Genomic DNA, 115,343 nt, shown 5'->3' with positions numbered 1-115,343 from the left:
TCTAGCCGGTAAAAAGAGAATATCTTCTACTGGTAGATCATTTGATAAATGATCTGCCACCGATGCCATCGAGGAACCACCAGTAACGGCGATGATATTTTTTCCTAATAAGTGCTGTTTCATACTTGCTGCAGTTGCTCTTCCTAATTCTTCTTTCACCCAGGGGGCAAGATCGCTATTACCAGGTACAACGACTACTTTATGTATACCAAGTTTCGTCTGAAGTTTTTGCTCCATTACGTTTATACCCGATATTTCACGCATCATACCTTCCATTTCATGTAAGAGCTTCACACCATCGTTCGATAATGTCATCCCGGAGGTTTTAACATGTAACAAGTTTTGCGATTTCAGGAAATCTACTTCACTTCGTAAAACGCGTTCAGTTAAGCCAACTTGCTGAGATAGTGTTCGTCTTCCAACGGGTTCTGTCATTTTAATGGTTCGAAGAATATGGTAACGCTTCTGCATAATTTCAAGCAGGTCGGGTAATAATTGCTTTTGTATATCAATGACTGTTTTCATTTTAAAGCTCCTCTTTGACCATTGGGGCTTTTCGTGTCCCACTAAGACATTTTAAGTCCCACTAAGGCTAAAAAAATAAGTACCCTGCTGCTTACATGTACATCATAACAGGGTTAAAAATGAATTTCAACTTATCCGCGAGCTTGTAAACGTTTACTTAACGAAAAATAATCAATGTTCCCAAATTGAACAATTTCTCCCCTATATTCTACCACCGGAATCATTAATCCATACTTCTCTGTTAATTGATCCTGTTCGTCTATATTGATTTCTTCGACGGTTAGATCGAAATCTTCTTCTATTAATAGCAAGACATCCTTTGCCTCCACACATAAACCACATCCAGGTCTCGTGTAAAACAATAGCTTGTCCATTCCGTCCACCACCTTTTAGATAGAAACAAACCCCTTGCTTCTCATTGTAAGCAAGAGGTTTGCTGACGCCCTCGGAGGGGATCGAACCCCCATTTCAAGAACCGGAATCTTACGTGTTATCCATTACACCACGAGGGCAAGAAAGTCTCATATAAAATAATATTATAGTTGAGATAGGATAATTTAGCAATACACCTTGTTTATTTTCAAACATTTTGGGTATCATGGTAAAAGGTTTTACATACTGTCATATAGTATAATAGTCAAAAAAGAATCATATCCTTTGACCTTTATTGACCTTTTGGTGTATGATGCAATTACATACTAAATAAGGCAGGTTATCCTGCTAATATTAAGGAGGAAATAAGAATGAACTTAATTCCTACAGTCATTGAACAGACAAACCGCGGCGAACGCGCATACGACATTTATTCTCGTCTACTTAAAGACCGCATCATTATGCTGGGTAGCGCAATCGACGACAATGTGGCAAACAGCATTGTTGCTCAACTTCTATTCCTAGAAACAGAAAACCCAGAGAAAGACATTTCTCTATACATCAATTCCCCAGGTGGAAGTATTACTGCGGGTATGGCGATCTACGACACAATGCAATACATTAAGCCTAAAGTACAAACCATCTGTATTGGAATGGCAGCTTCGATGGGTGCATTCCTACTGGCAGCTGGTGAGCCTGGTAAACGTTTTGCGTTACCAAACTCTGAAGTTATGATTCACCAACCACTTGGAGGAGCACAAGGTCAAGCAACTGAAATTGAAATTGCGGCCAAACGTATTCTTTTCCTACGTGAAAAATTAAATACAATTCTTTCTGAACGCACAGGTCAACCTCTTGACGTAATTGCTCAAGATACAGACCGTGATAACTTCATGACAGCAGAACGTGCTCTTGAGTACGGCTTAATTGATAAAATTATTACTCGTCATGATATTGATAAGAAATAAGAAGAATTGAAGTAGAAGCATCGCCTATTGGCGGTGTTTCTTTTTTTGGATTCGCTAGGTATTGGAGAGAAGTGGGGAATTTTAGAGGGTCTCGATTGGAGGGCCAGGCTATGAAATTTGATAGTGGACTGACACTTTAGGGGGAGGCAGCGAGAGTCCCTTGTTCTGGCTTCGTGGCATTGGCGCGAGTCTCTTTCTCTTCTATTTTTGTTGTTTCGGCACGCGCATGCGCTTTCGCGTGTCCCATATTCTAAAAAACCCCTCACTCGGACTCGCGCTGGCATTGGCGCGAGTCTCTTTCTCTTCTATTTTTGTTGCTTCGGCACGCGCGAGCGCTTTCGCGTGTCTCATATTCTAATAAACCCCTCACTCGGACTCGCTCGGGCTTCAGCTAGACTCACCTCACTACATAATTTGGGTCAGTATTCTTAAGAAGAATCCCACTAAAAAAGGAACTCATCAGCCATGTTCATCACTTAGAGAAAATAAAAAACACTCGCATCCAATCGATGCGAGTGCAGATTAATCTTCTTGAACGAATTTAGTTAAGGCTTCAACCGCTTCATTTTCATCATGACCGTCAGCTTGAAGAAGTACAGTTGCTCCAGAACCAATTGCTAGACTCATTAGTCCCATAATACTTTTAGCGTTTACTTTTTACCGTCTTTTCTAAGAAAATTTCTGACGAAAAGCGATTAGCCTCTTGTACAAACAGAGCAGCTGGTCTAGCTTGAAGACCTGATTTAAGCGATACTTCAACGTGTTTTTCTACCATGATCATCTCTCCCCTATATTCATGTTATTTAATTGATATTGAATCACCAGAACGCAGTTGATCAGCAATTTGATCAATTTTACGTAAACGGTGGTTTATCCCAGATTTACTTACAGCTCCGCTTGTAACCATTTCGCCTAATTCTTTGAGAGTAACATCCTGGTAGGCAACTCGCAGCTCTGCGATTTCTCTTAATTTGTCAGGTAAAATCTTTAATCCTACTGTGCTTTCTATATAGCGTATATTTTCAACTTGGCGCAAAGCTGCACCAATGGTTTTATTTAAGTTCGCAGTTTCACAATTAACAAGTCGATTGACCGAATTTCTCATATCACGGATGATTCGGACATCCTCAAATCGTAATAGGGCATTATGTGCACCTATAACATTTAAAAACTCTGTAATTTTTCTGCTTCTTTTAAATAGGTGATGTACCCTTTTTTTCTCTCAAGTGTTTTACTATTCAAGTTGAAGAAATTCATTAAATCTGATAGCGCTTGATTATGCTCTTCATATAACGAAAATACTTCAAGGTGATAAGAAGAAGTTTCCGGGTTGTTAACCGATCCACCTGCTAAAAATGCACCGCGCAGGTAACTTCTCTTGCAACATTTTTTGGATATTAAGCTGGTTGATATATCATGAACGAACGTAAATCCGTCCTCTAAAATATTTAAACTTTCTAGAATTTCTTTGGCGTTATTTTTTAATCGAACAATGTAGACATTGTTCTTCTTGAGCCTCATTTTCTTTCGAACTAATAGTTCCACTTCTGCAACATATAACTTTTTAATTAACGTATAGATTCGTCTTGCAATGGCTGCATTTTCTGTTTGAATATTGACGACAAGAATTCGATTAGAGAAGGATAATGATCCATTCATTCGTATAAGTGCTGATAGTTCTGACTTTGCACAGCAATCTTTAATCTCTAAATTCGTCAATTCTTTCTTAGTCTCAGATGCAAATGACACGCCAGTTCACCTCCCTAAACAAACGCTTGCACTACTTCAGTCGTAAGTATTTTATTCTATAGTATTCTTTCTCTCTAAAAATGAGTATAGAATTTTGGCAACTGTTTCAGTATCATGCCGGATAATACCTGTTTCATAGCTAATAATTTTCTCTTGAACTACCTCTAGTCCCATTTTTTCTAATTGCTGAATATCAAATATGACAGGCTTTGCTAATTCCTTTTCGTATTTCAGCTGTAGATTTTCTGGAACTTCTTCATTATTGACTAAAATGGTATCAATAAAAGGAAGATGAATATGTCTGTATATGGCTTGCACATGATCACTTGCTGTATAATCTAGTGTTTCACCAGCCTGAGTCATGATGTTACAAATATAAACTTTCTGCGCTGATGCCTTTGACACTTCCTTACCGATTTCAGGAACAAGAAGATTTGGCAATATACTTGTGAATAAACTACCGGGACCAATTACGATTAAGTCTGCTTCACGGATACTTTTGATGGTTTCAGGTAGCGGTTTGACATCACTTGGCGTTAAATATACCGTATCTATTTCTTTCCCAACCGTTGGGATAACCGACTCTCCTGCTACCTCAGAACCATCCGTCATTTTAGCATGCAAGACAACGCTTTGGTTAGCAGCTGGCAGCACTTGCCCTTTTACGTTTAAAACTCGACTCATTTCTTGAATGGCGTGAACAAAATCGCCTGAAATACTTGTTAAGGCGGCAATAATTAAGTTCCCTAACGAATGACCAGAAAGTTCATTCTCGGTATTAAATCGATGTTGAAACATTTGCTCCACTAATGGCTCAACTTCAGATAGAGCCGCCAAGACATTTCTAACATCACCAGGAGGAGGAATATCTAAATCATTCCGTAGTCTACCAGAACTTCCACCATCATCTGCGACCGTTACAATGGCTGTTAAGTTGACAGAATACTTTTTTAACCCTCTCAATAAAACGGGTAATCCCGTTCCTCCCCCAATGACGACTATATTAGGAAGAGTAGGATCATGCATGGGCACGATCCTTTCTTTTTTCAATATCTCGGTGATTGACAACCGTTTGGAAATCCTTAGCGAAGTGCTTACTCAGATGCTCTGCAAGGGCAACAGAACGATGTTGACCGCCAGTACAGCCAATGGCGATAACGAGCTGACGTTTTCCTTCACGCTTATAATGCGGGAGCATAAATTGCAATAGGTCTGTAACTTTTTCTAGGAATTTATGAGTATCGTTCCACTTGAAGACGTAGTTTGATACTTCATGATCCTTTCCTGTAAGGGGACGTAGGTTTTCAATATAATGAGGATTCGGTAAGAATCTAACATCAAAAACTAAATCGGCATCAATAGGAAGACCGTGCTTAAAGCCAAAGGATAAAACATTCACCGTAAAGACAGATTGGTTATCCGCAGAAAATTCACCAATAATCTTTTCTCGTAGTTCTCTCGGTTTGAGTTCACTTGTATTGTAGATTAGTTGAGCTCTTCCTTTTAACTCTTCTAATAATTCCCGCTCTTGTTCGATTCCTTTTAGCGGTAGGCCTGACGGGGCTAATGGATGGGAACGACGCGTTTCTTTGTAGCGTCTCACTAGAGCTGCATCATCTGCATCTAAATATAGAATTTGAGGGCTAATCCAAGTCGTTTCAGATAAATCGTCTAGCGCTTTCACTAGGTGATCAAAGAATTCTCTTCCTCTTAAATCCATCACAAGAGCCACACGATTCATTTTACTTCCAGATTCTTTCATTAGCTCTAAAAACTTAGGAAGAAGTGTTGGAGGCAAATTATCCACACAGAAAAATCCTAAATCTTCAAAGCTTTGCATGGCAACCGTTTTACCTGCCCCAGACATTCCTGTTATAATCACTAGCTGCACATCTGCTACTGATCCTGTACTCATACCCTTAACCCCCTATAATGTTATTGTGGATCGAGTCGATACGATAATAATTGAAAATCTTTTGTGTACGTAAAGGTTCCGTATAGGATATTTTGACCTTTTAGCATGTAATCTAATATATGCTGGTCACCTTCTGCCATAGGAAGTGAAAGGATATCTTCTGACTGATGCCATTTTAGAATACCTTCTTCCGTTTCCTTCAGATGGGTTCCGTCTCCTTCTTCGGCGAAAAACGTAAACATCATCCACTCATCAACGACCGAATCATCTTCTTTAATTATAAAGGTAAAAACACCTTTTAGCTGTGGAGATTTTATATAAATTCCTGTTTCTTCTCGAAATTCACGTATAACGGCATCACGGACAGATTCTCCTGGCTCCATCTTTCCTCCAGGAGCTACCCACCAGCCTCTTCGTGGTTTTTGAAGTAAGAGAACCTCATCTCCTCTTTTATATAAACAGTTGGCTATTCTTTGCATGTAGTTCACCTCAGAAAGACAGTTTGAATGCCAGTTTCATTCACTTTATTATACTATCTTTCCCCTTTTCCTACAATGTACTAGCTTTTATCCATGTCAAGGTAAACAGGCTATCCGACAACGACCACTTCTATTGTCAAAAAAAAGAGCACAAGCAAATGCTTGTGCTAAACGGGATATATTACTTAAAGGGGGTCAATTTCTTACTATTATCATACCCCATCAATATTGCACTCTTGTTACAGAGTGATTAAAAGGGAATTACGTTTTACCCCGCGTTATTTTACAAAATTCGACGTTATTTCATTACTTTACTTTTAATGAATCCATTAGTTCTTCCACATAGTGCTGAACAGACTGGGCAGCAATACTACCATCACCTGTCGCTGTTACGATTTGACGTAACGTTTTCTCGCGAACATCACCTGCAGCGAAGATACCTTCTACTCTTGTTTCCATGCGGTCATTTGTTTCAATGTACCCCATGTCATTAGTAATTCCTAGATTTTCAAATGGCTTTGTTAAAGGTACCATTCCAATATAGATAAAGGTTCCATCTGTTTTAAATTCTTTTTCCGTTCCGTCTTCTGTTGAAACAAGAGTTACACTACCAACTTTTCCGCCTTCCTCATGAATCTCTTTTACTGTATGATTCCAAATGAAATCAATCTTTTCGTTATCAAAGGCACGGTCTTGAAGAATCTTTTGAGCACGTAGTTCCTCGCGGCGGTGAACAATGGTTACTTTGTTAGCAAATCGAGTAAGGTATACTCCCTCCTCAACAGCAGAGTCTCCTCCACCAACAACCACTAAGTCTTTGCCTTTAAAGAAAGCTCCATCACACACAGCACAATATGAAACTCCACGTCCTCCTAATTCTTTTCACCAGGAACGCCTAATTTCTTGTACTCCGCTCCAGTTGATAAAATAATGGAACGTGTACGGTATTCTTTAGAACCCGCTTTAATGGTTTTGTACTCTTTTCCGTCAATAATTTCTTTCACGTCACCGTAAGCATACTCTGCTCCAAATTTCTTTGCATGCTCAAACATTTTATTAGAAAGGTCTGGACCTAAAATATGGTCATATCCTGGGTAGTTCTCTACATCTTCTGTATTCGCCATTTGTCCCCCAGGAATACCTCTTTCGATCATTAATGTGGATAGATTTGCACGAGATGTATATACAGCTGCTGTCATACCTGCAGGACCAGCCCCTATAATAACAACATCATAAATTTTTTCTTCTGTCATGTGAAACACTCCTTTGCCTGTCATGTACTTTGAATAATCCCGGCAAAGTACATTCAACATTATATTTTCTTTTCCTCTAAGGAACTATTCCTCAATAGGAGGATGATTTGATTACTTTAATAGTATAAAAAATAAGCATATCCGTCTAAAGATATGCTTATTATCCCATTTAAAAGGAATTATAAAAGATACTGCTTCACTACTTTTAAATATTTACTAACCGTAGCACTTGACATATGATATTTCTCAGCCATTCCTTTTTGAGTGGTAGGCTCAGAACGCAACTCTAACCAAACAAGCTCTGTAGCTGCTGCTAGTGCTCGAGGATTTTGAAGCGCATCTCCTTCTGCTAGTGCATTTTTGCCTATTGTAAACCATAAAAGAAACAATCCAGCACTAACACTGTCTACAGTGTCGTAATGCCTGTATAAATGCAGGGCTGTTTCATGCAGACGCTTTACTTTTTTCTCAGGTTCTATTTGAGTTGCTCTGTTCCCTTGTAGAATCTCAGCAAGGTAAAGTTTTTCAAGAACCGTGAAGCTTTGAATATCATAAAACTTTGGCTGCTTTAAAATTTCCTCTCTTTTTTTAGACACACTCATAAGAAACAACGCAAACAATCTTTCTTCTTCTTGGTCACTAGAAAGTTTTTTCATCACGGAAGGGATATGCTCCTCAAACCCTTTAAAAGAAGAAGGTTCTTTCCAAGGCTCCTGCCCTTCTTTTTCTGGGCTTTCTAGAACAACTTTTTTCCAAGCAGCTTCCGCTGTTTGCTTATTCCCTGAATAGTATGCAGCTTTTGAAAGCCAATAATGAAAGCTAGCATCTCCTTCAAAGCCTTGCTTTTGAAGATTCTTTAACCAACCATATGCTTTTGTATGATGTTCAATTAACGCAAAGGTTGCCCCTAATTTAAATCGATGCTCTGACGTCATTGGCCGAACCTTCTCTAGGCCTTCAACTAGCTTTGCAAGCTCTGTTTCTTCTTTTCTATAATAGTGGAAGACAGCTAAATTACATAGAGCATGAAGATTACCTGGATTTTCTCTAAAACTTCTTTTAATAATTCTCCAGCCTGCTCCATTTCGCCTAGATAAAAATGCGCCAATGCTAAATTATTGTAAGCTGACCAAAACTCTGGGTAATCAACGATGACATCGGAAAGCATTTCAATCGCTAGATGGTATTGCCCATTTTCTAATAGCTTTCTCGCTTCCTCTTGCTTGACCATAAGTTCATCCTGCTCGTACAATAGTTCCATCGCTTCTTCGTCATCGAGCTCTAACAGGTCTAGTAAGTCTTCCACTTCTTCTAAATAATCACCGTTCGGTTCTAAGTCGAGATAGCTCTTAGCATGCTGATATGCCTCTTTAAATGATCCAAGGTGCGCATAGTTATTCGCTAAGAAATAATGACATTCCAGCATATAAGGGTCTAGGCTATCCAGTACTTTCACTAATAAATCCACAGACTCTTGATAACACCCTAAATCAGTTAATACGATCGCTAATTGACACAAGATAATTGGCTCAAGAGGCTCAAGTTCTCTTGCACGTTCTAAATATTTTTTTGCCTTCTTTAAGTCCTTTCGGTTGTAGGCTGTTATTCCTTTATGGAAATAATATTCTCCAGTTGGAACAAAGGAAAGCAGTTTTCCTTTTTCCTTCATATTTGTACTTTTTTTCATCAACTAAAAGTCCTCCAAGACTGACTTAACTAATGTGTAGTATAACACAACCATAACAAGACAAAAAGAAAGGAAGAGATTATTGTGTTGGAACTTAGTGGAATCCAGCCAGTCGCTTTATCCTACTTCTTTTATCCTAATTCTCTCTATTGTAATCCTCTCCTATTTCACGTTTCATTTGTCTTCTCACTCCCGTTTCTTTTCTTAAGCGCTCTCCTTTTTCATCTATCTAACTGTGCAAGACATAGTAGTGAAACCATCCATAACAAAACAAAAAAGCTGCCCAGCACAAAAGCTAGACAACTATTCATTAGTTATTATGCCTTTCTTGCAACACACCTAACACCTCTTGAAGAGGCACCTTCTGCTCCTGAAGTAACACTAGTAAATGGAACAGAAGATCCGCTGATTCCCACTTTAACTCTTCACGGTCTCGATTCTTTGCAGCAATGATGACCTCGGCTGCCTCTTCCCCAACCTTTTTCAGGATCTTGTCTACCCCTTTTTCGAATAAGTAAGTAGTATACGCTCCCTCAGGCATTGTTTCCTCACGGCTTTTAATAACGTTTTGTAAAGTTGATAAAATAGAAAAGGCTTCATTTTCTTCAGAAACACGATTTTCTATACTATTCTCATAAATTTTCTCATCAAAACAGCTTCTGGCTCCCGTATGACAGGCTGGACCATTCGGCTCTACTAACACAACCAGTGCATCCCGATCACAGTCTTTTTTGATTTCAACCACTCGCTGGGTATTCCCGCTTGTTGCTCCTTTATGCCAAAGCTCATTTCTTGAGCGACTGTAGAACCACGTCTCACCCGATTCCATCGTTTTCTCTAGCGATTCTTCAGACATATAGGCTAAGGTTAACACTTCCCTCGTACGAACATCCTGGACTACGGCAGGAACGAGTCCTTTTTCATCAAACACAACCTCTTTGTTCATCGAACTCTGACCCCTTCCTCTTGTAAATATGATTTCACTTCGGCCACACTTGTTTCCTTATAGTGAAAAATACTTGCAGCAAGAGCAGCATCAGCTTTTGCATGTATGAATACATCCTTAAAATCTTCCTTTTACCGGCTCCTCCGGAAGCGATAACGGGAACGGATACATGTTCAGCTACCTCTTTCGTCAACTCCAAGTGAAATCCACTTTTCTCTCCATCACGGTCCATACTAGTTAAGAGAATTTCTCCTGCTCCGAGACGTACAGCTTCTTTTGCCCACTCTAGAACAGACCATTCTGTTGGGGTTCGTCCTCCGTGCGTATATACTCTCCATGTACCTAACTGTTCATCATATTTCGCATCAATGGCCACAACGATACACTGTGTCCCAAAAAACGCGGCTCCTTCTTTTATGAGATCTGGTCGATTGACAGCCGCTGTATTGACAGAAACCTTATCCGCACCCGCTCGAAGAATCCTTTTCATGTCCTCTAATGTATAGATTCCTCCCCCTACTGTAAAAGGGATAGCTAATGTAGAAGCCACTTCTTTCACCACTTCAACCATCGTTTTACGCCCTTCATGAGAGGCAGAGATATCTAAAAAAACTAGTTCATCTGCTCCTTGTTCATCGTAAAAGGCAGCCATTTCCACAGGATCACCGGCATCTCGCAAAGAAACAAATTGCACTCCTTTCACAACACGACCATCTTTTACATCTAGGCAAGGGATAATTCGTTTGGTTAGCATGCGCCCACCTCTTCTAATGCCTCTTTAAGCGAGAATTGTTTTGTGTAGAGGGCTTTCCCTACGATGCTTCCTACAACACCAAAGGATTTCTGGGCTTTTAGAGTATGTAAATCTTTTAAAGAACTTACTCCACCTGAAGCAATGACAGACTTTCCTGTTGCCTCTGCAAGCTTCGTAACCGCTTCAACATTCGGTCCTGATAACATACCATCGGTTGCAATATCAGTAAAAATAAACGTTTCCGCCCCTATATCTGCTAATTCTTTTCCTAATTGGATAGCAGAGATTGAACTCGTTTCAAGCCAGCCGTGTGTGGCTACCATTCCATCCTTCGCATCTAGTCCAATGACGATCCGAGAGCCGAATTCCTTCACCCATTCTTTGACTAACTCAGGGGTTGAAACCGCTACACTACCAAGGATGACTCTAGTAACACCAGCGTTCAAATACATTTCAATATCTTCTTTGGTTCGAATTCCTCCCCCGACCTGAACGTTAACAGAGAGTTCCTTCGCAACTTTTATGACACTTTGAACATTGACTCCTTTTCCCTCTTTTGCTCCGTCTAGGTCTACCATATGAATCCATTCGGCCCCCTCTTTGACGAAACTAGCTGCCATGTCAAAGATAGAATCTCCATACACCGTCTCTTGATTGTAGTCACCTTGAATAAGTCGGACACATTTCCCTCCTCTCATATCAATAGCTGGAAAAATAGTAAATGACATTTATCTCAATCCCTTCTGGGCGATAGTAGTAAAGTTCTGTAACAGCTGTATTCCTAACTTTCCGCTTTTCTCTGGATGGAATTGCATGCCCATAACATTCTCTCTTCCAACAACTGCAGGCACCCTAACACCATACGTCGCAGATGCAATCAAATCTTCTTTTTTCATTCCATTAACATAAAAGGAGTGAACAAAATACACGTAGTCTTCCTGTACATTAATGGTTAGCGGAGATAGTTGTTGAAAGTCTAAGCGGTTCCATCCCATATGAGGTACCTTCAGTATTTCTCCTTGAAGCTCCATTTGAGGAATTCTTTCAACACTACCTTGTAAAAGACCAAGTCCCTTTGACTCTTCGTTTTCCTTGCTATGTTCAAATAATAATTGCATTCCTAAACAGATACCAAGTAGTGGAGTTCCTTCTTTTACACGATCTGTAATAAAACCATCTAGTCCTAACTCTTTTAATCGCTTCATTGCATCTGGGAATGCTCCTACACCTGGAAGAATAAGTCCATCTACTTGCTGCAGTTCTTCAATTGAATCAGATATTAAATAAGGAACCTCTAAACGCTGCAAGGCGCTGCTAACGGAAAACAGGTTTCCCATTCCATAATCAATGATGCCAATCACTTACAACATTCCTTTCGTAGATGGTATTCCTTTAACGCGGGGATCAATCGTTGTCGCTTCATCAAGAGCTCTCCCTAACGCTTTAAAAATCGCTTCGATCATGTGATGTGTATTATGACCGTAATGAACAATAACGTGCAAATTCATACGTGCCTCTAAAGCTAGCTTCCAAAGAAACTCATGAACGAGTTCAGTATCAAACGTTCCTACTTTTTCTTTCGGAAAATCTGCTCTAAACTCTAAGTGTGGGCGATTACTTAAATCCACCACAACTTGCGCTAGCGCTTCATCCATGGGTACAAATGAATTTCCGTATCTCTTAATCCCTTTTTTATCTCCTAAAGCGTCTTTCAAAGTCTGTCCAATGCAAATGCCAATATCCTCGGTCGTATGGTGGTCGTCCACTTCTATATCTCCCTCTGCCTGCATAGTTAAATTGAACTGACCATGCTTAGAGAATAGATCGAGCATGTGGGTTAAAAAGGGAACCCCTGTTTCTAATTCTGTAGAACCTTCCCCGTCTATCGTAAATGAAAGCTTTATATTGGTTTCATTTGTTTTACGCTCTATACTTGATTGTCTGACAACCATTCCATCCATGTTACTCTCCGTCCTCTCTAAATCTACTCTCTACCGCTCTTGCATGGGCTTCAAGACCTTCAAGACGTGCAAAAGCCGCAATTTTTTGATAGTGATCCTTTAATGCTTTTTCGCTATATTGAATGATACTAGACTTTTTAACAAAATCATCTACGTTTAACGGACTTGAAAATCGTGCCGTTCCATTCGTCGGAAGTACATGATTGGGCCCTGCGAAATAATCGCCGACAGGCTCTGAACTATAGCGTCCAATAAAGATGGCGCCAGCATTCCTCACCTTCATCGCCACGGAAAACGCATCCTCTGTCATGACTTCCAAATGCTCCGGAGCAAGCTCATCTATGACGTCTACTCCCTCTTCTATAGAAGTGACAACATAAATGGCCCCGTGGTCCCTAATCGCTTTTCTTGCGATACTCTCTCTTGGCAAGCGAGTTAACTGACTTTCTACTTCCTCCTGTACTCTAAAAGCAAGTTTTTCAGATGTTGTAACGAGAATACTGCACGCACGTGTATCATGTTCTGCTTGAGAGAGAAGATCCGCCGCTACCTCGCTCGCCACTGCGGTATCATCAGCTAAAACAACAATCTCACTTGGTCCAGCTATCATATCAATATCCACATCCCCGTAAACCGCTCGCTTTGCAAGAGCTACATATATATTCCCTGGGCCAGTAATTTTATCTACGGGTTCTATAGTTTCTGTTCCGTAAGCGAGAGCACCTATCCCCTGGGCTCCCCCTACTTTATAAATTTCTGTCACACCAGCTATTTTAGCCGCTACTAGCACACCATCTGGTAGATCACCGTTTTCATTTGGAGGTGAAACCATTACAATCCGTTTTACACCTGCTACTTTAGCGGGTATAACATTCATAAATACGGAAGAAGGATAGGCAGCCGTCCCACCAGGAACATACACACCAACGGATTCAATTGGCTGTATTTTTTGCCCAAGAACACTTCCATCAGGTGTCGTTTTAAACCAGGATTGTCGCTTTTGTTCTTCATGGAAGCTTGTTATATTTCTTGCAGCTTCTTCTAATATGTCACGTAGCTCTGGATCAAACGTGTCATACGCCTGATCTAGTTCTTCTCCTGTTACGATTAAACGGGATAAACGGACACCATCAAAACGTTCAGTGTAATCAAGCAAGGCTTCATCCTTACGCTCTTTTACACCTTGTAGAATCTCTTCCACCACTCTTTGCTGCTCATCCGTTCCACTTTCAACTGTGCGCTTAAGTGAAAGGGCCTGTTTACTTTTAATGATCTTCATGTCCGTCATCCCCTTTAAATAATGGCTCGAATTCTCTCGACCATGCTGCTTATTTCTTTCGCCTTCGTACGATAACTCACTCGGTTTACGATTAGCCTAGAGGTGACCGTTTTAATTTTTTCATACTCCACTAGCCCATTTTCTTTTAACGTGTTTCCTGTGGATACAATATCCACAATGCGGTCCGCTAAACCAATTAATGGAGCCAACTCAATGCTTCCATTCAGCTTAATAATCTCTACTTGCTCACCCTTTTCCCTGTAAAAGGAGGAGGTAACCGATGGATATTTAGTCGCAATTCTCGGTGCCACCTCATTCATAGGTGTGTTCGGTAAGCCGGCGACCGCTAAGTAGCATTCACTAATCCCTAAATCTAAAAGCTCATACACATCACGTTCTTCCTCAAGCATGACATCTTTGCCTGCAATCCCAAGATCTGCAACTCCGTGCTCTACATATGTCGCAACATCCATAGGCTTTGCTAATATAAAACGCAAATCCTCATGTGCTACCTCTACAATTAATTTTCGTGAATTGTCTAATTCATCTGGTAATTGGTAATCTGCTTTTCGAAGAAGCTCAGCTGCTTCCTCAAAGATTCTTCCCTTCGGCATGGCGATTGTCAGCATTTCTTACTTCTCCCTCCTCACATGTCCAATCAACGGAATCACTTCATCAAACGTTTCACTATACGCATCAATATCTGTCACCCCTTTAATATCTTGGAGAGTGACACATTGCCCTTTCATCCGCTTCTCATATGCAAGAGTAGCTGCTTCTCCCAATCGTTCTTGACTAAATAAAACGAGAACGCTAGATTCTTTCTCTAGTTCTTCTGTAGCTTCTACTAAATAATCAAGACGAATGCCAAATCCAGTTGCACTTGCATTTTTCCCGAATTTCTGAAGCAATTGATTGTATCTCCCACCACTTCCAACTGGAAATCCAATTCCATCAACGTATACTTCAAATAATATACCCGTGTAATAACTAACGTGGCTAACCAACCCTAAATCAAATGTAATGTTCTCACTATATCCATAGGCAAGTAATATTTGATAGAGTGAAAGTAAATCTTGTAACTCTTCTTCACCCGTTTGTCCTTTAAGCTCATCTACTAGCTGTGATAACTCGTCAGCTGTACCTTTAAAAGTTAACAGCTTAGATAAACGTTTCTTGTCTATTGTTGAAATGGATAAGGATTCTACATGTTCCTCAAATCCTACAAAATTATGTTCATATAAGTAGTGAAGAATATGTTCGCATCTTTCTTCCGTTCCAACAATTTCTCTCACTAATTCCTTTACAAAGCCTATATGTCCAATCGCCACAGTGAAATTCTTCACGCCAGCTTGCTCTAACGCTTGATTTAAAAGAGAAATAACTTCTGCGTCTGCACTAATGGTTTGATCTCCTATATATTCAATTCCTAGCTGCTCAAATTCTGCCGGCCGCCCGCCTTCACGCTGCTGTGCACGGTACACATTGGCGCTATATGCCAGACGTCTTGGAATCTTTTCTTTTAATAATTTTGACGCTGCAACTCTTGCAATCGGAGCTGTCATATCAGGTCGTAACACCAATGTATGACCTTCTGTATCTAAAAGCTTAAACATTTGCTCTTCGGGAACGGTCGAAACTTCCCCCACCGTTTCAAAGTACTCCAGTGCAGGTGTTTCTAAAAATTCATATCCATAGCTCTCTACAACTCGTTCAATGGAACGCTTTAATTTATTCTTTTTCAAGTACACACTCGGAAAGGTGTCTCTCATCCCAAGTGGCTTCTCAAACATAAACAGCTTTGTCATGACGGTCTCCTTCCCATACAAAACGTATTTTTTACTTTAGTTCGCTAATATGCTAATAAAATAAAGTTTAACAAGGATTTTATTTACAGTCAACTATTAGGTGGTCCTTGTATCTCTCCTTCCAGAGAAAGGTTTCTCATTAGGTAGACCAATCCCAAAACATACTGTACGTAAAAAAAGCCCAGCAAATACGCTAGACTTTTCACTTCCCATATATTTCATCATCCTGCCATCTTGCAGCAAGCTCTTCTTTTGTATAAATGATCCTCATTGGATTTCCTCCGACAAATGCTCCTGCTGGAACATCTTTATGAACCAGGGTCCCAGCTGACACAATGGCCCCGTCTCCAATAGTCACACCAGGCAAAATGGTGGTGTTGGCCCCAATCATAACCTCACTACCTATCTTGACTTCTCCTAGTCGGTATTCTCGAATCAAATATTCATGAGCTAAAATAGTGGTATTGTATCCAATCACCGTATTCGTTCCTACAGATATCTTTTCAGGAAACATCACATCTAGCATAACCATCAGAGCAAATGAAGTTTTGTCTCCAACCTTCATCCCCAACAATGTGCGGTACAACCAATTTTTCACGTTCAAAAAAGGAGTATATCTTGCCGTTTGAATCACAATAAAATTTTTCACTACTTTTAAAAAAGGCACGGTTTTGTACACGTGCCATAACGAGTTCGCTCCTTTGACGGGATGGCGTTCTGTTTTTCTCATATTATCTCACCTCTAAAATACGCAACAGATCCTTCATTTCTTCTAGCATATAATCTGGGTGAAATTGCATTAAATGCTCTCTACCTTTGGTCGACCAGGCAACGGCGGCCGTTTTTGTTCCTGCATTTTGACCAGCTTCAATATCATGATGGTTATCTCCAATCATAATACTTTCGATAGGCTCAGAACCTAATGCTTGAAGTGCTTTAAAAACGGGTTCTGGATCTGGCTTTGCTTTCGTCACATCATCGTAACCGATGATTACATCAAAATACTGATCAAGACCGGTTAACTTTAACCCTTTTACAACCGAATCATGTAGCTTTGTTGATACAATAGCCATTTTATATCCTTGACTATGAAGCGCCACGACGGTTTCTTTGACTCCAACAAACTCTTTCACAAGCTCATCGTGATGCTCTAAATTATACTCACGATAATGAGCAATCATTTCGTCTACCTTTTCAGAATTCAACTCGCCAAAGCTTTCGTCAAGAGGCGGACCCATAAAAGGTAACACCGTCTCTCTTGTATATTGTCCTGGATAATAGTGCTCTAATGTATGAAGAAAAGATGATATGATTAGTTCGTTTGTATCAATAAGTGTTCCATCTAAATCAAATAATACAGTGTTAATCGTCATTGTTGTAAAACTTCTTCCCTTCTTTTTGTAACTTCTACACGGTTCCAAATAAAAGCAATGATCATAGTTAGGAGAATCGCTGTTATGATTCTAAAAAGGAGCAAGGGAATGACGGGTATGCCAAGCGGGATAAATATTAACGTATCTTCCACTACAGCATGACACGCAATTAAAAAGATAAAGGCTAAAGTAACATCCTTTTTACTAACCCCATCTTCTTTAACTGCTTGAATCATAACACCAGCACCATAAGCAAGGCCCATCGTTAACCCAGCCACCATGGTAGTGGATGTGTTTTCTTTCATCCCAAGCATTCTCATCACCGGAGCCATCCAGCGTGAAAACGTAGCAATATACCCACGGTCCTTTAAGATTTGATTCATCACCATAAGCGGAATGACAATCATCGCTAATTGCGCTACTCCAAATCCAGCTTTTGTAAGTCCTTCCACAAATATAGCTCCAAAGCCTATTAATTCTTCGGCAGGAGGCGGAGCCATGCCGTACTTAGCTATCTCACTCCCTCCACTCCACACCAGGTTAATGAGAATCGCAGAGATTACGGCTAAACCGATACGAATGAGTAAAATCACCCAGATTTTTAAGCCAATCCCAGCAGCAACAGAAGACTCCACTAAAAGGTTATGACAAAAAGACAGCATAACGGCTAGGATAAATACTTCTTTTACTGTAAATTCAAACGATAATATGGCCCCAATCGCAGCATATAAGTTTAAGAAGTTTCCAAACACTAAAGGAATGGCAGCATCCCCCGGTAATCCTAACACACTCATCAACGGTTCAATCCTTTTGATGACCCAAGTAAGTAGGGGCGTATAGTGTAAAAGAGTGACAATCAATGTAATAGGAAAAATAATTCTTCCTAACTTCCATGTCGTCTGTAACCCTACTTGTAGCCCCTTCTTTAGTGTTTCGACCATGTTTACACTCCCCCTGATGCTAGACACTAATGTCTGTATACTGCGCTTTCGCTTTCATCCCAAATCGACGGTAAATCACAATAGCCACAGCAACCAACACCAGCACAATGGAAATCACCTGAGCGATACGCAATGTTTCTGTTAGCATTAAGCTATCAGTTCGTAGTCCTTCAATGAAGTATCTACCGACGGAGTACCAAATAACATAGGATAAGAAAATTTCACCGCGCTTTGGATTTACTTTACGGAGAAGTAACAAGAGAACAAGACCAAGAATATTCCAAAGAGATTCGTATAAAAATGTAGGATGATAATACACGCCATTGATATTCATTTGATCTATAATAAATTCAGGAAGGTATAATCCTTCTAAAAACTCTCGTGTAACAGGACCCCCATGGGCTTCTTGGTTCATAAAGTTCCCCCAGCGACCAATCGCCTGACCTACTAAAAGACTCGGTGCAGCGATATCCGCTAAAACCCAAAAAGAGACTTTTTTCAATTTCGCGAATACGATCGTGGTGATAACGGCCCCAATTAATGCTCCGTGAATAGCTATACCACCATTCCAAATCTTAATAATATCTCCAGGATTTTGAGCATAATAGTCCCACTCAAACACCACATAGTAAATTCTAGCTGAGATAATGGCGATAGGTATGGCATACAGCAACAAATCTGAGAATATATCTGGGTCTAACCCAAGACGTTTTGACTCTCGTATCGCAAGCATTAATGCTAATACAATTCCAACACCAATGATGACTCCATACCAATGTATTTGAATGGGTCCAAGTTCTAGTGCAATCGGATTTATTGGTTTCACTCACATTCCCTACTTTCTAGTATCTTTTTCTTATTTTAAAGGATCTATTGAATCTTCCCTTACTTTTGTCTCATCTGTAATGGCGCCTGCCAGTCTTTCTTGGAATTGCTCGGCTGCATTCACACCCATGCGTTTTAGGCGGAAATTCATGGCTGCCACTTCAATAATGACAGCTAAATTTCGACCAGGACGAACTGGCACCGTTAATTTAGGTAAATCGGTATCAATAATTCGCATCTTTTCTTCTTCAATACCTAGTCGGTCATATTGCTTTTGCTTATCCCAAATCTCTAGATTGATCACTAATGTAATACGTTTGTAGCTACGGACTGCCCCTGCGCCAAATAAAGTCATAACATTAATGATACCTAGCCCTCTGATTTCAAGTAGATGCTCGATTAATTCAGGTGAACTTCCTACTAATACATCCTCGTCTTCCTGACGAATCTCTACACAGTCATCTGCAACTAGACGGTGGCCACGCTTTACAAGTTCAAGAGCTGTTTCACTTTTACCAACCCCACTTTGACCAATAATCAAAACACCCACACCATATATGTCAACTAGAACACCATGAACAGCCGTAGTAGGGGCTAACTTACTTTCTAAGTAATTCGTTAACCTTGACGAAAATCGAGTAGTTTTACTACTTGTTCTCATCACTGGTACGGAATGTTTCTCAGACGCTTCAATGAGTTCTTCTGGAACCTCAAGGCCACGAGAAATACAAATACCAGGGGTCTCATCTGTACAAAGCTTCTCCATACGCACTTCTTTTTCTAGTGGACTTAGCTTTTCCAAAAAGCTTAATTCCGTTTTTCCTAGTAATTGAATACGCTCACTTGGGTAATAGTCAAAGAATCCGGCAATCTCTAGACCCGGTCGAGAGATATCTGTCGTTGTAATCGGACGGTGCAACCCTTCCTCTCCACTAATTAGTTCTAAATTAAAATGCTCTAACAAATCCTGTGTTCGGACCTTAACCATCTCGGTCACTCCTTTATGTACGTTCAATAAAATGCTCTTATATTCCTTATGCTCATCTATTGTAGCATTTATTCTACTAGCGAAACTACTATTCACTTTTATACGGCAAAAAATTTACAATTTAATAAGAATAACATCGGGGGATTTATTTTATATGTGTGTAGGTGCTTGGTGGAAATGTGGTGAATACTACTTCGTTTGGCTGGACAGAGCTTCCATGGCGCGGGGTTGATGAGGATTTAGAATGGGGTGAGCATTGCGTTCGCTGCACGGGGATTTTTGGGATTGGGAATGAGGTAGTATGCAACCTTCCTCGCTGCGCGCGGGGCTCTTGACGACCCGAAACGAGCTCTTCTGCACCGAGCCCTTGTTACTCCGCTCAAATAACCTCTAACAGTCCATAAAGAAAAAGCCCTATGATCTCCTATACAAAAAAACACCATCCCATCTGGAATGGTGTCCTCCTTAATCTCGCTTTTTATTCCGAATGATGAAATTTTGAATAATTATGTTCGCAATGGATAATATGACTGCAGCTAAAAGCGCCATTCCAAAGCTACTGATTTCAAATGAACTTCCTACAATCGCATCTGTTAACAGAAGGGTGATAGCATTAATGACAAACAGGAAAAGCCCTAAGCTTAATATCGTAACAGGTAATGTGAAAATAATAAGAATCGGCCGAACGATCCCGTTTAATAATGAAAGGACAAAACTTGCAAGAATTGCAGCGGTAAAGCCTTCAATTTCAAATCCTTCTAAATAGCCATCTAAGGCTAAAAAAAGTATGGCATTGACGAAAATACTGATTAACCAATTCAACTAGTGTATCCCCCTAACCCGATTTCTTATTTATTCCCCATTTTTCTGAACTGTAACCGATCCTGTTTTCGCATCCGCAAGAATGTAGGTTGGTGTTTCAGCAAGACCCTTTTTTGAAAACTGGATCTGCTTTTGAACCATTTCATTCACGTTTTCTAGAACGGACACATCTGGTAGTTCTAAATGAAGGGCACCCAAATTTGATTTTAATTCCCCTTCTAGAGTAGCTTCTTTGGGTACAGATACAAACACATTACCAGTAACAGTTTTGGCATGCACTGTTTTTGTCTGATAATCCTTTAAAATAACTTCAATATTACCATTAAGAGACTGCGTATCTACCTTATAAAACTCCCCAGATAAAAGAATTTTACCATTAATGTTCTCTGCATCAATTTCCATTACTTTCGCTTCATGGACTATGATCTCACCATTTGCTGTTTCTGCTTCTAATTTACCTATACGAAGATGGTCTAATTGAATCTTGCCGTTTGCTGTTTTACACTCTATCTTTTTGGCTTCTAAGCTATTTCCACTAAATCCACCATTGAAAAGACGAACCTTTACTCGATTCATGAGCTTTCTAGGAACATACACTGTTACATCTGTTTTCATCCACTTAAATTGTGTACTGAATCTAAGGTTACCGTCCTCAATGGAGTAGTCCGTATACTTTAAAAAAGTAGTACGAGCTTCTTGTTCCTCTTCCGTACGATATACCTTTACCGCACATTCAATTCGAACATCCCCGTGATCCCAAGGTGTGATTTTGACATTTCCATAGGTTATATCAAACTCTAAATTATCCACGTCTATATCACTATGGTGAAAAACATGGGACAAGGAAACATGTTTTCCAAATTGAAAATCAAAGTCAAAATCTTTAATTTTGGTCATTGCTTTTTCTATAAACTCTACTAGCTTTTCCTTAGTGGAAGAGAAAGAATGTCCTTTTGACCCTGTGTGCTGTTGTTCATCTTTCACAACGGTGACGAGTTCTTTTAACATGTCTTCTTCTTTTTGATTGGCCTTCTTTTCTTCTTTATCCAATGTTTCTAATAGAAGTAAGGCTTCTTGAGAAGAGAGTGTTCCATTTTCCACCATCTCTAAAATCTTTTTTCGTTCTTCTTGCATGGTACGGCCTCCTTCTAGTCCTTTTCAATAGACATGCCCATTGTTTCTAGATAGGGAAGACAGCCTCTCCTGTAATCAGTGAGGCCCCTAGTTCTTCAAGAGTACTGAAACGTGCTTTTATAACAGAACTTTAATTCCTTTATACACGTTCCAAATCGTGATCACAAGGCCTAGAAGGGCTGCAAGAGCAATCCCAACAATGAAGAATACAGGAATAGATTCCCCGCCCGTTCCTGCTAAAATACTAATGTCACCAATGACTCCAATAATAATGAAAACAACCCCTAAGAATGGAATCAGATGAGATACAAGTGCACCCGTAGCATGTCGCTTAACCTTTTTATCCTGTGAAATTAACAATACAATTAATGGAAAAATAAATCCTGCAAAGAAAATACTAAAATAGCAAAGACTCGAAATTACTTTATTACTCTCCATCATTCATCACTCCTTTCTATTATTTACGACTTACCATAAAAACGTTTCATATTTCTAGTGTATAACGAAGAAAGATTTTCTTTCCATATTCTCACCATAATTTTAAAAATCTTTTACATGAAAAATCATACCCCCAGGTACAGTAGTTCCTGAGGGTATGAGTATCTTATTAGTGATGGGTAATTTCTTTACGCTCTTCAAGTTGTTGAAGACGCTTTTTCATGCGCTCACGATCTCGTTCTAGGATGGGCTTTAAGTACTTACCAGTATAGGAACCTGTCGTTTCAGCTACCACTTCTGGCGTACCCTTGGCAACAATTTGTCCACCTTTATCTCCACCTTCTGGCCCTAGGTCTAAGAGATAATCTGCTGCCTTAATGACATCCAGATTATGCTCAATCACAAGAACCGTATCACCATTCTCAACTAAACGCTGTAAAACAATCAGCAGGCGAGAAATATCATCTACATGAAGTCCTGTTGTTGGCTCATCTAGAATATAAAGCGAACGTCCAGTTGACCTTCTGTGTAGTTCAGATGCAAGCTTCACACGCTGAGCCTCTCCTCCTGACAGAGTGGTGGCAGGCTGACCTAGCGTAATGTATCCTAATCCAACATCAACAATCGTTTGGAGTTTACGATGTATTTTCGGAATGTTTTCAAAGAAAACAACGGCATCTTCTACGGTCATTTCTAGAATGTCTGCAATATTTTTTCCTTTATAAAGGACTTCTAGGGTTTCACGGTTATAACGCTTCCCGTGGCATATTTCACATGGAACATATACGTCTGGTAGGAAGTGCATTTCAATTTTAATAATTCCGTCACCACGACACGCCTCACAGCGTCCCCCCTTCACGTTAAAGGAGAAACGACCTTTCTTGTAGCCTCGAACCTTCGCTTCATTTGTTGTCGCGAATACATCACGAATATCATCAAACACTCCTGTGTACGTTGCTGGATTGGAACGTGGTGTTCGTCCAATCGGAGACTGATCTATATCAATGACTTTGTCTAAATATTCGATCCCTTTAATTTCTTTATGCTCGCCTGGTTTAGTCTTTGCTTTGTGAAGCTTGCTTGCCAGGGTTTTATGAAGCACTTCATTGACTAAAGTACTTTTACCAGAGCCTGATACACCCGTAACAGCAATAAACATACCTAACGGAATTTTCGCTTTGACGTTTCTAAGATTATTTTCTTTCGCTCCAATAATTTCAAGGTACCGACCATCAGGTGTTCTTCGTTCAAGAGGAAGAGGGATAAATTTTTCTCCCGACAAGTATTTACCTGTTAAGCTATTAGGATCCTTCATTACTTCATCAGGAGTTCCTGCTGATATAATTTCTCCCCCGTGCACACCAGCTCCTGGTCCTACATCAATTAAATAATCTGCAGCCATCATGGTATCTTCATCATGTTCTACAACGATTAATGTATTCCCTATATCTCGCATGTTTTGAAGCGTAGAAATTAATCGGTCGTTATCACGTTGATGTAAGCCAATAGACGGCTCATCTAAAATGTACAATAGTGTGCCTTGATCCAATTTGTGTGGCTAAACGAATACGCTGCGCTTCACCACCTGAAAGCGTTCCAGCAGATCGACTTAACGTTAAGTAATCGAGTCCAACATTGACTAAAAAGCCTAATCGTTCATCAATTTCCCTTAGAATTAAACGAGCAATTTGCATATCCTTTTCACTAAGTGATAATCCTTGGAAAAATTCATTGGCTTCTTGAATAGAAAACTGTGTAACTTCACCAACATGCAGATCATTCACTTTTACAGCAAGGCTTTCACGCTTTAACCGGTGACCTTTACACGTTGGACACGGCTGCTGAGCCATATATTTCTCCATTTGTTCACGAATATAGTCAGAACTGGTTTCACGGTAACGACGCTCAACATTCCCGATAACTCCTTCAAATTGAAGATAGCTCTCACGAACTTGTCCAAAATCATTTTCATATCGAAAATAGATTTGATCCTCACCAGAACCATATAATATTTTATCCATAAATGATTTTGGAATATCTTTCACCGGAACGTCTAAGTCAATACCATAATGATTCGCAACGGCTTCTAGGAGTTGAGGATAATATTGTGAACTACTAGGTTCCCAAGGAGCAATCGCATGATTTCTTAGTGACAAATCCCAATTCGGAATAATTAGGTCTTCATCTACTTCAAGTTTAGTTCCTAATCCATCACAGCTAGGACATGCACCAAAAGGAGAGTTAAAAGAGAACATTCTCGGCTCAAGCTCACCAATAGAAAACCCACAGATTGGACATGCATGGTGCTCAGAAAAAAGGAGCTCTTCTTCCCCCATCACATCGACAATCACGTTTCCTTCAGCAAGTCTTAAAGCAGATTCTAGTGAATCTGCAAGACGAGCAGAGATTCCTTCCTTTACAACAATACGGTCAATAACGACTTCAATTGAATGTTTTTTATTTCTTTTCAAGCTCTATTTCTTCACTAAGCTCCATCATTTCACCGTTCACTCGAACCCTTACATACCCTTGTTTTTTTATGTCTTCAAGCACCTTTACATGGGTACCTTTACGACCAGAAACAATTGGGGCAAGAACCTGAAGCTTGGTTCGTTCAGGATATACTAAAATTCGATCAACCATTTGCTCAATGGTTTGGGAAGTGATTTCAATCCCATGATTTGGACAAATTGGTTTTCCGACTCGGGCATAGAGCAATCGTAAATAATCATAAATTTCGGTAACTGTTCCTACTGTTGAACGCGGGTTACGGCTTGTTGTTTTCTGATCAATGGATATTGCTGGAGATAATCCTTCAATCGTATCCACATCTGGCTTATCCATTTGCCCAAGAAATTGACGTGCATAAGCAGAAAGGGATTCAACATATCTTCGTTGACCCTCTGCATAAATGGTGTCAAAAGCTAAGGAAGATTTCCCAGAACCAGATAGACCTGTCAAAACCACTAACTGATTACGGGGAATGGTTACATCTACATTTTTAAGGTTATGAGCTCTCGCTCCTTTACAATAATATCCTTTGCCATACCGTTCATCCTTCCGCTTTTAACTCTAATATTGTATCTCGAAGCTCAGCAGCACGCTCGAAATCTAGTGCCCTTGCTGCATCCTTCATCTCTACTTCTAATCTTTCAATTAAATTCTCACGTTCAGGCTTAGACATTTTTGTCACTGACTTAGTGCCATCTGGTGCCTCATGTCCATCTGAAGCTTGAGTAGCTCGAATCACATCACGTACTGCTTTTTGAATGGTTTGAGGTGTGATTCCATGCTTTTCATTATATTCTTCTTGGATCGTTCGACGCCTCGCTGTTTCGGAGATCGCCTTTTCCATAGAATCCGTCATCCTGTCACCATACATAATGACGTGTCCATTTGAATTACGTGCCGCTCGGCCAATCGTCTGGATGAGCGAGCGTTCTGAACGAAGGAATCCTTCCTTATCTGCATCTAAAATAGTGACTAAAGATACTTCTGGTATATCTAGTCCTTCACGAAGAAGATTAATCCCAACAAGAACATCATATTTTCCTAAACGTAAATCTCTGATTATCTCTATTCGCTCAAGAGTCTTGATTTCTGAATGTAGGTATTGAACTTTAATTCCAATTTCTTTTAAATAATCGGTTAAGTCCTCAGACATTTTCTTTGTTAATGTCGTCACTAGTACACGTTCATTTCGCTCAATACGTTCATGGATTTCACCAAGTAAATCATCAATCTGCCCCTCAATTGGTCGTACATCGATGGTTGGATCTAGCAAACCTGTTGGACGAATAATTTGCTCAACCATTTGAGGAGTATGCTCCATTTCATAAGGTCCTGGAGTAGCTGATACATAGACTAGTTGATGAGATTTTTCCTCGAATTCGTTAAACGTAAGAGGTCGATTATCCATCGCTGATGGGAGTCTAAATCCATGGTCAACTAGTACTTGTTTACGCGCTTGGTCCCCGTTAAACATACCGCGAATTTGAGGGAGGGTAACATGGGATTCATCTATAATTAATAAAAAATCCTTTGGAAAATAATCGATTAGTGTATAGGGTGTTGAGCCAGGCGGTCGTAGCGTTAAGTGTCTGGAATAGTTTTCGATTCCAGAACAAAAGCCCATTTCTCTCATCATCTCTAAGTCATATCGCGTGCGCTGCTCTAAGCGCTGGGCTTCAAGTAGCTTTCCATCTTCTTTCATCATTTCTAGCTGTTCTTCTAATTCTTTTTCTATGTTTTCAATTGCCACTCTCATTTTTTCTTCACGCGTTACGAAGTGAGAGGCCGGGAAAATGGCTACATGGTCACGTTCTCCAAATATCTCACCTGTTAAGGCATCCACTTCCCTAATCCGGTCAATCTCATCGCCAAAGAATTCAATTCGGATACAATGCTCATCACGAGAAGCAGGGAAAATTTCTACTACATCTCCTCGAACTCGGAATGTACCACGTCTAAAATCAATATCGTTGCGTTCATACTGAACATCTACAAGTCTTCTGAGTAGCTGATTACGCTCAATTTCCATTCCCACTCGAAGAGAAACAACAAGTTCCTTATATTCCTCCGGGGAACCTAATCCATAAATACACGAAACACTAGCAATGATAATGACATCATTACGCTCAAATAATGATGAGGTAGCTGAGTGGCGTAATTTGTCAATCTCATCATTAATGCTTGCATCTTTTTCAATAAATGTATCGGTTTGTGGTACATAGGCTTCTGGCTGATAATAATCGTAATAGCTGACAAAGTATTCCACAGCATTGTTTGGGAAAAACTCTTTAAACTCACTGTAAAGCTGTCCAGCTAGTGTTTTGTTGTGGGCGATGATGAGGGTCGGTTTATTCACCTCTTTTATCACGTTAGACATTGTGAACGTTTTTCCTGTTCCTGTTGCACCTAATAACGTTTGATGTCTCTTTCCATCTTGAATTCCCTGCACAATTTCTTTGATCGCTGCAGGCTGATCACCTTGCGGGGAATAGTGACTTTGTAAATCAAACACATTCATCTATAATGGCCTCCAATCCGGATTTAGGAGAAGTATTTTATGTATTCATTCTTCGCTACTTTATTCTCTTTGCTCATTTTACCACAAATGAACGATTGTTAACCATTAATATGCGAACGTGTGTTTTATTATTTAAAATAGAAAAAACTCCATGAAGTAATCATGAAGTTTAAGAGGATATTTTTCTATAAAAGTAAATCCATCCAAATTTTCACTGCCGTCCCAGCGATCAGTATGGCCAAAATCCACTGTAATAGTTTTGTATTAACCTTTTGTCCTGCCTTCGCACCAAGCGGTGAGGCGATTAAGCTTGCAATGACCATGATCAATGCTGGTCCAAATAACACTTGTCCTGTCATAACCTTTCCTACCGTTGATCCAATAGACGAGATAAACGTTATAGCTAGCGAACTTGCTATTGTCATTCGAGTTGGAATCTTTAAGACTACAAGCATGATAGGAACAAGTAAAAAGGCACCAGCTGCCCCAACAATCCCTGCTCCAACACCTACGATAAAAGCAAGCGAAGATGCAATCCATTTAGAGAATGTCACTTCTCCCGATCCTAAATCATCTCCACGTTTTGGTAAGAACATCATAACAGCTGCCGTTGCCGCCAATATTCCGTACACAACATTCACACCGTTTTCTGATAAAAGGGTGGAACCATAGCCTCCAATAAAACTACCAATTAAGATCGCAGTTCCCATATAGAGAATGAGTTGTTTATTTAAATATCCACCTTTGCGGTATGCCCACACTCCTCCTATCGTAGCGAAAAATACTTGAACCGCCGAGATACCAGATACTTCATGGGCCGTGAAAGCCATGTAGCCTAGTACAGGTGGAATATACAATAACATGGGGTATTTAATGATGGAGCCACCTATTCCCACCATGCCAGATATAAAAGAACCTATAAAGCCAATTAAAAAAATAAGTAATGATAAAGCCAATCGTCCATTCCATAGATGTCACTCCTTCCTAATTAACAAGCTATCCACGCCAAGCATTTATACCGCCTGAGACATTGGTAATTTTTTTGAATCCTTTTTTCTTCAATAGCTTAGCTGCCTTGGAGCTTCTCATACCGCTTTGGCATATAAGAACAACCTCTTTTGAAGGGTCTAAGGTATCAAGCTTACTACCTAATTGATGTAATGGGAGGTTTTTGAATGAAGAGATATTTCTCCCTTTAAATTCTCCATTTGTCCTCACATCAATCAATTGTACATGCTGATCTTTTATCTTTTCTTTTAGCTGCTCGGTCGTAATCAATGTAATTCCTCTCACAGGAAGTAACATTCTCCCAAAAAATAATAGTAGAGCTAAAGGAATAAGAATATCTAACCAATCCATCAAAGCACCTCTTTTTACCTATAGGGGTATAATTCAATTCAAAAAAATTTAATTGGTGTGTAATGCTTTTAAGATGCCGTCTGGGTCAAACCCAAGCACCCATTGTCCATTTACATTTGTTTGTGGAACACCCATTTGACCTGTTGTACGGACCAGATTCGCTGCCTCTTCCTGATTTAGACCTACATTCACCTCGGTAAAGGGGATGTTTTGCTGTTTCAAGAAATTTTTTACCATCACACAATACGGGCAAGTAGTTGTAGAATAAACTGTTACCTTGTGTTGCATACTAGGAATCCTCCTTTTTTAAAATGGAGCGGTGGCCCGTATAGAGCCACCGCCATTATTTTATTATCCTCTTTCAACAGGCTTTTGTTCTCTTTCCCACTCTGCGTAACCACCAGCATAGTTCACGACATCAAATCCCAAACCTTGAAGCAGGCTTGTTCCAATAGCTGAGCGGGTACCAGATTGACAGTGAACAACTACCTTCTTATCTTTCGGAATCTCTCCTGCTGATTCATAGAGATCACCTAACATATGGTGATGAGCATGTGGTAAATGTCCATCTCTCCATTCTGTTGCTTTACGAATGTCTACCACATAATAATCTTCACCTGCATACACTTTTTCAAGCTCTTCCATTGTAATGAATGAGTACCCAGTTGTTTCATCTGCAGAATATTGTTCCACTATTTCAGCAGGTACATACGCAATTGCACCATCTAAGTGAATGCTTTCTAACGATTCTTGAATTTCTTGGAATAATTCAACTTCACCGATTACAACATACTTAGCATCGTAAGATACAAGCCAACCAGCCCAGTTTGTGAATGCTTTATTATAAGGAAGGTTTAACGCACCCAATACGTGCTTCTCTGCAAATTCTGATGCTTTACGCGTATCTAATAAAATGGTATTTTCATCTTCTAAAAGACGTTCCATTTCCTTACGATCATCAATTACTGGAATTTCCTCACCTGTTAAAACCGTTGGACCTTCCTTGTTTAACTTTTTTCTATCATCGCAAAATATCTAGGAGGCTCAGGTTGATCTTCTAACAACTCTGCAACAAACGCTTCCTCATCTGTATGCTTAAGCGCCCAGTTATTCTCTTTCTCGTATCCAACAGTTGAGATGGGAACTGCTCCTAGTGACTTCCCACAAGCGCTTCCTGCTCCGTGACCTGGCCACACAACAAGATAGTCTGGTAATTCTTTGAATTTATTAAGAGACTGGAACATTTGTCGAGCTCCAGATTCGGATGTTCCAGCAACTCCCGCTGCTTTCTCCAATAAATCGGGACGACCAATATCTCCAACGAACACAAAATCTCCAGTGAAGATACCCATTGGAACATCAGAGCCTCCGCCGATATCAGTTAAAACAAATGAAATACTTTCTGGAGTATGTCCAGGTGTGTGAAGAACTTCAAATTTTACGTTCCCTACTTTAAAGATTGAGCCTTCTTTTACAAGCTCAACGTCTAGTCCATCTGTGTAAAGATACTTCCAATTTTCGTCTCCTTCATCAGAAAGATAAAGCTTTGCACCAAGTTCTGTTGCTAATTGGCGAGCACCTGAAACAAAATCTGCATGAATATGAGTTTCCGTTACCGCTGATATAGTAAATCCTTCTTTTTTAGCTGTTTCTAAATAAGGTGTAATCTCACGTGCGGGGTCGACAATGATAGCTTCTCCCGTACGCTGACAGCCAACCATATAAGAGTATTGTGCTAACTTTTCATCAAAAAAACTACGAAAGAACATTTTATCTCCTCCAACTAAATAATTTTAGTATAACCAAAATCTATTTACAGTATACCCCTTAGGGTATAAAAAGTAAAGGACGAAAACTTAAAAAAAAATAACTTAAGTGAATAGAGATTAAAACCCTTATCAATTAAGCACCTTTTCTTTGTTGTTTTTTCATTTGATTTGCGAGCCAAAACCCTAGTGTTAAGGATGCGGCATCTAAAATAATTAGGTGCCAATAATCCGTATACCCTTTATATACAGAGGCACAAATTAAAGCAATCGTTAATAATAACCCGACATATTGGTTGTACGTTACACGCGTAAAAAATACGACCAAAAAGGCTGGCATGAAAATGGCTAGTAAGATTTTCATCACAGAGTAAACTTCCTCCTCCGACTGACTGTCACACCCTATTTTACTAGAAGCTTGTATCGGAGTAAAAGCTTTTAGTGCTTCTTATTTATTTTGAAGTAATTCCTTTGTGATGGATACAAGCTCTTCCTGTGGAAGCTTTTCATTTAGCATATCTGGTAGAATATCCTCTAGGAAATATTGAACACAGTCTAGTGCATTAAATTTGAGGATCGTTCGAAGTGCCTCTTGGTAAATTTCTAAAAAGAGGGGCTCAGGATTACCTTTTTGAATCTCGCCAAACGACTCATACAGCAAATCAATTTTATCAGCAACTGAAAGAATCTTTCCTTCAAGAGTATGATCCTTCCCTTCTTGAAACCTAGCCACATACATCGACTGATACTCTGGAGGAAATTCCTGTTGAATAAATTTTTGTGTCATCTCTTGTTCTACTTCATTAAATAAGCGATTTAATTCATCTGATGCATATTTTACAGGCGTCTTAATATCTCCTGTAAAAAGCTCAGCATAATCATGATTTAATGCCTTTTCATACAGTCTTCTCCAATCTACATTCCTTCCTCTTTCTTCTTCAACCGTCCCAAGAAACTGTGCAATTTTCGTAACCTTGAAGGAGTGACTGGCAACTGAATGCTCATCATATTTAAATTTACCAGGACAACGATAAATCTTCTCTAAATCGGATAAACTTTTAAAATAATGGTGTACCCCCATCATGACTCCTCCCCTTTATCTTATATATTTACCATTTACAGCTGAAATCCTTTGTTAAACTCATCATTATGATAGAAAAGAACATTCCGGTGAAAGGATTCATCGGAATGTTCAATGGTAGATTATGATAGTTTAAATACGTTAATCACTTTCGATAATTCTTCTGACGATTGTTTTAATACATCCGATGTATTTTGTACTTTTGCAAAGACTTCTGCTTGCATACTATTACCGTCCAGCAGTTCGTGAATAGATGATTTTGAGCTTTCTCCGTGACTTGCCATCTCTTCAATACTTGCCGCTACTTCTTCACTACCCGCCGCCATTTCCTCTGAAACTGCAGATATCTCTTGAATTTGGCTGTTGACTAAATCGATCGATTCTAGGATCTTTTTAAACGCAAGCTCTGTTTCTTTTGCACCACTAATTCCTTTATCCACATCCTGATTCGTTTGAACCATAGCAGATAAGGCTGATTGTGATTTATCTTGAATCCCTTTAATCAAGCTTGTAATTTGGGAAGCCGATTGATTCGATTCCTCTGAGAGCTTCCGAACTTCTTCAGCCACTACCGCAAAGCCTTTGCCTGCTTCCCCTGCTCTTGCTGCTTCAATACTTGCGTTTAGCGAAAGTAGGTTTGTTTGGCCTGCGATATTCGTAATTGCCTCAACAATCTCTCCAATTCGATTGGACTCTTCCGCAAATAATCGAATCGTTTTAGCTAAATCCTCAAAGGAATCATGAATGCTGTTCATTTGCTCGGTTAAGGATTGGATTTTCCCTTGACCATCCGTTGCTAGATCCGCTGCAGATTGACTAGACTCTGTTGCCACAACACTTGTTTCCGCAATTCGCTGAACTCCTTGTGTCATTTCTTCCATTGTTGTCGCACTCTCTCTAGTACCCGTAGCTAGGCTTTCAATGGCATAGGAAAATTTAGAGATACTTTCTTCCGTAGTCTGAATCACGTCTTCACTAGAATATAACTGCTCAGTTACTTCATTGGTTACTTGGGCTACTTGATGTCCTGTACGTTGTAAGTGTGTTACTAGTTTGACTAACCCCATGCGCATATTTTCAAGAGGTTCACCAAAAGTTGCAAGAGGACCTAATTTCTTTTGATTAATAGAAGTTGAAAGATCTCCTTGTGAAATTCTCTCGACATAGTATTGAATTTCATCAAATGGATTGGCGTATGCAAGAAAATTCACTAATCCAAAAAGAGAAAAACTTAATCCAATTCCTACTAATAAGGCAAGATGAGGAATACTGAAAAATGAACGATCAGTTAGTAAACTAAAAATAAAGATAATAACGGCTCCAGATAGTAGACCTTGGAGGAGTGTCTTTCCAACATACTTAAATAATTTTCTAACATTATTAGCTTTTTTGCTTTGTTCCATGTTGTTACTGCTTCCCCTTTCTATATTAAACTCCTACTTAGTATAGCTGATTTTTGTAGAAATTTGTCGAAATATAAAGTAATTTACATAATATTATAAAAATAATTACATTCTATTTATCGGTTGGTTAGTAGGATTGATTGAGTGGTAAGTTTTTCTATTTAGCGGGTGGAATGGGGCCGTTATTTATGGTCGCTAGGTTGTCGTGCGGATGGGGCTCTTTTTGGTGCGGGGCGAGACTTTTTCGGGCGGGATCGAGCTCTTTTCGTGCGGCTTTACAGCATTCTTGTGCGGCACATTCTTGCTGCGTGCGGATGGGGTTCTATCTGGTGCGGCGGCGAGACTTTTCGGCGGGAGCGGGCTCTTTTCGTGCGGCTTTACAGCAATCTTGTGCGGCACACTTTACTCCGTGCAATCACAGTCTCTTTTCGCGCACCAGCCGATAAGTGCTAGATTGTGTAGCATTCCTTATCACTTACCATACATATAACCAAGCTACTACTAATCCACGGGCCCTCCAAAAGAAAAAACCCTCACTACTGTGAGAGCTCTTCCTCTTTTGCTTTTCCTTCAATTAAAAGAGACAAACTAATCAAAGTAACTAATACCGTCGCACCCATATCCGATAGAATCGCTATCCATAGAGTTAGCCAGCCAGGAATAGTTAATAAAAGAGCAATAATTTTTAGGCCTAAGGCTAATCCAATATTCCACTGGATCACCGCGTTCACTCGCTTGGCAATAGAGATGGCACTTGGAAGCTTTCCTAAATGGTCCTGCATGAGTACGATATCGGCCGTTTCAATGGCACTATCTGTTCCTTTTCCCATCGCAATTCCTAGGTCTGCTGTGGCAAGCGCAGGCGCATCGTTTATTCCGTCTCCGATCATGGCGATTTTACCATGGGATAGTTCTTTAATTTTCTCCACTTTCTCTTCTGGAAGAAGGCTAGCATAATATGTGGTTACCCCTACCTCGTTCGCTACTTTTTCTGCTGTTTTGTTATGATCTCCCGTAAGCATAACCGTCTTTTTGATTCCTACTTGGTGAAGGCTAGAAATCACAGCTTTACTTTCTTCACGGACTTTATCGGTAATTCCGAAGACGCCAAGTAACTGGTCTGCTGAAGAGACTAATACGATCGTATAACCTACTTCTTTTACATCGTGTAGTAATTGGGCTTCTTCCTCACTTAACGTAAATGGTAGGCCCTTTTCATTCCCTACATAGAAGGTTTCACCATTTTTCGTTGCCTTTACTCCTTGACCTGATATGGTTTGAATGTGGTCTGCTTCTTCTAAGCGTAGGTTATTTTCATTTACCGCTTCCATGATTGCTCTCGCAAGCGGATGCGAAGAAGAACGCTCGACCATTCCTGCTACGGGTAAAAATCTTTCGTTAAGTTCCATTACTTTTTTCACATGAGGCTCGCCTAGCGTTAATGTGCCTGTTTTATCGAAAGCTAAGGTATCGATTTTCCCTAATTGCTCTAAATGAACTCCCCCTTTTACTAGGATGCCATTTCGGGCATTGCGAGTTATACCAGCAACAATAGCAATAGGCGACGCTAAAATAAGGGCACATGGACACCCTACAATAAGAACAGCTAATCCTTGATAAAGCCATGTTTCCCATGCTCCACCCAAGAATAAGGGAGGAACTAGAATGACCGAAAGCGCTATAAGCATAATGATTGGTGTGTAGTATTTAGCAAACCGATTGATAAATAGTTCAGTTGGCGTCTTCGTATCTTGGGCTTCTTGCACTAAATGAAGGATTTTGGCTAAAGACGAGTCTTCATACGCTTTCGTGATGTGTACTTTCAAGACTCCTTCATTATTAATACTTCCGCCAAATACCGTACTTCCTACTTCTTTATCCACTGGTAATGATTCACCGGTAATGGCCGCTTCATTCACAGAGCTTACCCCTTCAACGATCGTTCCATCCGAAGGTATTTTTCCACCGGCACGTATTAAGACGGTATCTCCTACAATTAGCTCTTTAACTGGTATGATCGTCTCTTTTCCGTCACGTAAAAGAAACGCTTCGTCTGGTGCTACATCTAATAGAGCTTCCATCGACTTTCGAGCCTTTTCCATTCCCATTCCTTCTAATAATTCATTTACGCCAAAAAGAAGGGCGACAAGTGTGGCTTCTTTCCATTCACCAATCGCGACTGCACCTATTAGAGCGACTGTCATTAACGTATCAATAGTAAAGCGGAGCTTCGCAAGATTTTTCGCACCTTTTATAAATGTTTTGTATCCACTTAAAGCCATTGCGAGTAAAAATAGTGGAATTAAATAGGTCGTATTCACCCAAGCTCCTAGTACCAAAGCTAAGAAAAATAGTGAAGTTGAGATACCTAAAAGTACTTTCATTTTAGACCCTGCATCATGCTCATGAGAATGACCTTCGTGTTCATCTTGAACTATTTTTGCCCCATCACTTGCCAGGATTTTTTGAATGGTTTTCATATTGACTCGATCATCCACTTCTAATATGGAGCGATTATAGGATAAACTAGCGGTTTCCCCGTGTTCTAATTTCTTTATTTGTTGTTCCATATCTGCAGCACAATTAGCACATGTTAACCCTTGAAGCTTAAATTCACTCACTACTCCTCACCTCTTATCTAATGCATCGCATGCTGTATCATTTCATTTAGTATGTGCATAACATGTTCATCATCCTGTGTATAAAATAAGGAAGTTCCCTGTCTTCTACTTTTAACTAGTCGTAAATTCTTTAAAAATCGAAGCTGATGAGAAACTGTTGACTGCTGTAACTCAAGCGTTTCGGCAATCTCATTCACTGCACACTCTTTTTGGGATAATAAGTGCATAATCCGTATTCTTGTTGGGTCTCCTAACGCTTTAAACGTTTGAGACACGATAAATAGAGTTTCTTCATCTAAGTTTCTGAATTCAAATTGCTCCCTTTCATTAGACATAATAATCACCCTAATTTCTTATATGAACACATATTCATATATAGTATATTTTTACCCTATCAAAAGTGTTCCAAAACGTCAACAAAAATAGGCAGAAATCTCTTCCTACAAAATAAGCACCCGTTATCATTCGTTATGAATGATAACGGGTGCCTATGTAATGATTATTTTAATTTAAAACGCTGGATCTCGCCTTCTAATTCTTCCGCTCTTTCAGAAAGAGATTCACTCGTCGAAGTAATTTCATCAACAGCTGCGGATTGTTCTTCTGTTGCAGCAGATACATTTTGAGCGAATTCATTGGATTCTTCAATCAACACATGTATTTCTCCTACAACGTTTTGCAAGTGAGCTATATGATCTTCAATAGATTGTATTTCTTTAGTGGTTTCATCAGATGAAGTAGCCACACGCTGAATCGTTTCTGAAATACGAGTAAAATTCTCTCCAGACAATTCTACTTGTACTTTACCAGACTTTACGGCATTCATATTGACAATCATTTGAGCTACTACTCCTTCAATATGAACTTGTACCTCTCTGATTAACTTTTTAATAGTAGACGAAGTCGAACTAGATTCAGTCGCTAGCTTCCGAACTTCCTCTGCTACTACAGCAAACCCTTTTCCATGATCGCCTGCTCGAGCTGCTTCAATACTCGCATTTAATGCAAGTAAATTCGTTTGCTCTGCAATTTCATCAATTAAATTCACCATACCCTCAATTTCCTTGCTCGCACTGCTTAAGCTTTTAACTCTACTAGAGACTTTTTCGCTAGTATCTTCAATTTCTTTCATATTGTGTACAAAGCTTGTGATTGAGTCGTTTCCTTCTTCAGCAAGTACCTTAGCTTCTAACGCCGACTTTTGTAAATCCTTTGTTTGTTCAGAAATAATTTGAATTAAGTGCACCACACGGTCCGCTACATCTTTTAATACAGAGATGTGCTGGACTTCATCATCCGTTATTTGAGCCGTTCGTTGAATAGATGTTGCCACTTCTTGAATAGCTCGATTAGTTTCTTCAGAAGAGACATTTAACTGTGCTGACGTGGCAGCAAGAGCGTGGGCACTATCTGATATTGAAGAAACCATGCTTTTTATGGTCCCAACTGTTTCATTTAATCTCAAACCAAGACTCCCAATTTCGTCCGTACTCTTAACAGGTACATGAACGGTTAAATCACCAGTCGCTACTCTCTCCATCGCGAGATTTAATTCAATAATTTTGCGCGTATGACTACGAGTAAAGAAGAATACAAACACGGTAATCGCTAGTAACGCCACAATCGTTGCTAACAGGACTTTCCATGCCAATCCGTAAAGGGACGCAAATAATTCTGCTTGTGGAACAATGATCCCTAGCGTCCAACCTGTTTGAGGAACTGTAGCATATTGGACTGTCAGCTTTCCTTCCGAGCTATCGATGATGGATGAACCACTTGGTTGTGTCATCATTCTGGCAAGCGAAGATAATACAGGGTCTTCTTCTATTGTGCTATTCATTATTTTTTCCGTATCCGGGTGAGCTAAGACGGTTCCTGTTTGATCAAATAATATAGCATAGCCAGATTCTTTTAATTTGAACATTATTGATTTGTTCTTGCACCGTAGATAAATCAATATCTGCTGATACTACACCCATAAATTCATTACGGTCATTTGTTATAGGGGCAGCAGTTGTAATCATCGTGATCCCTGTCGCTTCATCAAAGTAAGGAGTAGACCAATTCATAGCCCCTTTTCCGTTAACATACCAGTCTTGATTAGGATAATCATAATCAGCCGTGGCATATTCTTCTGTAAAGGTTGTAGAGTTTCCATCTTTATATACATAAGGACCAAAATACTGAGTCTCTGACTGATAAGCATAAGGTTCAAACCATACACCAGTACCTAAAGTAGATTCATTTATAACAGCCATTCTTTCTAATAAATTTTGATATTGAGAAGTTGACATATCTGTTCCATTAACACCGACTATTTGACTAATTGATTCAGCAATCCGTTGATGACCGATAAACTCTTTTTCAATACCATCCATCGTTTCTCCTAATTCGGTTTCAAGCCATGTTTTACTATCACTCGAGATAATAGAATAGGACACGTAGATACTAATAGTCGAAAGCACAAGTAAACTAACTAATACAATGGATAAAATAGATGAGAGCATTTTTACTAATAAGCTTTTGGATGATACTTGAAATGGATTTCTTCGTAACTTCACAATCAATCTCCCCTTTTACATAGTTGTTGCAGACATAGTCGGTTGTTGTCGAAAATTGTCTTATTTATAGTTCAATTTTAACAGGGTATCATGACTGATAATATGAAGATACAATTAAGATTTTGAATATACTTACATTCCTACTTATTCCATAATGTAGAAAAACTCCAAAATAAAAAGAGGTGACTCAAAAAGTCGTAAAACGATTTTTTGAGCCACCTCTTTTCTTTTACTAGTTCTGATATAAATTAATTTTGAAAAAGTTGATTCTCGATGCATGTGCGAAAGTCCAGAGGGAAATAGCGGAAAAGGTGAGACCCCACAGGGCTTGCCAAAGGACTCTGAATAGGCTTTCTCGAGTTTTCACCGCACGAATAAAATGCGGAGCATTTTATAAGGAGGMSCCGGAGAATGGAGTGCCTTTCGCGGAAATCAACCGTTCTTATTTCAATTTTAAATGAAGGATGGTTTTCGGAAAGTTATACTTTTGGGTCAGACTCTTTACATCACAATGGATTCATCCCATCGCTTTTCTTGCTCAACAAATATGATCCCCAGCTCATGATGATCGCCTTCATACAGTGCACCCTGAACGAAGCGTGGTTCACCTGCTGTTGTGAGCACTTGCAGCTTACAGTACGCACGATTTTTTTGAAGTGCCACATAAAATTCTTGCTCATTTTGAACGTTTTTCCCATTCACGGCTGTGATCACTTCACCTTTAACTAAGGTCATTTTTTCACTAGGCGTACCAGGTAGAATGTCCAATATCATGATACCTTTTGAGGATGGAGAATAATAATGAACGGCCTCATCCTCTTCCGTTCTCCATTTCATATAGAGCCACAATCGAATGATAATCGCCGATATCATGGAGAGGAGTCCAACAATAGGAGCTAATATGCTACCAGCTGCACACGTTGTAATAAATAGACCTAACCAAATGAGATGGTTACCTTGTGCTTTTATTTTCACTTCAGGCAGTGTGCTTTTTACAACAAAACCAAACCCTAGTACAAAGGGCACTAGGACAGGGAGCAATTGTCCACTAGCAAAAGGGAGTACCGGCCACCATGTAAATGGGAGTTCAAACAATCCGTTTGGTATATACACCATCATGGGAATGAACCATATTCGTTTCGATACGTGAGCACCGACCCTTAGCCCTCTTCTGCTTTTCAAGAATGCTGGAGAGGTTTTCTTACTTCCATTTATAAGTACTAAAAGACCCTCTGCCATCATCATCAGGGAAGAAAGGATCGCAAACCCAATCAGTTCTTCAAGGCTTGCCCCTTCAATAAAAGGGACTTCAATAGAAAAAGCATCCAAGATCCATAGAATAATATAAGACGTTCCAAAAATAAAAGGAGCCGTCAACCAACTCGTTTTCCCTGTCAGAATAAGAAGGAAGGTCACTATTCCTACTAAGTAGATTGCTTCTAATGGAATTTCTAGGCCAAGTAAAAGAATGAGCAGGGAAGCGACTACTCCGATCCCCATTCCAGTGGGAAGCATATAACGAAGTTCATGAAAGTGGTCATACACGCGAACATGAAAATCATTTCGTTCACGTCGACTACGTGTAACCCCTAATACTATTGCAAAGATGAATGCTACATATAAAATTGGATGCAAAAATAAGTATCCTACGGCTACGAGCCAATCGTTCATGTTCTTGCCACCTTTTCTTCTTGTCATGTATCTTTCTATTATTTTATCAAACTTCACCATAGAAACGTAGAGTCTTTTTACAGTCTTTTCCCGGGAAATAGAAAGGAAATCGTTGAAATATGTCGGATAGGAGAATCATTACACTTTTCAATCACCGCTGAGAGGTTCACGAGTCCGTTCGAATTAGAGTTCTTTTCTTGGTTGATTGGCCATTAAGCTCAACACAGGAGCTCTCTTCTTACATAAAGAGGGCTTTACAAATTTTTGACCCCTAACCACTGAAAAAAGCAAAGGGTGCCCCTTTGCTTTTCACCTCTCTATTCAGCTTCTCCAACGATTCTTAGTGCCGCTTGGAGCTGCAAATCATTTTCTTCTTTTTCTATTTCCTTCATTATGGTTTTTTCCAGTGCACTTGCTGTTTGACTATCGATATTCCCAGTGGAAGTTAATCCAGCTTTCGATTGGAATGCCTTTACAGCGATTGCCGTTTGATTACTGTAGTAACCATCTGTTCGACCTGGTCCATATCCTAAGCTATATAGCATTTCTTGAGCACTTTTCACTTGGTCATTGTTCATTTCCTTCGTTAATGTTTTTTCTACTTGGAGAGGGTGCGTATAAAAGAAGGCAGGTTGTTTCACTTCAATGGTTGGCTGTATCCCTTTTGTATGAATCCAATTCCCATCTGGTGTTAACCACTTAAACATCGTCATTTTAATGTTGCTTCCGTCTCCCATAGGGATCGCTTGTTGGACTGTACCCTTTCCAAACGTCTTTTCACCAATCAACGGATATTCTTCTACTTCACTTAATGCACCCGCCAGAATCTCCGAAGCGGAAGCACTGCCCTCATCAATTAAGACAGCGACGGGTACTCCTTTTTCTTTTCTAACGTAGAGAAGTATGGCTTCTTTTCTCCCGTTCGTTCTTCAATCTGAACATAAGGCTTCTCATTTGTCACAAGTTCATACAATATTTTCTCTACAGATTCTAGGTATCCTCCTGGGTTCCCTCTAACATCTATGACTAACCCTTGTATGCCCTGTGCTTCTAATGAGCTGAGCTCTGTTTTAAATTCTTCATCTGTTTCTTCCGAAAAGGATGTGATCTCCATATACCCTACTGGCTTACTATCATACTTTTTTACACTAGCATGAACGGTTTGATTGGGAATCTCGTCACGGACTACTTGAACCGTTAAAGGTTCCGTTAAACCACTACGAACAATATCAAGCTTTACCTTAGAGCCTTTTTCACCACGGATTTTCAATGTGGCATCATATAGGTCAAGACCTGTGACATCTTCGCCATCAATTCGGATAATTTGATCATTCGGCTTAAGGCCTGCCTCCTCAGCAGGAGAATTTTTAAAGGGTGCTACAATCATTAGCTTACCGTCCATTAATGTGACCTCAGCCCCTATTCCTTCAAACGAGCTATCTAAGGACTGACTGAATTGTTGGGCTGTTTCAGCATCCATATAGACGGAATAAGGGTCTTCTAACGTATCAAGCATACCTTGAATAGCACCTTCTATTAACGAAAGGCTGCCTACTTCTTCTACATAGTTGGTACGTATTAACTCATATGCCTGTTCAACCTTTGCTAAATCCACTCCTAGGGGTACATTTTGCAGATCCTCTGAAGACTGATTTTTTAAAATGAACCCATTTGTTAATTCATAAGCTTGTACAAATCCAAGCATAATGAAGAGGGCAACTAAGCTTCCTATTGCAATTTTCTTTACGTTCCACTTCACAAACCTCTCCCCCATCCCATTCAGAACTAAAAAAAGCATCACAGAGATGCTTTCTTATTTCATATATATGTTAGGAGGGGGACAAGTTATGAAACTTTTTATTTTAGAATCATCGAATCTTTTCCCTGTTTTAATGACTCAGAGAGCAGGGAACTCCACTCCCTAAATCCAGTTAAAAAACCATCATGACCGTAGTCTGTTGTGACCTCATAATAGTCTGCTTTTACTTTTTGTGAAAAATCTTTTAAGGCTTCGGGTGGGTATAAGAGGTCATGTGTGAATCCTATAAGGTAAAGGCTTGCTTCGTACAACTTTCCTGCTTGATCAACCCCTCCCCTACCTCTTCCAATATCGTGTGAATTCATCGCTTCGAGTAATGTGATATAGCTGTTTGGATCAAATCGTTGCCTTAGTTTTTTACCTTGGTAGTCTAAATAGGTTTCGACCTCAAACGATGAATGATCCTCCTTTCGGTTAAATCGATCATTATATAGCTTAGCACTTCGATACGTTACTAAACCTGTCATTCTAGCAATCTCAAGACCTCTAACCTCCTCATCCTCCTCGTATTCTCCTCCCTTCCAGGCTGGATCCAGTTGGATACTACTCTTTCCAATATGGTTGAATGCGATAGCATAATCACTTACATACGGTGTGCTCGCTAAAATGATTAACTTCTTCATAAAGGTAGGATACAATAAGCCCCATTCATATACCTGCATCCCCCCAAGAGAGCCACCAATAACCGCATACAGCCTTTCAATATTTAAGAGGTCTAATGCCCGTTTTCCAGCATTTACAATGTCTCGAATGGTAATAGAAGGAAAGTGTTGCTGATACTTCTTACCTGTCGCTGGATTGAATGATGTAGGTCCTGTTGATCCATTACACCCTCCGAGTACATTAAAGGTAATCACTTGAAAGTGCCTAGAGTCAATAGCTTTTTTCTCACCTATCACTTCACTCCACCATCCAGGAGTTTCTTCTGTCCCTACGGCTAAATGGTTACCGGTCAACGCATGACAATTTAAAATCACTGGCAGATTCGAATCACTTCCTATCCATTCATAGGCAAGCTCCACACCTTGTAGGATTTCACCATTTTCTAAGGGCAATGTAGGGATGGTCACACTTCCCTCTTTACGATTCATCCTTGTTTTCCTTTCTATGGATTCGGGGAATCACTTTACACCACTTCTTTCGTTTTGGTCGCTGCAATGGCCTGCTGTAAGTCATCGATTAAATCATCTACGTGCTCAATACCAACAGATAGTCTCACTAAATCTGGTGTCACGCCTGCCTCCACCAAATCCGCTTCAGATAACTGCAAATGGGTAGTTGATGCGGGGTGTATAATAAGAGATTTTGCATCTCCTACATTGGCTAAATGTGACCATAATTGGACACTGTCGATTAAAGTTCGACCTGCTTCACGTCCCCCTTTTATACCAAACACAATGATGGAACCATATCCGTTGTCAAAATAACGGTCAGCAAGATGCTTAGAAGCATGAGATGGCAAACCTAAGTAATTTACCCACGCTACATCCTCATGTGCTTCCAAAAATTTCGCTACCCTCACAGCATTTTCTTGGTGACGTTCCACCCTAAGATGAAGAGTTTCAAGACCTTGCAATAATAAGAAAGCACTATGAGGACTTAAACAAGCACCAATATCTCGTAATAGCTGAACTCGTAGTTTAATAATAAAGGCAGCTTCTCCAATATCTTGTGCGTACCGGAGGCCATTATAGCTTGGGTCGGGTTCAGTAAATCCTTTAAATTTTCCATTCGACCAATCAAACTTTCCTCCGTCTACCACTAAACCGCCAATCGTCGTCCCGTGTCCTCCTATCCACTTGGTTGCGGAATGTACCACAATATCCGCCCCGTGCTCTATTGGTCTACAAACATATGGAGTTGCAAACGTATTATCGACAATTAAAGGGACACCATTCTCATGAGCAATCGTTGACACTTTTTCTATATCTAGAACATCGAGGGAGGGATTACTAATAATCTCCGTAAAATTCCTTTTGTTTTAGAGGTGATGGCTTTTCGAAAATTTTCTGGGTCTCGGCCATCTACAAATTTCACTGTGATCCCGTAGCGGGGTAAGGTGAGAGCAAATAGATTATAGGTTCCACCATATACCTGAGAGGAGCTAATAATCTCATCTCCATGCTCGGCAATGTTCAAAATAGCATACGTAATGGCCGCCATCCCGGAGGAAAGAGCAAGTGCCCCTACTCCTCCTTCAAGTAAGGAGATTCGTTGTTCTAACACATCAACCGTTGGATTGCCGATTCGAGAATAAATATTTCCTGGTTCTTCTAGTGAAAAAAGTTTTGCCGCATGATCTGCACTTTCAAAAACATAGGAACTCGTTTGATAGATGGGTACGGCCCGTGAGCCTGTTGTTGCATCTGGCTCCTGACCTCCGTGAAGTAGAAGGGATTCAAGACGATAGGATGTAGATGGTTTTGACAAGGGGTATTCCTCCATTCAATTTTTAATAGGAAGAAGGAGAGAGGAATTTCGTACAAAACGAAAACCCCCTTCCTAAGAAGAGGGTTACGTAATTAACTCCTCCTCTTATCTTCCAGGTAGATTACCTGTAGGAATTAGCACCTTTTCAAGCAAAATTCGCTTGATGGTTGCCGGGCTTCACAGGGCCTATTCCCTCCGCCGCTCTCGATAAGAGTATGAAACTGTTGTATTAAAAAGGAAGTATTCATGGCTTACTGTGATTATAAGGGCGTCTAGGCATAATGTCAACAGAATAGTTAGAAAATTTTAATTATTTAATTTGTTAGAGAGTGTAGACCTATTTCAGCAAAATGGCTTCAATTCTCCCAGGATACTGCTTAAGCCTCTTGGCAATTAAAATAAAACCGCGACCAGCCATTCTCTACGAAAAGTTACTGGTCGCGGTTTTTCCCACTTAGTCCATATTCCGAATCGTGTCTTCTAACAGCTGTTCATTTACAGGGCCAATAACTTTGCCCTCTATTTCACCTTTCGTATTGATAAAATAGCTAGTTGGAATGGTGAAGGCTTGATACGTTTTTCCTACTTCTCCCGATTCATCTAAAAGGATGGGGAACGTTAGGTCGTAAACTTTCAGAAATTCCGCCAATGCTTCTGGACCATGGTCTTGGCTCGTTAAGTTCACTGCTATAATTTCTACATTTAGTTCTTCTGCCTGTTTCTCATAAAATTTCTGCATTACTGGCATTTCTGCTTTGCATGGTGGGCACCAAGTTGCCCAGAAATTGAGCATAACCTTTTTTCCTTTTAACTCTGATAAACGAATCGATTCTCCATCATGAGTGTTTAATAGAAAATCTGGAGGGACCGCTCCTTTAGATAAAGTGGGATCACCTTCCTCACTCCATACACTCACAATCTCTCCATCATAGGATGAGAGTTGATCTTCATTTAGTTGATTCCAAAGTACATAGCCCACAACGGCCACTAGTAGTAGTAGAATGATTTTATTTCTCATACACTTGACGCCTCCCATTAACCAATAAAAACAGTACACTTATGATCAGATAGATCAGCTCTCCTAGTAGTATATCCCTTTGCATGACAGAAAACAAAAGCGCTATCCCGTAAAAGGTAGTAACGACTAAAAATTTGTTGCTTTCCACTAGGAACCAATAAAGAAACAATAACAATATGAGCACTTCGGATAATGTATAGTCATCAAAGAATAGAAGACTGCTTTTATACGAAAATAAGAGAAGAAATAACGGCATGAGCCATACCTTTTGAGGCCAAGGCTTACTCTTTACAAATAGTATGGTAAACGCAACGAGGAACGCTACCGTTACTCCTTTTACGTCTCCAAAATAATATAAAAGAGTAAAGGGGTGAGCCAAACTCGTTTGGAAATCAAAAAGCAGGGGACTTAACTTCCAGATGAGGAAAAACCAGAAAAGACTATCACTAAATAAGGGCCATTGTTCCTTTTGTTTGAACCAAACCCAACTACACGCAATAAGGACAGCGAATAATCCCGCTGCCCACGTTGCTGGAAATGTAAATGCTCCAATTGAATACCATATCATCGCTACCACTCATTTCTCTCGCAATATACCTATATAGGTATTTTACCCCTTCGGATAACATTCGTCAAAAGATGGATAGGAATTCATCGTATCCGCGCTCTTCTAACTCGTCCTTCGGAATAAACTCCATGGCAGCAGAGTTCATGCAATACCTGAGACCAGTTGGCTCAGGCCCATCTTCAAACACATGACCCAAATGAGAATCTGCATGTTTGCTTCTTACTTCTGTTCGAACCATAAAGAAGCTTTTGTCCTCTTTCAGCACAATATTCTCCTCTACTAACGGCTTTGTAAAACTGGGCCATCCCGTACCGCTATCATACTTATCCATTGAACTAAAGAGAGGTTCGCCTGATACAATATCCACATATATACCTTCTTCTTCTGTATCCCAGTATTCGTTATCAAACGCAGGCTCCGTATCGTCTTCTCGCGTGACAGAGTATTGTATAGGAGTTAGCTTCTCTCTTAATTCGTCATCTGTGTAAGTTGGGTACTTAGAAGAAGTTTCGGTTGTATCGTTCACTCTATACTCTAATTCTTCACCCCAGGCATTTTCAATAAATTCATCTCGTCCTGAACGACTACGGTAAAACTTATAGCTGACACTCTCTTTCTCATAGTAATCTTGATGATATTCTTCTGCTTCGTAAAAGGTTTCGGCAGGAAGAATAGGCGTGACAATCGGCTCAGCAAAACGCCCTGATTCTTCTATCTCTCTTTTGGAGGCTTCCGCTAACTCTTTTTGCTCCTCATCATGATAAAAGATGGCTGTAGAATACTGCTCTCCGCGATCAACAAACTGACCATCTGCATCGGTGGGATCAATTTGCCTCCAAAAAATTTGTAAAAGATCTTCATAAGCAATTTTGCTAGGGTCGTATTGTACTATGACCGCTTCTATGTGCCCCGTTCCTCCACTCGATACCTCATTATAGCTCGGATTTTCCGTGTCTCCTCCCGTATAACCAGAAATCACTTCATACACTCCGTCATGCTTTTCAAAAGGCGGCTCCATACACCAGAAGCATCCACCTGCAAACGTAGCAATAGCCAAATCTTCTCCTTGTTCGATAGCAACTTCTTCACTTCCAATACTCTTCTCCGTTACGCTCTTATATAATTTTGGAACAAAAAAATGCAGCTGCTACAACAATGATAACAGCCCCTATTAGTAGACTAAATCGTTTCATTCTATTTCCTCCTATTCTTTCGGAATGGTAAACCAGAATTCGCTCCCCCAACCCTTAACGCTTTTCACGCCAATCTCTCCGCCGTGTAACGTAACAAATTCCTTACATATAGCGAGACCAAGTCCCGATCCCCCGTACGCTTGGTTCCGAGATTTTTCCACACGATAAAACCGGTCAAATATATTCTTTTGTTCTTCAAAGGGAATTCCTTCTCCTTCGTCTGTTACCCTAAATATGGTCGCTCGCCCCGAATCTTCCACTATGATCGTAATGGTTCTTCCATTGTTCGAATATCGAATGGCATTTTCAATAAGATTGGATAACACACGATGGATTTGCTGTGGAACAATCAGAATGCTATCCTCCCTCTCATCGATTTGCACGACGAACTCTATTCCCTTTTTCTCCGCCATTCGTTCAAAGGAAGATAGCACCGAAACTAAAAGCTCATCCACCTTTGTTCTTTCAGGATGAAAAGGAACGGACCCTCTTTCAAGCTGAGACAACTGCAACACTTCTTCTAATAACTCGCTCAGTTTGACCGATTCTTGTTTAATGGTGGATAAGTACTGCTCTCTCGTTTTTTCATCTGTTAGGATCTGATCGATAAGAGCTTCCACATGAGAGCGAATGGATGCCACCGGGGTTCTTAAATCATGGGATACATTCGCAATAAGCTCCGTTTTCAATCGTTCAGACTCTTTCACATCATCAATCATTTCTTTCACTCTAGAGGACATCGTATTAAAGTTTTTTGCCAACTCTTGAATTTCTTTTGGACCCGTCTCTCTAACCTCTACATCAAACTCACCTTCTGCTATTCGTTTTGCTTCGCTTGATACCCCTTTTACAGCTTTTAAAAGTGGGTTGATCAGTAGTAAATGTGTTACAAATGAAATCGCTCCAGCTAAAAGTGTGATAAAGGTTAATAACACTAAAACTTCACTAGATAGGAACATTCTAATATAACTGATAAATAGAAAGATAAAGAACAACAGAATGGATAATGCGTTGGTTACGAGTAATGTTGTTTTAAGATTCATCTCGTTCTCCTTCAAAGCGGTAACCAATCCCCCACACTGTGTGAATAAACTGTGGATTCGATGGATCCATCTCTATTTTCTCTCTTAACCTTCTAATATGCACATTTACGGTATTTGCATCCCCATCATACTCATATCCCCACACCTTCTCAATGAGCTGCGATTTAGAAAAAACTTGCTTTGGATGACGGGAAAGAAGAACGAGTAGATCGTATTCTTTTACCGTTAGCTCAATTTCCTTCCTATTCCGTTCCACAAGACGTCGATCTGTATCGATCTTTAGCTCTCCAAAGCGTATCAAGGATGGTTGTTCTTCTTTTACTCCCCCTGTCCTATATACTCTCCGTAAAATATTATTGACTCGAAGTACTAGCTCTTTTGGGCTAAAGGGTTTGACCAAATAATCGTCTGCCCCTATAGAAAGGCCATATATACGGTCACGTTCTTGTCCGAGTGCTGTTAGCATAATGATCGGTGTATCCCGAGACACTCGTACCTGCTCGGCCACGTGCCACCCGTCTTGAATCGGCATCATAATGTCTAACACGATAAGGTGTGGAGAATATTCGTTTACAAGTTTAAGAGCGTCTTGACCATCGGTTGCCGTGATCACCCTATAGCCTTCTAGCTCCAAATATCGTCTACACACATCTAAGATAGACTCTTCATCATCTGCTAACAGTATCGTATACATCGCTACTCTCCTTTAATCAACTGTGCATAACCGAAATCGACATCAAATTGTTTGCACCAAATAACCAACTGATCTCCCTCTTCGATCTCAAGGTTTTGTGGTAGGTCATAGTTTTGGTTACCAATGTTCCCTTTTAATTTTCCTAGTGAAACACCTTCACTCGTTTTTTGCCCTTCTTTTACTACATACACATATAAATCTGGTCCGTTTGTTGCTTCAAATTCTTCAAATCGAATATATGGATTGTCTCCGTCTACTTGAGCTAGGACGTTACCAGTCGCATCGTGATTTGCATCTGCCCCCTTAAAGGTTCCTGTCATAAGAGTTGGCGTAATAGGGCTTTCTTCTTCGCTAACTGTGGATTCTTCTTTCTCAGACTCTTCCATTTGCATGATTTCTTCTGACTCCATCGGTTCTTCTGTTTGGCTAGGGGATGTTTGCTCTGGTGGAGCTTCATCCACAACCTTGTCTATAAATAATGGTGATACCAGATACCATGCAATGAATATAGCTACTAGACTACCTCCAATAAGTAACGCTTTTTTCATTCGAATCCCCCCAATTACAAATAGTGTACATGAAAAGCATACGGAACAAAACTTAGAAGAGGTTAACGGAAACCTTAAGGAATTCTTAAATTTATCAATAAAAGCACAATATCTTCTCTACAAGATTAAAAATTTTTCTAAACAATAAAAAAACAACTAAGCTAATAAAAGCCTAGTTGTTTCAGAAAATTATAGTTTAGAAGCTAATGTAATTACGCGGATTCACAGCATTCGAGTGTGATGGCGTCCATCCACCTATATATAGTTCAAAATGTAAATGCTGTCCGTAAGATGCACCTGTGTTCCCCATGTATCCAATAACTTGTCCTTTAGAAACAGTTTGGAAGTTGGAAACTTGGTAAGAAGACATATGAGCATATACGGTTGTGTATTCCGTGCCGTTAATGTAGTGAGAAATGAATATTGTATTTCCATAAGAGTTAGAGTAATACGCTTTTGATACCACTCCGTCCGCTGCTGCTACGATTGGAACAGATCCGCTCTTAGCAATATCAATACCATCGTGGAAATCTGCTCTTCCGTTAAGAGTACGTGCACCATATTCACTTGATACATAACCAGCTGCAGGTCTTGTCCAATTTCCAGATGATACAGAAGGGGTTGAAACCGTTCCGCCTCCACCAGAGCTAGAGCCTGACCCTGAACCTTGCGATGCTGCTGCTTTCTTTGCAGCCTCTGCTTCTCGCGCTTTTTTCTCTGCCGCTTCTTTTGCTAATTTTGCTGCTTTTTCTTCAGCTGCTTGAATTTGAGAGGCTATTTCTGCACTCATTTCATGTAAATCATGGGCATGTTGCTCTAGTTCTGATTTTTCTACTTCAAGCTCAGCTTCCTGTGCACGAAGCTCCGTAATTAATGCATCTTTTTCCTTTTTCTTACCATCAAGCTCGGCCTTTAATGCTTCTAAGTTAGCTTTTGCTTCCTCTAATTGCTTTAGCTTTGCTTCTACTTCTTTTTGCTTTTCTTCAAGAGATTCTTTATCACGTTGTTGATCCTCTAATATCTGTTTATCAGCATTTACTAAAGTATTAACCGCTGTGACACGAGTAATGAAATCACTAAAGCTTTTTGAGCCTAGAAGAACGTCAATATAACTTGCTGATCCCCCGTTTTGCTGTACAGAACGAGCACGCTCTTTTAGTAAGGCATCACGCTCGGCGATTTTCACTTTAAGTACTTCAATTTCAGCTTTTAGCTTTTCAATTTCTTTATTAGTTTCTTCTATTTCAGCATTCTTTTCTTCAATTTTTGTGTTGGTATCTGTGATTTGTTTATCAAGACTATTAATCTGTGCCACTAAATCTTCTTGCTTTGATTGGTTCTCTGAAATTTTATTTTCTTTTTCAGAAATTTGACTTTCTACTTCTTTCTTTTCCTCTTCAACTTGCTTCTTCTCATCTTTCAAATCTGAAATAGATCCTTCAGCATATTTAGTAGGGACCATTGATAGAGAACCAACAGCTAATACAAAAGCAAGCAGTAAGCTTTTAAATGAATTGACTTTCATTTGGCAATACCCCTCTTTCACTAGATCTCTCTATATTTTTAAGAATTTACGAACAGACATCATACTTCCCCAGACACCTATTAAACTACCAAGTAATAAAATAATAAAGTTTACTTGGTAAATAAAAGGAGTAACATCTAAGATGGAGAAGAAGTAGTTTTCTAGTTTTGGTTGAATCAGATCATATCCGTATATATAGCCCGTTGTAATTAGTGAAATTGGAATAACAGAACCAAGCATCCCTAACCACAAACCTTCTAAAATAAACGGCCAACGGACAAACCAGTTGGTAGCACCAACAAGTTTCATAATTTCTATTTCTTTTCTTCTAGCCACAATTGTAATTTTAATCGTATTGGAAATTAAGAACATGGCAGTGAATAGAAGACCAACAATTAAGACTAGTCCAACATTTCGTGCTACTTCAAAGAAAGAGAATAATTGTTCCACTCGTTCTTCTCCGTACTCTACGCTATTAACAAAATCATAGGTAGAAGCTTGATCTGCCACGAAATCCGTGCGGCGTGGATCTACCGCTTTCACTGTATACGTATTATAAAGAGGATTATCCTGCTCGAATAAGGAAAAATCTTCCCCTAAATCTTCAATTAAGTTTTGGAGTTCTTGTTCTTTTGATGAATATTCAACATTAGCAACTCCCGCTATACTTTCAAGATTTTTTCCTAACTCCTGTATAGCTGCTTCGTCGGCTTCCAAGTCAATGAATACCTTTACTTCAACATCTTCTTCGATGTCGGTTGCAATCTTATTCATGTTTAACATTAAAACAACAAAAACACCAACTAATAATAGGGTTACAGTAACCGCACTCACTGATGCAAACGTCATCCAACTGTTCCGAATAATATTTCGAAAGCTCTCACGTATGTGTCGAAAAAATGTACTAATTTTCATAGCCGTAATCTCCTCGTTGCTCATCTCGAACCACTTGACCGTTTTCAATCGCAACAACTCGGTGTCTTATGGTATTGACAATCTCACGGTTATGGGTTGCCATGATAATGGTTGTCCCTCTCAAGTTGATTTCTTCAAATATCTTCATAATCTCCCAAGATGTTTCTGGATCAAGATTTCCTGTTGGTTCATCGGCAATCACAAGCTTAGGTGTATTTACAATAGATCTTGCAATGGATACACGCTGCTGCTCTCCACCAGATAACTCATCTGGAAACATTCTAGCTTTATGCTTTAACCCTACCAAACTTAATGTTTCCATAACCTTCTTCTTAATGCTATTAGGAGTTTCTTCAATTACTTCTAATGCAAACGCAATATTTTCAAATACCGTAAGATTAGGTAGTAATTTAAAATCTTGAAAGACTACTCCCATATTTCTTCGTAAGTATGGTACACGTGAATTTTTGATTTTTGAGATATCGATTCCATTTATCATAACGTTACCAGAGGTAGGTTTTTCTTCACGGTACATCATTTTGATAAAAGTAGATTTACCTGCTCCACTAGGTCCTACGACATAGATGAACTCGCCTTGTTGAATATTGATATTAAACCCATTTGCAGCAATTACACCGTTTGAATACTTCTTGTAAACGTCAATCATTTCAATCATTCTAGTTATCACCTTATTAAAAGTATTTTCAAATGTACAGTTTCGAGTTGATTATTTGTCTAATGGGGTCGAACTTTGGACTACTAAAATATTATACCATTTGCTTTTATGAAGTTCATTGGCATTTATATTACATTTTCATTTCAAATACTGTCATAAAATCCTTATTTTTTTTATTAAAGTTCTTCTCCATTCGATTTTTATACCTTTTATAGGGTAGTACATTTTTCCGTAAGTTTCTATGGTAATACCTTCCTACTTTACATTATCACATAAAAAAGAACCTTGGAAATTCCAAGGTTCTACTGTTTAGCTACTATTATTCTTTAATTAATTCATCGCTTATCACGGCTGTACCACCAAGGATCGTTACGTGAGTAGCAGATAACTCTACTAAAGCTTCAAAAGTTGCTGTTGGGAACTCTTCCTTCTCTGTTAAAAGAATCACAGCATTCTCTTTGGCTGCTAAAACAGATCCAGTTAACGCATCTGCAAACCCATTTCCATTTGCAAGCATTACTTTGTAAGAAGGGTGTAGTTCAGTGGCAACTACCGCTGCTGTTTCATAACGATTATCTCCTGCATAACGAGTAGCAGAAGGTAATTTTTTCATTACAACTTTACTTACTACTTTCTCTCCACCAACTACAATCGTCTCATCTATGTCACTAAGTGCTAGTTTAGTAGAATCTGGAAGCATTTGATCATCTGTTAATAAAATTGGATACCCCATGTTAGCAGCGTAAGAAGCAATCGATAGAGCATCAGGGAAGTTCTCACCACTTACAACTATAGCCTTTTCTGGGTTACCGCCTAATTTTGCTGCAATATTTGCTGCTGTTTCATAACGGTCTGCACCTTGCACTCGAGCTACATCTACACCAAGCCCGCCAAGCTGATATTCTACATATTTAGATACAGCACTTGTTCCGCCAAGGATCATGACTTTCTTCGCACCTAAGCGCTCAATCTCTTTTTTTGTCGCAGATGATAGCTTGTTTGAATCTGTTAAAAGAATGGGAGCATTATATTTTTTAGCTAACGGAGCTCCTGCTAATGCATCTGCAAAAGAATCCCCTCTTGCAATTATAACTGTATCTGCTGATTCCCAACCTTGTTTAGATACTTCTACTGCTGTTTCGTACCGATCTTCACCAGCTAGACGCTTTAAGTCACTCTCGACAATACGAGCTTCTACTTTAGAAGTCACAGGACCCATTTCTTGTAGGTATTCGTTAAATACTTCATAGTCAACGAAGAATAATTCGTTCATACGGCCCTCTTCTTTAGCCTTTGCGAACGTTTCATAACCATCCCCGCCACCAGCGATATAGGCATTGGTTGCTACAGTATACATTTCATCTAGTTCGATTGGTTCAAAGCCATTTTCAGTTTGGACACGTACATCAAGTACTCTTTCTCCAACTGGGTTAGACATTTCATAAGAGAATTTCATTCCTGCTACTTGAGGATAACGACCCGCTACTTGTTCAATTTGGCTAACACCGTTTTCTAAGGCTACAATTACTTCTTCACCTGTTAATTCTAGAGTAACTAGTGTGTTTGCAAAAGGTAATACTGTTAATACTTCATCAAGAGTAATATCTCCAGCATCAATACTCGCACGGATTCCGCCAGCATTTTGAATTGCTAAGTCTGCGCCACCAGCTTTTTTTTGCTTTATAAAGCATCGCGTCTGCAACAAGGTTCCCTAAGTTGGTTTCCTTTGCACGAACATCATTACGCTCTCCGTTTAATACAACCTTTGAAGAACCAACTACTGTTGTTTTATAGGTTTCTAACTCCGCAGAATAAGGAGCAAGCTTTGCTGCTGCTGCTGGATCTTCTGCAATGACATAATTCCCATCTGAATCTTTTTCATTTACGTTGACAAGCATTTCATCCCACGCTGTTAATACTCCATTTTCATCGAACGTTACATCTAAATCTCCGATATATTCACCGTATTCTTTCGCTTGAACGATAATGGTTGGTTCAACATCTTCATTTACTACTTGTGGGTCATCCAGCTGAGTATGACTATGACCACCTACAATGACATCAATGCCATCTACCTCTTCAGCTAAAAGTAGGTCATAATAATTTCCAAGATGAGTTAACGCAATGATTTTATTAACTCCTTGACCTTTAAGTGTAGAAACTGCTTCTTTTGCTTTTTCTACTGAGTCTTCAAATACGACTGTCTCTCCAGGGCTAGATAGGATAGCTGTTTCTTCTGTTGTTAAACCAAATACTCCTACTTTTCACCGTTTACGTTAATGACTTGAGTTGGGTAGATGCTACCCCCGTCTCCAGGCATCGCCGTTTCATTTTTATATAACGGACTTAAATCACTGTCTTTAGAATAATCAATATTTGAACTAACGATTGGAAACTGAGCTGCTTTTACAAAATTAGCAAATGTAGTTGGACCCTTATCGAATTCATGATTTCCAGGAACCATCGCATCATATCCTAGCATGTTCATAAACTCAACATCTGCTAAACCTTCAAATAAATTAAAATAAAGAGTTCCAGCAAACACATCCCCAGCATCTAATAAAATTGAATTTTCAGCTGAAGCTTGAATATCTTGAATAGCCGTTACTCGTCGAGCTACATTTTCTAAATGCGCATGTGTGTCATTCGTATGTATCACAGTTAGGTTAAAATCTCCTGTTGCAGGTGCTGGATTTGATTCGCCATGAACAATTCCAGTAAAGGACATCGATGTTGCAAGTAAGGCACTAAATAACGCGGCACTTTTTTTCATATCATCTTCTACTCCTTTTATACTAGATTAATACAACCATCTCCTAGTATAACTGCTAAGTTTAGGGAATAGTGAAATTATTTGTAATTATTTGTATAGTTTTTGTAAATGAAATAAAAGACGCAATCCTGGAAGAATGCGTCTTTTCCTTTTATCCTATTACTTCATGCTGGCAAGCCATTCGGAAACAGCAGCAGACTCGTCACCGCTAATAATTCCCTTCGGCATTTGCCCTTGTCCATTTTCAATGACACTCATGATGTCTTCTTTAGAAAGAGAAGCACCTATCGTGCTAAGCTGCGGTCCAAACCCGCCTTCTAAATTTCCACCATGGCAAGATGAACACTTTTGATTGTAAATCTGCTTTACATTGACACCGTTGATTACAACTTCTTCTGTTGACGCTTCATTTAAATCACTAGACGTTTCTGATCCATCGTCCCCACCGCATGCTGCAAGAGCTAATGAAGTACCGAGTAAAAGTGCCATAAACTTTTTCTTCATCGCCTATTCCCCCTCTTAACTGGATAAAATTACCCTTCCATTATACCAATTCTATTCTCGCTTGAAACCTTCTCCATGTACCTCAGAAGAATCTGTCACAACAATAAATGCTTTCGGATCAATGGATTTGACCAATTGTTTCAATTTCGTGAACTCCGTTTGATCCACTACACACATTAAGATTGGGCGCTCATCATCTGTATATCCACCATATGCTGATAGCTTTGTCACACCACGGTCAATTTTATGAATGATTCCGTCTCGCACCTCTTCTTGTCGATTGGTAATAATTAATGTCATCTTTGAACGACTGAATCCTACTTGAACGAGATCAATTGTTTTTGATGTAACATATAATCCAATAAGTGCATATAATCCTTTTTCTATATCAAAAACAATGGCCGCAGACAGCACAATTAAACCATCGATAATGGCTACACATGTACCAAGAGATAATCCCGTAAATTTATTAATAATTTGCGCCGCTAAATCTGTGCCTCCTGTTGAAGCTTTCCCTCTAAACACGATCCCCAATCCAAGTCCTACACCAATCCCACCAAACAGCGCTCCTAATAGAGGATCTTCTGTCCAAGGAGACCAGTCTTTCGTTAGGAATACAACAAACGGTAGAAATACTGTTCCAATTGCTGTTTTAAATCCAAACTGAAAGCCCAAAAAAATTAGCCCTGCTATAAAAAGAGGAATGTTAAATGCCCACTGAACATAAGCCGGCTCCCATCCTAAAACACTATTCAAAATAGTAGAGATTCCACTTACCCCACCAGAAGCCACTTCATTAGGTAAAAGAAATACGTTAAATGCAATGGCTACAAAACTAGAACCTAGAAATATGTAAAGGTATTCTACTAATTTTTTTAATAAAGGATGACGTTCATGATTTCGCTTTGTTTGTTTCCCTATTTCTGCCATAACTCTCTCCTTTTCCACCTTATTTGATAGCTTTCCCCATTCTTCACCGTTTAGGAGTATAGCATTAGTAAAAAAAAGTAGTAAATAACACCACAATAACGTGGTAAAGCAATAGAAAGGGATGAATGGAAAGATTATTTCAAAGACTACTACAGAAAGTGAAGGTGTTCTAAGGTGAAGAGAAAGTTGTTGCAAATCGTTATGGTATGTATGGTCCATGTACTTATAGGATGTCATGGGGGAAACAGTCAGGAGGAAGCAGGACCAAGCCCTTCAAGTGAAACGGATGCTGCCCAACTAAACGGGATGAAAGAAGTTGAATTAGCTGAGAAAGAATGGATGGTAGAAGAGTGGTTTGAAGAGAGAGCAAATCCTCCTGGTTCAGAAAGCGAAGATAGACAAGATGATGAGAACGATTCTAATGAAAACGGCACAGAAGAAAATGGGGCAAATATAGAAGGTGAAGAAGAATGGAAGAAGGAAATTTTACGGTTGGTGAATACGGAACGGGAGAAAGAAAGACTCCCCAATCTATCATTAAATGAGCTCGTTTCAGAAACCGCCCAGGCTAAAGCAGTAGACCTTATGGAGAATGGATACTTTGCCCATGAATCACCTACATACGGTTCCCCTTTTTACATGCTCAGTACCTTTGGCGTATCTTATACGGCAGCTGGCGAAAATATTGCTGCAGGCCAAACTACTCCAGAACAAGTGGTCCAGGAATGGATGGAAAGCCCAGGACACCGAGCCAATATCTTGAATGCTTCATTTACTGATTTAGGGGTAGGGTATGCAGAAGGAGGCAGCTACGGGACGTATTGGGTGCAGATGTTTGTGAGGGAGTGAGGAAGCTTTTAGGTCAGCGCTCGGTCATGGGACTTTTGCGCTCGGTCTCATCGTTTTTCCGCTCGGTTACCTTAAAATATCGCTCGGTCAAAGGGTTTTTCCGCTCGGTTACCAGTTTACTCTTTTCTAAAATAAGTAGTTTTTATATTTTCTCCTACTATTTCTAGTGGTAACTGTGCTAATAATCTCTTTGCTTGATGCCTAGAGTCAAGTTGTAAAAAATGTTGACATGTTTTTGCAGTAATTCCTTCATTCATAATATAAAACCAGTCATCGACTGCCAATTTCCAACTATTTTTATCTATACTAGTACAATCTGGGCACAACCAACCGTTTCTCTTTTTCACCATTGGTCTAGATCCACAATCTTTACATATTACTCCTACATGTATATCATCGTGGGTCAGGTCATATGTCTTAAACAAGTCTAAATGTAGATCCTCATGAGAATGAAGCAACTTTTGGTTTAACTTTTTTCATCGTTTTTTTATCGAGTATAATGGGAAAGTTTCTGGCGTCTACCTTTCTAACTGTATTCGGGATATTTTCTGAGGATATAAATTTTGAAGTAATATGTGGGGCAGATCCTGTGATCTCTAATACGGACTTAGGGTTACTTCTTACAACATAATAATCAATTGGTAACTGTTCTACTCCTTTAACTTGAAGCCATCTACTAAGCAAATAGGCTTGATTATGTACTTGCTCAATCGGATTATAGGTTCCTACTTTTCGTCCATCAGTTTCTATTTTATAAAATTGTTCTGTTTTGGAATCATAATGTAGATGTCGAGTAGAATTTTTAACTTCGAAAACTAAAATAAAAGAAGGGGTAAGAACCAACACATCCATTTGAAAGTAAAGATTGTCTACATTTAATCGTAATCCATGAAAAATGAGACAAGTGTCACTTGGTAGAAGAGTAAAAAATAAGACGCTCGCTCCTCACCAAAATAACCAATCTTTCTTTTGCCTAAATCACTTACAATGGTTTCATACGAGGGGTGGGTAGGGGAGACTCTAGTAACTAGTGCTTCTAATTGTAGATTTGGATACGATTTTTTAGGGGGAATACGATCAACGGCATCACCTTCCATATTTACTTTAACAGGTAATTCGCCAATTGGTATCTTTCCCCCTTCTATTCAGTTGAAATTTTTTTAACGCCCCATACAAACACTACTCCGACTAAAATAGCGACAACGGGTACAACAATCCAGGTTCCTCCGGAAATAAGCGAGACAGTTATTCCTAAAATTCCAACGATTAGACAGATCCATCCACTAATCCATATAAATCCCAATATCAACTCCGTTACACTCGACATGATATAACCCCCATGTTTTTTCTCTAGTATAGACAGAAAAACCCTCTTCTTATCATGGAAGAGGGTCCCCATCATGTTACTGAATTCTCGAGCGTAGGTACGCATCGATAAATACATCTAGGTCTCCGTCCATGACAGAGTTTGTATTGCCGACCTCTGTATTTGTACGGTGATCTTTTACCATAGAATACGGGTGGAATACGTATGAGCGAATTTGGCTTCCCCATCCGATATCCTTTTGTTCCCCACGGATTTCAGCCAATTGTGCTTCTTGCTCTTCAATTTTCAACTGATATAATTTAGATTTTAACATCTTCATTGCCGCTTCACGGTTCTTGATTTGCGAACGCTCCGACTGACATGTGACGACTGTGTTCGTAGGAAGATGCGTAATACGTACGGCAGAATCGGTTGTATTAATATGCTGTCCACCGGCACCAGATGCACGGTACGTATCAATTTTAAGATCCTCTGTACGAATATCAATTTCAATTTCATCGTTAAACTCAGGCATCACTTCACAAGATACAAAGCTTGTGTGACGGCGACCTGATGAATCGAACGGAGAAATACGTACTAGGCGGTGTACCCCTTTTTCCGCTTTTAAATACCCATAGGCATTATGTCCTTTTATAGAAAGCGTCACCGATTTAATACCGGCTTCGTCCCCTGGTAAATAATCAAGAGTCTCTACTTTAAACCCTTTCTTCTCCGCCCAGCGTGTGTACATACGAAGAAGCATACTACCCCAGTCTTGTGATTCCGTACCACCTGCTCCTGGGTGTAATTCTAAAATAGCATTATTCTTATCATACTCTTCACTTAACAGAAGCTGTAATTCATAGTTATTCAGCTGTTTCGTTAAATCATTTAGTTCTGGCTCTAGCTCAGCTAGTAGCTCTTCATCGCCTTCTTCTTTCACAAGTTCAAAGGTAACCTCAAGGTTTTCATGAGCCTCTACCATACTATGATATTGTCCGACCATATCTTTTAGACCATTGGCTTCGTTAATAAGCCCCTGCGCCTTTTGCTGGTCGTTCCAGAAGTCTGGATCTACCATAATCTCATCTAATTCTTGAATTCGTGCCTCTTTGTTTTCTAAGTCAAAGAGACCCCCTAAAGTCCGCTAATCGCTTAGCTGTTTTTTCAAGCTCTATCTTAATTTCATGTAATTCCATGTTTTGTTCACCTCATAAAGTAAAGCGAGGCCTAGCTATGTGCTAGGCACTCACTGATTATTGTCCATGACAATTTTTATATTTTTTACCACTACCGCAAGGACATGCATCATTTCGACCAATGTTGTCTTGCTTACGAACTGGCTGCTTTTTTACTTTCGGCTTTCCGTCTTGCGGGTTCACCGCTTGACCCTTCGCCACCTCTTGACGCTCTAAATTATTTCGAATCGTTGCTTTCATACCAAGGCGAGCTGCCTCGTTTTCAATCGCTTCGACCATATCTTCAAACATCGCAAATCCTTCGTTTTGGTACTCGCGAAGAGGATCATTTTGACCATATGCACGAAGGTGAATACCTTGACGAAGGTGATCCATCGCATCAATGTGGTCAATCCATTTCGTATCCACTGCACGAAGAAGAACAACCTTTTCAAACTCACGAATTTGCTCTTCCGATAGCTGAGCTTCTTTTTCGTTGTACACGACGATACATTTTTCAAAGATAGCGTCGCTCATTTCTTCACGCGTTTTTCCTTTTAACTCATCAACAGAAATATCCTGTTCACGTAAAAGATTGGCGTGAAGGAAATTCACGAGCTCCTGTAGCTGCCATTTGTCTTCATCTTCTTCACTGGTGTGTAGAGCTACTTGACGGTCAATGACACTCTTAATCATTTGCTCTAACACATCGCGAAGATTCTCACTATCTAATACTTCAAAGCGTTGCTTGTAAATGATTTCACGCTGTTGTCGTAAAACATCGTCGTATTGTAAAAGCTGCTTACGAGAATCGAAGTTATTGCCTTCTACTCGTTTTTGCGCACTCTCAACAGCACGGCTTACCATTTTACTTTGAATAGGTTGGCTATCGTCCATACCTAGTCGTTCCATCATGCTCTTCATATTGTCAGATCCGAAGCGGCGCATTAGCTCATCTTCCATGGAAAGATAGAATTGAGTGACCCCAGGATCCCCTTGACGACCAGAACGACCACGAAGCTGATTATCAATACGTCGAGATTCATGACGCTCCGTACCAATAACGGCAAGTCCACCAAGCTCTAGTACACCTTCACCAAGCTTAATGTCTGTACCACGACCAGCCATGTTTGTCGCAATCGTTACAGCACCAGGCTGACCTGCGTCTAAAATAATTTCTGCCTCGCGACCATGGTTTTTCGCATTCAACACATTATGTTTAACGCCTTTTTTCATTAACAATTGAGAAATCAATTCCGATGTTTCGATTGCGACTGTACCAACAAGGACAGGCTGGCCTTTAGCATGACGCTCAGCAATGTCTTCAACCACCGCATTGAATTTCCCATTCATCGTTGTATAGATTAAATCAGGACGGTCATCACGCACAATTGGCTTATTCGTCGGAATTTCAATCACACTCATATTATAAATGTTACGGAATTCCTCTTCCTCTGTCTTTGCCGTACCCGTCATACCAGACAGCTTCTCATACATACGGAAGTAGTTTTGGAACGTAATAGACGCCATGGTCATACTTTCGTTTTGGATCTCTAAGCCTTCTTTTGCTTCAATCGCTTGGTGTAAACCATCACTGTAACGACGACCCTTCATCAAACGACCTGTAAATGAGTCAACAATCACAATCTCTTCATCTTGAACAACATAATCGACGTCTTTATGCATACTTTGATGAGATTTTAACCCTTGATTGATATGATGTAAAAGCTTCACTTGATTCAAATCAAATAAGTTTTCAATATTAAAGGCTTTCTCTGCTTTCGCAATTCCTTCCTCCGTTAATTGAACACCTTTTGTCTTTTCATCATACGTGAAATCTTGCTCTACTTTTAACATACGAACAAATGCATTTGCCTGCATGTAAAGCTCGGCTGATCTTGCTGCTTGTCCAGAAATAATAAGTGGTGTACGTGCTTCATCAATTAAAATGGAGTCGACCTCATCGATAATAGCAAAATGAAGAGGACGTTGAACCATACGATCTTTGTAAAGAACCATGTTGTCACGAAGATAGTCAAATCCAAACTCATTGTTGGTACCATACGTAACATCTGCAAGGTATGCATCACGCTTCTGTTCTTTTTCCAATGAATTTAAATTTAAACCAACCGTTAAGCCAAGAAATTCAAATAGCTTGCCCATCTCAGAAGCATCACGACTTGCTAGGTATTCATTGACTGTGATAACGTGTACCCCTTTACCTGTTAAAGCATTAAGATAAACTGGCATAGTTGAAGTTAATGTTTTACCTTCACCTGTCTTCATCTCTGCAATATTCCCGCCATGGAGGGCAATACCACCAAGAAGCTGAACGCGGTACGGGAACATCCCTAATACACGCTTCGCCGCTTCACGAACAACAGCAAAAGCTTCTACTAAAAGATCTTCTACCTCTTCTCCAGCATCTAGACGTGCTCTAAATTCCTCTGTCTTCGCACGAAGCTCGTCATCAGATAGCTCTTCCATCTTCCCTTTTAACGCTTCAATGTCATCCGCTAGCTTTTCTGCTTTCTTTAACTCTCGTTTGTTTGCATCAAAAACCTTATTTAAGAACCCAAGCATGTAAGACGCTCCTTTTGTATCTATAATTGAGAGACTCTACCCCTCACCCTTATATACGTGTCAATATACTCTATCAATTTTACCACTTCATGCTGGGAGTGACAACTTAGGGTTAAGTCCAAGGAGAAAGTCCTTTCATTCATTTCAAGAAAGACAGCTCAATCACTTAAATACTAAGAACCAGGTAGCTTCTTAACTACCTGGTTCCCTAATTTCCAACTATCGTTGTACAGATAGCCCTTCTTTCGATTCAAGTAAGTCTTGAACCACATCAATGATATCACGTGATTTTTTTGAAATAGACTGAGGGGAGACAGAGAAGCTTGCCGCAATTTCTTTTTGTAAAAGGTTCACATGGTTAGGAAGATAATGCTTTACACCTTCCACCGCCGCAGCAGCATACACATTAGGATTTCGCATAGATGGGGTTTCTCGCTCTAAATACGTTGACAACAGATTCTTGACAAAGGCAATATTCTCCTCAGATTCTCCGTTTCCACTTAAATAGACCTCAACAGCATCAATCGCTGAATCATAGGAAAGTTTCCCAAGCTTATCCTTCCCTTTTAACAGAGGTTTCTTATCTGTTGTCCCAGAGTTCTCATAACGGCTAAAGCTTTCATTAACAACCTTAAAGAAATCCTCTTCCACATTGAGAACGTTTTCTTTAGCAAACTCTGATAATTCTTTTCCTAGTCCAGGGAATATAAAGTAAAGACCAAATAGCATCATAGTGTGATGATAATCCAATATTATCGAAATAATGAACGTTCCTTTTTGAATGTCCTCATCCTCTTCATGCACTAGATACGTTTTTCCTGTTTTACTATCCACCACGGTAATTTCTGCTCCTGAGCGATTTGTCACTTCTCCTAATACAATGGGAGCTTGTAACCAACTCTTCAACGCATCAAGGGTTCGCTGTCGCTTAATATCGCCGGCTATTTTTTCAATAAATGTACCAACCGCTTCCCCGTTTCGGTACAAGAATAAATACCAAATCGTGAACGCCATCTCAAAAATCTCTTCATCTTTTTGTAAATTTTTCATACGTTTCCAGATGGCTTTGATAGTTTTGCATCTTTTCCTCTGAGTGGTTATATAACACACTATCCATAAGATTTATTTGAAGCTGGTTTAATTCCGTTGTCACCATCTCTTCAATAGATACGCCACCGTTTGCTCCATGACATTTTTTATTATTTTTTGCCGCTTCCGCAAGGACACGGGTCATTTCTTCCAATTACTTCTTTCATTCTATCTCATCCTTTTTTCCAAACTTTCAAGTAAGACATTAACTATACTATCATAGTATAGTTTAACGAAAAGAAAAAGGGCTCGAGCTAGATTGATGACAAATCATGATTATTGCTGCTTCATATAGTCCAATACATCTAGGTCGATCAAGCCATCCTCTTGTTCTCTCATTTCAAAATTCTCAGTATGAATATATGCTTTCAACGCTTCTTGCAAACTCAATTCATCCGTCCAATACCCTAGTCGTGTTAATAGAGCAATGAGATCATTCTCAACCTCCCCTTCAATGGCTACCACCCGTTCTTTACGGGAAGGAGCAAAATATAACTGGTGCAACTCATATATTCGAATTAACTCATCAATAGGTTTAGGATGGTCATCTACACGAAGATCTATGTATCGATCATTATATCCACCATACCCTCCTTGTTCCTTTACCACAAGAAGCGCAGCCGACTGCTGCCCACGAGAATCACCACCAGCTTCTTGACCAGCAGCAAGTGCTTGCAATAATCGGTAGCTGAGTGATCCTTCTGTATGTTGAAATGTATCCGCCATCGCTTGTACTGTTCGCTCGTCAACTAAAATATTGCCTTGTGCAGCAAAATGAGGACCTGTGACACCACCGGCCCAGCTGTAACATTCACTTCCTGTAAATGTCGCCGGATTACCATGCCTGTCTACTAATCCTACTTGGCGCAACTCACGTTTTTCGTCTTTCCCGGTGATTTCATCTAGCACATCTTCTACATTTTTCCCTTCTCCCATTAGCTTAAGAGCTTCTGGTCCATACACTGTATTAGCATACGACTGTGTGGCAACCGCACCCACATTTGCTTTTGCAAAAGGTACCACTGCCCCTACTCCAATAAATTTGCTTTGAACAGCAACGCCCCATTCCTTTTCAACTGGATCAAACCCAACAATGCTATACGTCATCTGTACCCTCTCCTTATTTCAGAATTTTCTTTTTAGTTTAACAAGAATAAAAGGCCGGTGCTAGCACCAGCCTTTTAGACGTCCTATTTTATTGGTTTGCCTCGATTAATCCATATTTACCATCACGTCGTTTGTACACAATGCTAGTAGAGTTGCTTTCTGCATCTGTATAAATAAAGAAGTTGTGACCTAGCATGTTCATCTGCAGGATCGCTTCTTCACTGTCCATCGGTTTTAAATCGAATTTCTTTGTACGTACTACTTCTAATTGGTCTTCATCTTCCTCTTCCAATACCGCTGTGGAAGTGGCACCAGGTAGGTTTGCAAAAAATTCTTTTGGATTCCCTTTTTCACGATGCTTACGATTTACTTTTTGTTTTATGCTTACGGATCTGACGCTCTAGCTTATCTAGAATTAAGTCAATCCCTGCATACATATCTTCATGTCGCTCTTCGGCACGGAGAGTTAACGAGTTCATTGGGATCGTAATTTCAATTTTAGTTGTTTTATCGTTATACACCTTTAAATTGACGTGAGTAGTGGCCTCAAGATCTTCGTTAAAGTAACGATTCAGCTTATCCACTTTCTTCTCTACGTACTCCCTAATCGCTGGAGTTACCTCAATGTTCTCGCCTCGAATGTTGTAAGTTAACATGTAAACTCCTCCTTTAAATAAAGCTTATTACTAGTATTCTATTCTTACCCATAAATATCCTTCTTAATCTTTCGAAATTATTTGACAAATTTGTGTCCAATTCTGTCGAATAGGGGATAGTCTTGGCGAATTCACTATTATACTAGGGATTTTTATGTGTGGGTGTATGCTAAATGGATGGTGAATCAACTAAAAATAAACGGTTCAACGTCAAATGTTGGGTGAAGTAATTCCTACTTCGCCCTCACCCAACATGAACTTCAACATTTATTCTAGAACCCAAAAAAACTAGCAGAAATTTTCTGCTAGTTACTGAACAAGGTATGGTTTTAACTGAAGTTCAACCTGTTGTTTCCAGGTAATGTACATAGGGGCCAATCTTGCATAGATCTCTGCTAAACGCTGTTCTTTTCCTTTTGTGTCTTCTTCAAGCTTCACTAAAAGCTCCAAAACTTCGTTAAAAGCGTAGAGTGCATTCGTCGTCTGCTCATCATCCTCTATTAGATCCACTAATTGTGGGATAGCAGTAGAAAACTGCTCAAAGGACGAGAGAATGTCAAGTAGGACGCGGTCCGTTACAGGTGTAGAGACACCTTCTTCATAAGAGTGAGCCACAAATTCGAACCCATCTTCTACGGTTACTACTAAATCATAAAATTGCTGCATAAGAGTTAATTCTGATACTGTTATTACCACATCATCACCTATTTTCGTTTATCGTAAAACATCCCATCAAACTGCATATTCTCATAGGGATTCGTATATTTTTTCGCACCTGTCTTCTTCTTCTTTAGATTGTTTCGATCACGCTGAATCTCACCCTGTAGGACCTTCAATTTTTGATCTACAAACGTATTCATGGCCACAATCTGCTTCGCCATCTCCCCTTCTTTTAGGGATGATGGCTTTTGTAGTCTAGGAAGAATCTCCTCCCGTTTTGCTAGCAATTCTGTTATTCGTTCAATCTTTTGATCACGTTCTTCTGTGGAGATGCTTATCTTTAGAAGCTCATATAGCTCCTTGGTTAGCCTAAAGCATTCCTTAATAGCAGTCATTATACTTGTCCACCTTGAACAGATCCGTGCTGTTGTTGTCGATTTAATTGAATCGCTTGCTTCCATGTGTCACGGAGCTCTACAACCATTTCTTCTACTTCTTCTAAAATCGCCTTATCACTCTTTACATTCGCTGAAATTAATTGGCGATACATATAATCATAGAGCAATTGTAGGTTCTTGCTCATGGGCACGTCCATATTTAACGTCACCATAAACTCTTGTATAATGTTTTGTGCTTTTTGAATGTTTGTTATTTTTTTCCTGTACGTTACCTTCTTCAATGGCTTTCTTTCCTAAATGAAGGAATTTCAAGCAGCCGTTATATAACATGAGTGTTAACTCACCTGGAGAAGCGGTGGTAACGGAATTAGTTTGATACGCTTGGTATGGATTTTTAATGGCCACTTAGGACACTCCTTTTGGTGAAAATTATTGATAGAATTGGGACATGATATAAGACGATTGAGAATTAGACTGCTGAATCATTTTTTCCATCGCCGTAAATTGACGCCAATAGCGATCTTCAATATCGATTAAGCGTTGCTCCCAGTTGTCTATTTGTCTATCGACGTTTTTTAAGTTTCTCCCGATAGTAAAAGAATCGTTACCGCTAGATGTCTTACCAGCTTTTTGTTCAATGGCACCCATCGTATCTTTCACTGTATCACGAAGACGACGGGCAATACCTTGTTCTGCATCAGTAACGCCATCAGCCATAAATGTTTCATAGAGTTTATTTGGATCGTCTGAAATGGCTTGTCTTAATTTATCTTCATCAATAATCAGCTTTCCTTGCTCAAGATAGTTACTGGAAGTTTTAATCCCAAACTCAGCAAGACTGGCTAATCCGCTATTTCCTTGAACGGACGAATAAATATCGACTCGCATTTTATTGAGGGCACTAGAAAGATTATTATCCCCGTAAAGTGTCCCTTTCCGTGCTTGTTCTTCCCATTTCTTAATTTCATCTTCCGATAACCCTTCACGTTCCATATCTGTTAAGGGCTTGTATTCCTTGCTGCGACGTTCCTTTACTTCGTCTCCCATTTTTTCGATGAGTTTGTTGTACTCGTCAACAAATTTTACAACCTCTTTTAAAATAGAGTCTGTATCAGTGGTCGAAGAATACGTGACCTCTGCACCACTTGTCTCTTTCTTCAACGTTAATTCAACACCATTAATCGAGACCGTATTGGAACTTCTTTCTAGCTGTAAGCCATTATACGTAAACCTTGCATTGTTTCCATCAGTGGTTTGTAAATTTGTACTTCCTGCTGTTAAGTTTAAACTAGAAAATAGGGTACCTGTGGAATCTTCAAGGGATATGTTTCCTGCACCTGTCTCGTCAGCAGACACACCAATCTTCCCAGTAGCCTGGTCGAAATACATGGAAACACCCGTTTTCGAGTTGATCTTGTTAATAACATCATTTAAGGACTCTTTCGTTGGGTCAAACGAGATCTCTACTCCTTCAGAAGCCGGCTTTCCTTGAGTTGCCACTCTAATGGTTTGAGTACCAGATAGGTTAAGAGAAGTAGCAGAATTTAATAGAGTATTCGGATCAATATCGGTTCTCCCAGAATCTCCTACGAGACGAGAGCCAGTGGCTAATTGTTCAATAGAGATAGACCCCGTAAACTCAGAAGTAGAGTTAATATTTTTCACAGAAAGAGCAGTAGAATCAGAAACATCTACGGTCTTTTTAGTAAAAGTCGATTGACGGAACACCCCATCAAAAATCGTTTGATCAAAGTTTAATAGCATCGTATTCATTTCTCGATAGTCATCACGTTGCCATTCTAAATACGTTTTATTTTGTTTTAATTTATCAACCTTCATTTGCTCGACTTCCATCAAGGACTTTACGATGGATTCCGTATCCATTCCCGATGCAAGACCACCTACACGCATGGTGCTCATGAGCCATCACCTCACTCTATATCTTTTTATCAACAATAATGCCAAGAAATTCTGCCATGGCTGCATATATATCCAGTAGTTTTTTTGGTGGGACCTCTCGTACCACTTCGTTGCTTTTTTCATCAACGATTGTTACATAATATTCCTCTAGCTTATCATGAAATTGAAATTTCAACGCCGTTTGAGTATTCTCTAAAAATTGATTTAAAGTGTCTACGGTTTTTTCTGCCTTTTCTTTTGAAAGTAGAGGAGAATGAGAGTCATCATTTTTGTATTTCGATAAATCTCGTATTGGTAGAATTTCTTCTATTTCACGAGTAGCTGATGAGGTCGTCTGGTCAACAGACGCTTCACGTAAGCTTGATGTATTAATAGTAATTTTCTCAATCAAGGCCTTTCACCTCATTATCAGAAAGTATCTACTAATTATATCGGTCTTTTTCGTTGGAGGTTTAGGGGAAGTAGGAAGAAAACTTTGGGAGTTTATTTTTAGATAGAAAGAAAGAGACTAGCGAATATGCCAGTCTCTTCTAAAAAACTTATCGAAGCAATTGAAGTACACCTTGTGGAGCTTGGTTTGCTTTTGCAAGCATAGCTTGAGAAGCTTGAGCAAGGATAGATTCTTTTGTTTGATTCATCATTTCCTTCGCCATATCAACGTCACGGATACGAGATTCCGCAGCTGTTAAGTTTTCAGATGATGTACTTAAGTTATTTATTGTATGCTCTAATCGGTTTTGATACGCACCTAACTTTGAGCGTTCTTCCGAGACCGTTGTAATTGCGTCATTAATTTTTGTAATAGCCTCATTAGCGCTAGATTGAGTTGAAACATCTAAACCAACGGCTGCTAACGCTTTGTCCTTTACAGTACCATCAGCATTTAAAACAGCTGCTGAACTTGAAGAGACCGAAACATCAAAAGAATTTGTTCCGCTGAAACCAGCTGCAGTTGTTACTGCTGAATCTTTAACTAAAGTAACTCCCTTATTTGCTGTACTATTAAAAGCAACTTTAGTGGCATCTTCTTTTACAATTACAGATTCACCATTCATCGTAAACTTCAGCTCATCACTCGCTAAACCTGCTTGTGATGCAGATGCTGCAGCTTGAGCAGAGTTACCACCAGCTGATGAATCTGTTGAACCTGCTGTTAAGTCTCCAATACCTGCTGTAGTAAATGCAGCGTTAACTTCTACTGCTGTTACTGCTGTTGCATGGTCAGACGCTAAGGATAGTGTAATTGTTTTACTACTCTCGTTGATACTCGCAGCTGTTGTAGCTCCTGCTCCAATTTGTTTCACTTCAAATTTATAATCGTTATATTTAGAACTATTGGCTGAACTTTCAATTGTCATTCCAGTAAGACCAGTGGCTCCGCCATTCCATTGAGTTTTTGCAGCTGTATCAGATACAGTAAATGACTGAGTAGTACCATTCCCCATAGAAGTGCCAGTTGTTCTATCCATTTCAACCTTTTCGATTCCTACATTTGACGAGTTGATAGTAGCTGTTGTTTCAAATCCAGCAACACCTAAACTTTTTGCATCCATTGCGTTAATTTTCAGATTAATACTCTGCCCTTGATTAGCACCAATGTGGAATGTATTATCTAATCCACCGGCCATCAGGTTCTGGGTATTAAATTCTGTATCATTTGATATTCTAGTTACTTCTTTTGCAAGTTCATCTACTTCAGCTTGAATCTTACTACGGTCATCTTCTGTTTGCGTGTCGTTAGCAGATTGCACTGATAATTCACGCATACGTTGCAATATACTATGCGTTTCATTCAAAGCACCTTCAGCTGTTTGAATCATAGAGATACCATCTTGTGAGTTACGTTGCGCTTGGTCTAGTCCGCGAATCTGTCCACGCATTTTTTCAGAGATTGCTAAACCAGCTGCGTCATCTCCTGCACGGTTGATACGAAGGCCAGATGATAGCTTTTCCATTGATTTTGCACCAGCATTATTTGCACTGTCTAACTGACGATAAGTGTTCAAAGCCGCAATATTGTGATTGATAATCATTTTTAATTTCCTCCTTGGATTTTGAGTGAACTTCCATTTTCACTGTGTAATAGATTTTTAATGGAACAGTGTGATTCAACTCCCGGGTGCGTGAATCATTCTGTTTTTAACTAAAAAGACGAGTGAACGTTGTGAAAAGAAAATGCGTCCTGCAGGTTCTTTTCACAATGGTTCACTCGTCCTTGAGTGTTTGATTATTTTAGTTGCTGTTGTTTCTCGTAAATCTCTCCGCGTACAATGGATACTTCTCTTGGGGCTTCTATCCCTAAGCGTAAGTGGCCATCCTCGCTTTTAATTACTTTTACAATGATGTTGTCGTTGATGACGATATATTCTTCTGGCCTTCTTCCTAGTACTAGCATGTAGATCCTCCTTGATAATGAAAAAAGGATGCGTTAATAAACCAGTATGGGATCGTGCGTCCTGCGCGGTCCTACTAGTCTACTAACTCATCCTTGAGTGTATATTCCATATAAAGTTATATTTTCCTGTTATGGTATTTATATCGGTAGGTAATAAGAAATGTTTAATAGTTTTTTAGAAAAATTATATATTTTTTAGTTCTTTTATCACCTATAAATGTAATATATTTGTAAAAATCATTGTATTTCCATTTTTTTCACTGTAAAATACTTCTATGACATCAAGGAGGATTTTGCACACATGTTAGTTCTAGGGAGAAAAGTTGGAGAATTTGTAGTGATTGATGAAAAAATCAAAGTAAAGATAGTGAAAAGTAAAGAGAATCAACTAAGGCTAGCTATTGAAGCACCACCAGAGGTGACAATCATTAGAGGTGAAAAATTAAAACCTTTAGCATAAATAAAAACCCTTCGACAGAGTCGAAGGGTTCTTTGTTTCAATTAACGAAGTAATTGAAGTACTCCTTGAGGAGCTTGGTTCGCTTTTGCAAGCATTGCTTGAGAAGCTTGAGCAAGGATACTTTCCTTCGTTTGGTTCATCATTTCTTTCGCCATGTCAACGTCACGGATACGAGACTCCGCAGCTGTTAGGTTTTCAGAAGATGTTCCAAGGTTGTTGATAGTGTGGTCTAGGCGGTTTTGGTAAGCACCCATTTTTGAACGCTCTGCTGATACTGAATTTATTGCCTCATCAATTCCTGCTAGCTGATCATCAAAAGATGTAGTAGTAAAATCAGTTACATCAATAGCAGAAATAGTAGTTGTTGTACCTAAGTCAGCCGCTTTCATACTATTTAAATTTAAAGTAAGTTGTTGAGTTTTGTTTGCTCCAATTTGAAAGACTAAATCGTCACTTCCATCTCCTGCGCTACCATCCCAACTACCATCTAATAAAGTTTTACCATTGAACTGAGTTCTATCACCAATTCCATCGACTTCATTAATTAGCTCAGCTATTTCATCTTGAATTGCTTGTAAATCTTCTGTTTCATTTGTCCCTGTATTCCCAGCTTGAACTACCAGTTCTCTCATTCTTTGAAGAATATCATGCGTCTCATTTAAAGCACCTTCTCCAGTTTGGATAAGAGAGATAGCATCCTGCGAGTTACGAGAAGCTTGATCTAATCCACGAATTTGACCACGCATTTTTTCAGAGATTGCTAGACCGGCAGCGTCATCACCAGCACGGTTGATACGTAAACCAGAAGATAATTTTTCCATTGAGTTAGCAGATGCATCGTTAGCGCCATTTAATTGACGGTGTGTGTTAAGAGCTGCGATATTGTGATTGATAATCATAATAAAATATTCCTCCTTGAATTTTGAATGCTCACGTCCTTGTGGGCATTTTGTTAGTAGTTGTGTAGGGAAGATTGAAGTCGGCCGCCCCTCTCTCCCTTACACTGTTAATATCGGAGGCTTTTGAAAATGTTTAATAGTTTTATAAAAAAAATTAGCTTTTTTTGTCCTGAGATAATATGGTAAAAAGATCGGAGATGTCTTTCGTTGCTTCTTCATTGCTACTTTGAATCTCAAGAAAGATTTCTTTCCGATGAATCTCTATATGCTTAGGAGCGTTAACACCTACCTTCACTTGATCCCCTTGTACAGATACAACAACCAATTCAATATCCTGACCTATTTGAATGGCTTCTCCTTGCTTCCTTGATAATATAAGCATCTCGTCACCCCTTATCCGCGGTGCTCATGAAAAGAGCATGCTTCGTTTGATAAGACGTATCGTTCAGTATGACTTGTTTTCCCATTCGCTTCGAACCATTGATAACCACTGGAGCCTGCAAGTTGGCAGTGGATTGAACAAAAGGATTCTGAACAGTTAAAATGACAAACACTTGTATGTTGGCTTCTCCTTCTAACTCCAGCTGGTTTTTTGTCGAGTCATCCAATTGAAATTCATAGTCTTGAAAGAAGCCATATGGATTGGTGACAACAAATCCAACCGTTGTTGATTGTATTGACTGTAGTATAGCAAACTGTTCATTTCCAGGGAGAGGAAGGAGCACAAACTCTGTTTCGTCTGGAAATCCTGGTATCCCTAAGTTAAAGGAAAGAATTGAGGCTGGATCAATCTTTAATTCTCCATGATATTTTGTTTGGATGTTCATCTGTCGCATTCCACCTTTTTATATTTCCGTCTCAAATCTGTACCCTTTATACTGTAAATGAGCAAAATCAATTTGTAAATCCTGGTATTGCTTCATCGATACAGTTGAGGTACCTGGCTGGTAATCGATGATCGCATTAGCAACTTTTGTATTATTTATAGGTTGGTGTGTTTCAAAGGAAATATCCACCTGAGTTTTTGAGATATTCAGATCCACTGATCCATGAGGAGGAATCCAACCTAGTCGAAATTCAAATTTGGGCGTTTCACTATTCCGTTTGGCTTGCTGTTGAATGATATTTTTTTGACCTTTCGAGAATCCTCTTAACAGTTCCGTGCCTTCTGATGCCTTTTTACCAAGATATTTCATCCATTGTTCATAACCAAGGTCGGCTGCTTCCTCTGCCATACGATTCACACTTTTCATATTCATAGCTTCCCACACTCTTGTTTGATCAATCGACAGCTTCCCTGGAGATGTTTCAATTCTTAACTTCGGTGCCGGTTGTTGGATGTCAAGGGTAGGGCCCGGTTGTTCAATGGATTGTCTGGGCTGTGTACTATCCAGTTGAATGAGTGCTGGTTGAGACTGCAAGCGTATTTGTGGGTGTAACATACAATTCCCCTCCTCTAGAGAAAAAAGCTATCTAAGAAGATAGCTTTTAACGTAAAAAGTCTAATAATGTAGGTTGAATGATTCGTGCTCCTGTTGAAAGTGCTGCATTGTGAACGGCTTCTTGCATCATCAGCTCGCTGATCGCTTCTTCCATATTCACGTTCTCATTATCCGATAGTATTTGTGTAGCAGAGATTTCTTGGGAACCAAGTCGTTGCTCCACCATTTCAATACGATTGTAGCGTGCGCCAAGCTCTGAACGTTCTGCTCCCATGACGCTCATCACATCATCTAAGTCACTCAAAAAGTTATTAAGATCAGCTCCGCTTTCGAGTCCATCTTTTATCCCTTGAACCGTATTAAATAATTTTTGGCTAAATACATTATTAGGATTCACACTTACATCTAGAAATACATTCTCTGATACTTCGATCTTATAATTCTTATTTCCATAAGTAGCAACAGTAACTGGATTAGAAGAAGCAATAGGCGATTCCGTTACATCTGTACCGTTAAAGAGGTACTTTCCAGCCACTTTCGTATTGGCCGTGTTCTCTAAGTCTTCAACAATTTGTTGAATCTCAGCAGAAATAGCTTTCTTGTCGTCGTCACTTAACGTTCCATTTTGTCCCTGAACCGTTAATTCCCTCACACGCTGCAGCCCTTGATTTGCCTGCTCAATGGCAGACTCAGAAGACTCTAACCATAGGTACCCTTCACTGAGGTTACGTTTGTATTGCTCAATTTGTGTTAAGTTCGAACGGTAGTACATCCCCTTCATGGCAACGACTGGATCGTCAGAAGGCTTGGTGATCTTTTTACCAGTTGCTAACTGATCTTGAATTTGGCCAAGTCTGTTGTAGCTATTACTAATATTAGAGAGGGAATTTCCTGCTAACATTCCTTGTGTTACACGCATTTATCAATCAGCCTCCTATCTGCCTGCACGGCCCATGCCGTTGATAATAGTATCTAATAATTCATCCGTTAATGAGATCATTCTCGCCGCTGCGTTATACGCATGCTGGTATTGAACCATGTTGGTCATTTCTTCATCCAGTGAAACTTGACTGGTAGACATGCGGCGATTCTCTACTGCACCTCGTAAGGTGTCACTGTTCGTCGTTAATCGGTTCGCTTCTTGAGCTTGAACCGCCATGTCTCCAATGATAGATTCATAGTAGTTCTTAAATGTCGTGTTATAGGCTCCAAACGCTGGAGCGGTCGTAATGACGTTCGCAAGTTTTGTTACATTCTCCGCATTCCCCATACTAAGGTCGGCAGTAGAAGCTGTTGCCATGTTATCCAGGTTTTGATAGATATCATTGCTAATACCAATTTTGCTGGCAAAATCTTTTTGTGTGGCTATAGCTGCCCCGTATTCTCCGGCAAAAAAGTCAGGCGCTGGACCCGGCGCGCCATTGATCATAGCTGCCGTTGCTCCTGATGAATGAACAGCATTGAACTCATTGGCGAATGTAAAGGCCATATAATCAAGCTCTTCTAGCATATTTGCGTACGTTCCGTTTACTGGATTACTGCTAGTTTCATAACCATAGGATTCTACTAACCCCCGAAGTTTACCCACGGATTCGAAGTCTTCCATAGAAACAGTTTGAGCACCAACCGTAACACTTGAAACTAAATCATCTGTATTGTAGTTGACTTTGATTTCATTCACCGTGTTTTTCCCCACAAGCATGGCGGATCGGGTACTGTTCTCTCCGTTTGATAGGTAGACCACCGCTGTACCTACTGCACTCGGGTGAGGTTGTCCGCCGTTCTGTTGATAGCTTACGGAGATATCCACTAGACCTGACAATTCATCTAGTAGATTATCACGGCGATCATATAGATCATTCGGAACATAGCCGTGAGGCTCTACATCAGAGATTTGTTGGTTAAGATTGTTGATTTGATTTAACAAAGAATTTACTTGTTTCTCAGTAACTGAGATTTCATTTTGTAAATCTTTTTGTACGTTTTTAATAGAAGTAGAAAGGTAATTAAACGTTTCAGCTACCGCAATACCACGCTGACGCACTACGGACTTTGCGCCATCATTTGTGGGATCAGCTGCGAGATCCTGAAGGGATTTCCAGAACATGTCCATAGTTGCAGCTAAACCTGAATCTGATGGTTCATTCATAATCTCTTCCATTTTCTCAAGAGCAGTTGCTTGAGATTGATAGTACCCTAGTTTGTTATGTTCTCCACGATACTGGTCGTCCAAAAATGAATCTCGAATACGAATGATTGCATTAGCCTCAACCCCTGTTCCAATTTGTCCCGGTATTTGCGGCGCATTAAAGCCTGCAGTCGGAAACGGCGTCGTAGTCGACATACTCACTTGTTGGCGAGAGTATCCTGGCGTGTTGGCATTAGCAATATTATGTGACGTTGTATAAAGCGCACTTTGAGATGTATTCATCGCACGCTTAGCGGTTTCTAAACCAGCAAATGTTGACATCCTATTTCCTCCTCTTAAGCTTTTGAATCAAATAATGATCTAGCGGCCGTTGGTTTTTTTCCTTGAACAGGATTTCCGTACGTAGCCTGTGGCTTTTGTGGCTGTACCATGGAAAGGTTTAAGTGAACAAACTGCAATGATTGCAAAAGCAGACGTTGGTTGAGTTCGTTACGTTCTTTAAGCTGCTCAATGGCTTCAGCTAATGACTGTTGAAGAGATCGTAGCTCGTGCTTCTCTTCATCTTTTGCTACATCTATACAGTCAGAAATGGTCGGTTCTGACTTTGAGTGAGCTCCGTACCTTTCGAGCAAGAAGTTCACAGCCGTTTTTTGACGTTCTGCTTCGACCGTCTTAATGGCACCAAGATGCTTTTGTTCGTTTTGTAAAAGCTCGTTTAAACCCGTCATATCCCCATTTTTTACAATTTCCGTTTTTTGTAGGGCTAGGTTATATAAGCTTTTATGCAGAGAGACTAATTTTTCAAGAACGGCAAAAAGCGACTGTGAAGACATGGTATTTCATTCCTTTCACTAGACTACCTCTCCAAATAATCGGTGGAGAGGTAGGTTACATTTGATTAAAGAATTTAAGCAAGCTTTCTGCGACTGCTTTTGGCTCAGGTTTGTATTCCCCAGCTTCTACTTGTTGCTTCAATTCCGCTAGACGTTCTTTACGGGTTGCTTCAAACTTTGACGCTTCTTGCATATGAAGTGCTTTTGATGATATTTCTACTTTGTCCGTACGGTTGGTTGCGGCTTGAGATTCCTTCACCTTGTTGAGTTGATTTTGGTAAGGATTAATTTTATTAAAGCCTGTTGAGTTAATTTTCATGGTATCACTTCCTTTCTTATGTAGTTTGATGTTCAGCGGTCGTTACTACTTATATCGGTTGATGTTGATAAAAGTTTAACATATCTTAACAAGAAAGATAGCAGTGACGCTATCTTCTTGTATTGATTGTTTTGTACGTACGCTCCGCTGAATGGTTCGCTTTTTTTACTTCATTGATCTTTTCAATTGTTTCAAGCTCTGTCTTGATGCTGGTTTGACATTCGTCACAAACTTTCCCTTCTTTAATAACCCGTGAGCATCTTTCGCAAGGATACCCAAGATTAGGAAAGTGCCGTAAATTTAGTCTACCCTTTTTACCCATTTAAAAAGTAATGCTTTCTCTACCCCTGTTTTTTCTACAACTGTGTCAATGTGTGCAGTACGGTTTTCACGTTTGCGTAGGAATGTCGCGACGGTATCATATAATTTCTCTTCTGTTCGAAAACAGTTTTCACAAGTGTCTCGAAATATATTATGAACATATAAGGTCCCACAGTTTGGACAATTTTGTAATTCTGCCATACATAATCCCTCCAAGGAGTTTATGTTCTATATATCGGCAAACAGAAGAAAAATTTAAAGTTTTTTTATCCCCGAACCAAGGTAAATACTGCCACACTTTTCGCTCCGTGCCGGTACAGTACTTCCGATGCGGAGTGCACAGTGACACCAGTTGTGTAAATATCGTCTACAAGTAGCACTCGCTGTTGCTTTATTTCTTCGTAACAAGTGAAAGGATTGCTCACCATATTCATACGTTCCTCTCGAGACTTTTTTGACTGTTTTTCCGATTCGGTTCGTGTTAGAAGATGTTGGTAAGAGTATCCCCTCCTTTTAAATAGCGCATCTACTTGATTAAATCTTCGTTCTTCTGCTCGGTTTATACTTAGTGGAATAGGGACGATGATGTCGAATGTAAGCTTTCTATATTGCTGTTCAATTTCATGATGAAACGTTTCGCTCAGCCGGTAATCTCCTCTGAATTTAAACCGGGCAATGTACGATTTCATAAAATCATTGTACTGATAAAGAGAAAGATTGTGTAGGACTCTATCCTTCCAAAAAGGGACACGCTTCCACCGATGACAGTCATAGCACTCATTCCGGTCCCCCTCTAATTCCCTTGAACACGTTTCACATCGTTTTCCAGTTAACCTTTGAAACTGACCTGCACAGTCCTCACAAAGCACTCTTGGTGCACGTGACGGAAGGAAGTCCACCCATGACATTTCATCTACCCAACTTTGATGGCAAAATAAGCATATCATGGGTGTAAAAGCCCTTTCCGTCTCCCTTCATTATTCATATCATCTATATGAAGATAGGCTCTTTCCATCGCAAGGGATTTTCCAAAATGAAAAAACGTTACATTCCCAGCTGGAGATTCCTTCTTTCTCCCTACCCGACCAGCAATCTGCACAAGTGCGCTTTCTGTAAATTGGTCGTCTTCAGCTCCCACAACTCCTACATCTACCCCCGAAATGGTCACGCCTCTTTCTAAAATAGTCGTTGTTAATAATAGTGGACATCTTCCTTCTCGTAACTTCATCACCTTTTCTTTTCTTTCCCTGTCCTCAGCGTGTACAGATAAACAATGACGATTCAGCTGCTGAAATAAAGGAAGCGCAGCTAACATATGTTTAATCGAAGGGAAAAATAGCATGATAGGAGTTTGGTCCATTAACCGTTGGTTTACCCACTGTAAAATTACGCGTGGAATTCTTTCCTTTTCTATGCTTTTTTGCCAATTCCCGCACCACTTAAACTCCGGAAGTGGCAACGGATACCCATGAAATCTAGCTGGTATACGAATGAAGGGATGTGTGCGAATTTGATGTTTGGAGGGAGTAGCCGTTAATTGAATCAGAGCACTTGTTGATTTTCGAGCAGCTTGAACTGCATGTTGAAGGGATCTATCGTATGAATAGGGAAAGGCGTCAATTTCATCGACAATCATCGTATCATATGCTTGTTTAAAACGATAAAGCTGATGAGTGGTGGTAACAACTAGTTGGGTTGCTTTACCCATGTCTTCACCTCCTCCATATAGAGCTGCGACTTCTATCCCCTTAAAAGCTCTTCGTAGTCGCGGGGCTAATTCTAACACAACATCCGTTCTTGGGGTGGCAAAGCACACACGGTCCCCTCGCATCAAAGCTCTGTCTATGCCTTTAAACGTGACCTCTGTCTTACCAGCACCACAAACCGCCCAAACGAGAAGACTCCCTTTGGATACGATAGTCCTCACAACTTGATCTGATGCTTCTTGCTGGGGAGAGGATAGTGTACCATCCCAGGTTAATCGTGAACGCTTAGAAGGTTCCCACAAAACGTCTGCTCCTGACCATTTATATAGCGGCTGGCAGCTTGTCACCCGCCCCATATCAATGCAATGTCTGCAGTACGAGCACTGAGTTTGACATATGATACAAGGAAATGAAGCCATCTGGTTATTGCCGCATCGTTGACATGTTCCGTCCACAATTGAAGGTAGTGGAGAAATAAGTTGTTGTTGAAGGTTTTGCTTTAGTTCCATTGGGGTAAGGGGTATTTCAGAAGAAAGAAGAAGTTTTCCGGAGAAATGGTGTTGGAGTATAGTTTTCATCATTCACCTCATTTTTAGGATAAAGTATATTAACTATATTCTCTCTTTTATTTGATTCTCCTTTTACTATCAAAAAAGAGCTGAGCATATTTCATGCACAACTCTTTACTCTTGTCTTCTTTTTATTCATACCTCTTTGCCCAGCCAAGTCCCATAGATCCTTCACCTAGATGGGTTCCAATGACAGGACCGAAATAACTTACATTAAATTCAACCGATGGGAAGCGTTCTTCTAATTCCCGCTGAATTTCCTTCGCTTCTTCTGCGCGGTTAGCATGAATGACACTCGCTTGAAGGGGTTCCCCTTTTTCTACGGCTTCTTCTAGCAGCTCATACATACGCTTTAACGCTTTTTTACGCGTACGAATTTTCTCAAATGGTACGATGACTTTATTCTCAAAATGAAGAAGAGGCTTTATCTGCAGTAGGCTACCAATCATCGCTTGTGCACTAGACAAACGACCACCACGTTGAAGATGTGAGAGATCATCCGCCATAAAATAGGCACCAATAGAGCCTTTCATTTCATCCAAGCGTAGCATAATTTCATCAACAGGTTTACCCGCGTTCGCCATCTTCGCTGCTTCAAGAACGTAAAAGCCTTGAATCATGCAGCTAATCTCTGAATCAAACGCATACACGTCAATCTCGTCTACCATATTGCCTGCTGTGATGCTCCCTTGATAGGTTCCGCTAATCCCACTGGATAAGTGAATTGATACCACTGCATCATAGTCTTTCGCTAGTTCCTCAAATAATTCAACAAACTGTCCTACAGGGGGCTGTGAAGTGGTTGGTAATTTTTCATTCACTCGTACCTCTTCATAAAAGGCCGAATCTGTAATATCAACCTCTTCCTGGTACGTTTCTCCTCCAATAATGACGCTTAAAGGAATCATGTGTATATTGAGCTTGTCGCGCAATTCTTTCGGTATGTAGGCTGTGCTATCCGTCACAATTGCCGTTTTCATCGTATTACCTACCTTATATATTATAGTTTATCTGGACATGCTGATTGCTTTCATCCTATGCATACTTTCCATTTTATATGATATTCATTTCTTTTGCACCAGTTTGAACAATATTTTATAGATGCACAATAGGAAAGCTAGCCCCTCGGCTAGCTTTTCGTTCTTCTTAAGATTCTTGGAAGAAGATTCCTGATACTTTCCATCCATCATCCGTTTTTTGCATGATGGTTACTTGTTTCCCTGACTTCTTTGCCGTTTCACCCGTTTCAATCATAGTCGTCTCAGCTGTCATGTCAGCATACACATCAGCTCGGCTTCCATTAAAGCTAATAACCGTTACATTCTCAGCTATACGATTCATGTCTAAATAACTGAACAGTCCGCGAACTGTCTTTTCTTCATCTTCATAAGAGAAATTTAAAGGCGTTTTAGACAGAGTCGCCATATATCCATCTACGTCTTCTTCATTAAATGTTGTAATATACTTATTAAAATCACTTAAGATCATTTCCTTCTCTTCTTCCGGTAAATCCGCTGGTTCTACTACTTCTGGAATCTCGGTTAAAAGATTGCTGTTCTCATTAATCACATCTTGTTCTTCTTGTGTAGCAGTCTCTTCCTTTGGTTGATCTTCCTTTTCTTCACCTTCACTGCAACCAACTAGAAGTACACTAGCCATCCCAATGATTGCGATCCATTTTTTCCAATTCATCTCTCATCATCCTTCATACACGTCATTTCTATTTATTCTAGTGAAAAAAGGGAAAAGTCTCAATGATTTTTAGAAAATGTGAAGGAAATAAGGGGGATTTCTGTAAAGGATAGAGTTATAAGAACGACTATTATTGTTTTTGGAAAAGTGCCTGGGAGCTTTTTAGGATGTAAGGAGGTTTGACTCTTGGTCGCCCACTTTCATCGATATTACGCCCACTCCCTTTGTTAAAACGCCCACCTTCTCAGCGTTTTCGCCCATCTCTGTTTACAAGCGAGCTCTCCGCTACCACTAGCCACTCGATACCGCTCACTTCCACCAAGATTCCGCCCACTTCCTTTGTTAAAACGCCCACCCTCTCGGCATTTCCGCCCACCTCTAGGTACTAGCGGGCTCTCCCCGACCACTAGCCACTCGGAAGCCCCCACTTCCACCGAGATTCCGCCCACTCCCTTTGTAAAAACGCCCACCCTCTCGGCATTTCCGCTCACCTGTAGTTTCAAGCGGACCTCCGCGACCACTAGACACTCGGAAGCGCACACTTCCACTGATATTCCGCCCACTCCCTTTGTTAAAACGCCCACCCTCCCGGCATTTTCGCCCACCTGTAGTTTCAAGCGGGACCTCCGCGACCACTAGCCACTCGTAAGCGCACACTTCCACCAAGATTCCGCCCACCCTCTCGGCATTTCCGCCCACCACTAGGTACAAACGGACCTCCGCGACCACTAGACACTCGGAAGCGACCACTTCCACCAAGATTCCGCCCACTTCCATAATAAAAATGGAGGTTAGTATAAAAAGTAGACATCCGTATTGGCGTCATGTTTAAATCAAACCAACGATATAAAAGGACGTGGGTAATATGACAAAGAGAACGAACTACTCTAAAGAATTTAAAGAATATGTGACAAAGCTTGTAGTGCTAGACGGAAGAAGAATAGTGGATATATCAGAAGAGTTAGACATTCCATATGACACACTTCAAAAATGGGTGGCTAGTTATAAGACAAAGCAAAAAGAAGCTGAAGACAATAGGCAGAATGCATTGCTAAGTGCATCAGAGTACAAAGATTTATACGAAGATGAAAGACGCAGAAAACTGGAGCTAGAGGAAGAGGTTGCGATCTTAAAAAAGGCCATGCACATCTTCACGCTCGAAAAGAACTAAGGTTTGAATTTATCGAGGCTCACAAGGATGAACACACCATTGTTAAGATGTGCGAGGTTCTAAATGTTTCTAAAGCTGGTTTCTTTAAGTGGAGAGGTCGACGTGATAGTGAAGATACAGAAAGAGAAATATTCAACAAATTTTTAGATGAAAGAATACGTTTTCATTTTTATGATAATTTAGGAACATATGGAAGTCCTAGGATTCATAAGAAGCTTTTGAAAGTAGATGGAATAGTGGTTTCTGAAAAGACTGTTGCCAATCGTATGAAAACAGCTGGGTTGTATGCCATGCATACCAAAAAATATATATCAACTACAGACTCTACTCATGATTTGCACTACTATGAAAATGTATTAAATCAAAACTTTTATCCGGAAGAACCAAATAAGGTGTGGGTAACAGATATAACTTATATTCAAACAGGAGAAGGGTTTGTTTATCTGAACCCTGTCATAGATCTATTTTCTAGAAGAGTAATTTCTTTTACGATCGGTGATCGTATGGATAGAAACTTACCATTAAATGCATTAAGAAAAGCTTTAGAGATCAGAATGCCTGAACCAGGGTGGATTCATCATTCTGATCGAGGATCTCAATATTGTTCTAAGGATTATATAGCCGAATTAGAAGCAGCTCAATCGACGATTAGTATGAGTCATAAAGGTAATCCCTATGACAACGCATGTGTAGAGTCATTTTTCGCCAGTTTGAAAAAGAATACCTTTATAGATTTACGTTTAAAACCAAAGCCGAGGCTATGTCAGCAGTAGCCTTTTATATTCAGTTTTATAATAAAAAAAGAATACATTCTACGTTAGGATACGTAAGTCCTGAAGAATACGAGAAGGCGTATTCTAAGGAGCAAAAACTATACGCCAATGAAAGCATTATTCCCTCTGCATAAAGTAAGAATAGAATTTGATTCTTACTTTATGCAGAGGGCCTCCAAGCGAAAGCGCGGAAGAGAATATACGCCAAATTCATCCGGAAAATTGTCTACTTTATTGACAGAACTCCAAAAAACGCCCACTCTCTCGGCATTTCCGCCCACCTCTAGTTACAAGCGGACTCTCCGCGACACCGACACCACCTACCCCTCTACCTTCAGAAAATCCCACAAAAAAAAAACCAATGCGATTTCGCATGGCTCTAAAAACATTATTTTACTTCAACCCAGCCTTTTTTAATCGCTGTAACGACGGCTTGGGTACGATCATTCACGTTCATTTTTTGAAGAATGTTACTAACATGGTTTTTAACCGTTTTTTCTGAGATATATAATGTTTCACCGATTGTTCTATTGCTACATCCATCTGCTAAAAGCTGTAACACTTCACATTCTCTACGGGTTAATAAATGAAGAGGTCGACGAATTTCAACAGGTTGATAAACCGTCTGCTGATGCTGCTCTTTAATTAACTGGCGATATTCTCGAACCAGATTATGTGTAACCTTAGGATGTAAGTAAGAACCTCCCTCAGACACGACTTTCACTGCGTTCACGAGAGCATCTGCATCCATTTCTTTCAATAGGTAACCTAGTGCTCCAGTTTGCAAAGCATGAGACACATAGCTTTCATCATCATGTATACTTAAAATAATAATTTTTGCATGTGGGTAACGATCAATTAATCGTCGAGTGGCTTCCACTCCGTTAATAACGGGCATATTAATGTCCATAATGACAACATCTGGGTGGTGCTCCTCATATAATTGAATCGCTTGTTCTCCGTCATCACCTTCTGCAACAACGTCAAAGTATGGTTCAAAATCTAATATTCGTTTGACTCCTTCTCTAAACAACTGATGATCATCAATGATAACTATTTTCACCATAAGACTTACCTCCATGTACTCCGCTAAGGTAAAGGAACCTCTATTGTGATGGCTGTGCCAACGTCAATTTTCGACAATATGGATAACGTACCATTCAATAACTCCACACGTTCCTTCATCCCCATAATTCCAAAGGAACCTTGTTTTGTATTTTCAGTATCAAACCCTTTACCATTGTCTTTCACAATGACAAGTACCTTTTCTTTTTTTATCTCTATTTTCACTTGTATTTCTGTAGGTTGTGCATGTTTTAATGCATTATTTACCGATTCTTGAACCATTCGAAATAATGCTACTTCAAATTTAGATGGCAAGCGTTTTTCTTGCCCCATGTTTTGAAAAGTGATGACTACTCCTGCATGATAATCTTCGAGTGTATGTAAGTATTTTTTGAGGGTAGGAATTAACCCAAGATCATCCAGTGCCATTGGTCGTAAATCATAAATAATTCGTCGTACTTCATAGAGTGCCGAGCGAACCATTTGTTTCATTTCACGTATTTCACTGAATCCTACTTCTGGGCCGTGTTCCTTGTATACTTTTTCAGCTAAGTCTGTTCTCATAAGAACATTGGCCATCATTTGAGCAGGTCCATCATGAATCTCTCTTGAAAGTCGCTTTCTTTCATCCTCTTGTGCTTCAATAATTCGGAAACCAAATTCTTGTTTCATTTTGGCATCCTCTAAAGCTTGACTCATTTCCCTTATGTCACTGCTTAAATAATTTAAAACAACCGTAATTTGAGAGACAAGTTGCTCCGCTCGCTCGATCGTTTCTTCAAGTGAATAAAGTCTTCGTTCAAGCTCATCACGTCTATTTCTAAGCTGCAACTCTTGATGTCGATTCATACTTAACTGCATTTGTAAATCATGAGCGGTCTCATATGCTTGACGTACTTGTTCTTCTGAGAACTCTTTAAAACTGTGGCTAACTTGAGATAAACGATTTCTAGCTAGGCGTGCTTTAGATTCTAAATCATCGCCTTGATCAATGACATTGTTTACCTTTTCTCTTATAAACAATAATTCTTGATGAATATCGTCATACTCATTTCGACATTGTTCTTCAATATGGAATACATCATCTTTACTTTTACTAACGGCATCGACCATTTTTTCAAGGATATTGTCTAATACTTTTTTATCTACTTTATGAAAAGACATCTAGGGTACTCCTTAGAAATTTATTCCTCTACATTTTACAGTGTAATAACGTAACATACTATGTTATATCTAGAAAATAACGAAAAAAATACGGAAGAAAGACACAGGATATTTCCATTATCTATGTCAAACATCCTATATTTTATGTGTGTTTCGGCAAAATTACGCATCAAATTGTACTACTTACGATATTCTTCATAAATTCATGATAAACTGATATGGTAGAAAAACGAGAGAAATTTGGAGAGAGAAATCAGGTGATCCATTGTTAAAACGATATAAAACCGTAAAAGGCTACGGTGAATTTGAATTGATTATTCAAAAATCTAAGTTCATTGCTTATGTCGAAAGAACCGAGACAGAAGAGGCTGCTGTCGAATTTATAAATAAAATAAAAAAGCTCCATCGTTCTGCTACACATAATTGTTCTGCTTATTTAATAGGAGAACATGATGAAATACAGAAAGCCAACGATGATGGAGAACCATCTGGCACGGCTGGTGTTCCTATGCTAGAAGTGTTAAAGAAGCAGGGTCTAAAAGATACAACGGTAGTCGTGACTCGGTATTTTGGTGGTATTAAGCTTGGTGGTGGTGGACTTATACGTGCCTATGGTAAATCTACATCCGAAGGATTAAAGGCTACTGGGATTGTCGAACGAATTTTACACAAGGAAATAATTATTACGATTGATTACACCTTGTTGGGGAAAATAGAGAATGAGGTTAGAAATTCACCCTATCCACTTCTAGATATCTCCTACACAGACCTCGTCCAAGTAATTATACATGTTCCTACGGATGAAGTACCTGAAGCTATTGCTTGGATAACAGAACTATCTAACGGACAAGCAGACATTAAAGAAGACATCACCCTATACCGAGAGCTTGATTTTACAGAAGAATGACATTGTCACTTTATTTTAGAAGAAGTATAATTTTTCTTATGTGCCATGAAAACTTTTTAACTTATCAGGAGTGTAAATAAATATGGATAGAATTCAATTGAAGCAGCAAAGGAAAAAGAAACGATTGTTAAAACGGCTTGTTCTAACCTCTATCATGATTATGGGAGCTATTGCTCTTTACTTTGGGTATACAGTGTTTTCTGTGTATAACGCAGCTTCCAATTCATATAGCGAGTTAGAGCGAGGAATGAAGTCAGAACTAAGAACCGAGGAAGTTAAGATTACGAAAGAACCATTTTCAATGTTAATTATGGGGATAGAAGATTATTCGAGTGAGGGAGTAGGTAGAACAGACTCTTTAATGGTTGCTACGATTGATCCGGTTAATAAGAGCGTAAAATTATTAAGCATTCCCCGCGATACTCTGGTTGATATACCAGGAGAAGGTGAAGATAAAATTAATCATGCTTATGCAAAAGGGAAGAAGGATTTAACTATAGCCACAGTAGAGGAGTTTCTTGATATTCCAATTGACTATTATACCACAATTGGTTTTAAGGGCTTTAAAGAAATTATTAATGAAATAGGTGGGATTACTGTGGATGTTCCATTTGATTTTTATGAAAATAGTGATGTAGATAATTCTAAGATTTATTTTACAGAAGGTGAAATGAATTTGAATGGCGAAGAGGCATTGGCCTATGCGAGAATGCGAAAACAAGATCCTCGTGGAGATTTTGGTCGTAATGAGCGTCAACAAGAAGTTATACAGGCTGCTATTGACAAATTGTTAAGTCCAACAAACCTCTTAAAGATAGATTCTATCGCTCAACATATAGGAGATAACGTAGAAACAAATTTCAAAGTAAGTGACGCTCTAGCGGTACAATCAAAGTTTAAGGACTTTAATACTAGTTCTATAGAAAAACTTTCTATTACTGGGACTGATGTAAGATATTCAGGTATTTATTATTTTCAAGCAGATCCAGTTGAATTGACAGAGGTGAAATCCGCTCTTAAAGCTCATTTGAACCATATATCATCGACTGTTAAAAATAGTGAAATAGATGAGGTCAATGAGGAACTATGAGTGAAAAAAAATCTAATGTCATAATCTACCGAGATTCATTATTACCTAAGTCCGAAACATTTATTCAAAAGCAAACAAATTTTTATAAAAGTTTCACTCCGTACTTTCTTGGATATAAACATGTTAAGAAAGGGCTATCACTTCCTACCGATCGTGTTTATACGGATAATGAAAATGTGAAAAATGGGATTTCAGAAGTTCTTAAGAAGAAAATTGGTTGGAATTCATCCTTTGATCGTTACATTGCTAATGTTTCTCCGACCCTTATTCACGCTCATTTTGGACCTGATGGGGTTTTAGCCTACCCATTTGCAAAAAGACATAAGCTTCCTCTTCTTGTTACTTTTCATGGCTATGATGTAACGGTAAAGGATACATTTCTTAAACAGCAATCCTTTAACGTAAGAAACTATGTCAAAAAAAGAGAAATTCTGAAAGAAGATTGGGTATATCCTATTGCTGCTTCTTCATTTATTAAAGAAAAGCTCATTGAAAAGGGCTTTGACGAAGAAAAAATCATTACGCACTATATAGGAGTGGATATAAATGCATATAGTCATATATCACCACTTACTTTAGAAGAGAGATCACACTCTGCTTTATTTGTTGGACGTCTTATAGAAAATAAAGGAGCTCATTATTTCATAGAAGCAGTAAAATTATTAATGCAAAATGACTTAGATTTAACCGTTCACATAGCTGGGGATGGTCCCGAAAAGAGCCGGTTAATGGAGCTCTCTGCTCCATTTGAAGATCGGTTCCACTTTCATGGAATGATTCCTCATGACGAAGTGTTATCACTGATGAGCTCATCAAAAGTATTATGTGTACCAAGTGTGGAAGTAGAATCCGGTGCATCAGAAGGTTTTGGTATCGTGTTTATTGAAGCCGGATTAATGGGACTCCCAGTTGCAAGCTTTTATACGGGTGGAATTCCAGAAGCCGTATTACATGGTGAAACGGGTCTACTCACCTCGCAAAAAGATGTAATTAATTTAAGTGAAAATATTGGGACTTTACTTACTAACACAGACTTATGGAACGAAATGAGTTTAGCCGCTCAGAAAAGAGTTCGCTTTGAATTTGATATTGAAATTCAAACAAGAAAATTGGAGCAACTTTACAAAGATATTGCCAATAAATTATAAAATATGGATTGCATTCCTTTAAATTTCTGCTATCCTACTAAAGAGTATGTTTTAAAATTGAGGTGAAAGCATGTACTCGTTTATTGATTTCATTATTGCATTTTTTATATCTTTAGGAGTGAGTGTTGCTGTAACTCCGCTCGTCATAAAATTTGCGATAAAATTAGGATTTGTCGATAAGCCTGATCACAGAAAAGTTCATAAAGGTCTCATGCCAAGAATTGGCGGGCTTTCTATTGTCATTGGTGCAACGGCAGGATTATTATATCTACACGAAATTATCTTGCACATTTGGCCATTACTTGTTGGAGGAGCCATCATATTAGTAACGGGTATTCTTGATGATAAATTTACAATATCCCCTAAAACAAAGCTATTAGGTCAACTAATTGCAGCAGGCATTGTTGTGTTTTATGATATAAAGATTGATTTCATTAGTCTTCCTTTTGTTGATGAAAGAATATATCTTGGTCCGTTCTCTTATGTATTTGCCATACTTTGGATTGTTGGAATTACGAATGCCATAAATCTGATTGATGGACTCGATGGGTTGGCAGCTGGAGTGTCTGTAATAGCTATGACTACCATTATGACACTTGCAGCATTTAATAATCACATGCTAGTCGTAGCCTTAACTGTTATATTAATCGGTGGATCTATTGGATTCTTATTTTTTAATTTCAATCCGGCAAAAATTTTCATGGGTGATACAGGAGCCCTATTTTTAGGATATTGTATATCGGTTATATCTTTATTAGGTTTATATAAAAGTGTAACAATTTTCAGTTTAGTCATTCCAATTATTGTCTTAGCGATTCCAATATTTGATACGTTCTTTGCCATTCTACGCAGGATTTTGAATAAAACAAAAAATCTCTGCTCCTGATAAATCTCATTTACATCACTGTTTATTAGAGCTTGGCTATTCACATCGAGAAACAGTATTGATTATTTATAGCATAGGTACATTCTTTGGCCTTTGTGCGATTCTATTCTCACGCTCCACATTATGGGGATCACTACTAGTTCTTGGCGTTTTAATTCTTTTGATACAACTAACAGCAGAACTAGTCGGACTTATTGGAAAGCACAAGCCACTTTTAAACACGATGAAAAAACTAAAGAAGTCCAGCTAAATAAAATAAAGCCTTGAGCGCTGATGCTCAGGGCTTTATTTACGTTTTTAGTTTCTTTATTATTGTTTTAATAATAACAGGAGCAAATAATCTTACTTCGATTAAATAGATAAGAATCCCAATCGCAATCAATAATCCCAATAATAGTATATTTGATATAGATAAAGGGTTGACCAAAAAGTACAGACCATAAACCAATATCCCCATAACAATGGATAATAGAAATGGTTTAGCAATTGCAGTCAGATACTCATTTATGTTTAATGATATTAGATACCTTAATAAGAAACGTCCAACAATAAAATTTAGTGTGCTTATTAATACATAAGCGACCCCTACTGCTAAAACCCCTTTATCAACAACTAAGTAAAAAGAGATACCGTTAAGGATTGCGATACCTAAATACCCAAAAAAACGCAATATTCGCTTTACCTTTTGCTAAAAGAATACTACCATTCAGGTTCATTAGTACTCGTAATATTCCTAAAACAGCTAATACCTGTACAACAGGAATACTTGCTTCCCACCCGTTACCAAATATTACAGGAACCAACACATCTGCTGTTGCCATTAAACCAATTAACATCGGTACTGTAACATAAGATAATAATTGACTAATTTGAGTAAACCCTTTTTGTAAAGTAGGGTGGTCATGTTGGTTTTTAGAAAAGACTGGAAAAGCTACTTTCGTGACAATTGGATTGATTTTTGTCACAGGAATGGTAATGAGCTGATAAGCCAGTGTATATATACCTAATGCTTCTGGTCCTAAATAGCGACCAATTAATAAATAATCCATATTCGAAGAAACATAATTCACTGATCTTGAACCCATTTCAAATACCCCAAAAGACAGAAAGTGCTTCACTTCTTTGAAGTTAAAGTAAAGCAAAGGAGGAGCCTCTTTCCAACCTCTAACTGCATTTAATATAGACTTGACACTATTCGTTACAATTTGTCCTACTATTAAGCTCATGACACCATGGCCAAGAAACGCGAGTAGGATAGCAGACGTACTTCCAGTTACAATTGAAGCAATTTCAATTTTTGCAAGCGTATTAAAGCGTAATTTTTTTTGGAGCAAGAACTGAAATTGCTGACCAAAAGGGGTAACTAAGAAAATGATGGCAATATAGGGTACATATTGCTCAAGTCTTGGCTCCTGATAAAAGTTTGCAATAAGGGGTGAAGATAAATACACTAGTACACTGATTGTCCAACCTGCTATAATATTCAACCAATACAGTGTGGATAATTGTTTTCTAGAAGCATCTTGGAAATGGATTAGAGCAGAGGATACCCCAACGTCGGAAAACACTTGTGAAAACACGATTATAACCAAAAGCATACTCATAAGTCCAAAATCGGCTGGCGACAATAGCCTAGCAAGAATGGCAAATTGAACTAACTGGACCACAGTATTTACCACCATAGACATACTTGTCCACTTCATACCACCGAGCATTTGTTTTGAAAACTGACTCATATAATTCTCCTTTATATAGAAGGAACCCCACTATCTAGAAGTAGGATTCCAAGTTGCTTGGCGCTTACCAGTTAATGCACGCAGGGTACCTTTTAACGCGGCATAGTTTACTAAACAGAAATAATAAGGAATATAGGTTATTTTGGTTTTTGTAAATTTCCCTAAGAAGGCAAGGGAATAAAATATAAGTTGCAAACAAAACAACACTTGATAAGTTAGCTGATCTAACAAGAAAAGATTTAATACAAATACTGCAATCATATAATAAGCAACTAACCAACGTAGGAATTTATGTGACATATACTTAAAGAAAAATTCAAAATTACTGAATGGGTTAAGCATAGGGAAATAACTCATAATTCCAGTAAAGCTTCTTGTTACAATACGAACCTTTCGACCAAATTCTTCCTTTGAGTGAGGAGAAGTCTCTTCCATTGTGACTGCAAGAGGTTCATAAACAAAGCGTTTTCCTTGTCTAATGACAATTAGAGGATTTTGCATGTCATCTCCCACATTGGGATTCATTTCTTGAAAAAGTTCATTACGTAATGAATAGATTGAACCATTTGCCACAATGCAAGTACCAGTAGCAGTTTCTAATTCCTTTAGTAGTTTTTCATACTTCCAGTAAGCCCCTTCAGATTCCCCAATTGAAGAACCTGTAGAATTGAGTAATCGTAATTCACCACATACCCCACCTACTTGCTCATCAGCATAATATTGAACAAGAGATTTGATTGCATCTTCTTTATACATTGAATTTGCATCTGAAAAAACCAGTACTTCGCCAGTAGCTAAATGAACACTTTTATTTAATGCTGCCGTCTTTCCTTTTCTTCCTTTTACCACGTTTAAGCGAACAAATGGATAGGCTGCTGAATACTCTTCTACAATTTCATTGGTACGGTCAGATGAGTCATCTGATACAACAATCACTTCAAACTGTTCCTTTGGATAATCTAAATTAACTGAATTTAAAAGTTTACTGCCAATCACTTTTTCTTCATTATAAGCTGCAATGAATAACGTAACCTTTGGTGTATAATGAATATCCTTTTGAATAGGTTTCTTTACAAGCTTTGCTAAAATTTTCAATACAATTGGATACCCTGCGTAAATATAGACAATTAATACGATAAAGAACCATAATAGTAGTTCAATCATGTCGTAACTCCCTTTCCTTCAAGTACAAAGTATAACTAAACGGGTAAAAAGGGTGACCTCAAAGTAAGCGTGTCACCCTTATCCCGATCCTATACATTCATTATTATTTTCGGTCATGAAACCTGCTTCTAAATGAAACGAAATAGCTTCAAGCAGTTTTTAGATTAAAGAATCACTATCAATTATGATAAATAAGAAACAATGCTATATAAACAAGTCCTATTCCAATTAAATGATTTCTCGTAACCACTTTCGAAGAGGTCCTTCTAAATCAGGACGTTTTAAGGCGAATTCAATTGTTGCTTGAATGAATCCATACTTATCCCCTATATCATATCGGCGTCCAGAAAATATGTGAGCATAAATGTCTTCATGCTTTGTAAGTTCCTGCAAAGCATCTGTCAGTTGAATTTCGTTTCCTTTTCCAGGAGGAATTGTCTCAAGAATATCTAATATAGAAGGACTTAACACATATCTTCCCATTACGGCCATACGAGATGGTGCATCTTCTATTGCTGGTTTTTCAACTAAACCATTAACAGAATAAAGTCCCGTCTCTACCTCAATACCTGAATCGATAATACCGTATTTGGAGACATCATGATCAGGTACTTCTTGAACACCAATAACACTAGCACCTTTCTCATCATATTTATCAATTAATTGCTTTAGGCATGGCGTTTCACTCATAACAATATCATCCCCTAGCATGACAGCAAATGGATCATTCCCAATGAATTTACGAGCACACCAAATTGCGTGCCCCAAGCCTTTAGGTTCTTTTTGGCGAATATAATGGATATCAGCAAGGTTAGAAATGCGTTGAATTTGTTCTAGCTCACCAAACTTTCCTTTGGCTTCTAACATTTCTTCTAATTCTAATGCTTTATCAAAATGATCCTCAATAGCACGTTTTCCTCGACCAGTAACAATTAAAATATCTTCAATTCCTGAAGCTACTGCTTCTTCAATTATGTATTGGATTGTCGGCGTATCGACAATAGGTAACATCTCTTTTGGTTGTGCTTTTGTAGCTGGCAAAAAGCGTGTTCCTAGCCCTGCGGCAGGAATAATAGCCTTTTTTACAGTCATATTAACACCTCAATAAATATTTTTAGTTTGTTGAATTAAAGCTTATTATATCACAATTACCCGAAAAACAATTTACTAATAGGTTACAATTTCTTATTACAAAAAAAAGTTAACAAATGAACCGTGACCTTTTCACTATTTTACAGGAATTTGAAAAAAATGACTAACTACAATTCTATCATTCTATGATATACTTAGTTCTGTAATTTGACAAAGTCAGACATATTGCTACTGCAACTATGAAATTAGGAATTTAGGAGGTAAAGTTAGTGAAAGGGAATAACAAACTATTTCCACTGGTTGTCTTGCTTTTTATTTTTGCGTCTCTGTCGATTAATGGCCAAACGACCTCTGCAACTGAGTCAAACGTAGTCAATTTACAAGTAGGTACAAGTACGCATAATTTAGAGGGTCATGAAATTAACACTTCTAATGCGTTTCTATCTACCCTCACAATTACTACAAATAACCAATCTTTTTCTGACGAGCTTTATGGTGGAGTTTATGAACAAATCATTCTAGCCGGCTCAGAAACTGCCCCTTTAGCCATTGTGACCAAGCGATTGGATGGTACTGCTCGAGTCCTTACTTTTGATGTTTTATCCCTCAAAGAAAATGGTTGGACTAAAGTTCATTCCTCTAATGATTACTTGAAAGGTTCACTTACTGTAGAAAACAATGTTTTAACAGTACAGCATGCCAAGTATAACGAGAGTGATGCAAACTATGCTCCTACTTATGTTTTGGAAGATCAATTTTCAATTGAAGATAGCAAAGTCACTCTACTAGACACTACTACATCCAACTTGAAATCATCTTCTTTCCAGTCAGTCACAACTACTAGTGATAGCGAATTTACTGGATTAAATAGAGTTCAGCAATTAGCTCTAACGGTAACAGGAAACAATCCAACACCTCAAGAACTAAATGCCATTTTAACTAAGAAAGCATACGAACATAACATTCCACCTGAAGTGTTAAAGACCATTGCTTACTTAGAAAGTAGCTGGCAACAGTATAACAATGATGGCCATCCACGTATTAGTACTTTAGATGGACAAGGCGTTGGCTTAATGCAAGTTACAGATGGTACGTTAACCATGTCTGAAGATAAGCTATTAAGACTTATGACAGACATTGAGTATAATATTGATGAGGGAATTAGAATACTTGAAGCTAAGTACGGTTACATTAAAGCAGGAATTTTACCTACCATTAATGAACAAGACCGAACAATATTAGAGCATTGGTATTGGCCAATAGCTGCCTATAACGGGATATCAAGTATTAATAATCCATTAACGAACCCAGGGAAAACCTATCAGGAAAAGTTCTTTAAAAAGCTAGAAGAATTTAGCCACATATCAGTAACACCTTTCCCTAGCAGCGTCTTACAAGGTGTTATCTATGTTGATTCTAAAGGTATTCTTCGATTTAAACAAAAGAATTTAACGATCCCAGGCCCATTTCATAAAACAGCTCATGACTTAGAGAAGAATAGTATTGTAACAGTGAGTGCAACATCAGTAAGTTTAAGAACTTCTCCAGATCTTAAATCAGACAAAAGTAATGTATATAGTTATTTGAGCCAAGGGGAAGCTGTCAAAATTAAAGGCGACATACAAAATGATCCTTCAAAGCTTGTCCACTTCCCGTGGTATCCAGTAGAATTACCTTCACAACCCGGTAAAATTTATTATATCGCTGGATCCTATTTAAATAACATTAACTTGTTTGATTATCGTCAAGATCTATCTGGAGGCACTAGATACAACACGAGCTCATTAATTGCTGATTATGGATGGAATACATCATCAGATGTAGTTGTATTAGCTCGAGGTGATGTGTCTATCGACGGTCTTGCTGGTAGCGTGTTAGCTGACAAATATAACGCACCATTATTATTAACTGACAAAGACACAATACCATCAACAACACTGACTACTATTAAACGATTAAAACCAAACAAAAATATATGTATTAGGTGGCGAAAGTGCAATTACCACTGCAAGCTTAAAAGAAATCAATGCTATTTTACCTAGTACAACTGTAACACGAATCGTTGGTTCAGGTCGTTATGAGACAGCCGTTGCTATAGCGAAAGAAATTACGGATGTTCAAACTGTTTTTATTGCTACTGGAAATGAAAATTCACCAGATGCTCTAGCGATAGGACCTGTAGCTTCAAAATTACAAGCTCCTATTCTACTTTCATCAGATAAAGGGTTAACAGATACAACGATTACGTATTTAAAGAAACATACGAATGCTAAAGTTTATCTTATAGGAAGTACTGGCGTTGTTCCAGGAAAGTAGAACAACAATTAAAAGATATTGGAATTAAACAAGTTGAACGAATTGCCGGAAGCGATAGATATCGTACGAGTATTGAGATAGCAAAGAAATTCTTTGCTTCTCCTGATAACATTTTATTCGCAAATGGTGATGTATTTATTGATGCTCTTCCAGGTTCTCCACTTGCTGCAAAACTAAACGGCCCAATCATTCTTACAAAAGCTAACGAGGTCGCTTATCCAGTGGAGCAATGGTTATCTAGTTCTTTTAAATCGATACCAACAACTTATTTCTTAGGTGGAAATCAAGTAATTAGTGAAGAAACAAGAGTTAATATTCAGACTATTATTCTGGCAAATCTATAATAATATCCTTATCAGCTCACATGAAACCGTGTGGGCTGATTTTCATTTAAATATCAAGTTCCCTTTCCTCCTAACATTTAAACGTAAGGTTTACATTTACTAATAAAACGATAAAATATAAAGGAACTACTAAATTATTTATGATTAACAAATACGAAAAGGATGTTATCGTATGACAAAAAAAAAGTTCTCTATTCTATTACCAACCTTAGGAACAAGAATTCCAGAATTAGAACGTTTATTTGATTCCCTAACCAAACAAACCTATACCAATTTTGAGGTCATTATCGTATCTCAAGGAAATCATGAAGTGATTTCACAAACATTAAAAAAATATTCATTCGACTACCAGCAAATTCCAATTGATATAAGAGGTTTATCGAACGCCCGTAACGTTGGGATGAAACATATATCTGGGGATTATGTTACATTCTCAGATGATGATTGCTGGTATGTAGAGGATGCTCTTACTTATATAGCAGAACAATTCGAAAATAAGAAGGCTTCTATATTAAGCTTCCAATTTTACGACCCTTTTAGAAATGAATATCCAAAAAACTATGTACAAAATGAAATTCATTCCGTTCAATGGAGAGATTTATTCAGTAAATCTTCTATTGAAATATTCGTTGATGTTCATTCTGTAGGCAAAGAAAATATTGAATTCGACACCCGTTTTGGTTTAGGAGCACAATATCCTTCAGGAGAAGAGAATATCTTTCTTATGGATCAGTTAAATAGAGGACATGTGATTTCTTATATTCCAAGAATTATTGCCTACCATGAGGTAAGAGATGGATTACCACAATTAAGCTATAATATGTTTATTAGTAAAGGTCCACTATTTAAGCGAATGTTTAATACACCCAAAGGTTTACTCCTATTTTTAGCCTTGTATGCGAAAAAATTTAACAAAGATAAAAGATCGAGACAAAATCTTACTTGATGGATTAAAGAACACGATCACCTTTAAAAAATAATTTTATTTTTCTAGGGTAGACTAAGCATATAGCCTATAAGCTTAGTCTTTTTTATTGCACAAAAAATACATCTCTAAAATATTGATACGTATTATAGACAATCAATAAGGTGCACTGTGTAAATAATTCCAATTTCAAGTGCGGTTCAAAATCTGAAACACCTTCAAAATCATCTTTATTTCTTTTTTTGCTTTCTTTAATAGCAGTGACCACATGAATTTTGCTCAAAAAATACTGAAAAATGTCGTTTAATGTGATAATATACGAATTAAATAATTATAAAACATCAATAGTTTAGGGAGTTTATGTATGAATAAAATTAATTCGTTCTTAATAGAAAAAAATCACCTTTTTCTATTATTTTTTATTGTATTACTGATATTTAAACCGTCACCGGGATATTTAATTGGCTCTTGGGTCGGACAAGGAATTATTCTTGGTATTATTTTCTTAACAACTTGTTATAGCATTTGGCTACTCTCCCAAAATAAAAAAACACTTTCCTATAAAAAAGACCCTGTAACTATATTTACTGGTTTAACCGCTTTTTCAATTATCATCTCCGTAATCTTTGGTTCCATTTTTTTCCCGGTCTATACATCTCTAACGGATATGATAGAATTATATCGTATATTTTTATATTTCTCTTTCTATGTGATTGCTAAAGAGACTTTGAATTTAGAATGGACGGGCATTGTTAAAACTGGTATTATCATCATTTTCATTATAGAAATTTTTGGTGTTCTACAATTTTATAACATTGGAAATATTAACTACAATATTGGACTTTTATATACAACTAGTGACAAGCTGCTCATGATGATCACTCATCAACAACGTATTGGCAGTACATTTTTAAACCCTAATATTTATGGTTCATTTATTGTCATTGCTATTTCTTTCTTACTATCACTACTTGCTTACAATTATAGGGTGAAAAGCATCATCCTTTATCCTTTATTACTATTAACCATTGTGTCTGTATTTTTTACAACGTCTCGTACTGCCGTTATTACTATATTTGGTTTAATAGTGTATTGGATTATTGTTAGTTTACTATCAAGAGTTGATAAGCTATCCTCTATTCTTAGAAAAAGTGCAACTGTAATAGGTTTGTTTATTATTGCAGCTATTATTCTAATACCAAATATTAATTATTTAAATTATGCCTATAACCAAATTTCAACCAATTTAAATATCGACTTGTCGTTTCTACAAAATGATAATCAAATGGATGAAAATGATGAGTCAGATGATAGAAATTTTAGAGATAGTATAACTGATTCTGTTGAATCTGTAAGTAGTTATAAATCTAGACAATACTATTGGGATCTAAACTGGAACCAATTCTTAGCTGCACCAGTATTTGGCTCGGGGCCAATGAAAAGTGAATTCGTGCGCTTTGCCGATAATTCTTACCTATACACACTCGCTCGATATGGTGTTTTTGGTCTTATCGTTGTAGCAGGGTTCTATTTATATCTCTATCTCTCAACAGCATGGAGTATAAAGAAGAACGTTCAGTCACCAATTGGAAGTAAGGTTATGACGATGACCCTACATTTATCTGTAATGGGATACTTCGTTATGGCACTGGTTGCAGAGGTATGGTATAACATACAAACGATAGCTATACTTTACATTATAGTTGGACTACTAAGAAACAAACATCTGCAACAATCAAAGGAGACAAAAAATTGATGAAAATCTTGTATGTTTCGTGGATGAACTCTGGAGAAGGCTCACAAATCCATGCAAAAGAGTTTATTCATGGCATGGAAACATTGGGCCATACGATCATTCCAGTTGAATTATCGTTGAGGTCAAAAGAACAAATACAGAAACAGCATACTGGACCTACTCCCCCATCTTCTCGATTTCTAGATTTTAAGAGAGAAATAAAGTCACTTTTGTTAAATGGTCCTCGATTATTGCGCCTTAGACGCTTAATTAAAGAGCATAATCCCGATTTTATTATTAATCGTTATTCTATCTATGATATTTCTCCTTTATTAGCTAAATGGATATACAAAACTCCCGTCATGATTGAAGTGAATGCTTCAGCTGTATTTGAACGAGAGTTAGTAGGGAAATATTATTTCAAGGGTATTTCCACATTTTTAGAGAAATTATTATTTAGTAAAGCTGACAGCCTGTCCGTGGTCTCGAATGAGTTACTTCACTATTTTTCACAGCATGGTTATGACACTACAAACGTAGTAGTTACGCCAAATGGTGTTGATATTACTAAATTCGAATTAGATACTCCTCCACCTCACTCATTATCTAAGTTGACAACTAGTTGGAGTGCTAATACTGTAATTGGGTTTATGGGAAGCTTCCAACCCTGGCACGGTATGGAACGTTTAGTTGAACTAATGCCAGAACTATTGAAAGAAAACCCTGCGATTCGCTTACTTATTGTTGGAGACGGTAAAACTAGAAGTAAAGTAGAAGAAAAAATTAGCGAGCTAGGAGTAAAAGATCAGGTTTATATTACAGGGTTCTTAGATTATAAAGATATACCAGGGGCTCTAAATATTATGGATATTGCCATTGCACCCTATCATCATATTGAACACTTTCACTTTTCTCCACTCAAAATTTTTGAGTACATGGCTATTGGGAAACCTGTAATAGCACCAAACTTAGGTCAGTGTCGAGATCTCATTCAAAATAATGAAACAGGCATCTTACTTAAAGAAAATACTAACGAAGAATTAAAAAATGCTATCTTATACCTTACACAGAACGAAGATCAGCGAAAACTATTTGGAATAAATGCACGTTCCTTTATTTCTGAACATTATACTTGGGTAAGAAACGCCGAGCGATACATTGATGCTATGAAAGTAAAGCTATAAGAAAAGCCTTAGAATAACCTATTCTAAGGCTTTTTATTTTATTGTAAATCTATTGTGATTTCACTTATATATCCTTGATCTCCAACCACTTCTATTCTTTCAAAAACTAAGCCATTATCTTTAGCGAAATAACGTGTTTTTTTAGTGGTGTGTCCTACAACTTCATCAGATTCTTGATATACTTGTAATACTTTCATATCCTTACCATCTATCTCTACGGAAACGTCTTCTCCAATTACTTCCCAATTTGCATCTTCACCAACGTAACGCTCTACGAAATCTGTACCTGAAAAGTTTTCAAGAATTCCTTTTTCGTCTCCTTCTTGATAATGGTCTTGATAGACTAACGTTATTTCATTAGGAGTCCATCTGTATACTTCTGTCGTCTTAGATCCTCCTAAGGTTACGATAAGTTGAAGATATTCTTTATTTTCTGCTATTACTTCTTCCGATAAAATTGCCATTCCGTTTTCTTGGAATTGTCTCTTACTACCTAACTCTGGTCTTAATAATGCATAACCAGATCTATCTATTTCTTCATTGTAAGTAGTATTGGATTCTCCGGTTTCTTTATTTGAAGTTATCTCTTGATTACTTTTGTTACTTTCTTCATCTATTGCATTCTCACTCTCAGTTTCTTGCTGATCAGTACCACCTATTGTCTCTTCTTCATATGGTTCAATAGTATCTTGTTGACACGCTGCGCTTGAGAATATAAAAACAAAACAAAATGAATACTAAATTCCATTTCCTCATAGATTACTCCTCCTAAAAAATAAACAAGGTCTTAAAATAGACCTTGTTTTACTTTGGCTGTTTCTAGAAAGCTCTATTCCTAATCAATATGGTTTTTAGGTAATTTTTCTTATCTATTAGACTTACACAAAACTTAATATTATCTTACGATAGCGGTAATATCTTCAACAATTGAGGAAGATATCCCTCCACCGATAACTTTCACCTGCTCTACATTATTTAATCGCCCAAAATCAAATATGAATGATTCAACTGAACGATCGACTGATGAGCCAACCATAATTAAAGGTGATGATGTTGTTGCCGCTAGTGGAGCTGCAGCTAATGCATCAGGGAAGTTAGTGCCTGTAGTAATTAGAATTTCCTCACTTTCCAATTCCTTTGAGAACTCATTTAATACAACAGCCAACGTTTCGTAACGATGTGCACCAGAAAGACGCTCTATAGATCCACTAATACCTCTAATCTTATCATACACTTTAGGTTGAATAACTTGGTTACCACCCACTACTTTTATGGTTTGACCTTTTACTAAAGATAAATTTCCTGACATAATATCTTGATCATCAGTTAGCACAATACCCCATCCTAAAGCGGAAGCAATTGGTGCAACAGCTAATGCATCTGCAAATTGCTCACCAGAAGCAACAAAGTAACCATTAACATCTCCAAGTAGCTTTACTATGTTTGCATTTGTATGGTAACGGCTAGCTCCGCTGATACGTTGTGTTTCATAACCTAATTGATCAAGCTCATTTTCGACTTTAGATGAAATAGCTGCTTCTCCTCCAACAATTACTACTTTTTTGGCATGGAGACGCTCTAACTCATTTTTCACATTTCGATCCAGTTTGTCTTTTTCAGATAAAAGTATAGGAGCTTGGTCATACTTAGCTGATAGAGGACCTGCTGACAAAGCATCAGCCGAATCATACCCAGTTGCTAATATAACTGTTTTTTCTTAATTTTTCTGATGTAAAACCATTTGGATACATATCCTTAGAAATATTAATACTAGTTGTAATACGATAGGAACCAGATAAGTTTACTGTCTCAATTTGATTATCAACTGGAACAGCTGAGACAGAAGACCAAATCACTTTATTAGTGGTTTCTTTCACTATATAAGCTTGGTCAGCGTATTTTGCTCGTTTTTCTGCTTCACGATAATCTACAAATCGATTCAGTTCTTGCCCAATTGAGTTTCGAACCACAAATATTTTATCCAAATAATTGGACCAAACCGTATGACCATTTGCAATTGACACAATTCTTGTTGAAGGAGTAGATGTAGCATACGCTATGGCATCTTCTAGTTTAAAAAATTCTTTTAGTAATCCATTTTCTTTTGAATAAACAGAATAATTTACACCATCATATAGTACTGTTTGATTGTACTTATCTAATACATACACCTGTTTTACTTGTTTACTCGCAAAACTAATCGCTTTTTCACTTGTATCAAATAATCCAATACGCTTGTTAGAATCTGATTCATAGACTTCAAAGACTTTAAAATACTTATCTACGGCATTTGCTATCGCTGTTGCAGACTTTTGTTGATAAGAAGATGATTTGATAAGTGACTCTTCTTGAGGGTTAGTCATATAACCTAATTCAGCCAAAATTGCTGGAGCTTCAGAATTTCGTATAATAAAGAATGATTGATCATCATGTATGCCTCTATCAATGGCATTATGGATATCAACAACCTCTTCATGAACTTCTTCTGCCAATCGTTTGCTATCTGGTAAGTATTTAATAGACGCAGGATCATGTGGATATTCCTTTTTAGCATGATCAATTCCATTATAATAATATGTTTCAATTCCTCGAATAGTTGTACTTCGTGGGTGTCCATTGTGGTGGATTGAAATGACGATGGTTTGATCAGGATCCGTAATCATACTATTGGCATACTGTGTACGTTTATCAAGATCTCCACCATCTCCTGTAATGTAGGAAGCGAAGTCTTTATCTGTCGTACGAGTCATCTTAACTGTGTACCCTTTGCTTTCCAGTATAGTCTCTAACTTTAAAGCAACAGATAAGTTTGCGTTCTTCTCACAATATCGAGTTTGGTTACCTGTAATTCCGCAAGTTCCTGTATGTTTCCCCCCATGACCAGCATCAATAATGACAGTACCCCTCTTAGAGGCTGCAAGTACCTCTTCATCTGACTGATTCATGAAACCAAAAAAAGATGCAGCGACAAAAACTATTCCTACGACAAATTTCTTCAAGCATGTACCTCCTATGTTTTTACAAAATTCGCATACTATTAAACTATAACAAGATATAAGAAAGATGGGAATAGTAGTTTTTTACTTTTTATCGAAATTACGTTTAATTAATATTTCACTAGTTGTATACCTTTTTTACTAACAGTAGACTTCGTTCAAGATTCCCTTAAATCAAGCCTGGATAAAGCTTCTTAGAGGATCATGCACTATCAAGGAGTATACGCTTTTGCACTTATCAACTGCTGAAAATTTGTTACTTTTTTATAAGATACATTTACAAATCCAAACAAAAAGCCTTTCTAACAAACCTCATGTGAGATTCATTAAAAAAGCTCATAAACCAAAATATATTTATTTTTTTAGTATTTTCAAGCTTGTTAAATTGACCTTCTGTAGACTTTGAGGTCTGTTTGATTTCCGTATAGTTACTAGAATACAAATCACCATAAATTAGGTTGTCTAATTCCCATACAACTTTAGAACTTACGGCTCCTTTTCCACCAAGATTTAAGAATCCTGGTGAAGAGGAATTAGCTAAAAAGCCATTCACATAGTTTTCAGTTGTAGAATCAATTTTGTTAGGATCAACTAATAGTAAACTATAACCTAATTTTGCAGCTACAACTCCACCAGCTAATGCATCTTTATAATTTGTTCCTGTTGCAGTAAATAAAGCTTGTGGTGTTTCACCTTTTGAGAACTTTTCAATGATACGAGTATTAGTAGAATATCGACCAGGACCTGCGATTCTTTCTGCATTAGGCAGTTCCTTCGCAACTTCCTTCGAAATAACAGCTTCTCCTCCAATAACATAAGCTTTAGAGAACTTATATTTGTTTAAAAAGGCTTGTGTTTCTTTAGGAATCTGATCTTTTTTCACAAATACAATCGGTATACCAAGTTTGGCTGCATACACAGATGCAGATAAAGAATCTGCAAAGCTGTCACCACTTGTCACAAATACTTCTCCACCTGTTTTGGCTATATATTCATTAATTTTTTGAGAAGTAGAATAACGGCTGGCACCAGCTAAACGAATGACATTGAAACGTTTATTTTTTAGTTCCTTTTCCACTTTTGAGGAAATGGCTGCCTCTCCACCAAGTAAAATAACGTCTGTAACACCTAAACGCTGTAATTCACCTGTTGTGGTTCCTAAAATCTTGTCTTTATTAGTTAGAAGTATCGGGGCATTTAATTGATAAGCTAAAGCACTTGAGCTTAAACTATCTGCAAAAGAATCACTAGAGCCTATTACAGCAAAGGTTCCTTCTTCCGTTTTTATGGAAGAGTTTTTACTTGGATCATTCGGTTCTAAAACGGTAGATGGCTGTATACCTTCAAAACCTAATTGAGAAATCTCTACACTTGTATGAATAGCACTTGCACCAAACACACGATTTTCTAAGTCAATTTGAGCTAAAGCGTCTTTCGCATCAATAGCTCCATGCCCAATATATTCGTCTCCATTAAACTGACGACTTGTTACTTCTAAGAGATATCTGATTTGGTTGCCTGATAGGTATCTTCCAGAAGCTTTAAGCATTGCAGCTACAGACGTTACGTTAGGTGAAGCCATGCTTGTTCCACTTGCGTACCCATAACTTCCATCGTTAGTAGAACTTAGGATATCAACTCCAGGAGCTGCAACATCTACCCAACTCCCATAATTAGAAAAAGGAGCGATAGTATCGTCATATGAATCTAATGCAGCTACTGACATAACCTCTGGATATGCAGCTGGGTATGATAGATAGGAAGTGTTATCATTCCCAGCAGACGATACGATTAATACCCCTTTTTCTTGAGCGTAACGCACAGCTTTTTCAGTATAGGAACTAGACGGTCCACCAATACTGATATTAATAATATCGGCTCCATTATCTACTGCATAATAAATTCCTTCTGCTAGGTCGATACTAGAAATGCCATATTCATTTCCGACTTGAACGCTCATTAATTTAACGCCTTTAGAAGCAGATGCCACACCTTTTGAATTATTTGTAATGGCTCCAACCGTTCCAGCGACATGTGTTCCATGCCCAACCTTATCTGAACCATTTTGTCCTTCAACAGTGGAGGTTACTTTAATTAAATTACCTTTAAGATCTTCATGGGAGGCCAAAACTCCAGAGTCTAATACGGCCACTGTGGGCTTATAGCTAGGGGCATATGTTTCCCAGGCTTCGTCTACAGCCATGTTATAAAAATCTGACCGCTGATAATCTTTGTAATGGCTATCATTAACCGTACCCGTATAGTGAAGGATAATCTCTTCCTCGACTAATTCAACAGTAGAATTGCTTTTAAGAGATGCAATTACACTATCAACATCCTCTGTGTTTACAGTTAAAACGTGTGAATTGTTAAAACCACTCTCTACATTTGAAGGTAAGGAGGTTTGGGATTTACTAAAAGTTAATGGTTTTTTTCCATCTTTATATTGAACTACCACTCTAGTTTGATTATTTTTTTGAATATCTTGCGGTTTTTGTTTTTCGTTAAATTGTTGACTAGACAATTCAGCATGTGCAGGACTAATTCCTATCTGTATTAAGCTTAAACTTAATGCGCCTGCCACTACCCATTTCATATTTTTCACCCATATCCCCCATTCCTATTCTCTCTTCATATAGGGTACCATTACTTCCATTAAATTACTATCTTAATTGCCTCTCTTCATAGATTAAAATACTGGAAGGTTTAAAGACTATAACAAGATAAAAAAGCACCCCTTACCCTAAAGTAAGAGGTGCTCATTTTCTACATTCAACTGCAATTAATCTAATAGATCATTAAGAGCAGATTGCACAGCAGGAGTTACAACAGATGTTCCTCCTAAAACTGTAATCGTTTCTACATCATGTGATGTAACAAATTCCTTAACAGAAGAAGGGATGTTATCTCCAACAAGTAAGATACCCGTTCCTTCTTGAGCAGCTAAAGCTGATCCGGCTAAAGCATCTGCAAATGATTTGCCAGTAGCAACATAGTAATGCTCACTACCTGTTTCAAAGAATTCGGCAACTGCTACAGAAGTTGCATAGCGGTCTCCACCTGCTACACGCTCTGCATCAGGAAGTTTAGCTAGAACATGATCTGTAACAACAGCTTTACCACCTACAACTACTGTATGGAATACATTTAAGTTGTCAAGTGCTTTTGCTGTTTCTTTTGGAAGTGAATCTGTATCCGTTAGTAGGATAGGCATACCCTCACTACCAGCATAAGATGCCACTGATAATGCGTCAGGGAAGTTCTTCCCATTTACCACTACAGCCTCATCTGTTCCATTTGGAGCAACGATATCAGCGATTTTTGCAGCCGTATCAAAACGGTTAGTTCCTGCAATACGCTTCACTGTGATACCTTCTGATTTAAGTGATTTTACTACGTCTGCTCCCACTGCTTTTTCTCCACCAAGAACATAAACGGTCTTAGCCCCTAGACGAACGATTTCGTTATGAGTAACTTTTGCCAATTTATCCGTTTCTGTTAGAAGAAGCGGTGCATCGTATTTTGCAGCTAATGGAACACCAGCTAATGCGTCAGCATAGTTATCACCACGAGCAAGCACTACAGTATCACTAGATTCCCAGTTACCACTTACTTCAACAGCTGTTTTGTAACGATCTGCACCAGCTAAACGATCTACACGCATATCAGATTCTGCACGGTAAACCGTAACATCTTTCATGGTGGTGTTTCCAGCTACGTCTGTTAGTGCAAATGTAAATACGTTTTCACCTTGTGAAAGGTCTACACTTACTTCAACTGTTTCGTTTGCAGGCTTCTCAAGAACTAATAGGCTATCAGCCGATTGCTTGTGAACCTCGCTGTCACCTAATGTTAATGTCAAATCATTAAAGTTATCTTTAAGCATTAATGTGATGTCTGTTTGTGTAACATCACTGCTAACGTAGTTATCAAACTCTGCCTCAAGATTTGGAGCAGTAGTATCTACGTACACAGTACGTACGATTGAGAATTCATTTCCGGCTACATCCGTAGCTACTACTTGAATATCGTACTTACCATCTTTTTCAAATGTTACCGTTGTATCGAATTGATAATCTCCCTGCTCATCTTTTGTGAACTCTACAGATTTACCGTAAACTTCAATAGATGCTAGAGCGATATCTTCTTCAACATATCCACTAACTTGAACATTTTTCGTGTTATAAGCACTTGCAGCGTCTGGAGTGTTGAAGTAGATTAACGGAAGAACAGTGTCTTCAGCTACTACTTTATCAGAACCTGCATTAAATGCATGATCCACTACAACTACTTCAATAACATCTGATTTGTTTAATGAATCAAATGTGTAAGAAGATTCTCCTGCAGGGATAACTGTTGGCGTACCATTTACTACGACAACCGCACTGTTCACACCTACTCCTTCTTCAACAGCTGTCCAAGAAATCTTATTGCCTTCAACAGAAGCTTCTACAACAGGAGCTGTTGTATCAACATAGACAGGTAGTTTCTTAGATTGCCATTTGGCACCTTCATAACCGATGACAGATTTCACTTCATAGTAGTATAATCCATCTTTTACTACTTTGTTATCTACTAAACCATTCCATGCGCGGGCTGAGTTAAAGCTATAAGAAGACCCATTACCAGCGTCAAAATACGTTTTGCGAACATTTTTCTCAATTCTTACGGTGCGAAGTGTTTTATCCTCAGCACTTACTACATTGTACTGAACTTCTTCTGCATTACGTAAGAAAGCTAAAATAGGGTAGATATCATCGAAATCACCATCACCGTTTGGAGATAATGGGAACACTTCTTTGCCATCAACTTGTACTGGAGATACAAAGTATCCTGCACCTTCAAGCATTGAACTAGGGAAACCATTATCATAGAATACTGACTCTCCTAATTCTTGTAATCCATCTACGATTGGTAACTCCGCCCACTCACCGTAAAATCCAACATATGGAAGAGAAAGGCTAGGTACGCCTTCAGCGTCTAATGTTACAAATCCTTCTACAAATGAGTTGTGTGGAAGATCAATAACTTTTTCATTATTGTCTTTATCAAAACCAACTACTTTTGCATTAGAGATATCAACGTCTACAGTAAATTCTACCGCTTCACCAGCAGGAACTGTAACAGTTTCTGGTGCATCAACAACTACATCTTGAAGATCTCCTGCCATAAGTGAGTTGTAAGTAGGTCCATCTGTTTCTGCAAATGAGTCAGCTAAAACATCAACATTTACAGCATATGTTAATTCTTCATCAGAAGCATTCATTGCTGTTAACGTCATAGAGAATTTTTCATCTGTAAAATCTTTCAACTCCACTTTAGCTTCATTTGAATTTGCATCAAGTAAAACCGTTGGTGTTGAAACTGCTGCATAAGTTTGCATCATACCTGCACCTTGGCGGCGAGGAGAGAATGGTTGACCATAAAGGTCTTCAATTACATACGCAGTATTCATTAATAAGGCTTTCGCTAAACGAGTGCGCTCTTCAGCGTCTAACTCACCAAATGGATGCTCATCTGTTTGAAGATACTGTTGTACAAGAGCTGCACCGCCCGCAACGTGAGGGGATGCCATGGATGTACCACTCATTACTCCGTACTCGTCATCGTTTAGAGTAGAGTAGATCTTACCACCTGGCGCTGAAATTTCAGGCTTTAACTCTAGGCTTGGTGTTGTACCCCAAGAAGTGAAATCAGTCATACGACCCATTTCTGCATCGCCTTCTTTGGATGTTTGAGTCACATTTAACGCATCGTTATTGTTCGCGATTTCCGCTTCTAATGCTTCACCATCTTCTAATGTTACCATTGCAAACGGAACAGACCATCCACCTTGGTTATAGAAGAAGCCAGAGTTAGGTAATCCGTGGCTATACACAATAATTGCTTTTGCACCGGCTGCAGCAGCGAATTCTGTCTTATCATAGAAAGAAAGAGTACCACGTTTAACAAGTACCACTTTACCTGCTACTTCGTCTTCTAAACCTTCGTAATCAGCTGCAGTACCACATACTTTACAAGACTTACCAGTCTCTTCTGTTACGCCTTTTAATTGAGATAAGCTAACAATTTCTAAATCGGCTAACTCTGACCAGTCATCTATACCATAACCAGGTACTGTAGTTGAACCTACTTCAAGATTATGCTCGTATAGGAAAGCAGTGTTTCCTGTAGCCGCTACTTGAATAGTATCTGTGTTAAGACCAGGCGCACCTACTACACCGATATCAGGATTCTCATAGAAAGGATTATCCCATCCATCAGCAATATGTCCAGAGTTACCAGCAGAGACTGCAGCAACAACACCATTTTCAACCGCACGAGTGATCGCGATATCCTCTGGGCTATTTTCTTCATAGAAAGAAGCCGTAGAACCTAAACTCATGTTCAAAACGTCTGCACCTAGAGCAATCGCTTCGTCAATTGCAGCTAAGTACACATCAGAAAATGTTGAAGGGAATAATGGGTCATTACTAAATACTTTCATACCTAGTACTTGAGCTTCTGGAGCTACCCCTTTAATTCCACCATTTTCTGTGTCTCCATTTGCTACAACAGTACCTGATACGTGCATACCATGCATAGATGCATCAGGACCGATATCTAACACTTGTTGGTTATTATCATAATAGTTATAACCATAAGGAACTTTTTCTGTAAAATATTTACCTTTGAATCCGTTAGCTCCAACGATATCATTTACTTCTGCCTCTGTAAGATCTTCTTCTGTTTCAGAATCTAGAACAAAATCTTTATGAGACGGATCAATACCAGAGTCAATAACTGCTACGACCATTCCTTCACCTTCATATCCTGCGTCTCCCCAAGTTTGAGCAGATTGGATATAGTCATGACTTGTCGTCATGTCCGGTGTGATTTCTGGACGATTGTATTCGTTAGACAGATAAACCTCTTTAACGCCATCGACGTTTTTCAGCTTTTCTATTTGTACGAATTCAATCTCACCAGCGAATCCGTTAAAGGCAGTCGTATACGAATATGTATAATCGACCTTAACACCTTCTTTTTGTACATTGGCTTTAACTGCTTTATGCTCATCAACTAACTCAGCAGTAAGAGTATCCACTTTTGACTCAGACACTTCTTTTAATTGTACGCCCTTTTTATTTGCGTACTCTAGAGGTGTTTCGCCAAATAACTCTACTACGACACGAACCTTATCATCCTCTTCAAAATCAAGCTCAGGTGTAGCTTTTTCTAACTGAGTTTCTTCCTTCTGAAGAGCTTCTTTTGCTAATTCGACCGCATCCTTACTAGCTTCAGTGCTAGTATCATTGGCAAATGATAGACTAGCATTACCGAAAACTAGTAAAAAGGACATAGCGAGTGCAAAAGAACGTTTAAATTGATCCATTTTGTTTCCTCCCTTTTACGTTTTAATAACCTATGTAAAATCATGATGGCAGACAAGGTGTATCTTGTCGCACTATTAATATTATACAATTTTCTGATTAAATACAATATTCTATCTGTCAGAAATTTCTCTTATTTTTTACATTTTGTTCATATTTCCTTCATAATTCTTCGTTATTCTTCATAATTCTTTTTTTTAGTAGCGAACTAAAGTGAAGCACGTTTTATACTTAGAGGAGTGTAGGAGAAATAAAAATACCCTTCTTGAAAAAAGTCGTTTACTTTTTTTCAAGAAGGGTATTCATATAATAAGAATTACTTAAAAGGGGTTACTGCATGCATGTAACGTGGTCCCCAGTAAGAATTACTTAAGGAAGAGATGGCTACTCCCGTTGAAGATCCGCTATGGATAAACTGATCGTTGCCAAGGAAAATTCCAGCATGGGAAACACCGCTTCCGCTAGTATTGAATAATAGGATATCTCCCGGTTTAGGATTAGATACCTTTGGTAACGTATTAAGCCCTGATGTTGTTCTTGGTAAAGAAATGCCGTGCTGCTTAAATACATAGCCGATATAACCACTGCAATCAAAACCACTTGGAGTAGTTCCACCATATACGTAACGCACACCCATATATTTTTTCGCTTCTTCTACAATAATCTGGGCTTTAGAGGTTTCAACCACTTTTGGTTCTTCTCCTCTTAATTGGGCTTCAACATCCTTAGATACTGTATTATTTCCACCAATTATAGTCACATCATCTATACTTTTTTTCTCAATATACGACATAACTTCTTTAGGGACTGAATCACTTTCTACTAGTAAAACTGGAACACCTTTGTTAGCAGCAAGAATAGATCCTGTTAGAGCGTCCGCGAACGCTTGTCCAGTTGCTAATATTGCCTCATCTGAGTTACCGAAATACTTATCGGCAATTTTAACAGAAGTATCATATCGGTTACTCCCTGCAACACGCGTTGCATTATTTAGGTTATTAACAACCGATTCACCAACAACTTTTGTACCGCCAACAACGGTAGTAGTTTGATAATCTTCTAGCATTTCTTTCGTTGTACTAGAGATGGAATTGTTATCTACTAATAGTATTGGGCTTCCATTGCTACCAGCGTAAGAAGCAATTGATAAACTATCCGGGAAATTCCCGCCGTATGCTACAACAGCTTCTTTTCCACCAACAATATCTGCAATTTTCACTGCAGTGTCAAATCGATCTTTCCCTGCAATTCGTGTCACATTTAAGCCTAAACTAGATAGTTGCTTTTCTACTTCTGGTGAAATCACTGCTGTCCCACCAAGAATATAAGCATTCTTCGCGCCTAATCTACTAATTTCACTTTTAACCTGAGAAGGTAATTTAGTTTTATCTGTTAGTAGAATGGGTGCGTTTTCCTTGTAAGCTAGAGAAGCTCCTGCTAAAGCATCTGGGAAGTTGTTCCCTACTGCAATGACTACCGTATTGGCAGATTTAAATGCTTGTCTAGATACCTCTACTGACGTTTCATATCGGTTGTCTCCAGAAATTCTATTAATATCAATGGTTGAAGATGAAGCCTCTGCCGTGTCTACTGAAGTGAACATTAGGAATGATGCAAATGTTACGGGTGCAAGACCTAATGCGACAGATTTTGTCCATCTAGCTGCTCTTTTTTTCTATTTTACTCTCTCCTATTTCCTTCTAATCTATTAGTATTTTACCATTCTAATACTCCTGTGTATTTTACAGTTGAGTAACAAAATCATGACTGATTTCCCCCTTTTATGTAGTAATACATCAGTTTCTGTAAATTAGACTTATTTTATTAGTTTAATATGCAATAAAACGGGAATATTACTAGATTAAACAGGTTTCCTCTACTAGCACGGCACTGACTCATCCCGTATAAAAATGGTTAGTTTTCCCTCTTATTTGGATAAATGAAGCAGAAAGATCCTGAATATATGACAAATAAAGGGATTAATATGTCATAAATGTTACAATATAATAAAAGTATTGCAGATACTGCATCATTCCCCATACAAAAAAGCATGACATCTGTCGCAGATATCATGCTTTTTTCTTTTTATTTTGATCTTTATTTAGTAGAATAAAAATTTTGAGTATAATAGGCCCACTTGGTTGAATGGAAAGCTACCCCATTACCTAAATAAGTATAAGTTCCATTAAGGATATTGTTCCTGTGCCCAGAAGAACGCATCCAAGCTTCAACCACATCGCTTGGAGTTCTTTGTCCTTGTGCAATATTCTCACCTGCAGAACGGTAGGAAATCCCTTCTTCTCTCATTCTATCAAATGGAGATTTTCCGTCTAAATTCGTGTGACTAAAATAGTCTTGAGTCGCCATATCCTCGCTATGCTTTCTAGATGAAGAGGTCGCTTTTTCGCTATCTTTTAATGGTTGAAATCCTTGAGCGACACGAAAAGCATTCGTGATATCTAGAATTTGCTTTTCATAACCATCACGTATCGTAGCTTTCTGCTGAGATGAGGTCGAGTGTACGATATAAGCTGAATGGTATACCTCTTGATTTTCAATTTTAACGCTCATTAACTTTTTATTGTTGAGCGTATCAAAATTTAAGGTTATATAATCGGATCCACTTTTATATATGCTTGAGGTTGAACTAGATGAAATCAATGTTCCAACTTGAGATGCTTTTGATTTAGCATCACCTTCACTCATTCCAATGCTTACACCATATGGATTCTTAGACTTTAACCCATTACTATAATAAGAAGCAACCTTCCCTTCAACTAGACCCACTTGCATATACTGAGAGTAGTCACTTATATAGTTGTACGTTTCTATCCCTTTACTAGAGGTATCTATTCGGTCAGGAGTGCCAAATTTTGTAACCAGAGTACTTTTACTCATACCAATAGAAATACTTGAAGTAGGTAAAGCTGTTCCATTTGGTAAAGCATTCTCCACTGAATTTGAAACAGATGCGGTCCCGCCTAGGATAGAAAACCTCGTATATTGGCTAGCAATTTTGTTAGTGGACGTTGGAATACTAGATTTTGAGACAAGTAATATAGGAGAATTCTCTTTTGCAGCTAAAACAGATCCTGTTAAAGCATCCGCAAAGTTCTCACCTGTTGCCACATATGCATGGTCTTTTCCTAATGGAAAACGTTCTGTTACCACTCTAGCTGTTTCATAACGATTACTTCCACCATATCTTGAAGCATTCGGTAGTAACTTTTCTATACTGCCTGAAACTACTCCCTCACCACCGATAATATAAGTTTGCTTGCCAGATAAAGCAGACTTAGTAGAAGAAGGTAACACATCCCGATTTGTCAACAAAATAGGGACTCCTTCCTTTGCTGCATAGGCAGCTACCGCTAATGCATCAGGGAAGTTGTGACCATTTGCAACAAAAGCTTTGACAGAGTGTATTTCCTCAGCGATACGTGCAGATGTTTCAAACCGATCTTTACCTCCGATTCGGCTTACTTTGATACCTAATTGTTGAATAGAGGCTTGTACATGTTTAGAAATGGCCCCCTCACTGCCTAAAAGGACAACCTCTTTCACCTGGAGTCTTAGAAGTTCAGCCTTTGTTTTTGTATTTAACGTATCTTTTCCCGTTAACAAAATAGGAGCATTTAACGAATAAGCCAGTGGGGCACCTGATAAGGCATCAGGAAAATCATCTCCTCTCGCTATGACAGCAGTCTCAGTCGTATTGAAAGCCTGCTGGGATATTTTAACGGCCGTTTCGTAGCGGTCATTTCCTTGTATTCGTTCTACATGGGATGCAGCTGTTTGTAGGCCACCCCCTGTTTGCAAAGCTATAATGAACAGTATAAATAGTAGTAGTCTTTTTTTCATGTAGTAACCTCCTTTTATATGTACCTTCAATATGACAGATTTTTTGCTAAGTTCATAGATTCAAAGAATCTACTTTCCTAAATTCATACAATATTCCTAGTTAGACATGATAAATGTCATGTATGCTGCATGACAGGTGTATATTTTATAAGGAATCCTACAATGATATACTATTGATAGCGTTTTACTTATGATAAATAAGACCATAATTAAATTTAATTATAGAGCGAATAGATTAATGATATGAAGGAGAATGTCTCTTGTCTACAAAACAAAAAATTGCTTGGATTACAGATAGTACAGCCACACTTTCCAAAGAATTTATTAAACAAAACCATATTCATGTGATTCCCCTCTCTATCCACTTTGGAGAAGATACGTACCTTGAAGGTATTGAAATCGAGCCTGAAGAATTCTATAAGAAATTGACAGCTAGTAAGACCTTACCAACTACCTCTCAGCCTGCTACTGGTAAGTTTGTTGAGTTATATGAAAGCTTAAAAGCAGAATACGATTATGCAATCGCCATTCATGCATCTAGTGTATTAACAGGAACCTATCAAGGAAGCATTTTAGGGGCCGAGATGGCAGAATTCACAAACGTAGAAGTAATCGATAGTAAAATCGGTTCCTATGCTCTAGGTAAAATGGTGGAACGAGGCGTAGAACTTGCTAACGAGGGAATACCATATGAAGAAATTGTGAATATCCTACGTGAATTGCCTGATCGCGGGAGACTGTATATGGTCCCTGGAAGCTTAGAACAATTACAAAAAAGTGGAAGACTAACTCAAGGTCAAGCCGTGCTGGGTGGATTACTCAGATTGAAATTAATCGTTGAGTTTAAAGAAGGAAAAGTGGATTTAGCTGAAAAAATACGCTCATATAAAAAAGTAAAACAAAGAATGTTTGAAATTTTAGACGAAAATGCGCCTAAAATAAAGGAAGTCGGCATTGTACATGGAAATGATGAAGCTATGGCAAATGAGTGGCTTCAAGATTTGCAAGAAAAGTATCCTTCCATTGAATTTTCTACGACCATACTTAGTCCTGTAGCAGGAACTCATATGGGGCAAGGAACCATTGGATTGTCTTGGATACTAGAAAAATAAGAAAAAAACCCCTGAGAATAAAGGTAATTCTCAGGGGTTTTTTACGGTTCTAGAAAGACTACTGGTTTATTTCTTCTTCCCAATACTTTCTTAACCCAGCTTCCATGGAGTAGTGAGGATTGAATCCTATAGACTCAAGATCGTCAATACAACTGTAGGAATGTTTAATATCGCCTGCACGTTCTTCTTTTTGGTCAATCGGTAATGTTGTGCTAGTTATTTTCTCTAGGATTGAAATCATGTCAACTAAGCTTGTTTCTTTTCCAGTACCAACATTAAAAACGCGACCAATCGCTTCTTCATTCTCAGAAACCAGCGTTAGGGCTTGAATGACATCTTCTACATAGACAAAATCGCGTGTTTGTTTTCCGTCTCCAAATAAAGTAAAAATTGTTTCTTCTCCATTCATCAGCTTTTTGAATCGAT

104 protein-coding genes, 1 tRNA gene, 15 pseudogenes and 1 riboswitch (2 of these 121 cut by a window edge) are annotated in these 115,343 nt (G+C 38.7%); of the genes and pseudogenes, 17 read left to right on the top strand and 103 right to left on the bottom strand.

Features of this window, described 5'->3' with window-relative positions:
- The 3 genes from M44_RS16170 to M44_RS16160 form a co-directional block, all read right to left on the bottom strand.
- On the bottom strand, positions 1-525 hold the 5' portion of the coding sequence (locus M44_RS16170) for a sugar-binding transcriptional regulator (protein WP_010175277.1). 498 nt of this gene lie to the left of the window's left edge; 525 of the gene's 1,023 nt are visible here — the first part of the coding sequence; the start codon lies at positions 523-525; its stop codon lies off the left edge, out of view.
- Between the two features lie 131 nt (positions 526-656).
- Complete coding sequence (locus M44_RS16165; protein ID WP_010175276.1) at positions 657-899, bottom strand: glutaredoxin family protein; 243 nt, start codon at positions 897-899, stop codon at positions 657-659.
- Positions 900-965: 66 nt separating this feature from the next.
- Positions 966-1,037 (bottom strand) — tRNA-Arg (locus M44_RS16160).
- A 231-nt stretch (positions 1,038-1,268) separates the two neighbouring features.
- Between M44_RS16160 and clpP the strand changes: the two genes are divergently transcribed.
- Complete coding sequence (clpP, locus tag M44_RS16155) at positions 1,269-1,865, top strand: ATP-dependent Clp endopeptidase proteolytic subunit ClpP (protein ID WP_010175275.1); 597 nt, start codon at positions 1,269-1,271, stop codon at positions 1,863-1,865.
- A gap of 522 nt (positions 1,866-2,387) precedes the next feature.
- Here the strand turns inward: clpP and M44_RS23865 are convergent.
- From M44_RS23865 to M44_RS15885, 57 genes and pseudogenes are all read right to left on the bottom strand, one after another.
- Positions 2,388-2,640: pseudogene (locus tag M44_RS23865) on the bottom strand (HPr family phosphocarrier protein).
- A 24-nt stretch (positions 2,641-2,664) separates the two neighbouring features.
- Positions 2,665-2,970, bottom strand: coding sequence for a DNA-binding protein WhiA (gene whiA / locus M44_RS30080; protein ID WP_010175271.1), 306 nt, complete (start codon positions 2,968-2,970; stop codon positions 2,665-2,667).
- A 54-nt stretch (positions 2,971-3,024) separates the two neighbouring features.
- Positions 3,025-3,524, bottom strand: a pseudogene (whiA, locus tag M44_RS30075) (DNA-binding protein WhiA); the annotation flags it as partial.
- Between the two features lie 141 nt (positions 3,525-3,665).
- Positions 3,666-4,640, bottom strand: a complete 975-nt coding sequence (locus M44_RS16135) for a gluconeogenesis factor YvcK family protein (RefSeq protein ID WP_010175262.1) — start codon at positions 4,638-4,640, stop codon at positions 3,666-3,668.
- Complete coding sequence (gene rapZ, locus M44_RS16130) at positions 4,633-5,529, bottom strand: RNase adapter RapZ (RefSeq protein ID WP_010175260.1); 897 nt, start codon at positions 5,527-5,529, stop codon at positions 4,633-4,635. The genes M44_RS16135 and rapZ overlap by 8 nt, the downstream gene beginning before the upstream one ends.
- Positions 5,530-5,549: 20 nt before the next feature.
- The gene (locus M44_RS16125) at positions 5,550-6,008 is read right to left on the bottom strand and encodes an NUDIX hydrolase (RefSeq protein WP_010175259.1); all 459 of its coding nucleotides are present in this window, start codon (positions 6,006-6,008) and stop codon (positions 5,550-5,552) included.
- A gap of 306 nt (positions 6,009-6,314) precedes the next feature.
- A pseudogene (gene trxB, locus M44_RS23855) lies at positions 6,315-7,261 on the bottom strand (thioredoxin-disulfide reductase).
- A 179-nt stretch (positions 7,262-7,440) separates the two neighbouring features.
- Positions 7,441-8,196, bottom strand: coding sequence for a hypothetical protein (locus M44_RS29600; RefSeq protein ID WP_010175258.1), 756 nt, complete (start codon positions 8,194-8,196; stop codon positions 7,441-7,443).
- A 74-nt stretch (positions 8,197-8,270) separates the two neighbouring features.
- A complete protein-coding gene (locus M44_RS29595) occupies positions 8,271-8,948 on the bottom strand; it encodes a tetratricopeptide repeat protein (RefSeq protein ID WP_010175257.1) in 678 nt (225 codons plus the stop codon).
- Between the two features lie 310 nt (positions 8,949-9,258).
- A complete protein-coding gene (gene hisIE, locus M44_RS16110) occupies positions 9,259-9,894 on the bottom strand; it encodes a bifunctional phosphoribosyl-AMP cyclohydrolase/phosphoribosyl-ATP diphosphatase HisIE (protein WP_010175256.1) in 636 nt (211 codons plus the stop codon).
- Positions 9,891-10,648 (bottom strand): annotated as a pseudogene (gene hisF, locus M44_RS23845) (imidazole glycerol phosphate synthase subunit HisF). Before hisF ends, hisIE begins: the two are co-directional and overlap by 4 nt.
- Positions 10,642-11,376 carry a 1-(5-phosphoribosyl)-5-[(5-phosphoribosylamino)methylideneamino]imidazole-4-carboxamide isomerase gene (hisA, locus tag M44_RS16100; RefSeq protein ID WP_010175248.1) on the bottom strand — a complete coding sequence of 245 codons (735 nt, stop codon included), beginning with the start codon at positions 11,374-11,376 and terminating at the stop codon, positions 10,642-10,644. Before hisA ends, hisF begins: the two are co-directional and overlap by 7 nt.
- Positions 11,377-12,009 (bottom strand): imidazole glycerol phosphate synthase subunit HisH, encoded by a 633-nt coding sequence (hisH, locus tag M44_RS16095; RefSeq protein WP_010175247.1) that lies wholly within the window; start codon positions 12,007-12,009, stop codon positions 11,377-11,379.
- A complete protein-coding gene (hisB, locus tag M44_RS16090) occupies positions 12,010-12,600 on the bottom strand; it encodes an imidazoleglycerol-phosphate dehydratase HisB (protein WP_040365495.1) in 591 nt (196 codons plus the stop codon). It abuts the gene before it with no gap.
- Between the two features lie 10 nt (positions 12,601-12,610).
- Entirely contained in the window at positions 12,611-13,888 is a 1,278-nt protein-coding gene (gene hisD, locus M44_RS16085) for a histidinol dehydrogenase (protein WP_010175245.1), read from the bottom strand.
- Positions 13,889-13,902: 14 nt separating this feature from the next.
- Complete coding sequence (gene hisG / locus M44_RS16080) at positions 13,903-14,517, bottom strand: ATP phosphoribosyltransferase (protein WP_010175244.1); 615 nt, start codon at positions 14,515-14,517, stop codon at positions 13,903-13,905.
- Positions 14,518-14,520: 3 nt separating this feature from the next.
- Entirely contained in the window at positions 14,521-15,696 is a 1,176-nt protein-coding gene (locus tag M44_RS16075; RefSeq protein WP_010175243.1) for an ATP phosphoribosyltransferase regulatory subunit, read from the bottom strand.
- Between the two features lie 202 nt (positions 15,697-15,898).
- The gene (locus M44_RS16070) at positions 15,899-16,426 is read right to left on the bottom strand and encodes an acyltransferase (RefSeq protein ID WP_010175241.1); all 528 of its coding nucleotides are present in this window, start codon (positions 16,424-16,426) and stop codon (positions 15,899-15,901) included.
- A gap of 1 nt (position 16,427) precedes the next feature.
- Positions 16,428-17,069 carry a pyrophosphatase PpaX gene (ppaX, locus tag M44_RS16065; RefSeq protein ID WP_010175240.1) on the bottom strand — a complete coding sequence of 214 codons (642 nt, stop codon included), beginning with the start codon at positions 17,067-17,069 and terminating at the stop codon, positions 16,428-16,430.
- Complete coding sequence (locus M44_RS16060) at positions 17,066-18,010, bottom strand: nucleoside recognition domain-containing protein (RefSeq protein ID WP_010175239.1); 945 nt, start codon at positions 18,008-18,010, stop codon at positions 17,066-17,068. Before M44_RS16060 ends, ppaX begins: the two co-directional genes overlap by 4 nt.
- Before the next feature lie 19 nt (positions 18,011-18,029).
- Entirely contained in the window at positions 18,030-18,836 is an 807-nt protein-coding gene (gene lgt, locus M44_RS16055; protein ID WP_010175238.1) for a prolipoprotein diacylglyceryl transferase, read from the bottom strand.
- Positions 18,837-18,866: 30 nt separating this feature from the next.
- Positions 18,867-19,823 carry an HPr(Ser) kinase/phosphatase gene (gene hprK / locus M44_RS23840; RefSeq protein WP_010175235.1) on the bottom strand — a complete coding sequence of 319 codons (957 nt, stop codon included), beginning with the start codon at positions 19,821-19,823 and terminating at the stop codon, positions 18,867-18,869.
- A 465-nt stretch (positions 19,824-20,288) separates the two neighbouring features.
- Entirely contained in the window at positions 20,289-20,645 is a 357-nt protein-coding gene (locus M44_RS16045; RefSeq protein ID WP_010175233.1) for a phage holin family protein, read from the bottom strand.
- A gap of 30 nt (positions 20,646-20,675) precedes the next feature.
- Entirely contained in the window at positions 20,676-21,779 is a 1,104-nt protein-coding gene (locus M44_RS16040) for a DUF4097 family beta strand repeat-containing protein (RefSeq protein ID WP_010175231.1), read from the bottom strand.
- A 117-nt stretch (positions 21,780-21,896) separates the two neighbouring features.
- Positions 21,897-22,220 carry a magnetosome magnetite crystal formation protein family gene (locus tag M44_RS16035; RefSeq protein WP_237705313.1) on the bottom strand — a complete coding sequence of 108 codons (324 nt, stop codon included), beginning with the start codon at positions 22,218-22,220 and terminating at the stop codon, positions 21,897-21,899.
- Positions 22,221-22,386: 166 nt separating this feature from the next.
- Positions 22,387-25,244: pseudogene (gene uvrA, locus M44_RS23835) on the bottom strand (excinuclease ABC subunit UvrA); the annotation flags it as partial.
- A gap of 25 nt (positions 25,245-25,269) precedes the next feature.
- Complete coding sequence (gene uvrB / locus M44_RS16025; RefSeq protein ID WP_010175225.1) at positions 25,270-27,246, bottom strand: excinuclease ABC subunit UvrB; 1,977 nt, start codon at positions 27,244-27,246, stop codon at positions 25,270-25,272.
- Between the two features lie 185 nt (positions 27,247-27,431).
- Positions 27,432-28,145 carry a sulfite exporter TauE/SafE family protein gene (locus M44_RS16020; protein WP_237705318.1) on the bottom strand — a complete coding sequence of 238 codons (714 nt, stop codon included), beginning with the start codon at positions 28,143-28,145 and terminating at the stop codon, positions 27,432-27,434.
- 97 nt (positions 28,146-28,242) lie between these two features.
- Entirely contained in the window at positions 28,243-28,605 is a 363-nt protein-coding gene (locus M44_RS16015) for a rhodanese-like domain-containing protein (protein WP_010175220.1), read from the bottom strand.
- A gap of 48 nt (positions 28,606-28,653) precedes the next feature.
- Positions 28,654-28,893, bottom strand: coding sequence for a glutaredoxin family protein (locus M44_RS16010; protein ID WP_010175218.1), 240 nt, complete (start codon positions 28,891-28,893; stop codon positions 28,654-28,656).
- Positions 28,894-28,956: 63 nt separating this feature from the next.
- Positions 28,957-30,374: pseudogene (locus M44_RS23830) on the bottom strand (MBL fold metallo-hydrolase).
- Positions 30,375-30,507: 133 nt separating this feature from the next.
- A complete protein-coding gene (locus M44_RS16000) occupies positions 30,508-30,735 on the bottom strand; it encodes a CsbA family protein (RefSeq protein ID WP_040365494.1) in 228 nt (75 codons plus the stop codon).
- Between the two features lie 84 nt (positions 30,736-30,819).
- A complete protein-coding gene (locus tag M44_RS15995) occupies positions 30,820-31,452 on the bottom strand; it encodes an HD domain-containing protein (protein WP_010175216.1) in 633 nt (210 codons plus the stop codon).
- A 122-nt stretch (positions 31,453-31,574) separates the two neighbouring features.
- Complete coding sequence (locus tag M44_RS30070; protein ID WP_420167122.1) at positions 31,575-32,324, bottom strand: methyl-accepting chemotaxis protein; 750 nt, start codon at positions 32,322-32,324, stop codon at positions 31,575-31,577.
- Between the two features lie 1,067 nt (positions 32,325-33,391).
- Positions 33,392-35,476 (bottom strand): heavy metal translocating P-type ATPase, encoded by a 2,085-nt coding sequence (locus M44_RS15985; RefSeq protein ID WP_010175199.1) that lies wholly within the window; start codon positions 35,474-35,476, stop codon positions 33,392-33,394.
- A gap of 17 nt (positions 35,477-35,493) precedes the next feature.
- Complete coding sequence (locus M44_RS15980) at positions 35,494-35,811, bottom strand: ArsR/SmtB family transcription factor (protein WP_010175197.1); 318 nt, start codon at positions 35,809-35,811, stop codon at positions 35,494-35,496.
- Between the two features lie 164 nt (positions 35,812-35,975).
- Positions 35,976-37,265 (bottom strand): methyl-accepting chemotaxis protein, encoded by a 1,290-nt coding sequence (locus M44_RS15975; protein WP_420167121.1) that lies wholly within the window; start codon positions 37,263-37,265, stop codon positions 35,976-35,978.
- A gap of 94 nt (positions 37,266-37,359) precedes the next feature.
- Complete coding sequence (locus tag M44_RS15970) at positions 37,360-38,037, bottom strand: cache domain-containing protein (RefSeq protein WP_029326934.1); 678 nt, start codon at positions 38,035-38,037, stop codon at positions 37,360-37,362.
- A gap of 501 nt (positions 38,038-38,538) precedes the next feature.
- Positions 38,539-39,708 carry a PDZ domain-containing protein gene (locus tag M44_RS15965; RefSeq protein WP_010175195.1) on the bottom strand — a complete coding sequence of 390 codons (1,170 nt, stop codon included), beginning with the start codon at positions 39,706-39,708 and terminating at the stop codon, positions 38,539-38,541.
- Between the two features lie 317 nt (positions 39,709-40,025).
- Complete coding sequence (locus tag M44_RS28450; RefSeq protein ID WP_237705317.1) at positions 40,026-40,253, bottom strand: peptidoglycan-binding domain-containing protein; 228 nt, start codon at positions 40,251-40,253, stop codon at positions 40,026-40,028.
- Positions 40,254-40,406: 153 nt separating this feature from the next.
- Positions 40,407-41,413 (bottom strand): annotated as a pseudogene (locus tag M44_RS28445) (S41 family peptidase); the annotation flags it as partial.
- A gap of 152 nt (positions 41,414-41,565) precedes the next feature.
- Positions 41,566-42,618: a homoserine O-acetyltransferase MetX gene (gene metX, locus M44_RS15955; protein WP_010175188.1), complete on the bottom strand. Its 1,053-nt coding sequence runs from the start codon at positions 42,616-42,618 to the stop codon at positions 41,566-41,568.
- Positions 42,619-42,653: 35 nt separating this feature from the next.
- Positions 42,654-43,972: pseudogene (locus M44_RS23820) on the bottom strand (O-acetylhomoserine aminocarboxypropyltransferase/cysteine synthase family protein).
- Positions 43,973-44,059: 87 nt separating this feature from the next.
- Positions 44,060-44,171, bottom strand: a riboswitch (SAM riboswitch).
- A gap of 240 nt (positions 44,172-44,411) precedes the next feature.
- Complete coding sequence (locus tag M44_RS15945; protein WP_010175183.1) at positions 44,412-44,975, bottom strand: redoxin domain-containing protein; 564 nt, start codon at positions 44,973-44,975, stop codon at positions 44,412-44,414.
- The gene (locus M44_RS15940) at positions 44,965-45,543 is read right to left on the bottom strand and encodes a hypothetical protein (RefSeq protein WP_155814987.1); all 579 of its coding nucleotides are present in this window, start codon (positions 45,541-45,543) and stop codon (positions 44,965-44,967) included. The genes M44_RS15945 and M44_RS15940 overlap by 11 nt, the downstream gene beginning before the upstream one ends.
- Positions 45,544-45,607: 64 nt before the next feature.
- On the bottom strand, positions 45,608-46,600 hold the full coding sequence (gene msrB / locus M44_RS15935) for a peptide-methionine (R)-S-oxide reductase MsrB (RefSeq protein ID WP_237705312.1): 993 nt from the start codon (positions 46,598-46,600) through the stop codon (positions 45,608-45,610).
- 147 nt (positions 46,601-46,747) lie between these two features.
- A complete protein-coding gene (locus M44_RS15930) occupies positions 46,748-47,779 on the bottom strand; it encodes a sensor histidine kinase (RefSeq protein WP_010175177.1) in 1,032 nt (343 codons plus the stop codon).
- The gene (locus M44_RS15925) at positions 47,769-48,473 is read right to left on the bottom strand and encodes a response regulator transcription factor (RefSeq protein WP_010175175.1); all 705 of its coding nucleotides are present in this window, start codon (positions 48,471-48,473) and stop codon (positions 47,769-47,771) included. The genes M44_RS15930 and M44_RS15925 overlap by 11 nt, the downstream gene beginning before the upstream one ends.
- A 2-nt stretch (positions 48,474-48,475) precedes the next feature.
- Entirely contained in the window at positions 48,476-49,021 is a 546-nt protein-coding gene (locus M44_RS27125; RefSeq protein ID WP_010175173.1) for a DM13 domain-containing protein, read from the bottom strand.
- A 196-nt stretch (positions 49,022-49,217) separates the two neighbouring features.
- Entirely contained in the window at positions 49,218-50,546 is a 1,329-nt protein-coding gene (locus tag M44_RS15915) for a murein hydrolase activator EnvC family protein (RefSeq protein WP_010175171.1), read from the bottom strand.
- Between the two features lie 30 nt (positions 50,547-50,576).
- On the bottom strand, positions 50,577-51,461 hold the full coding sequence (gene ftsX / locus M44_RS15910) for a permease-like cell division protein FtsX (protein WP_010175170.1): 885 nt from the start codon (positions 51,459-51,461) through the stop codon (positions 50,577-50,579).
- Positions 51,451-52,137, bottom strand: a complete 687-nt coding sequence (gene ftsE / locus M44_RS15905) for a cell division ATP-binding protein FtsE (protein WP_010175169.1) — start codon at positions 52,135-52,137, stop codon at positions 51,451-51,453. Before ftsE ends, ftsX begins: the two co-directional genes overlap by 11 nt.
- 319 nt (positions 52,138-52,456) lie before the next feature.
- Positions 52,457-53,839 (bottom strand): cell wall-binding repeat-containing protein, encoded by a 1,383-nt coding sequence (locus M44_RS25605; RefSeq protein ID WP_010175168.1) that lies wholly within the window; start codon positions 53,837-53,839, stop codon positions 52,457-52,459.
- Positions 53,751-54,035 (bottom strand): hypothetical protein, encoded by a 285-nt coding sequence (locus M44_RS27120; protein WP_010175167.1) that lies wholly within the window; start codon positions 54,033-54,035, stop codon positions 53,751-53,753. The genes M44_RS25605 and M44_RS27120 overlap by 89 nt, the downstream gene beginning before the upstream one ends.
- A gap of 359 nt (positions 54,036-54,394) precedes the next feature.
- Positions 54,395-54,910, bottom strand: a complete 516-nt coding sequence (locus tag M44_RS25600; RefSeq protein WP_010175166.1) for a metallophosphoesterase — start codon at positions 54,908-54,910, stop codon at positions 54,395-54,397.
- A 159-nt stretch (positions 54,911-55,069) separates the two neighbouring features.
- Positions 55,070-55,414 (bottom strand): cytochrome c551, encoded by a 345-nt coding sequence (gene cccB, locus M44_RS15890; protein ID WP_010175165.1) that lies wholly within the window; start codon positions 55,412-55,414, stop codon positions 55,070-55,072.
- Between the two features lie 51 nt (positions 55,415-55,465).
- Entirely contained in the window at positions 55,466-56,344 is an 879-nt protein-coding gene (locus tag M44_RS15885) for a YitT family protein (protein ID WP_010175164.1), read from the bottom strand.
- A gap of 174 nt (positions 56,345-56,518) precedes the next feature.
- Here M44_RS15885 and M44_RS23810 point away from each other — a divergent pair, with 174 nt between their 5' ends.
- A complete protein-coding gene (locus M44_RS23810; protein WP_155814986.1) occupies positions 56,519-57,193 on the top strand; it encodes a CAP domain-containing protein in 675 nt (224 codons plus the stop codon).
- 116 nt (positions 57,194-57,309) lie between these two features.
- Here the strand turns inward: M44_RS23810 and M44_RS15875 are convergent, their stop codons facing one another.
- From M44_RS15875 to M44_RS15795, 17 genes and pseudogenes are all read right to left on the bottom strand, one after another.
- Positions 57,310-57,543 (bottom strand): hypothetical protein, encoded by a 234-nt coding sequence (locus M44_RS15875; RefSeq protein WP_029326930.1) that lies wholly within the window; start codon positions 57,541-57,543, stop codon positions 57,310-57,312.
- Positions 57,544-57,634: 91 nt separating this feature from the next.
- Positions 57,635-58,099 (bottom strand): annotated as a pseudogene (locus M44_RS15870) (nuclease-related domain-containing protein); the annotation flags it as partial.
- A 235-nt stretch (positions 58,100-58,334) separates the two neighbouring features.
- Entirely contained in the window at positions 58,335-58,520 is a 186-nt protein-coding gene (locus tag M44_RS23805) for a hypothetical protein (protein WP_029326928.1), read from the bottom strand.
- A gap of 76 nt (positions 58,521-58,596) precedes the next feature.
- A protein-coding gene (gene prfB / locus M44_RS15855; protein WP_155814985.1) for a peptide chain release factor 2 occupies positions 58,597-59,698 on the bottom strand; the annotation gives its coding sequence in 2 pieces (ribosomal slippage) (positions 58,597-59,625 and positions 59,627-59,698; 1,101 coding nt in all).
- A 57-nt stretch (positions 59,699-59,755) separates the two neighbouring features.
- The gene (gene secA / locus M44_RS15850) at positions 59,756-62,260 is read right to left on the bottom strand and encodes a preprotein translocase subunit SecA (protein WP_010175154.1); all 2,505 of its coding nucleotides are present in this window, start codon (positions 62,258-62,260) and stop codon (positions 59,756-59,758) included.
- 219 nt (positions 62,261-62,479) lie between these two features.
- Positions 62,480-63,310 carry a hypothetical protein gene (locus tag M44_RS15845; RefSeq protein WP_010175152.1) on the bottom strand — a complete coding sequence of 277 codons (831 nt, stop codon included), beginning with the start codon at positions 63,308-63,310 and terminating at the stop codon, positions 62,480-62,482.
- Between the two features lie 133 nt (positions 63,311-63,443).
- Positions 63,444-63,519 (bottom strand): annotated as a pseudogene (locus tag M44_RS30065) (SEC-C metal-binding domain-containing protein); the annotation flags it as partial.
- 106 nt (positions 63,520-63,625) lie between these two features.
- Positions 63,626-64,456, bottom strand: coding sequence for a DUF1028 domain-containing protein (locus M44_RS15835; RefSeq protein WP_010175149.1), 831 nt, complete (start codon positions 64,454-64,456; stop codon positions 63,626-63,628).
- 88 nt (positions 64,457-64,544) lie between these two features.
- Positions 64,545-65,112, bottom strand: a pseudogene (gene hpf, locus M44_RS23800) (ribosome hibernation-promoting factor, HPF/YfiA family).
- Positions 65,113-65,421: 309 nt separating this feature from the next.
- On the bottom strand, positions 65,422-65,808 hold the full coding sequence (locus M44_RS15825; protein WP_010175147.1) for a DUF8042 domain-containing protein: 387 nt from the start codon (positions 65,806-65,808) through the stop codon (positions 65,422-65,424).
- A gap of 8 nt (positions 65,809-65,816) precedes the next feature.
- The gene (gene fliT, locus M44_RS15820) at positions 65,817-66,167 is read right to left on the bottom strand and encodes a flagellar protein FliT (protein WP_010175145.1); all 351 of its coding nucleotides are present in this window, start codon (positions 66,165-66,167) and stop codon (positions 65,817-65,819) included.
- Positions 66,167-66,575, bottom strand: a pseudogene (gene fliS / locus M44_RS23795) (flagellar export chaperone FliS). Before fliS ends, fliT begins: the two are co-directional and overlap by 1 nt.
- Positions 66,576-66,599: 24 nt before the next feature.
- Positions 66,600-68,090, bottom strand: coding sequence for a flagellar hook-associated protein 2 (locus M44_RS15810; protein WP_010175143.1), 1,491 nt, complete (start codon positions 68,088-68,090; stop codon positions 66,600-66,602).
- Between the two features lie 16 nt (positions 68,091-68,106).
- Entirely contained in the window at positions 68,107-68,481 is a 375-nt protein-coding gene (gene flaG / locus M44_RS15805) for a flagellar protein FlaG (RefSeq protein WP_010175141.1), read from the bottom strand.
- Positions 68,482-68,629: 148 nt separating this feature from the next.
- Positions 68,630-68,929 (bottom strand): annotated as a pseudogene (locus M44_RS30060) (flagellin); the annotation flags it as partial.
- Positions 68,930-69,769: 840 nt separating this feature from the next.
- Positions 69,770-70,123 (bottom strand): annotated as a pseudogene (locus M44_RS30055) (flagellin N-terminal helical domain-containing protein); the annotation flags it as partial.
- A 194-nt stretch (positions 70,124-70,317) separates the two neighbouring features.
- On the bottom strand, positions 70,318-70,485 hold the full coding sequence (locus tag M44_RS15795; protein ID WP_010175138.1) for a carbon storage regulator: 168 nt from the start codon (positions 70,483-70,485) through the stop codon (positions 70,318-70,320).
- A gap of 301 nt (positions 70,486-70,786) precedes the next feature.
- Between M44_RS15795 and M44_RS15790 the strand changes: the two genes are divergently transcribed.
- Positions 70,787-70,945, top strand: a complete 159-nt coding sequence (locus M44_RS15790) for a carbon storage regulator (RefSeq protein ID WP_010175133.1) — start codon at positions 70,787-70,789, stop codon at positions 70,943-70,945.
- 41 nt (positions 70,946-70,986) lie between these two features.
- Here M44_RS15790 and hag read toward each other — a convergent pair whose 3' ends face one another.
- From hag to M44_RS15725, 13 genes are all read right to left on the bottom strand, one after another.
- On the bottom strand, positions 70,987-71,844 hold the full coding sequence (gene hag / locus M44_RS15785; protein WP_010175131.1) for a flagellin Hag: 858 nt from the start codon (positions 71,842-71,844) through the stop codon (positions 70,987-70,989).
- A 154-nt stretch (positions 71,845-71,998) separates the two neighbouring features.
- Complete coding sequence (gene csrA, locus M44_RS15780; protein ID WP_010175129.1) at positions 71,999-72,226, bottom strand: carbon storage regulator CsrA; 228 nt, start codon at positions 72,224-72,226, stop codon at positions 71,999-72,001.
- A 4-nt stretch (positions 72,227-72,230) separates the two neighbouring features.
- Positions 72,231-72,671 (bottom strand): flagellar assembly protein FliW, encoded by a 441-nt coding sequence (gene fliW, locus M44_RS15775; RefSeq protein ID WP_010175127.1) that lies wholly within the window; start codon positions 72,669-72,671, stop codon positions 72,231-72,233.
- Positions 72,672-72,689: 18 nt separating this feature from the next.
- Positions 72,690-73,286: a DUF6470 family protein gene (locus tag M44_RS15770; RefSeq protein ID WP_010175125.1), complete on the bottom strand. Its 597-nt coding sequence runs from the start codon at positions 73,284-73,286 to the stop codon at positions 72,690-72,692.
- A gap of 46 nt (positions 73,287-73,332) precedes the next feature.
- Entirely contained in the window at positions 73,333-74,205 is an 873-nt protein-coding gene (gene flgL, locus M44_RS15765) for a flagellar hook-associated protein FlgL (RefSeq protein ID WP_010175124.1), read from the bottom strand.
- 15 nt (positions 74,206-74,220) lie between these two features.
- Positions 74,221-75,756 (bottom strand): flagellar hook-associated protein FlgK, encoded by a 1,536-nt coding sequence (flgK, locus tag M44_RS15760; protein ID WP_010175122.1) that lies wholly within the window; start codon positions 75,754-75,756, stop codon positions 74,221-74,223.
- A gap of 14 nt (positions 75,757-75,770) precedes the next feature.
- Positions 75,771-76,268 (bottom strand): flagellar protein FlgN, encoded by a 498-nt coding sequence (locus M44_RS15755; RefSeq protein ID WP_010175120.1) that lies wholly within the window; start codon positions 76,266-76,268, stop codon positions 75,771-75,773.
- A 55-nt stretch (positions 76,269-76,323) separates the two neighbouring features.
- Positions 76,324-76,587 (bottom strand): flagellar biosynthesis anti-sigma factor FlgM, encoded by a 264-nt coding sequence (flgM, locus tag M44_RS15750; RefSeq protein ID WP_010175119.1) that lies wholly within the window; start codon positions 76,585-76,587, stop codon positions 76,324-76,326.
- Between the two features lie 300 nt (positions 76,588-76,887).
- Entirely contained in the window at positions 76,888-77,109 is a 222-nt protein-coding gene (locus M44_RS29590; RefSeq protein ID WP_337444141.1) for a hypothetical protein, read from the bottom strand.
- Between the two features lie 65 nt (positions 77,110-77,174).
- Positions 77,175-77,816 carry a ComF family protein gene (locus tag M44_RS15740; RefSeq protein WP_162013683.1) on the bottom strand — a complete coding sequence of 214 codons (642 nt, stop codon included), beginning with the start codon at positions 77,814-77,816 and terminating at the stop codon, positions 77,175-77,177.
- 35 nt (positions 77,817-77,851) lie between these two features.
- Positions 77,852-79,195: an ATP-dependent helicase ComFA gene (locus tag M44_RS15735; protein WP_040365480.1), complete on the bottom strand. Its 1,344-nt coding sequence runs from the start codon at positions 79,193-79,195 to the stop codon at positions 77,852-77,854.
- 119 nt (positions 79,196-79,314) lie between these two features.
- The gene (locus M44_RS15730) at positions 79,315-80,163 is read right to left on the bottom strand and encodes a DegV family protein (RefSeq protein WP_010175116.1); all 849 of its coding nucleotides are present in this window, start codon (positions 80,161-80,163) and stop codon (positions 79,315-79,317) included.
- Between the two features lie 166 nt (positions 80,164-80,329).
- Positions 80,330-80,875 (bottom strand): hypothetical protein, encoded by a 546-nt coding sequence (locus tag M44_RS15725; protein WP_010175115.1) that lies wholly within the window; start codon positions 80,873-80,875, stop codon positions 80,330-80,332.
- Between the two features lie 865 nt (positions 80,876-81,740).
- Here M44_RS15725 and M44_RS15715 point away from each other — a divergent pair.
- Genes M44_RS15715 through M44_RS30050 form a run of 3 tightly spaced genes read left to right on the top strand, consistent with a single transcriptional unit; the run spans position 81,741 to position 82,953 of the window.
- Positions 81,741-82,046, top strand: a complete 306-nt coding sequence (locus M44_RS15715) for a transposase (RefSeq protein WP_010175113.1) — start codon at positions 81,741-81,743, stop codon at positions 82,044-82,046.
- Between the two features lie 11 nt (positions 82,047-82,057).
- Complete coding sequence (locus tag M44_RS23785; protein WP_237705316.1) at positions 82,058-82,819, top strand: IS3 family transposase; 762 nt, start codon at positions 82,058-82,060, stop codon at positions 82,817-82,819.
- The gene (locus M44_RS30050) at positions 82,732-82,953 is read left to right on the top strand and encodes an IS3 family transposase (protein ID WP_081447553.1); all 222 of its coding nucleotides are present in this window, start codon (positions 82,732-82,734) and stop codon (positions 82,951-82,953) included. The genes M44_RS23785 and M44_RS30050 overlap by 88 nt, the downstream gene beginning before the upstream one ends.
- Positions 82,954-83,207: 254 nt before the next feature.
- On the opposite strand, the gene M44_RS15705 is transcribed toward M44_RS30050, so the two are convergent.
- Positions 83,208-83,885: a response regulator gene (locus M44_RS15705; RefSeq protein ID WP_010175111.1), complete on the bottom strand. Its 678-nt coding sequence runs from the start codon at positions 83,883-83,885 to the stop codon at positions 83,208-83,210.
- 23 nt (positions 83,886-83,908) lie between these two features.
- Positions 83,909-85,048, bottom strand: coding sequence for a sensor histidine kinase (locus M44_RS15700; RefSeq protein WP_010175109.1), 1,140 nt, complete (start codon positions 85,046-85,048; stop codon positions 83,909-83,911).
- Positions 85,049-85,313: 265 nt separating this feature from the next.
- On the opposite strand from M44_RS15700, the gene M44_RS15695 reads away from it, so the two are divergent.
- From M44_RS15695 to M44_RS23780, 4 genes and pseudogenes are all read left to right on the top strand, one after another.
- A complete protein-coding gene (locus tag M44_RS15695; protein WP_010175107.1) occupies positions 85,314-85,955 on the top strand; it encodes a YigZ family protein in 642 nt (213 codons plus the stop codon).
- 82 nt (positions 85,956-86,037) lie between these two features.
- Positions 86,038-87,045: an LCP family protein gene (locus M44_RS15690; RefSeq protein WP_010175105.1), complete on the top strand. Its 1,008-nt coding sequence runs from the start codon at positions 86,038-86,040 to the stop codon at positions 87,043-87,045.
- A complete protein-coding gene (locus M44_RS15685; protein WP_010175103.1) occupies positions 87,042-88,193 on the top strand; it encodes a glycosyltransferase in 1,152 nt (383 codons plus the stop codon). Before M44_RS15690 ends, M44_RS15685 begins: the two co-directional genes overlap by 4 nt.
- 70 nt (positions 88,194-88,263) lie before the next feature.
- Positions 88,264-89,329 (top strand): annotated as a pseudogene (locus M44_RS23780) (glycosyltransferase family 4 protein).
- Between the two features lie 382 nt (positions 89,330-89,711).
- On the opposite strand, the gene M44_RS23775 reads toward M44_RS23780, so the two are convergent.
- The 3 genes from M44_RS23775 to galU form a co-directional block, all read right to left on the bottom strand.
- Positions 89,712-90,815 (bottom strand): MOP flippase family protein, encoded by a 1,104-nt coding sequence (locus tag M44_RS23775; protein WP_050771004.1) that lies wholly within the window; start codon positions 90,813-90,815, stop codon positions 89,712-89,714.
- Between the two features lie 30 nt (positions 90,816-90,845).
- Positions 90,846-91,979 carry a glycosyltransferase family 2 protein gene (locus M44_RS15670; RefSeq protein WP_010175100.1) on the bottom strand — a complete coding sequence of 378 codons (1,134 nt, stop codon included), beginning with the start codon at positions 91,977-91,979 and terminating at the stop codon, positions 90,846-90,848.
- A 228-nt stretch (positions 91,980-92,207) separates the two neighbouring features.
- Complete coding sequence (gene galU / locus M44_RS15665; protein ID WP_010175098.1) at positions 92,208-93,071, bottom strand: UTP--glucose-1-phosphate uridylyltransferase GalU; 864 nt, start codon at positions 93,069-93,071, stop codon at positions 92,208-92,210.
- A 269-nt stretch (positions 93,072-93,340) separates the two neighbouring features.
- Here galU and M44_RS15660 point away from each other — a divergent pair, with 269 nt between their 5' ends.
- From M44_RS15660 to M44_RS25590, 6 genes are all read left to right on the top strand, one after another.
- Positions 93,341-95,113 carry a cell wall-binding repeat-containing protein gene (locus tag M44_RS15660; protein ID WP_010175097.1) on the top strand — a complete coding sequence of 591 codons (1,773 nt, stop codon included), beginning with the start codon at positions 93,341-93,343 and terminating at the stop codon, positions 95,111-95,113.
- Complete coding sequence (locus M44_RS30045) at positions 95,043-95,387, top strand: cell wall-binding repeat-containing protein (RefSeq protein ID WP_081447559.1); 345 nt, start codon at positions 95,043-95,045, stop codon at positions 95,385-95,387. The genes M44_RS15660 and M44_RS30045 overlap by 71 nt, the downstream gene beginning before the upstream one ends.
- 17 nt (positions 95,388-95,404) lie before the next feature.
- Entirely contained in the window at positions 95,405-95,731 is a 327-nt protein-coding gene (locus tag M44_RS30040) for a cell wall-binding repeat-containing protein (RefSeq protein ID WP_081447552.1), read from the top strand.
- Positions 95,732-95,903: 172 nt separating this feature from the next.
- On the top strand, positions 95,904-96,677 hold the full coding sequence (locus M44_RS15655) for a glycosyltransferase family 2 protein (RefSeq protein WP_010175094.1): 774 nt from the start codon (positions 95,904-95,906) through the stop codon (positions 96,675-96,677).
- A gap of 343 nt (positions 96,678-97,020) precedes the next feature.
- Positions 97,021-98,412, top strand: a complete 1,392-nt coding sequence (locus M44_RS15650; RefSeq protein WP_010175092.1) for an O-antigen ligase family protein — start codon at positions 97,021-97,023, stop codon at positions 98,410-98,412.
- Positions 98,412-99,575: a glycosyltransferase family 4 protein gene (locus M44_RS25590; protein WP_010175091.1), complete on the top strand. Its 1,164-nt coding sequence runs from the start codon at positions 98,412-98,414 to the stop codon at positions 99,573-99,575. The genes M44_RS15650 and M44_RS25590 overlap by 1 nt, the downstream gene beginning before the upstream one ends.
- Before the next feature lie 38 nt (positions 99,576-99,613).
- On the opposite strand, the gene M44_RS15640 is transcribed toward M44_RS25590, so the two are convergent.
- The 7 genes from M44_RS15640 to M44_RS25580 all read right to left on the bottom strand — a co-directional run bounded on the left by M44_RS15640 (position 99,614) and on the right by M44_RS25580 (position 113,805).
- Positions 99,614-100,039 (bottom strand): hypothetical protein, encoded by a 426-nt coding sequence (locus M44_RS15640; RefSeq protein ID WP_010175090.1) that lies wholly within the window; start codon positions 100,037-100,039, stop codon positions 99,614-99,616.
- Between the two features lie 431 nt (positions 100,040-100,470).
- Positions 100,471-101,247 carry a cell wall-binding repeat-containing protein gene (locus M44_RS23765; protein ID WP_010175089.1) on the bottom strand — a complete coding sequence of 259 codons (777 nt, stop codon included), beginning with the start codon at positions 101,245-101,247 and terminating at the stop codon, positions 100,471-100,473.
- A 13-nt stretch (positions 101,248-101,260) separates the two neighbouring features.
- Entirely contained in the window at positions 101,261-102,574 is a 1,314-nt protein-coding gene (locus M44_RS15630; protein WP_010175088.1) for an N-acetylmuramoyl-L-alanine amidase family protein, read from the bottom strand.
- 274 nt (positions 102,575-102,848) lie between these two features.
- Positions 102,849-105,167 carry a S8 family serine peptidase gene (locus tag M44_RS25585; protein ID WP_237705315.1) on the bottom strand — a complete coding sequence of 773 codons (2,319 nt, stop codon included), beginning with the start codon at positions 105,165-105,167 and terminating at the stop codon, positions 102,849-102,851.
- A 186-nt stretch (positions 105,168-105,353) separates the two neighbouring features.
- A complete protein-coding gene (locus tag M44_RS15620; protein WP_010175085.1) occupies positions 105,354-109,946 on the bottom strand; it encodes a cell wall-binding repeat-containing protein in 4,593 nt (1,530 codons plus the stop codon).
- A 314-nt stretch (positions 109,947-110,260) separates the two neighbouring features.
- Positions 110,261-111,547, bottom strand: coding sequence for a cell wall-binding repeat-containing protein (locus M44_RS23755; RefSeq protein WP_010175083.1), 1,287 nt, complete (start codon positions 111,545-111,547; stop codon positions 110,261-110,263).
- 494 nt (positions 111,548-112,041) lie between these two features.
- Positions 112,042-113,805, bottom strand: a complete 1,764-nt coding sequence (locus M44_RS25580; RefSeq protein WP_010175081.1) for a cell wall-binding repeat-containing protein — start codon at positions 113,803-113,805, stop codon at positions 112,042-112,044.
- A gap of 260 nt (positions 113,806-114,065) precedes the next feature.
- Between M44_RS25580 and M44_RS15600 the strand changes: the two genes are divergently transcribed.
- On the top strand, positions 114,066-114,917 hold the full coding sequence (locus tag M44_RS15600) for a DegV family protein (protein ID WP_010175079.1): 852 nt from the start codon (positions 114,066-114,068) through the stop codon (positions 114,915-114,917).
- A 58-nt stretch (positions 114,918-114,975) separates the two neighbouring features.
- On the opposite strand, the gene M44_RS15595 is transcribed toward M44_RS15600, so the two are convergent.
- A protein-coding gene (locus M44_RS15595; RefSeq protein ID WP_010175076.1) for an NAD-dependent epimerase/dehydratase family protein crosses the window boundary here: on the bottom strand, positions 114,976-115,343 show its 3' end. It continues 583 nt past the right edge of the window; only the last 368 of its 951 coding nucleotides appear in the window; the start codon falls outside the window, past its right edge — the gene reads right to left on this strand; the stop codon is at positions 114,976-114,978.

Origin of the sequence: Bacillus coahuilensis m4-4 (genome assembly GCF_000171615.1) — a bacterium.
Lineage (GTDB): Bacteria > Bacillota > Bacilli > Bacillales > Bacillaceae_K > Bacillus_T > Bacillus_T coahuilensis.
Note: the sequence above shows the minus strand (reverse complement) of the source record. Positions and strands in the feature narration are given on the sequence as shown.

Excerpts from the sequence above, each read along its gene's own strand:
- M44_RS16165 (WP_010175276.1), bottom strand. The coding sequence starts at position 899 with ATGGACAAGCTATTGTTTTACACGAGACCTGGATGTGGTTTATGTGTG.
- clpP (WP_010175275.1), top strand. The coding sequence starts at position 1,269 with ATGAACTTAATTCCTACAGTCATTGAACAGACAAACCGCGGCGAACGC.
- whiA (WP_010175271.1), bottom strand. The coding sequence starts at position 2,970 with ATGAGAAATTCGGTCAATCGACTTGTTAATTGTGAAACTGCGAACTTA.
- M44_RS16135 (WP_010175262.1), bottom strand. The coding sequence starts at position 4,640 with ATGCATGATCCTACTCTTCCTAATATAGTCGTCATTGGGGGAGGAACG.
- rapZ (WP_010175260.1), bottom strand. The coding sequence starts at position 5,529 with ATGAGTACAGGATCAGTAGCAGATGTGCAGCTAGTGATTATAACAGGA.
- M44_RS16125 (WP_010175259.1), bottom strand. The coding sequence starts at position 6,008 with ATGCAAAGAATAGCCAACTGTTTATATAAAAGAGGAGATGAGGTTCTC.
- M44_RS29600 (WP_010175258.1), bottom strand. The coding sequence starts at position 8,196 with ATGACGTCAGAGCATCGATTTAAATTAGGGGCAACCTTTGCGTTAATT.
- M44_RS29595 (WP_010175257.1), bottom strand. The coding sequence starts at position 8,948 with ATGAAAAAAAGTACAAATATGAAGGAAAAAGGAAAACTGCTTTCCTTT.
- hisIE (WP_010175256.1), bottom strand. The coding sequence starts at position 9,894 with ATGAACAAAGAGGTTGTGTTTGATGAAAAAGGACTCGTTCCTGCCGTA.
- hisA (WP_010175248.1), bottom strand. The coding sequence starts at position 11,376 with ATGTCATTTACTATTTTTCCAGCTATTGATATGAGAGGAGGGAAATGT.
- hisB (WP_040365495.1), bottom strand. The coding sequence starts at position 12,600 with ATGGTTGTCAGACAATCAAGTATAGAGCGTAAAACAAATGAAACCAAT.
- hisD (WP_010175245.1), bottom strand. The coding sequence starts at position 13,888 with ATGAAGATCATTAAAAGTAAACAGGCCCTTTCACTTAAGCGCACAGTT.
- hisG (WP_010175244.1), bottom strand. The coding sequence starts at position 14,517 with ATGCTGACAATCGCCATGCCGAAGGGAAGAATCTTTGAGGAAGCAGCT.
- M44_RS16075 (WP_010175243.1), bottom strand. The coding sequence starts at position 15,696 with ATGACAAAGCTGTTTATGTTTGAGAAGCCACTTGGGATGAGAGACACC.
- M44_RS16070 (WP_010175241.1), bottom strand. The coding sequence starts at position 16,426 with ATGAGAAAAACAGAACGCCATCCCGTCAAAGGAGCGAACTCGTTATGG.
- ppaX (WP_010175240.1), bottom strand. The coding sequence starts at position 17,069 with ATGACGATTAACACTGTATTATTTGATTTAGATGGAACACTTATTGAT.
- M44_RS16060 (WP_010175239.1), bottom strand. The coding sequence starts at position 18,010 with ATGGTCGAAACACTAAAGAAGGGGCTACAAGTAGGGTTACAGACGACA.
- hprK (WP_010175235.1), bottom strand. The coding sequence starts at position 19,823 with ATGGTTAAGGTCCGAACACAGGATTTGTTAGAGCATTTTAATTTAGAA.
- M44_RS16040 (WP_010175231.1), bottom strand. The coding sequence starts at position 21,779 with ATGCAAGAAGAACGAAAAAAGATTTTAGAGATGGTGGAAAATGGAACA.
- M44_RS16035 (WP_237705313.1), bottom strand. The coding sequence starts at position 22,220 with ATGATGGAGAGTAATAAAGTAATTTCGAGTCTTTGCTATTTTAGTATT.
- uvrB (WP_010175225.1), bottom strand. The coding sequence starts at position 27,246 with ATGAATGTGTTTGATTTACAAAGTCACTATTCCCCGCAAGGTGATCAG.
- M44_RS16020 (WP_237705318.1), bottom strand. The coding sequence starts at position 28,145 with ATGGTGGGAATAGGTGGCTCCATCATTAAATACCCCATGTTATTGTAT.
- M44_RS16015 (WP_010175220.1), bottom strand. The coding sequence starts at position 28,605 with ATGGATTGGTTAGATATTCTTATTCCTTTAGCTCTACTATTATTTTTT.
- M44_RS16010 (WP_010175218.1), bottom strand. The coding sequence starts at position 28,893 with ATGCAACACAAGGTAACAGTTTATTCTACAACTACTTGCCCGTATTGT.
- M44_RS16000 (WP_040365494.1), bottom strand. The coding sequence starts at position 30,735 with ATGAAAATCTTACTAGCCATTTTCATGCCAGCCTTTTTGGTCGTATTT.
- M44_RS15995 (WP_010175216.1), bottom strand. The coding sequence starts at position 31,452 with ATGGGGGTACACCATTATTTTAAAAGTTTATCCGATTTAGAGAAGATT.
- M44_RS30070 (WP_420167122.1), bottom strand. The coding sequence starts at position 32,324 with ATGACACAAGGAGTTCAGCGAATTGCGGAAACAAGTGTTGTGGCAACA.
- M44_RS15980 (WP_010175197.1), bottom strand. The coding sequence starts at position 35,811 with ATGTCTAATGAAAGGGAGCAATTTGAATTCAGAAACTTAGATGAAGAA.
- M44_RS15975 (WP_420167121.1), bottom strand. The coding sequence starts at position 37,265 with ATGACACAACCAAGTGGTTCATCCATCATCGATAGCTCGGAAGGAAAG.
- M44_RS15965 (WP_010175195.1), bottom strand. The coding sequence starts at position 39,708 with ATGAACGATTGGCTCGTAGCCGTAGGATACTTATTTTTGCATCCAATT.
- M44_RS28450 (WP_237705317.1), bottom strand. The coding sequence starts at position 40,253 with ATGCTATATAGCTTAGGATATGGACCAGGTCGAACAGATGGTTACTAC.
- metX (WP_010175188.1), bottom strand. The coding sequence starts at position 42,618 with ATGAATCGTAAAGAGGGAAGTGTGACCATCCCTACATTGCCCTTAGAA.
- M44_RS15945 (WP_010175183.1), bottom strand. The coding sequence starts at position 44,975 with ATGAGAAATAAAATCATTCTACTACTACTAGTGGCCGTTGTGGGCTAT.
- M44_RS15940 (WP_155814987.1), bottom strand. The coding sequence starts at position 45,543 with ATGATATGGTATTCAATTGGAGCATTTACATTTCCAGCAACGTGGGCA.
- M44_RS15930 (WP_010175177.1), bottom strand. The coding sequence starts at position 47,779 with ATGAATCTTAAAACAACATTACTCGTAACCAACGCATTATCCATTCTG.
- M44_RS15925 (WP_010175175.1), bottom strand. The coding sequence starts at position 48,473 with ATGTATACGATACTGTTAGCAGATGATGAAGAGTCTATCTTAGATGTG.
- M44_RS27125 (WP_010175173.1), bottom strand. The coding sequence starts at position 49,021 with ATGAAAAAAGCGTTACTTATTGGAGGTAGTCTAGTAGCTATATTCATT.
- M44_RS15915 (WP_010175171.1), bottom strand. The coding sequence starts at position 50,546 with ATGAAAGTCAATTCATTTAAAAGCTTACTGCTTGCTTTTGTATTAGCT.
- ftsX (WP_010175170.1), bottom strand. The coding sequence starts at position 51,461 with ATGAAAATTAGTACATTTTTTCGACACATACGTGAGAGCTTTCGAAAT.
- ftsE (WP_010175169.1), bottom strand. The coding sequence starts at position 52,137 with ATGATTGAAATGATTGACGTTTACAAGAAGTATTCAAACGGTGTAATT.
- M44_RS27120 (WP_010175167.1), bottom strand. The coding sequence starts at position 54,035 with ATGCTTGTCAACGTAAATGAAAAAGATTCAGATGGGAATTATGTCATT.
- M44_RS25600 (WP_010175166.1), bottom strand. The coding sequence starts at position 54,910 with ATGAAAAAAAGTGCCGCGTTATTTAGTGCCTTACTTGCAACATCGATG.
- cccB (WP_010175165.1), bottom strand. The coding sequence starts at position 55,414 with ATGAAGAAAAAGTTTATGGCACTTTTACTCGGTACTTCATTAGCTCTT.
- M44_RS15885 (WP_010175164.1), bottom strand. The coding sequence starts at position 56,344 with ATGGCAGAAATAGGGAAACAAACAAAGCGAAATCATGAACGTCATCCT.
- M44_RS15875 (WP_029326930.1), bottom strand. The coding sequence starts at position 57,543 with ATGGTGAAAAAGAGAAACGGTTGGTTGTGCCCAGATTGTACTAGTATA.
- M44_RS23805 (WP_029326928.1), bottom strand. The coding sequence starts at position 58,520 with ATGTCGAGTGTAACGGAGTTGATATTGGGATTTATATGGATTAGTGGA.
- secA (WP_010175154.1), bottom strand. The coding sequence starts at position 62,260 with ATGCTTGGGTTCTTAAATAAGGTTTTTGATGCAAACAAACGAGAGTTA.
- M44_RS15845 (WP_010175152.1), bottom strand. The coding sequence starts at position 63,310 with ATGAAAAATTTACAAAAAGATGAAGAGATTTTTGAGATGGCGTTCACG.
- M44_RS15835 (WP_010175149.1), bottom strand. The coding sequence starts at position 64,456 with ATGACGTATAGCATTGTTGGGTTTGATCCAGTTGAAAAGGAATGGGGC.
- fliT (WP_010175145.1), bottom strand. The coding sequence starts at position 66,167 with ATGACTGCTATTAAGGAATGCTTTAGGCTAACCAAGGAGCTATATGAG.
- M44_RS15810 (WP_010175143.1), bottom strand. The coding sequence starts at position 68,090 with ATGAGCACCATGCGTGTAGGTGGTCTTGCATCGGGAATGGATACGGAA.
- M44_RS15795 (WP_010175138.1), bottom strand. The coding sequence starts at position 70,485 with ATGCTAGTACTAGGAAGAAGGCCAGAAGAATATATCGTCATCAACGAC.
- M44_RS15790 (WP_010175133.1), top strand. The coding sequence starts at position 70,787 with ATGTTAGTTCTAGGGAGAAAAGTTGGAGAATTTGTAGTGATTGATGAA.
- hag (WP_010175131.1), bottom strand. The coding sequence starts at position 71,844 with ATGATTATCAATCACAATATCGCAGCTCTTAACACACACCGTCAATTA.
- csrA (WP_010175129.1), bottom strand. The coding sequence starts at position 72,226 with ATGCTTATATTATCAAGGAAGCAAGGAGAAGCCATTCAAATAGGTCAG.
- fliW (WP_010175127.1), bottom strand. The coding sequence starts at position 72,671 with ATGAACATCCAAACAAAATATCATGGAGAATTAAAGATTGATCCAGCC.
- M44_RS15770 (WP_010175125.1), bottom strand. The coding sequence starts at position 73,286 with ATGTTACACCCACAAATACGCTTGCAGTCTCAACCAGCACTCATTCAA.
- flgL (WP_010175124.1), bottom strand. The coding sequence starts at position 74,205 with ATGCGTGTAACACAAGGAATGTTAGCAGGAAATTCCCTCTCTAATATT.
- flgK (WP_010175122.1), bottom strand. The coding sequence starts at position 75,756 with ATGTCAACATTTGCTGGTTTAGAAACCGCTAAGCGTGCGATGAATACA.
- M44_RS15755 (WP_010175120.1), bottom strand. The coding sequence starts at position 76,268 with ATGTCTTCACAGTCGCTTTTTGCCGTTCTTGAAAAATTAGTCTCTCTG.
- flgM (WP_010175119.1), bottom strand. The coding sequence starts at position 76,587 with ATGAAAATTAACTCAACAGGCTTTAATAAAATTAATCCTTACCAAAAT.
- M44_RS29590 (WP_337444141.1), bottom strand. The coding sequence starts at position 77,109 with ATGGCAGAATTACAAAATTGTCCAAACTGTGGGACCTTATATGTTCAT.
- M44_RS15740 (WP_162013683.1), bottom strand. The coding sequence starts at position 77,816 with ATGTCATGGGTGGACTTCCTTCCGTCACGTGCACCAAGAGTGCTTTGT.
- M44_RS15735 (WP_040365480.1), bottom strand. The coding sequence starts at position 79,195 with ATGATGAAAACTATACTCCAACACCATTTCTCCGGAAAACTTCTTCTT.
- M44_RS15730 (WP_010175116.1), bottom strand. The coding sequence starts at position 80,163 with ATGAAAACGGCAATTGTGACGGATAGCACAGCCTACATACCGAAAGAA.
- M44_RS15725 (WP_010175115.1), bottom strand. The coding sequence starts at position 80,875 with ATGAATTGGAAAAAATGGATCGCAATCATTGGGATGGCTAGTGTACTT.
- M44_RS15715 (WP_010175113.1), top strand. The coding sequence starts at position 81,741 with ATGACAAAGAGAACGAACTACTCTAAAGAATTTAAAGAATATGTGACA.
- M44_RS30050 (WP_081447553.1), top strand. The coding sequence starts at position 82,732 with ATGTGTAGAGTCATTTTTCGCCAGTTTGAAAAAGAATACCTTTATAGA.
- M44_RS15705 (WP_010175111.1), bottom strand. The coding sequence starts at position 83,885 with ATGGTGAAAATAGTTATCATTGATGATCATCAGTTGTTTAGAGAAGGA.
- M44_RS15700 (WP_010175109.1), bottom strand. The coding sequence starts at position 85,048 with ATGTCTTTTCATAAAGTAGATAAAAAAGTATTAGACAATATCCTTGAA.
- M44_RS15690 (WP_010175105.1), top strand. The coding sequence starts at position 86,038 with ATGGATAGAATTCAATTGAAGCAGCAAAGGAAAAAGAAACGATTGTTA.
- M44_RS15685 (WP_010175103.1), top strand. The coding sequence starts at position 87,042 with ATGAGTGAAAAAAAATCTAATGTCATAATCTACCGAGATTCATTATTA.
- M44_RS23775 (WP_050771004.1), bottom strand. The coding sequence starts at position 90,815 with ATGAGTCAGTTTTCAAAACAAATGCTCGGTGGTATGAAGTGGACAAGT.
- M44_RS15670 (WP_010175100.1), bottom strand. The coding sequence starts at position 91,979 with ATGATTGAACTACTATTATGGTTCTTTATCGTATTAATTGTCTATATT.
- galU (WP_010175098.1), bottom strand. The coding sequence starts at position 93,071 with ATGACTGTAAAAAAGGCTATTATTCCTGCCGCAGGGCTAGGAACACGC.
- M44_RS15655 (WP_010175094.1), top strand. The coding sequence starts at position 95,904 with ATGACAAAAAAAAAGTTCTCTATTCTATTACCAACCTTAGGAACAAGA.
- M44_RS15650 (WP_010175092.1), top strand. The coding sequence starts at position 97,021 with ATGAATAAAATTAATTCGTTCTTAATAGAAAAAAATCACCTTTTTCTA.
- M44_RS25590 (WP_010175091.1), top strand. The coding sequence starts at position 98,412 with ATGAAAATCTTGTATGTTTCGTGGATGAACTCTGGAGAAGGCTCACAA.
- M44_RS15640 (WP_010175090.1), bottom strand. The coding sequence starts at position 100,039 with ATGGCAATTTTATCGGAAGAAGTAATAGCAGAAAATAAAGAATATCTT.
- M44_RS25585 (WP_237705315.1), bottom strand. The coding sequence starts at position 105,167 with ATGAAATGGGTAGTGGCAGGCGCATTAAGTTTAAGCTTAATACAGATA.
- M44_RS15620 (WP_010175085.1), bottom strand. The coding sequence starts at position 109,946 with ATGGATCAATTTAAACGTTCTTTTGCACTCGCTATGTCCTTTTTACTA.
- M44_RS23755 (WP_010175083.1), bottom strand. The coding sequence starts at position 111,547 with ATGTTCACTTCAGTAGACACGGCAGAGGCTTCATCTTCAACCATTGAT.
- M44_RS25580 (WP_010175081.1), bottom strand. The coding sequence starts at position 113,805 with ATGAAAAAAAGACTACTACTATTTATACTGTTCATTATAGCTTTGCAA.